Raw genomic sequence first — 81,121 nt, forward strand, 5'->3', positions numbered from 1 at the left:
ACCCCCCAAATCCCTGTCGAATTCCGGCCAGCGTGGTTTAACGGGGCGCCTAGGATCAAAAGCAGATCAAGATCACGAGCGGCTCGCTTCGCATCGTGGTTACGGTTGGCGGCTGCAAAGTTGTGTAGATACCTATGCTATCGGGGGCAACCTCCCTAGCCCAGAGTCTCTCTGCTATTGATGGTATAAACATTACCGTTATGAATAAAAATATTGATAAATAATGAAATTATAGAATATTAGCTTATGCCAAAACAGCATTATATTTTTGAAATTCATTCCGTTATGTTTGATCTCAACAGCCTACCCCTGACCTCGGATGGTACCCAGCGTGATTCAGATTCTGCGCGCCTGACCGGGTGACTATCCCCCGCAGCAGAGTCGTTGGACGGGAGCTCAACGTATGTTGCCACTTCAAACCCCTCGCTTGCCCCACACCTAGCCCAAGCCGAAACGCCTTTTGAACACCGGTCACGCCGCGTCAGGCGCGTGCCTGCTCGATTTCGCGATTTGGAAAAAGCCGGGAATGGATATGAAGCACGTTCTACAACCCACCGCCGCCCTGACGTTGTCCTTGCTGGCTGCAGCGACGCAAGCCCAGGACGACAGCACCCTGTCCACCGTCGTGGTCACCGGCAACCGTGGCGCCGAGCAGCGCACGGTCACCAGCAGCCCGGTGCCGATTGATGTGGTCAGCGCCAAGCAACTGCAAAGCACCGGCAAGCCCGGGTTGATGGAGGCGTTGAGCGCAGTGATCCCGTCGCTGACCTTGCCGGAAAAAACCGGCTGGGACGCCAGTGGCATTGCCCGGGCGCCGAACCTGCGGGGCCTGAGCGCCGCCGAAGTACTGGTGCTGGTCAACGGCAAGCGCCGCCACACCAGCGCCACCTTGAATATCAACGGCATCAACACTGGCGCGGCGCCGGCGGATCTGGACCTGATCCCCATCAGTGCCATCGACCATGTGGAAGTCCTGCGCGATGGCGCCGCGGCCCAATACGGTTCCGATGCCATCGCCGGGGTGATCAACGTGATCCTCAAGGCCGACACCAGCGGCACTTCGGTGACCAACACCGGCCTTGGCTACGACGGGAAGAAACAGACGGTGCAGCAAAGCCTCAACAAGGGCTTCGAAATCGGTAACGGCGGCATCGTGCAGTTGGCTCTGGATGCGCGTAGCCAGAACGATGACAACAAGGCCAGCGCCAATGGCTACACCTACGAGCAGGCGTATGGCCTGGCAGGCAAGTCCACCTATGGCGGCTACGGCACGCCCAAGACCAACCTGCTGACCCTGGGCTACAACGCCGAGCTGCCGATCGATGACAGCCTCAGCCTGTACTCTTTCACCACCTACTCGCGACGCAAGGCCGAGCAGGGCCAGAACTTCCGCCTGCCGACCATCACCAACACCATCACCACCGGGCCCAATGGCTATCCGGCCGGGTACACCCCGACCTGGTACATCGACGAGGACGATTTTCAGGCGGCCTTCGGCGGCAAGGGAACCCTGGGTGAGTGGGACTGGGACCTGTCCACCACTTACGGGCGCAATGAAGCGGAGCAGGGCACCACCCACAACCAGAACCCGTCCCTGGGCGAGGCCACGCCGAACAGCTTCACGTCCGGCACCTGGATTTCTACCGAGTTGACCACCAACCTGGACTTCAAGCGCGGCTTTGATATCGGCCTGCAAAAACCCTTGGACCTGTCTTATGGCTTCGAGCATCGGCGCGATACCTACGAGGTACAGGCCGGTGACTACGGGTCTTATGCCAACGGCGGCTACTGCGTGGCGCCGGGTAACTGTGCCTCGTCCGGAGCCCAGGTCACCAACGGTATTTCCCCGCAGGAAGAAAGCAGCGCTTCTCGCAACAGCCTGGCCAGTTATGTGGACGTGGGCTTCAACCCCTTGCCGGATTGGTATGTCGGCACTGCTTTGCGTTATGAGCATTACAACGAAGGCGTGGGTGCCACCCGCAGCGGCAAGCTGACCACCCGCTACGACTTCACGCCGCAGTTCGCGGTGCGTGCCACGGTGAGCAATGGCTTTCGGGCGCCGTCCCTGGCCAACAGTTTGTTCAGTGCGCGCTCCACCACCTATGGCGTGGTGGACGGCGTGTACCAGTCGATCAATTACGGCGTGCTGCCGTTGGGGTCGGCGGCGGCCAAGGCGCTGGGCGCCGAAGAGTTGAAGCCCGAACGCTCCACCAACTTCAGCCTCGGTTTCACCCTTACACCCACCGACCGCCTGAGCTTCACCGCCGATGCCTACGTGATCAATCTACGTGACCGCATCACCCTGACCGGCACCTTGCTTGGCCCTGAAGTCACCCAGGTACTGCAGAACAACGGCATCAACTCCACCTCCGGCGGCCAGTATTTTATCAACGGCGCCGACACCCGCACCAAGGGCCTGGACCTGGTCAGCAGCTACAACCAGGACCTGGGCGCGTTCGGCGCGCTGAAGTGGACCGCTGCGTTCAACTGGAACCAGACCAGAATCCAGAACTACAAGGCGTCCACCAGCATCCTTGGCCGGCCTTATGACCTGATGGATCGCGAGGCCCGCAACCTGATCACCGGCGTGCAGCCCAATACCAAGCTGATCCTTGGTGGCGACTGGAGCATCGAACGCTTCAATCTCAGCCTGGCCCTGACTCGCTACGGTTCCTACAAGGAGGTCAATTCATCGGCCAACCGCGACCTGGACCGGGTCTACAGCGCCAAATGGATCACCGACCTCGACCTTGGCTACAACCTCACCAAAGACCTGAACATCGCCATCGGCGCCAAGAACCTGTTCGACCAATACCCCAAGAAACAAGGGGTGCCGAGCAGCACCATGGTTGCCAGCTACGGCACTTATTCGCCCTACGGTTTTACCGGTGGGTACTACTACACCCGGCTGACTTACGCCTTCTAAGGCCTGCGAGGAATAGCACATGCCCATTGTCGCCAAACCCTACGACCTGCTTGATGAGGTCAGCGTACAACCGCTGCGTCAGCGCCGTATCTCGACGCCGATAAAGGCTCTGCAAGTGGTGCCCGCCCGGCATCCCTGGCGCTGGGCCGGGTCGATCTTCGCCGCGCTGGTGCTGCTGGCCATCGTGCATTCCCTGGCCACCAACCCGCGGTGGGAGTGGGGGGTGTTCGGCCAGTGGTTCTTCTCGCCGTCAGTGCTGCGCGGCTTGGGGCAGACGCTGTTGCTGACGCTGCTGAGCACGGTGTTCAGCGTCATCCTTGGCACGGCGCTGGCGTTGGCGCGGCTGTCGGGCTCACCGTTGCTGGCCGCATTGGCCTGGGGCTATATCTGGTTTTTCCGCTCGATGCCGGCGCTGCTGGTGCTGATCATCCTCTACAACTTTGCCTACCTGTACGACCACATCGTGCTCGGTGTGCCGTTCACCGATCTGGTGTTCGCCGAGTGGTCGACGGTGGATGTGCTCAGTCAATTCACCGTGGCGGTGCTTGGCTTGAGCCTGATGCAGGCCGCCTACGCGGCAGAGATCATCCGCGGTGGCCTGATCGGTGTGGAGGCCGGCCAGCATGAAGCGGCGGCGGCCCTGGGGTTGCCGGCCTCGCGGCGTATCTTCCGCATCATCCTGCCCCAGGCGCTGCGTTCGATTTTACCGTCTGGGTTCAACGAAATCATCGGCCTGGTCAAGGGTACTTCCATTGTCTACGTGCTGGCCTTGCCCGAGCTGTTCTACACCGTGCAAGTCATCTACAACCGCACCCAGGCGGTGATCCCGCTGCTGATCGTGGCCACTGTGTGGTACCTGATCATCACCACCGTGCTCACCAGCGCCCAGTACTACGTCGAGCGTCACTTTGCCCGCGGCACCGCGCGGGTGCTGCCGCCGACGCCGTTGCAGCGCCTGCGCCTGTGGCTCAAGGAGAAGTCCCATGGCTGAAGCACGCGCCGGGCGCATCCAGATCCAGGGCGTGGGCAAGCGCTTTGGCAACCAGCAGGTGCTCGATAACATCGACCTGACTATCGACCCCGGCAAGGTCACGGTGATCCTCGGCCCGTCCGGCTCGGGCAAGTCCACCCTGCTGCGCACCATCAACCACCTGGAGAAAATCGACAGCGGGCATATCACCATCGACGGTGAATATGTCGGCTATCGACGCAAGGGCGACCTGCTATTCGAACTCAAGGAACGCGAGATCCTCAAGCGTCGCATCGACGTCGGTTTTGTATTCCAGAACTTCAACCTGTTCCCGCACCTCACCGCGTGGGAAAACATCGCCGAAGCGCCGTTGGCCCACAAGCGCTGGAGCAAGGCACAAGCGCACTTCAAGGCTGCCGAGTTGCTGGCCAAGGTCGGCCTGGCGGACAAGGCCGACGCCTATCCGCGCCAGCTCTCCGGTGGTCAGCAACAACGCGTCGCCATCGCCCGGGCCCTGGCGCTGGATCCCAAGGTGCTGCTGTTCGACGAGCCCACCTCGGCCCTCGACCCTGAGCTGGTAGGCGAGGTGCTGGACGTGATCAAGGGCCTGACCCGACTGGGCGTGACCCTCGTAATCGTCACCCACGAGATCGGCTTTGCCCGTGAAGTGGCCGACCACGTGGTGTTTCTTTGCGACGGTCAACTGATCGAAGAAGGCCCGCCCGAACAGATCCTGCGCCAACCCCACCATCCCCGCACCCAGGCCTTTCTCGGCAAGGTGCTTTAGTTCAAGGAGTGAGTGCCCATGTTCATCAACACCACCCGCGTGACCTTGCTGGCGCTTGCCGTCAGCACCGCGCAATACGCCTTCGCTGTGCAACAGGTCGATCTCAGCCCCGACCGCCCGCGCATCCATGTGCCGCGCAATGAAGCGGCCATTGCGCAGATCCCGCCGGGCTTCAAGTTCGCCCAGCCGGGCAAGTTCACCGTGGCCGTGTCCGGCGTGGCCGGGCCGCCCCTGGCACTGCTCGCCAGTGACGACAAGACCACCATCGGCAGCGAAGCCGATACCGCACAACTGATCGCCGATAGCCTCGGCCTGCAACTCAATGTGGTACAGACCAGTTGGGAGGATTGGCCCCTGGGCGTCAGCTCGGGCAAATACGACGTGGTGATCAGCAACGTCACCGTCACCGAGGCACGTAAAAAGCGTTTTGACTTCGCCACCTACCGCCAGGATGTGCTCGGCTTTTACGTCAAGAGCACCAGCAAGATCAACGCGATTCAGCAGGCGGCGGACATTGCCGGGCTGAAGATCATCGTCGGCTCCGGCACCAACCAGGAAAAGGTCCTGCTGGCCTGGAACGAGGCCAATGAAAAAGCCGGCCTCAAGCCTGCGCTGTTGCAATACTTCGACGACCAGGCCGCCGCGCAACTGGCGGTGCAGTCAGGGCGCAGCGATGCGCTGTTCGGGCCGAACTCGGTGTACGCCTATTCGGCGGCGATCACCGGCGGCATCAAGCGCGTCGGCACTGTCAACGGTGGGTGGCCGTTGCAGGCCGATATCGCCGTGACCACGCGCAAGGACAACGGCCTGGTCCAGCCGATCCACACTGCCTTGGAAGGCGCGATTGCCGGAGGGCAATACGAGCAGGTGCTGCAACGTTGGGGCCTGGATGTCGAACGCGTCGACAAGTCGCTGATCAATCCACCGGGCCTGCCGGACTAGGAGCATCGACATGGGACTGACACGACGTGAAGCGCTGTCGAGCATTGCCGCAGTGGGCGGTGAGAAGGCGGTCAAGGATGCACTGGCGGTGTTGGGGCTGGGCCCATCGTCACACCGCCGACCGCAACCGCTGAAACTCAAGGATGGCCTGGGGCAGGGCACCCGCGTGCTGGTGCTGGGCGCCGGGATTGCAGGATTGGTCACGGCCCTGGAGCTGAGCCGCGCTGGCTTCAGCGTGCAGGTGCTGGAAGCCCGTGAGCGCGTGGGTGGTCGCACCTGGACCCTGCGCAACGGCGACCGCGTGGACTACAAGGATGGTCGCTCGCAAACCGTGAGGTTTGATCCGGGCCAGTATTTCAACGCCGGCCCGGCGCGTATCCCCAGCCAGCACCGCACCATCCTCGACTATTGCAGTGAGCTGGGCGTGCCGTTGGAAGTGCTGGTCAACAGCAGCCATGGCGCTCAGGTGCGGCCGGACCTGAGGCAGCCGGCGTTCAGTGTCGGCCAGGCGCTCAACGACACCCGTGGGCACCTGTCCGGGCTGTTGGCCAAGGCGGTGCAGCGTGACGCCCTCGATGATCTACTGAGTGGCGAAGAGCGCACGCGCTTGCTGGGTTTCCTGCAGGTGTATGGCGACCTGTCCCAGGAGCTGGCCTTCGAGGGCACCCTGCGTTCCGGGCACCTTGAATCCGCCGCCCACCCTGGCGCCTTGCCCGCCCGCCACAAGCCGCTGGGGTTGGAGCGCTTGCTGCACCCGGAACTCTGGGGCGCTTTGTTGCACACCGAATTCCCGGAATTTTCAGCCACCATGTTCCAGCCGGTGGGCGGCATGGACCGCATCACCGACGCCCTCTACCGACGCGTGCATGAGCAGGTGCAACTGGGCGCCCAGGTGCGACAGATCCGTCAGTTGGAGGACGGCGTGGCGGTGACCTATCACGACCAGCACAGCGGCCGCGAACAGGTGGTGCGTGCCGATTACCTGGTCTCGACCTTGCCGCTGCCCCTGCTGGCCAGGCTCGACAGCGACTTCAGCGACCCGGTCAAGGCCGCCTTGCTCAGCACGCGCAGCGACCAGGCGACCAAGGTGGCGTGGCAATCCCCACGTTTCTGGGAAACCGATTACCGCACCTATGGCGGCCTGTCATGGGTCGAGCACCCGGCGCGCTTGCTGTGGTACCCCAGCAACGACCTCAACACCCGCGAGGGCGTGCTGGTGGCCGGTTACGTGACCGGGGAGGGCGCCGACGTGTTCGGCGCACAGCCACTCGAACAGCAGCACGCCGCCTCCCGACAAGCCGTAGAGCTGTTGCATCCAGGTTATTCCAAAAATTTGCGTCATCCACTGGCGGTGTCCTGGGAACAGATCCCCTACAGCGAAGGCCCGTGGCTGCAACGCGAACACTTCCCCGCCCAGGCTCACGCCTTGCTGGAACGACCCCATGGCCGGGTGTACTTCGCCGGCGACGGCCTGGTGCAAAGTGGCGTGGGCATCTGGCAGGAGTCGGCGGCCAACTCCGCGCGCCATGTGGTGGCGCAACTGGCCGAGCACATCACCCAACAACGACAGATCGCGGCTGTGGCCGCCTCTTGAGGAGCAATACCATGAGCGACAGCATTCAACGCACCAGCGTGGGCGATTTTCCCATCTCGCAAACCGTCACCGTGCCGGCCTCGGCCAGTCTGATATTCGTCAGCGGCACGCTGCCCGACCTCGCCGACCCAAATGTGCTTGGGGCTTATGGCGACACCGAAGTACAGACTGTTTCAGTGTTTAACAAGCTGCGCAAAATCCTCCAGCAGCAGGATCTGGACCTGGGCGATATCGTGCAGTTGCGGGTATTTCTGGTCGGCGCGGAAGAAACCGACCGCAAGCTGGATTTTGCCGGGTTGCAGCGGGGGTATACGCAGTTCTTCGGTACGCCCGAGCAGCCGAACAAACCGGCGCGGACCGCGTTGCAAGTGGTAGCGCTGCCGTTGCCGGGGGCGTTGGTGGAAGTGGAGGCGATTGCTGCCCGAACTGCTTGATGCACGATTTGCTATCAGCAAGGTGGTGCGCACGGCGGGAGCAGCCCTGCGTCATTGTTGGCGGCTCGAACTGTGGGAGGGGGCTTGCTCCCGATAGCGGATTGTCAGTCACTGCATGTGTTGACTGAACCACTGCTATCGGTAGCAAGCCCCCTCCCACATGGCTACTCTTTATTGCTGCAACAACAATGCCCGCTGCTTGAGCTTGCGTTTCTGCTCAAACGGTAAGGTTTCATCATCCCCATACGGCGCGCTGTACCAATTGCCGTAGCTCGGGTTGGGCAGCAGGAACCAGCGCTGCCCCAGCCAGTTCACATAGGGTTCGACGGCCTTGCGCTGCGCAGCCAGGGTGTTGTGTTCGGCCTGCACGAAATCGCCCAACGAGTCGCCCGCCATCAACAGCACGCGTGCTCGGCTGGCGACCCACTGGCGGCGGCACTGCTTGCCGTAGCCCGCGCTTTCGCAGTGGCCGGTGGGGGTGCTGGCCGCCAGGATCTGTGCGTCGCTCTCAATCGGAAAGCCGCGCAAACGCAGGTTTTTGGCGGTGGCCGCGACCTGGCTGTGCTCGCGGTTGGTGAGGTAGTACACCTTGACACCTTTTTGTCTGGCCGCTTGCAGGAACGCCACGGAACCCGGCAGCGCCTGAGCCTTGGCCTGCTCGACCCAGGTATTCCAGCGATCGTAGGAATAGACCTGATTGTTGACGATGTCGCGAGCGTTGAGCGGCACGTTGTCCAGCAAGGTCTCGTCGATATCCACGATCACCGCCGGTGGCAAACCGGTCAGCTTGCGCGCAGGCAAAGGCAGTGCGTCCCAGTTGGGGTCGGCCAGCGCTACATCGAGTTGGCGGGTGGCGTTGGCGAAGAGCTGGCGGTAGATCATCTCGTGCTCGATGGACGTCTGGGTCCAGAGCACTGCATCGAGTTGGTCGTTAGCCGGTGGTGTTTGCTGGCAGCCTGCCAGGGCGGTGGTCAGCAGGCAGGCACTGGCAAGGAACAGGTTACGCATGGGCAAATCTCGCGGAGGATGGGTGCGTGGTCGGCACAGTAGCGCATTCCCCCGCACAATCAAGGCGTACACACCAGTGCCTGGCGCTCGTAGTTCAACGCCTTGTTCTGTGGTGCCAGCGCATAGCTCGCGCTACAACGCTGTTCCCCCCACTTGATGATCAGCGTGCCCTGATCCTCTTCCACCAGTGCCAGGGCATTACCATTGGGGTCGGCAATCGCCAACTGCTTGCCATTGGCGTCTTCCAGTGAGGCACCAAACGACAGCGGTTGATGCTGTGCATCAAACAACTCAAACAACACCCGCCGCCCGGTGGTGCCGCTGTAATGCGCCACCACGATGGCGCCACGGCGCGGCACCAGCTGCTGGGTGGCGTTGGTGATTTCCACGTCGCCACCCAGGTCGCGAGTGTCCAGGCTGATCCAGTTGACCCGGTAGGGTTGCGCAGTGGGAACCACCGCATAGCCGTTGTAGCCGGTCTCCACCCCGCTGTAGCTGCTGATCTTGGCCCCAGAGACGCCTGGCACTTCGGCCAGGGCGAAGGTCTCGCTGACCGTCTGCCCCAGGTTGACGCCGCCCGCGTGAGCCACCACCGAGCCTGCGAGGTTGAAGTTCTGTGAGTTATAGCCCTGGCCCTGGCTGTAGCCGAGGCTGACGTCGGCCACGGCGGTGCGGCTGTTGATGTTCACCGAACCTGAGTCGCCGCTGGTGTCACTGTGGCCGGCCTGCACCGAATAGGAGGTGTCGCTGGTGTCGGCCACGTAGCCATTGATGCCCGCTTGGGTGGTGGTGTTGCCACGTTGGTGGCTGGTGGTGACGAATGCCCGTGGCGCGCGAGCCTGTTTGCCCAGCGGGAACGAGATGGACAGGTTCACCTGTGTGTCGCTGCTGGGCTGTCCCCAGGTGACGATTTGCTTGGTGCGCGTCACGCCGAGGTTGTAGCTCAGGTCGCCCCAGTTGCTGGAGTAGCCGGCTGAAAAACTCTTTGACCCGCCGCGGTTCCAGTAACGCTGGTCGCTGGCGGTCAAATACAGGCTGCCGAACTCGCTGTTGCGCCCGATGCTTTGGTTGATAGTCAGGTCGGTGCGGGTTTTCGAGTGGCCGGTGCGCACGCGCACGTCCTCGCTGCTGTCTTCCACATGGTCGGTGAGGGTGCGATAGCCCTCGGTGGAATAGCGATAGGCGGCCAGGGTGAAGTTGGTATCGGTGCCGGCGAAGGTCTTGGCGTACAAGGCGCGCACGCTGCTGCCCTGGGAGGTTCGCCCCTGGGCCTTGCTGGACGAATGGGTGGTATCCAGCGAGAACGCACCGAACGAGGTGTTCTTGCCGGCGCCGATGGACAACGCATTGTAGTCCTCGCTGGTTTGCAAACCCACGATGCCGCTGAGGTTGCTGGTCAGACCATAGGCCAGTGTACCGCTGAGAAAACGCGGGGTTGCCATGCCATCGGCATTGCTGTTGAACGTGCCCACTGAGAGGCTGTACTTGACCTGGCTCTCACGCACCATAATTGGCAGGCTGGAAAACGCCTGCCTCGTCACCCGTCGCGTGCCGTCGGCTTCGATCACGGTGATTTCCAGGTCGCCGTTGGAGCCGCTCGGGTAAATGTCATTGATCTCGAACGGGCCCGGCGCGACGTTGGCGGTGTAGAGGATGTAGTTGTTCTGGCGGATTTCTACCCTCGCATTCGTCTGTGCCACGCCACGAATCACTGGCGCATAGCCGCGCTCGCTGTCGGCACGCATGCCGTCATCGGAGGCCAGTTTCAGGCCGCGATATCGCACGCTGTCGAACAGGTCGGTGTCGGAGAAAATCTCACCGGCGCTGAACTGGCCCTTGATAGCGGTCACGTCGTGCTGCAGGTAGGTGCGGTTGCTGGTGAAGGTGTTCGCGCGGCCGGTGCCGCCACTGAGGTTCGACTCGTTACGCAAGCGCCAGGCACCCAGGTTGATGCCGTTGCGCAGGCCCAGGTTATTGGCAATACGTGTTTGATAGTCGCCGGCAGTGCGGCTGCTGTTGAGCTGGTAGTTGATGAATGCGGCAGGTACGCCCTCGTCCCACAACTGCGGGTCGACATACCCGCGCAAGCCGCGCTGCATGGCCACTTGCGGAATGCTCGCCATCAGGCGCAGGCGGCTGCTGTCGTAACGCACGCTGGCGTCTTCGATCATCTCGGCGAGGGCGTAGCAGTCCTGTGGCTGCTGCGGGTCGAGTTTGCCCTCGGCCTGCAGGCGCTTCATGTCGACGCCCAGTTGCTTGAGCAGGTCGAGGGTCAGGCAGGCTTCGATCCGGCCGTTTTTCGGGTCGCGCTTGAAGTCGATATCGCGCCGGCCTACCAGCACTTCGTTGCTGTAAAGGTCGACGCGGTAATTGCCCGGCAGCACGCTGTTGGCCGAGAGCAACTGCTGCAAATCGACCGATGACTTCGAGCCTTGCAGGAATGTGGTGTTGAAGGTTTGCGCTGCCTCATCGGCCATCGCCAAAACCGGCAGGCAGGCTGCGATCGCCAGTGATAGCGTCTTTAACTTCAGTGCGCCACACGCGGGACTGTTGCTGGGATTAAAAGACATGCGAGGACCTATGACATCCCTGATCAGCGAGCAGGCGAGTACGTAAACAGGCCGATGGAGTAAGCCTATGGGTTAGAGAAAATAGTTAGTGTTGGAGGAGCGACTCAGTGGCGCGTACGGGGGCCGAAGGGCCGTCGGACAGAGGCGCGGTATAGTGGTTCTGAGCGCCGTAGTCATTGATGCTGGAAAACGACAGCTGAACCGGACCTGCCGCTGGCGGCGCTTTGAGTGGGAACTGTTTTTCCTCGCCGGGCGCGATCATGGTCGAGTCACTGGCCAGTTGCGCCTGTACTTTGATGTCGGCCATGGACACGTGGTAAAGCGTCGGGTTTTTCACCCGCAACAGGTGCTGGACGCCATGTTTGACCAGGGTCCATTCAAGCTGCGCAGGGGCTTGCAGCGCACTGCCGGTTAGGCCGGCAGGGCGGTAAAAAATCTTGATGCGCTGGCGGATGGCCAACTGCAAGGAGTTTTCAGTTTCGCTGTTCTTGGGGATTTCTTGCACGTTGAGCCACACCACCGACTCGCGGTCCGTGGGCATGCCGGTGCCTTCATACAGGATGCGCAGCAGTTGCTGCTCCTTGACAAAGATGCGTGCTATTGGCGGCGTGACAGCAAACGGCGCAGGGCTACTATCAGCGTCGTTCCTGTCCACCCAAGATTGAATCAAAACCTCCTGGTTCCCGTTGCGTACGGTGACATTGGCTTCTTTGTGGTCGCCATCGAACACGAGACGGGTGGTGTTCAGTGAAATGCTGGCGGCGGCCTGGGTAGCCAAAAGCATGCCCAACAGCCCCAGACACGCGGCGATAGAACGAGGCTGCATGTGGGTTATCCGGTGTAATTAAGAGAAAGTGGCGAGGCCGTATGGCCTCGCACGTTCGGTGCACAGAGCGCCGGTGTTACTGGTATTGCAGGATGAACGGCAGAGTGGCATCACCGCGACCGGCGGTGGACGCACCGGCAGCACCGGTGGTGACGTAGGCAGCCGCAAAGCTCAGGGTCGCGTCGCCGCCGGCAGTGCCATTGCCGTGCATGTCGCTTTCAATACGGGCGGTGGCTGGCGAGCTGAGGTCAATCAGGGTGCCGTTGCTGTCGAGCAAAGCGATACCGACGTTTTTCGCCGAGGCCGTACCTGGATTCAGCGCCAGTACCTTTTTGCCGTTCACCAGGCCCGAACCGCCGTTGTTGGGTTCGAAGAGCATGGTGACTTTGGTGCCTTGGTTGCAGTTGACGTTCAGATTGAAATCTTTGGCTGTCACTCGGCCGGCAGTTGGATTTTCTGCGGTGCCCATGTCTTTAATTGCAACGTTGCCCATGTCGACCGAAATGGTACGGTCGGATTTGGCGCCCTCTACCGTGCAGGCGTCGTTGTTGATCACGCCAGTGAAAGTGACTTTACCGCTACCAGCCATGGACGGTTTCGGTGCTGGGTCGGCAGCAAATGTGCTGCCGGAGGCAGCGATAATCGCCGAGGCGATAACAGCCAGGGAAAACTTTTTCATGATGATGCCCGTAAGTGTAAGTTGAAAAGCGATTGTTGAATTGCGAGCAAAGAATAAGCAGCGACGCGGCGCGGGCGAATAAGACGATTCTTATAAGTGACGAAACTGGCGTCTTACTTGCGTTGGCTTTAAAGGTGGGGGCCAGCAAGTAGGGGGGACGCCATTGTCCAGGAAGGGCTTGCAAAGAGCGGGTTAGTTGAAAACGTTACGCGCCATGCAATAAGCGAGAAGGTCTTGGTCGCTGCTTACTTCAAGTTTGCGCATCGCCGAGATCTTTTGCGCGCTGATGGTCTTTGAACTACGGTTCTGGCTGCGTGCAATATCACTCACGCTCATGCCGGAAACAAATAAGCGCAGGATTTCGAACTCTTTGGGCGACAAGCTGGTAAAGCGCTCGTCGATGGCCGTGAGGGTCTCGATCACCGAGGTCTTGGGCGGCTCCAGGCTGCGATACGTGCTCTGTTGTGCAATGGCCTTGAGTGCCAGTTGAATCTCGGTGTGCAACTGGCTTTTCTGGATGATGCCGATCACGCCCAGCTCTTGCAGGCGAGTGAGGATCAGGTGGTTGGAGATCATTGTCAGGATCAGGATCTGCACCTGCGGGAAATGCCGTTTCAGGTACTCCACCAGCTTCAGACCATCGCCGTAGGGCGAGTCACCCGGCATGTTGTAGTCGGTGATCACGATGTCGGCGTCCTGGCGCTGCAACAGTTCGATCAGGCCCGCTGAACACACGGCCTCGCCGACGACCTGAAAGCGTGTATCGCGCTCTACCATTTCGCGTACCCCGAGCAGCACGATCGGGTGATCGTCCGCGATAACTACATTGAATTTTTTCATAAAGGGCCGTCCGTAATGCCAGTTCAAGTGAGGGAAGTTTGCCCGGGCTGGAGGGTTTCCAGGATGGCCAACAGTCGCTGCATCACAACCTTCACCTTAAGCTCAAGCGTGGTGTTGAGGCTGCTGCGGTTAAGCGCGGTTTCCAGTTCGATGCAGGCCTGGGCCAGGTTGAAGGCCTGCGCGGTACCCAGGGCGCCGGCGGCCGAATGCAGCAGTTGACCAAGGGCGCGCGCATCGCGCTGTGCCAGGGCTGCACCGATACGTTGTAAGTCTTGCTGCATGCTGCTGATGAACAGCGGGAGCATCTTCTCTGACAGCTGCACCCTGTCGTCGAACTGCTCGGATGGTGGTTTGACCTTACACAGCTTGGCCAAGTGTTCGCGCAAGGTTTGCAGGCTCAAGGGTTTGACGAGCCAGGCATTCATGCCTACCGCCAGGCAGCGCAGGCCCTCCTCGCGCATCGCATTGGCGGTCACGCCGATGATCGGTAACAGCGGGTCATGCAACCTGAGCGCACTGGTCAGTTCATAGCCGTTCATCAGGGGCATGTTTACGTCGGTCAACACCAGGTCGAAAGCTTGCGGTTGCCATTGCTGCAGCGCCTGCTCGCCGTTGGCGGTCAGGATCACTGAGCAACCGAGGGCTTCCAGTTGCTCCTTGATGATCGCCTGATTGACCGGATTGTCCTCGGCCACCAGTATGTGCAATCCGAGCTTCCCGATACTTTGCGGCTGGGCTGCCGCTGGTTGTTCATGCTTGCCATGTTGAGCCAAGGACACGATGCTGGCGATGGTACGTACGTCGTGCATATCCACAACCCAGCCCTGTGCTGTGTGCAACGGCGGTGTGCGCGCACCTGGCACGCATTGTACGCGTTGGCCGGCCCAGGGCCGGGCGGGCTCGTTGGGCAGCAGGTCCACCAGCACCGCATGGCCGTTGTCCTGCTCCCGCGTGGGCGTCGCCAAGGACGCCACTATGCCCAGGCGATTGAGCCAGTCACACAGCGACTGCGCCAACTCGCCCACTGGCGCCTGCACGTACACAGGTGTTTCACTGGGTTCGATCAGCGGCGGGTTGGTCAGCGTGCCGTGGCACAGCGGCAGGCGTATCTTCAGGCTAAAACTGCTGCCCAGGCCGGGCTCACTGACCACCTTGATCTCGCCGCCCATCATCTGCGCCAGCCAGCGGCAAATCGGCAACCCCAGCCCTGCACCGCCTTTGCTGGCGATGTCCGGTGACTGGTAAAACAGGTCGAACAGCTTGATCTGCTGCGCCTCGCAGATGCCCACGCCGGTGTCGGTGACTTGCCATTCCAGGTTGACATGCTCGGCATCGTGCGCGGTGACTTTGGTGCGGATCACCACACGCCCGATGTCAGTGAACTTGAGGGCGTTACTTACCAGGTTGTTGAGGATCTGGCGGATGCGCATCGGGTCGCCCATTACGCTGTCAGGCAGCGTCGGGTCGATGTTGCTATAGAGTTGCAAGCCCTTGCGTTGGGCGAAGGCGGCGTAGGTGTGCAGCGTGTCTTCGAGTATGTCCAGCGGGCAGAACTCCACGGCTTCAATCGCCATTTGCCCTGACTCGATTTTCGATACGTCCAGTACGTCGCTGATCAGTTGGAAAAGTGTGGCGGATGACCGCTGGATCGTATGCAGGTAAGTTTTCTGGTATGAGTTGAGGTCGGTCAGGCCGAGCAACTCCAGAGTGCCGAGTACGCCATACAGCGGGGTGCGAATTTCATGACTCATGGTCGCCAGGAACAGCGTTTTGGCCTCGTTGGCGGCATCGGCGGCTTTCAATGCCTGGGCGTCGTCGATATGCCGAGTGATGTCGTTGAACGCATACAAGCGCACGTCTTCGGCCTGATATCGGGTGGACACGTAACCGATTTGCAGGTGCCGGCCTTCGATCTCCAGGTATGTCTCGCCGTTCTCGCTGTTGTCATGCACACCGGCCAGGGCGGCTGCCAGGCGCGCGGAGCCCGGCCACAGCTTGGCGCGTTGGTTCTCGATCAACAGCTTGCCGTCGCTGCGCCGTATCAGGCATAAGCCGATGGGGGCGGTGTCGATGATCACGCGACTGAACTCCAGGCTCTCGGCAATCTGTTCATGGGCCAGGCGAGCCGGCGTAATGACTTGGCGCCGGTACCAGCGGCTGCCGGCCCAGCCCAGAGGGAGCAGGCTCGCGAGGAGCAGGGTTAGGGTGCTCAGCGGGCTTAAGGTCGCGTGAAATAAGTGCGAGTAGTTCAGGCCATAGATCGCGATCCAGGGATGGTCGCCCGGCTGGGTCATCTTGAATTCAATCCCGTCTGTGGTGAAATGCACGCCATCGCTGAGCGATGCCCTGGCCTCTGGGCCGACCAACTGGGTGCCGTCGGGTGCAATCAGGGTGAAGCGATCAATCACCGAGTGTTCCTGGGGTTGCAGTACATCGCTGATCGGAGTCGCGTCTACCAGGGTGCCGACCACCACCGGGCCCTGGCCGCCGAGTGGCAGGCCGATGTAGGCCATTAGATGCTCGGGAATGGGCCCCGCCCGCCAGTACACGCGATTGTCTTCCAGCGCGTGCGGCGCCTGCTCAAGAATTTGTTCCACTGCGTTGAGCAGTGCTATCGGGTTGCCGATTTCCTCGATGGTTTTCCGACGTAGGTAGCCCACCGACGGTATGGAGAGGGCGTAGTGCTTCTGTCGATTGATCAGAAAGGTTTGCGGTGCCTCGTACGACGATGGGGACCAGAAGGCGCTGAAGTAGCTCGTCAGGTTCGCGCCTAAGGCAAAAATCTGCGATTTGGCGGTGGCGCTGACCTGTTGTTCATCGATATTGACGTTAAACGGCACCGAAAACGAATACTTCAAACCTTCGTAGAGGGTGCGATTTGTGTCGTTCATGCGACTTTCCAGGCTGACCGAGACGTTTATGGGGTGCAATATTTCGGCCTGTATACCCGTGTGCGTCAGGCCCCTGAGGTATGATTCCTGTCCTGCAAGGTTTTCCATCAGGCGCGCGAATTGAATGCGTGCGGCGCTATAGTGAGAATTGATCTCCCATTGCAGTGACCAATAGTTGGTCATGACTAGCATCAGCGTGATCCCGAGGAGCATCATCAGGCCTTTGTTCAGGCGCCATGGACTGCGAGTGATGACTTCGAGGTCTGTCGTGTTGTGCTTCATTATGGGGTTCCGCAGGTGCAGGATGAAACGGCATTGGGTGCCGTTTATCCTTAACTATTGAACAGATTTCGCGTGTCTGCCAGTCAGTGAGATGTAGCGGGGCCATCATTGCTCAGAAGTTGTTGAAAATGTTCAGAGGATACGGCGCGGGAGATCAGGAATCCCTGCACCTGATTGCAGTCGATTTTGCGCAACAGGGCCAGTTGCTCCGGTGTCTCTACGCCCTCGGCAACTACGGTCAGGCCGAGTTTGCGACCCAGTGCGATGATGCTCGCCAGTGCTTGGGCAATGCCTTCGTTGTCGTGGCTGCCCTGCACCAAGGCCTGGTCGATCTTCAATTCGGTAAACGGTGTGGAGACCAGGTTCAAGTACGAGCTGTAGCCCTTGCCGAAGTCATCCTGGGACAGGCCGAAGCCTTTGATGCGCAGGCGGCAAGCGCCAGCGTAGAAGTTACTGATGTACTGCGGCACCGAGCACTCCATCAACTCGAAGCAGATCATTCCCGGGATACCATCGTGGTGCAGCACGAACTCCAGCAAACGGTCTGCCAGGTCATGGCTGTTGAGCAAGTGGGTCGGCAGGTTGATCGACACCGGAATTTCATAGCCGCGCTGGCGCCAGTGTTCCTGGGCGTGGATCGCTTGCTTGAGCACCAGCCACAACAGCCGCTCCTCCAGTTCGAACGCCTTGATCGCCGGCAGGAACGCGGCGGGCAGCATCACGCCTCGCTCGGGGTGCATCCAGCGAACCAGGGCTTCGGCGGCGACAATACGGCCGTTGGCCAGGGATTTTTTCGGCTGGAACCAGGCCTGGAACTGGCCGCTGCTCATGGCCTGCACCAGCGTATGACGGTCGATGTCCATGTGCTCGGGCAATTCGGGGGAGGGCTTGCGCACTTTGTTTCTGAGCTGGTCGACCAGGGTGCGCAACGCATCGGCGTTCACGGGTTTGGAAATCAGGCCAATCACTTCCACATCGAGGTTTTTCGCCACCAGGCTGGCCGCCATCAGCATGCGCCGTGACGCCGCACTCATGATCGCCAGCGCCGGCTTGCAGCGCAGGCTGGCCAGGCACTGGATAAACTGCACGCCGTCCATGCCGGGCATCAGCAGGTCGGTCAGTACCAGGTCGAAGTCCCGCTGGCGCAGGCGCTCCAGCGCTTCTTTGCCATCCTCGGCGGTTTCGAGCAGGAAATCCCCCAACTCGCTGAGCAGGTTCTGCAGGTAGATATACTGCAGGGGATGGTCTTCGACAATCAAAATACTAAGGGGCTTCATGGGTGATCCGTGCATAAGGCGCCAGGGAGTTGAATAGAGCACGCAACGCAAAGGGTTTGACCAGGCAATGGTTCATGCCGGCGGCCAGGCACAGGTCGGCCTCGCCGCGCATGGCGTTGGCGGTGGCCCCGATAATTGGCAACGGACAGCCCTGGCGCCGCAGCTCACGCGCCAGTTCATAGCCGTTGATGTGGGGCATGTTCACGTCCGTCAACACCACGTCGAAGTTGCTGGCGGTGTACAGCTGCAATGCATCCTGACCATCGGCCGCCAGTTCGACGGTGCAGCCGAGTTCTTCGAGTTGGTCACGCAAAATCAGCTGGTTGATGATGTTGTCCTCGGCCACCAGCAGGTGCAGGTTGAGTTTGTGCAGGTCACGTTGTCGCGTCTGTTCTCCGGCGCGGGCCACCCATAGCCCCTGGGCCTGGCTCACCGCTTGATAAATTGCGCCGAGATGGTTGAGGTTGACGTGCCAGGCATTGTCTTCCGCTTCTGGTACGCTGCTGGCATTGCTGCTGACATGGATCACGGGGCCCGGCCATTCGGGCACCAGTAACGGATCAACGCTCTCCAGATGCACTTGCAGCAACAGATGACTATCCGGCAACGTTGGCAGACCCGCCTGGGCTCTGGCGCCCCAACGGCGTAGCCAACCGCTGATGGAATGCGCCAATTCAGGGATGGGCGATACCACGTAAATGGTTTCGGCCAACAGCGGTCTCTTCGGCGGGGGAGACGCTTCTTCCAGCGGCAGAATCAGGCTGAAACTGCTGCCCAGGCCCAGTTCGCTGACCATCCGAATATTGCCGTTCATCAACTCGGTCAGGCGCTGGCAGATTGGCAAGCCCAGGCCTGTGCCGGCGACCACGTTGGTGTTGCCTTCGCTCTGGTAAAACGGCTCGAAAATCCTTATCTGATCTTCCTGGGCAATGCCTTTGCCGGTGTCCGAGACCTGCCATAACAGGCTCGAGCGCTCGCCGTCACGGCCGAGCACTTTGACTCGCAGCACCACGCGCCCATGATCGGTGAACTTCACCGCGTTGTTGAGCAGGTTATTGAGAATTTGGCGGATGCGCGTCACATCGCCGATCAGCCGTTCAGGCAGCGTTGGGTCTAAGCAGGCATACAGTTGCAGGCCTTTAGCTTGGGCGGCTGCGGCATAGCCTTGGATGATTTCGTGAACCAGGTCCAGCGTCGAAAACTCGCTCAACTCCAGTGCCAACTGCCCAGCCTCAATCTTCGACACATCCAGCACATCGCAAATCAGTTGCAGTAAGGTCGCCGATGAACCCTCGATGGTGCGCAGGTAGTCCTTTTGTTGGGCGTCCAGTTGCGTGCGTGCGAGCAGTTCCAGGGTACCGAGCACGCCGTACAGCGGCGTACGGATTTCATGGCTCATGGTCGCCAGGAACAGGGTCTTGGCCGCGTTGGCGGCATCCGCCAACTGCCGGGCTTCCTCCAGCGCCGCCTCGACTTGCTTGCGCGCGCTGATATCGCTGAAGGCGCAGAACAGCACGTCCTCGCCCCTGTAGCGGGTCGGCGCGCTGCTCAGGTACAGGTGGCGACCGTCGACGGTCTCAAAGTAGTCGCTGCGTTCAGACAACTCGCCGGTGAAGGCCTGCTCGATCCAGCCGGCGCGCAATGCTTCGAGTTCGGGGCCGTTGCCCAGCCATTGCTGGGCTAGGGTGTTTTCCAGCACCACCTGGCCGTCAGTGCGGCGCAGTACGCAGAGGGCGACGGGGGCGGTCTGGATCACATCGCGGCCGAACGCCTCGCTTTCGATCAACGCCTGAATGCGGTGGCTCGCCGGAATGATGAGGCGCTGGTCGACCCGGCGCATCACCAGCCAGATCAGGGTCAGGCTGAGCAGGCAGAACAGCAGCGAGCCGAGCAACTGTTTCCACAGGCCAGTGACCACGTCACGCAGGTCGATGGAGTACATCAGTTGCCAGTCTGAGGACTTCAGGTGCTTTCGGATTACCAGGTGGTCGGGCAGGAAACCGTTACCGACAAAGCCGAAAAAACTGTCCTCCGTGGGCTTGAGGTATTGTTGGCTCAGCTGTGTGTCATTGCTGTTGGTGAATATCAGCATGCCCTGGGAATTGAGCATCATGAACTCGCCGGCGCTCTGGTCGCTGAGGGATGAGGAGACCTTGCGGCTTTCCATCTCCAGGCCCAGCCAGCCGGAGTCGACATCGCGCTCATCCAGGCGAATGAAGAGGTAGAGCTGTGAGTGGTGATCGGTGTTGTCGCTCAGCCACAACGTGTTGAGCCTGCCAGGGGCGTTCTGTAGGGCCTTGAGACGTTCGAGCATAGGCTTGCTGATCGGCAGCACCTGCGCACTCGTATCATACAGTCGCGTCACCTGCGGGGTGGGGGCGGTGTTCACGTAGAGCAGGTTGAGCTGCTTGGCCTCGAGGTAGTCGCGCATACGGGGGGGCAGCCAGATGCTCCACTGGTTGCCCGGGATGTCACCCACTTGCAAGTGTTTTTCTTGCGCAGAGGGCGCGTAACCCCCTGACTGTTTGCGCACCGCCGATAGACTCAGGCTTTCGAGCAGGGCTTTGCGGTTGGTAAAAAACGTATGGGCTTCGGCGATGGCGCTGCTCATGTAGCCGCGCCGCTGGGAAATATCGTTGTTGAACGTCGACAACAGGAAGGTATAAACACCACTCAGAATGCCGACGAGCAACACAGTCGCAAAAATACGAAGCAGCCTTCTGGCTGCTTCGGGTCGCGAAAGGACCGGGTTGATCTGGGGCAGGTAATTTTTTATTCGCATCGGAGGACTTTAAGCGCCGGCCTTTTTTCATTGCATAAGACGATCCTTAAAGACGCCTACTTGTAAGACATATCCACCACCACTGCGGCGTCGAATGCACCGGGGATCGGCGTGGTGCGCCACTTCAGGTCCGCGCGGAACCCATCGCTGGTCTGATCCTTCCCCATCAATGTCTGTAGCGTGAACCAGGCGTTGAAAGGCAGTGCTTGTTGGCTATCGGCACGAGATAACGAGATGCCCACCGAGCTGTTGTTGCTCGGCACCAACAAATTATTGATGACGGTGCCGCCGCCCGGTGTGGTGGCGAAGCGCGCATTGATGGTGTAGGGCGTGTCGCAATCTTTGCGTAGGTTCAAACGGAAGTTTGCGCTGCTGGCGACTTGACCAATCGATGCTTTTTGCGACGGCTTAGGGAAGTTGACCTCGCTGGGGCTGATGGTCAGCTCGGGGGAGCATGGCACGAAGCGGATACGATTCAGGCCGGTGAGCACGTAGTTGAGGTTGCTATTGGCGATGCCGTTGAGCCCCCGCTCGCCGTCCAGTTGGAATACGTGGTACGAGCTTAACGTACTGGCCTGGCCGTTTGGCGGGGTGGTGCCGAACTTCTCGATGAATACGCTAAATCTGAGGGTGAATTTTGAGTCGCCGCATATATCCGGGATATATGTAAATTTCATGCAAGCCACGGAAAACTCACCGGTAGCGGCCGCGCCGATGCTTTGGGTGATCTTTCGATCCTTATAGCGGATGCCTACGCGGATGCCCTGACCGACGTCGGCGCTGTCTGGATTGACGTAAAAATACACGTGTTCGTTCCCATACTTTTGGTCGTCCTTGCAGATGACTTCGATGCTACGTGTGTCGGATTCCCAGATGATAGTGCCGTCGGGTGCATCGGGTGCGACCGCCGTCACAATGCCTAGAGCTTCTTTGGTGATGATCGAGTCGGTACCGGCTTCACGGCAGGCCAGCGCGTGGCTGGTAGCGGGTAATAATACGCCGGCCCACAACAGTAGCGGCAGAAAACGTTTAGTCAGTGACATAGGTGAAACACTCCGTGATCGATCACTTGAGTACCGCGCTACGGGGGGACTGCAAGCCGATGTCGTTGATTTCGGTGAAGTGGAGGCTGGCGCCTTTCGGCAAGGGGCCTGGAGCACTCAAGGTTTTGCTCTCGTAGGGTTTGAGCAGAAGGTAATCGCTGAGCGCCTGGCTGTCGGTTTGCAGGTTTATCAGCGAAAGGTGGAATGCGCTGGGATTGCTGACCGTGAGAGTGCGCCCGTCGTCGCTGCGCCAGACTAACTGTTGTACTGCCTCGGCCGAGCCGCCCTGGAGCGTAGGCGGTCGATAAAACAGCTTGAGCCGTTGGCGTATCGCAAACTGCATGCTGTTAGGGTCTTCCGACTTGAGCGGGACTTCCATGATGTTGAGCCAGAACAGTGATTCGCGATCCGTGGGCAAGCCTTCACCGGCATACAGAATGCGCAGTTGGTGATGCTCTCCGGCAGCCAGTTGCACCAGTGGTTCGGTGACGGCGAAGGGCACATTGGCGCTTGCCGCTTCGTCTTCGCCGGTGATCCAGGTTTGCACCAGCACTTTGCGTTGTGCCTGGTTGACTACACCAATACTGGCCGCCTTGTCATGACCGAAGTAAATCAGGCGTGTGCCTTCGATTTTTAGTGCGGCGTGGGCGGGCGGTGTAAGGGCCAGCAGCATACTGACGATCAGCAGCATTCTGAGGGATGACATCAGCACAACTGAAATTCCATGGGAGTGTTTGGTGGTGCATGCCAGGGTAGAGGGAGTTTGCTGCAAGGGCTTTCAGGCGATTCTTAAAAGTATGTGCCTGCCCACCGATGACCCTTTCAGAATCGCCTTAAAGTCTTGCCCGGGGCTAACAGTTAACGTGTTCACCGTTGAATGATCGACGTTGCTGCTTAACTGTCAGGTTTACCCTATGCCCAATAAAGCGTTACGCCTTCTAATTGCCGATGTAGACCTTCTGCAACGGCTCAAGATCGAGAAAATGCTCAACCAGTTGGGTTATCACCGCATCGCCCCGTTGAGCTCGTTCGACGAACTGCAGGCGTTGACCTGCTCGGGAGGTGTGGCGTTCGACCTGCTGATCATCAACACAGCACTGGTGCACTCGCGGCAGGTCAACCTGTTGAAGTACTGCCATGACAACCCGCTGATTCGCCACACACTGATTTATGACGGGCAATGCGCGCAGAGCTCGGTGGTGTCGGTGAACCAGACCTTGCACCTGTCGCTGTCGCAATCGCCGGACTTCAACTCGCTGCGCTGCTGCATGGAAATCGTCGATCCGGCCCACAGTTCCCCGACCGCTGAGCGGCCGATGCTGCGCGCCGTGGACGGCCGAACGCCGCAGCCTTCTATGACCCAGCGTGCGGTCTACCAGGGCGATCCGACGGTGGTGGCATGCGCTGTTGGGTTGTTTCCCAAGCGTTGATCGAATTGTGCCGCGTCAGTCACGCCAGACGGGCAGATCATCAAGGCCCAGTGCCCAATAAGGTTGCCGTGGCCGCAGGCACACACCGCCGACCCAACGCTCATGGCTGGCGTGGTCCAGCCAGCAGGCATTGCCATCCAGCACCTGCTGCGCCAGTGGCGTCAGCGCCAATACGCGGCGCGGCCACTCCACGTCCGTTTCGGACTCGATCAGCAGCGGCGCCGCCCCATCAATCAATGGGCGCAGCAGCGCATGGAACATCATGTCGCCCAGGAAAGGCAGTGGCTCGCGCTTGGCCATCAACTCGGCAAACACCCGGCCGAAAGGCACAGGCCCGGCCTCGGCGATATACCTCAGGGACAAACGTTCAGTCAGCGACAAACCGTCCTCGATACCCGGCAACTCCTGTAACTGGCGTCGTAACGCCGGTGCCAGAAAAGGCAGGGCAGGGTAATTGCCATGGGCCAGTTCCGCGAGCTTGAGCGGTGAGCTGTCGCAGTAAGCCGACCAGGCCCGTTTGGCCAACTGCACTGCGTCGTCGTCGATCAAGCGCCGCTGCGGCCAGAGCCAGGCCAGCACATCGGGGGCCAATTGGCCTATGCCGATAAATCGCTCGACTCCGGGAATTCGGTCTGCCTCAATCAGCTCCAGCTTGCGCGGCGCCTGCTCCAGGCCGGCCAGGGCGCGCACCAGAAACAGTTGGTCGTAGGCGTCCGCCTCGCACCACAGCACACTGTGATCGGTATTGGCCAAGGTTTGTAGTTGGTCGTATTCATCGTTGACGCGATGCGCAACGTCAGTGGAGTCAAGGGCAAACGCCTGACTGATAAAGGTACTGCGCATCGCGCGGAACGCTTGGCTGGGCAGTTCACGCACTGGTCCCATGCACAACGGGTCCGTGAGCATCCGGAACTGGCCCTTGAACCCGGCCAGTTGCAGGCTGTGGGCAATATCATTACCACACCGCCAATGGGTGGTGCGGGATTCATCGCTGGCTTCGAAACCAGGGTGGCGGGCGGCAAAGTCGAGGGCGTCGACGTGGGCCTTGAGCTTGGGCCAACTGGCGAAGCCCAGCTGTTTGGCAAGCTGCCACTGAGCCTGGGACAAGGTTGCGCTGGGGTCTTGGCTTTTCAGACGCGACAACAGTTCCTTGGCGCGCTTGCGCTGCTGCTCAAGGTTGAGGCGGCCATTGGTAGTGGAGGCTAAAGGGCGTTGCGACATACGATCTCCTTGCACAAACCTTTTCCGCTTCAAGGTTGGGAGTCGTAGAAATGAGGTAGAGCTGTGATGTCCTGGGCGCAGCCCTTTCCGCGGAAGGTGGCGTAGAGAGCGCCAGGCGGCAAATATAGGCAGCATTGCTATTCGGTGCAACCCGAAAATGTGGGCGCGGGCTTAAGGTTCTTTGTAGGCGCGAGCTTGCTTGCGAAAAACGCACAGGCGCCACGTTTAATCAGGAACCACGCGTTATCGATGACGTCTTTCGCGAGCAAGCTCGCTCCCACATTAAGGGCTGTGTTTACTTGTTCTTGCGCGCATCCATGGTCTTTTGGTGCTCGGCCAGGAACGGCTGTTCCGCAGGATCAAAACGATCAATCCCGGCCGTAAAGCGATGCCAATAGGGATACAACGGCTGACGCCGGGTGACCGCCTCGATGCGTGACGATTGTTCCTCGGTCAGCTTCAGTTCAGTCGCGGCAAGGTTATCGCGCAGGTGCTCTTCGGTACGCGCACCGACGATCAGCGAAGTGATTCCCGGCCGATCCTTTAGCCAGGCCAGGCAGGTACGGGCGACCGAGACGCCATGCTCATCACCGACGGCGGCAAGGGTTTCGATAATGTCCAGGGCACGCTCCTGGTCATGCACATAGGGTTCCGGCCAGCCGCTGCCCTGGCGGGTATTGGGTGGCGGCTTGTGCCCGCGTCGGGTCGTGCCGGTCAGCAGGCCTTCTCCCATCGGGCCCCATACCAAAGTACCGACGTGCTGGTCCAAGGCCAACGGCAGCAATTCGTACTCGGCTTCACGGGATTCCGGGGTGTAGTAGATCTGCTGGGTGATGGGCTTGAGCATGCCGTGCAGCTCAGCCTTGCCCAGGGTTTTCATCATCTGCCAGGCGGTGAAGTTGCTGGTGCCGAAGTAACGGATCTTTCCCGAGCCGACTAACAGACGCAGGGCTTCGAGGGTCTCTTCGATGGGCGTCATGCCGTCCCAGTTATGCAGTTGGTACAGGTCGATATGGTCGGTGCCCAAACGCTTCAAGCTGGCTTCGCAGGCGCGGATCAGGTGATAGCGCGATGAGCCGGAATTGTTCGGGTTTTGGTCCACCGGGCTGCGGCCCTTGGTCGCCAGCAGAATATCGTTGCGCTTGTCGCCCAAGGCTTTGCCGACGACCTCTTCGGCCAAGCCGTGGGAGTAAAGATCGGCGGTGTCGACCATATTCACCCCGGCATCGAATGCGATATCGAACATACGCTTGGCCAAGGGCACGTCCACTGCGCCGCATTTTTCGAACTCCGCACGACCGCCAAAGGGCACGGTGCCCAGGATGATTTCCGATACCAGCAGGCCGGAATGACCCAGTTGTCGGTATTGCATGTCGCCTCCTACTTAACGTTGCACGTGAAGGTGTGAACGATGGGAAGGGCGATAGTTTGAATTTTTTAATGAAAACTCGTCTGAGGGGGGGCGCCGCACCATTGCGGCCACGGGATTTGGCAGGGCGCACTGCTATTGAAGATGGCGAGTCCCGTACGAAAAGTCTTTTTTGTACGTAATAAATTGCTAGTTATTACGTGGTTTATCTGCTGTTGTCGGGGCGTTCCTACATACATTTCCCTTAATGGATAGGTGGCCAAATGTTTTCTATTACCTATCCGTTCGGCTAGCTATTATTTGTCGAAATGATTTGCTAGCGTTTGAATTCATTGACGAGTCGCTGAGGCATGGAAATGGAGCTGAAAGATATTGGTAATACGCCGCTACTCGAATTGGCAACACTTTCTGTGAATGGAAATAGGGTTTTCTCTAAGTGTGAGTACTTGAATCCATCGGGAAGTCATAAGGATCGCACCTATTTAAATATTATCAATAAATTGGAGAAGGCAGGCGTCCTTAAACCTGGTATGACGCTAATTGACTGTTCTACTGGGAACGGAGGGGCTGCACTCGCTTGGATCGGCAGGTTGAAGGGATACGGCGTAAAGATATTCATGCCTGAAGGTATGACCGAGGAGCGGAAAACACAAATACGTACCTATGGGGCGGATATAGTAGAGACTCCAAAAGAGTCTTTTTTGACGGGAGCAGTTCTCCAAGCAAAAGCGTATCTATCCGAGAACTCATCGGAAGAGTTTTATTATCTGGATCAGTCTAATAGCCTGTTGAATAAAGACAGTTGGCGGTGCTGTGGGAAAGAAATCGTGAAACAGTTGAGTGCACAAAATATCGTGCCGGATTTCTTCGTGTGCTCAATCGGTACGGGCGGCACTTTTTCTGGAATCGCTGAGGTATTGAAGCAAACGTACAGCGGGATTAAAACAATAGCGCTGGAGGTTAGCAACTCTGCGCCTCTGTTTGCGCAAAGAAATAATTTGGCGTTCAATCATCGCTCGCACAATTTGATGGGTTTGGGCGCAGGAGTTTTATCAGCGAATACAGACTCCGGTCTAGTTGATGAAATACGAGTGATTGATGATGTCGACGCTTGGGCTCGGATGAAGCACTTCATCGCGTCAGAAAAAATACCCATTGGACCAACCTGCGGAGCCAATCTACTGATGTGTGACGAGATCGTTCAAGCGCATAAACGCAAGAACATAGTCACGTTATTTTTTGATAGCTCTTGGAAGTATGCGAGTCGCTGGGATGGGTTTTATCCTGAGTACAGTGAGGTGCGCCATGTTGCTGGAAGAAATTTATAAAAAAGCTAAAGTTGTGAGATCTGGAAAATCTCTGACTACGGTCAATGAGTTTACGGATCAGATACCTGCTTTGCGGCCGGAAGTTTTAATTGAGGTCGCGCATAAAATCATCAAAGTCATGGAGCGTGACGTTTCGAAAATTGTCACCGAGGAAGATAAGGGGGCCGCGTTGGCAACCACGGTCTCATTGTTGACGGGTATACCTTTAGCCATGGCCAGGTGGTATTCCTACAGTCTTGGTGGTTTCAATGAGCAAGTGGTCGATATTGACTCCGAATACTACAAGGGACAGTTGTATCTCAACGGCGTCGAAGTTGGCGATCGAGTCATCATCATTGACGATACGCTAAGTTCCGGCGGTGCGGTAATTGCGCTGGTAGACGCTGTGAAAGGGGCGGGTGGTGAAGTGGCAGATGTTGTCTGCGCTGTAGAGAAGGTTGGGAATTTTGGGGTTGAGAATGTAGTAGGTGCGACTGGGATTACCGTTAAAACTATTTTGAAAGTGTTGGTGAGCGAAGATCGAGTAACGGTTGAATGAAAATGCGCGCGCGGGTGGCTAAATGTTGATGCAACGAACCGGGTTAATTATCGGCTTGGTGTTTTGCTTGATCAGTGCGGCATTCGATGTTTATGTTGCGTTGGTCACGCAGTCGATCAGCACGTTGAACGTTATTTTTTATTGTTTTACAACGTCAGCCTGTGTCTTTGGTGTTTGGGCGGTTTATCGAAATCCCAATTCATTGTGGTCAAAGCTCAGAACCCAATGGCGATTGATCGTTATCATCAATCTTGCGGTTCTGTGCAATTGGGGCGGGTTGTTTTACGCACTCCGGTATCTGGAGCCAGCAGTAGTGGGAGTCGCCTCCGTAGCCTGCGGCCCTGCACTCACGTTGATTGTCTCCCTGCTGACCAATCGTAGCGTGAAGGTGGCCGTAGTCGATGCGGTGGTTTCATGGCTGGTGCTCATCTCGGTAGCGATCATGTTGTTCAATTCCCTTGCGGGGGACAGCGGTGTAGTCACCACCACCGCTGTGCAGCGGGTGCTCGGTATCGTTAGCGTATTGACGTGCGCGTTGGGCACGGTCATGTACACGGTTTTTTCTAAAGAGATGTTCGCTCGTCAATGGTCGGTCTACGAGATTTTGGGTGTCAGAAACATCGCGATGGTGGGTGTCTGTGCCGTTGCGATTCCTGCTACAGGAGGCAGCTTTTTACTCGATAGTGGATGGGTTCTGCCTATGGCTATCTTGGTGATAGCCGGACATTTGCTGCCGATTTACCTGATTCAGAAAACCATCTATTACCTCACGCCTATTCACGTTTCCCTGGTATTGCTGACGCTTCCTGTGTTCGTTTTTTTGTTCCAGTACCTGGATTCGAGAGTTGAGTTTTCTGTAGCCAGCCTCTCAGCCGTAACAGTCATCATCTTTTTGCTGTCGTTCAGGTCGTTGCATGCGCTGAAACGGGAGATCGTATGAAAATTGTGATAGTCGATGGGTTCTCATCGGGTAAATTTTTAGCGGAGCAATTGAACGACGATGGCTGCGTGCTGGTGCATGTGGCTTCATCAGCAACACTGGACGGCTATTATTATCAAGGTTTTGATTGCACGCTTTATGAGCAGATGATCGTCAATAGCGATTTTGGAATGACCTTGGCTGAAGTCCAACGCTTCATGCCACAGTTCATCCTCGCGGGTGCAGAAACGGGTGTGCTTCTGGCTGACGAGCTGAATGAGCAACTGCAGCTGCCTTATCGCAATGATTTCGACAAAACTAACGCACGTCGAAACAAGTACGAAATGATCCATTGCATTACCCAGGCGCAGTTGCCGGCCGCAAGGCAGTTCATTACTGATAGTTGGCGTCCTGCACAAGAGTGGATCGATGAACACGGACGTTTTCCTGTGGTCATCAAACCCCTCGAGAGCGCAGGCGCCGATGGGGTGTCTATTTGCGAGGATATGTGCGCGTGCAAAGCTGCTATGGAGCGCCTGTTAGGAACGACCAACAAGCTGAATATACCTAACACGCGGGTCCTGATTCAGGAATACCTGGCGGGACTGGAGTATGTGGTGAACATGGTATCGCTCGACGGGCAACAACTCGTCACTGAAGTCGTCCGTTATCGAAAGCAGCGAACGCCGACCGGCGGCGTACTCTATGACATTGACGAACTGATTGGGCCCGATTCGATGGTTTATCCGATTCTGGTCCAATACACACGAGCAGTGGTGCAGTGCCTGGGGATCCGAAATGGGCCTAGCCATGCGGAGATTATGTTTACTGAAGACGGTCCGAAACTGGTGGAAATTGCTGCCCGCACTGACGGCATTCTTCGGCCTGGGGTTTCAAAGGTAACTACTGGCCTTGGTCAGATCGATGCTGTGGTTTTATCCCTCATGCAGCCTGAGTTATTTGAACAACAACTGGCGAGGAAGATCAATTATCAGCGTCTGCAACATACCTACAATGTTTGCTTGATAAACCGCTCAGAGGGGCGTTTTGAAAAAGATGGGTTCTTGAGGGAGTTACTCAAGCTTGAGTCGTTTTTCGAAGCAGTGTTTTACGTTGAGGACGGCCAGCAGATCGGCGTGACGCAGGATGTTTTCAGTCAGCCGGGCACGGTGTATCTGGTACATGAAGACCCCGCCGTGCTCGAGGCAGATTACCACCAGATTCGCATACTTGAATGGCGGGGGGCTTATCTGGCGGAGAGGTAGCCGTTCGCCATGGATCACCTCATTGTTTCATTCTGTGAAATGCTGGATTGCACAATCTGGTGATTCCATCGCAGGGTTGCCCATAAGAAGATCGCTTCCCTCGACGCGAATACTCGGTCGACAACGATCTGGAGTCTTTCATGCCTGCTATCAAACTGTATGGTTTTCCCTTGTCTGGCCACTCCCACAGAGTCGAGCTGATGTTGTCCCTGTTGGATCTGCCGACTGAATTCATCCTCGTGGACCTCAAACAAGGCGCCCACAAAGCACCTGCGTTCATCGCCAACTTCAACAGCTTCGGACAGGTGCCGGTGATCGACGACGCCGGCACTGTGCTGGCCGACTCCAATGCGATTCTGGTCTACCTTGCCAGTACCTATGGCAAAGGGCAGTGGTTGCCAAGCGACCCCATCGGGCAAGCGCGGGTCCAACGCTGGCTCTCGGCCGCCGCTGGTCAACTCCATGCTGGGCCCGCCACGGCGCGCTTGGCCACAGTGTTTGGCGCCGAGGTGGACACTGTCAGCGCAATCAACCGAGCCTATGCCCTGCTGAACGTGATGGAGCAGCAGCTGGGCGAGAGCCGTTTTTTGGCCAGCGATCAGCCAAGCATTGCCGATATTGCGTTCTATACCTACGTGGCCCATGCGCCGGAAGGCAACGTGTCGCTGGCCGACTACCCTGAGGTGCGTGCCTGGCTTGCCAGCATCGAAGCCTTGCCAGGGTTTGTCGCTATGCCGCGCACGGCGGTGGGGCTGCAATCACAGTAACGATCAAGGGATGCCGATGGACCGATTTCATGAGATGCAGGTATTCCTGGCGGTGGCCGAGGAGGAGGGTTTTGCGGCTGCTGCACGCCGCCTGAAGACCTCGCCACCCAGCGTGACCCGCGCCATTGCCGCTATGGAACAGCGCATCGGTACGCAACTGCTGGCGCGTACCACCCGCAGCCTGCACCTGACCGAAGCCGGCCAGCGTTACCTGGAAGATTGCCGGCGCATCCTTGCCGAGCTGGAGGAGGCTGAGGAAGCGGCCGCAGGCAGTTACTCCATCCCTGGCGGCCAGTTGACGGTGACCGCACCGGTGCTGTTTGGCGAGTTGTATGTGGCGCCTGTGCTGGGGGAGTACCTGGACCAGTTCCCCCTGGTGAACATCAGTGCCTTGCTGGTCGACCGGGTGGTCAATATGGCCGATGAAGGCGTCGATGTAGCGGTGCGTATCGGCCATCTGCACGAACCCGGGCAGCAGGCGGTCAAGGTCGGTGAAGTGCGCCGGGTGGTGTGCGCATCGCCGGCTTATCTGGACCAACATGGGCGCCCGCAGCGGCCTGAGCAATTGCGAGAAGCCAGGATCGTCACCTCATCGTCCAGCCAACTGGTCAGTGAATGGACGTTCGTCGACTCCGGCCAGCCGCTGAAGATAGCCATTGAGCCGCGTCTGAGCGTTACGGCGAACAATGCCGCAATCACCCTGGCGCGCCTGGGCTGGGGCCTGACCCGGGTGCTGTCCTATCAGGTGGCGGCAGCGGTGGCGGCGGGTGAGCTGGAGCTGGTGCTGGAGGCTTTCGAACCGGCGCCGCTGCCGATCCACGTGGTGTTCCAGCAAAACGGCCGCATACCGGCCAAGGTCAATACCTTTGTGGATTTCTTAAGCCATCACCTCGGGCAGGACCCGGCCCTGAACCCGGCGACGAAGCGGCGCACCTGATGGAGCGCTTTCGCGATATGCAGCTGTTTGCGGCGCTGGCCGGGCAACCCAGCCTGGCCTCAGCGGCACGCCGTGCCCAGGTCTCCGGCCCGACCCTGGTACGTGCGGTTGCGCGCCTGGAGGCACGCCTGCGGGTGGTGTTGCTGCAGCGCAGCACACGCGGGGTCAACCTCACCGATGCAGGCCAGGCTTATCTTGCCGACTGTGTACGCCTGCTGGCAGCGGTGGATGCGGCCGAAGCCTCGGCCAACGGCGCCCATGTGCACGCCCAGGGCAACCTGCGGATATGCCTGCCGTTGTTGTTCAGTCGCTATGTCATGGCGCCATTGCTGGCCGGCTACATGGATCGCTACCCGGCGGTGCGTGTCATTGCTAACTACCACGACTATTACCCCAACCTGCACGAAGAGGGCTTTGACGTGGCAGTGTGGGTGGGTGAGCTGCCCAACTCGTCGCTGATTGCACGGCAGGTCGGCCAGGTGCGCACCCTGCTGTGCGCCAGCCCCACGTATTTGGCGGCCAAAGGCGAGCCCCGGCATCCGGCCGACCTCAAGCAACATCATCTGATTGCCAGCGCTGAAGCGGTGCACTGGGGATTCCCCTACTACACCCTCAAGGCCCGCGCACGCCTCAGTTGCGCCACGGTGCAAGGCGCGATCAACGCGGCGGTGCAGGGCGCGGGGGTGATTCGTTGCCTCAGTTATCCGGTTCATGATCACCTCATAAATGGCCAACTGCGTCGTGTCTTGCCGGCCTTTGAACTGCCGCCTCTGCCGGTGCATGTGATCTACCGCGAAGGCCGCCATGCGCCGATGCGCGTGCGCAGTTTTGTCGACTACTGCGTCACCGCGTTGCGCGAACATCCGGCATTTCAGCTGGCGTAATAGTGGATTGCCTGGGATGGGCATTCTCTGCAGGGTTGGGTAGGCGCAGCATTCGGTTACCCAACCAGAGGTGATCGCCATGAACTCGATCGAACAATCCCCTTGGCATGTCGGCGAACGGCAATTGCAGGAAAGTGCAGGCGTCGCCGAACGCATGGCCATGATCGGGCCGAAGGTCATTCGTGATTATTTGCCCGAGCAGCATCGTGATTTTTATCCGTTGTTGCCTTACCTCATTCTGGGTGTGGTGGACGAACAGGGTATCCCCTGGGCGACCATGCTGGAGGGCGCGCCAGGGTTTGCCCATTCACCGGATCCACAGGCGCTGCAAATCGACAGCCTGCCCGCCAGAAGCGACCCGGCCTGGGCTGGCATCACTCGTGGCGCGTCCGTTGGCCTGCTGGGCATCGACCTCGGCACCCGGCGTCGCAACCGCATGAACGGTCGGATCGGAGCGCTGGATCATGACGGCTTTGCGGTGAACGTGGTGCACACCTTCGGCAACTGCCCCAAGTACATCCAACTGCGGCCTGTCGCTGGGATTGCGCGCAAACCTGGCGATACAGCGGAGCGCAGCACCAGCCTGGACGCCGCCGCCCAAACGCTGATCCGCAACGCCGACACCTTCTTTGTCGCCAGCTACGTGGACCAGCACGGCGAACGCTCGGTGGATGTTTCCCATCGCGGCGGCAACATGGGGTTTGTGCGGGTGGAAGGCAACGTGCTGACCATCCCCGATTTTGCCGGCAACCTGTTTTTCAACACCCTCGGCAACCTGCACGCCAACCCGGTAGCGGGGTTGTTGTTTGTCGATTTTGAAACCGGCGACGTGCTGCAAGTGGCGGGGCGTACATCGTTGATTCTCAGCGGGCCGCCAGTGGCCGAGTTCGAGGGCGCGCAACGCTTGTGGACGGTGACGGTGGAGCACGTGGTCCGCCGTCCGGCAGCATTGGCACTGCGCTGGCAGTTCGCAGAGTTTTCACCGCACAGCCTAGCAATGGGCACCTGGTAGCCTGGCACGCTCTCCCTGGCACAACTACCTCACTGATGCAGTGAGATCAAATGTGGGAGGGGCGGTGCGACGATTCGACTTGCCCCCGATGAGGTAGTGTCAGTAGACACATTTGTGACTGACCCACCGCCATCGGGAGCAAGCCCCCTCCCACAGAGAACATCATTGCCTGTTGGGTTTGCGTTTGTTCATCAGGCCACCGGGCATTCCCGGTTCAGCGCTTCATCGACCAGCAACTGCGCAATCTCAATCATCTGCACCACCGCCAGCACATGCTTGCGGCTCTGGCCGTCAAGCTGTTCGGCACAGTCATAGGCACAGACAGTCGCTGACTCCAGCATTTCGCTGGCATTGCTCAGGGCGGCTTCAGTGCTGAGTCCGGGGCGGACGGTGAAAATGACATCGGGAGGTAGTTGTGGGTTGTCATCCGAGGGGGATGGCGGGGGATTGGGTGTGACTTTTTTCATGGCGAAGCTCCTATGAATGAGCACCTCCATTTCGCTACCACACGAAGTAAGGAGGCGACTGTACACGGGGTGGTAGACCGGTCATAGAAACCCGGCAGGCCGAAGCCTCCCATGCACAGCCGCCACAAAGCAGCCCGCACAAAAAAACGCCCTTGAGCGTTTTGGGGTCTATGAAAGAACTGGGCTACCACACCCGTTCGCTGATTTTGCAGCGACCCGCGAAGGTTAGCGGCGACACTCATCGGACGCAACCCGAAGTTTGTGTAAGAGCGGTCTGATGAACTCACTCTTTGGATCAACGTCAGCGGGTGGTCGTTGCCGCAAGGTTGATCGAGATGGAGGCGCAGGCGCTGGGGGCTGAAAACGACAGCTATCTCACTGACGCAATGCGATCCAAGTGTGGGAGGGGGCTTGCTCCCGATGAGGCCGTGTCAGTCAATACATCTGTGACTGACCCACCGCCATCGGGGCAAGCCCCCTCCCACATGGGGTCGGTGTACACCAAACCAGATGTACACCAAACCAGATGTGCACTGCCCCCCCAATCAATACCGAATCATCACCGACTTAAGTTCGGTGTAATCCTCAATAAATGCACTGCCAAACTCCCGCCCGACCCCCGAAGACCGGCACCCACCAAACGGCACCGCCGGGTCGAGCAAGGTGTGCATGTTCACCCACAAGGTGCCTGCCTTGATGGCCGGGATCATGCGCAGGGCCTTGCCCAAATCGTTGGTCCACAGGCTGGCGCTCAGCCCATAGGGCCCGTGGTTCATAAGCGCCAGCAGTTCGTCTTCGTCATCGTAGGGCAGGAAGGTGGCGATGGGGCCGAAGGTTTCTTCGTTGAGCAGGGTGTCGTGCAGGTGGTTGGCGAGGATCACCGTGGGTTCGACGTAGCAACCAGGCCGGTCGATAAGGTGGCCGCCGTGGATGATCGTGTTGTTTTCGGCGCGGGCCTGGTTGAAGTAGCCGAGCAGTTTGTGCTGGTGCTGCTGGTGCGTGACCGGGCCGAATTCGGTGTGTTCGTCCAGCGGTGAGCCGATGTTCAGGCGGCCGAGGCGCGTCTTGAGTTTTTCCAGCACGGCGTCGATTTGCGAGCGGTGCACGAAAAAGCGTTCGGCCGCCGCGCAGATTTGCCCCGAGTGCAAAAAGCCCGCTTCGATGATGCCGTCCACTGCCTTGTCCACGTCCATATCGGGTAGGAAGCCGGCGGCATTCTTGCCACCCAGTTCCAGGGTTGCACGGGTGTGGCCGGCGCCCATGGCGCTGCGGCCGACGGCGATGCCGGTGGGCACTGAGCCGGTGAATGAAACCTTGTGCGTGCCGGGGTGTTCCACCAGCCCCTTGCCGACATGGCCGCCGCCGGTCAGCACATTGAGCACACCCGCCGGCAGTCCGGCGTCGATGGCCAGTTCAGCGATGCGCAGCAGGGTCAGAGGCGTGAATTCGCTGGGCTTGATGATGATGCTGCAGCCGGTCACCAGCGCCGAGGCGAGTTTCCAAATGGCGATCATGGTCGAGAAATTCCACGGCACGATCCCAACCACCACGCCCACCGGCTCGCGCAGGGTAAAGGCGGTGTAGCGCTCGCCATTGAATGAAGGCAGGGATGGGGTCAGGGTCTGGCCGCTGAGCTTGGTGGCCCAGCCGGCGTAATAACGCAGGAAATGCGCGGCCTGATCGACCTCGAAAGCGCGGGATATCTGGATGATCTTGCCCGACTGGCACGTTTCGATCTGCGCCAGTTCTTCACGGTGCTGTTCCAGCAGATCGGCCAATTTGAGTAGCACGTTGCCGCGTATGGCGGGCGCGGCCTGGGACCATCGCTGGAAACCACGGTTGGCGCAAGCGACCGCGGCGTCGATATCCGCCAGGTCTGCGTCGGCCACTTCGGCGATCACCTGGCCGGTGGCAGGGTTGATGACGTTCAGGGTTTGATCGGCGTGGCTGCGCACGCTGACACCGTCGATAAACAGCCCATGGCGGCGACGCAAAAAGGCTTCGACTTGAGGCAGCAACGGGATATCGCTCATGGCAGGTTCCTGGCAATTCACAAAAGAAAACCCGAGGGTAACCAACGCACCAATAAGCGGCTTGACTGTGCCTGCCAGGTTTTATGCCTGTGCCTGCCGCGCCTGTGAAAAGTACAAGCTTGCCTGCCGAACGTGCATTTCCCGCCAGCACGGCCCGTTCGATACTGGCCCTACATCCAGCGCCGTTCCGCAATCCGGAACGCCTGTCGGACTTCCAATAATAAGCAGGGCCGTCCATGAAAAAGCCAAACCCGCTCCTTGAAGACCTCAAACCCCTTTTGCCGGCCATTGCCGCGAATGCCAGCCGTGCAGAGCAACTGCGCCAGGTACCGGATGAAAATATCGCCCTGCTCAAAAGCATCGGCCTGCACCGTGCCTTTCAGCCCAAGGCCTTCGGCGGCCTGGAGCTGACGCTGCCCGAGTTCGGCGACTGCATCGCCTTGCTCGCCGGTAGTTGCGCCAGTACCGCCTGGGCGATGAGCTTGTTGTGTACTCACAGCCACCAACTGGCGCTGTTCTCGACCCAGTTGCAGCAGGAAATCTGGGGTGCCAACCCGGATGCCACGGCCAGCAGCAGTATTGCGCCGTTCGGTCGGGTGACCGAGGGCGAGGGCGGGGTGTACTTCAGCGGTGAGATGGGCTGGAGCAGCGGCTGTGACCATGGCGAGTGGGCGATTGTCGGCTGCCGTCGCCAGAACGCCGAAGGCACCCAGGATTACTGCTTTGCTGTGTTACCGCGCAGTGACTATCAGATTCGCGACGACTGGTTTGCGGCCGGCATGAAAGGCAGCGGCACCAAGACCCTGATCATCGACAACGCCTGGGTGCCCGAACACCGTATCCAGAAGGCCAAGGACATGATGGAGGGCAAGTCCGCAGGCTTTGGCCTCTACCCCGACAGCCAGATTTTCTACGCGCCGTATCGGCCATATTTTGCCAGTGGCTTCTCCACCGTCAGCCTCGGTGTGGCCGAGCGTATGCTTGAGGTGTTTCGCGAAAAAACCAGGACGCGGGTGCGCGCCTACACCGGTGCCGCCGTCGGCGCAGCCACCCCGGCGTTGATGCGCCTGGCCGAGTCCACCCACCAGGTCGCCGCCGCCCGAGCGTTCCTGGAAAAAACCTGGCAGGAACACGCCGAACACAGCGCCGCCCACCGTTATCCCACGCGGGAAACCCTGGCGTTCTGGCGCACCAATCAGGGTTACGCCACCAAGATGTGCATCGACGCAGTAGACCGCCTGTTCGCCGCTGCGGGCGGGAATGCCTGGTTCGAGCACAACGAGATGCAGCGCCTGTTCCGCGATTCCCATATGACAGGCGCCCATGCCTATACCGACTACGACGTGTGCGCGCAGATCCTCGGCCGTGAGCTGATGGGTCTGGAACCCGACCCGAGCATGGTGTAGCCGCGCCTATCACCCATAACAATAAGGGCGGCCACTCGCGGCCACCCGGGAGTCTTGCATGTCTGACGTTTTCGACCCACGGGCCTTTCGCCGCGCCCTCGGCAACTTCGCCACCGGTGTGACGGTGGTCACTGCCGCCACCGCTTCCGGGCACAAGGTCGGCGTGACCGCCAACAGTTTCAACTCGGTGTCCCTCGACCCGCCGCTGGTGCTGTGGAGCATCGACAAGCGCTCCAACAGCCATGCAGTGTTCGAGGAGGCCAGTCATTTTGCGGTGAATGTGCTGGCGGCGGACCAGGTGCACCTGTCCAACAACTTTGCGCGCCCCCGTGAAGACCGCTTCGCCCTCATCGAGTACGAGCCGGGTGAGGGCGGCTCGCCAGTGTTCGCCGATTGCTCGGCGCGCTTTCACTGCGAGAAGTACCAGCAGATCGATGGCGGCGATCACTGGATCATGATCGGCAAGGTGGTGGCGTTCGATGACTTCGGCCGTGCGCCGTTGCTCTACCACCAGGGCGCCTACGCCGAGGTCCGGGCGCTGCCTCCCTGCGCGCCCGAGGTGGTTCAGAACGGCACGGCCACCACCAGCTGACTGTAGACATTGGTGCCGTTGCCGCCGACCTGGTTACCGCCGGTGTCGGCCGCTTTATCGGGTTTGTACAGGCCCAGCAGCGGCGTGATGATCAGGTGCTCGTTCACGGCCCATTCGGCGTACAGGTCCAGTTCGCGGCCATCCAGGTTCAACTGGCCGCGGGTGCTGACGGTGTTGTAGTCAAAGAACAGTGCGCCGAGGGTGATGTTGCCCAGCGGCTTGACCTTGAGCGCTATGTGCTGCACCGCCGTGTTGCTGTTGAATGGGCCTGAATAGTTGCCCGCCACTTCGCCCTGCACCCAGGTGCCGTAGCCACGGTTGAAGCCTGAGAACATGCCATCCCAGTTTTTCGAATAACGTGCGTAGCGGTAGGTCAGGTCCGGTGACCAGGGCAGGTGGGCAAAGGTGTAGCCGGCTTCGACGTAACCGGCGTTTTGCTGGCTGTCACGCCTGTCCTGGCGGGCCAGTTCGAAAGCCAAGTGCGCGTTGTCGATACCTGCATTGCCGGCGCCGCGCAGGCTATAGAGGTTCATGCCTTTGCGCTGGCGCTGCAGGTCGGTGGCGAAGCGCTCGTCCACATCGATGCCGTGAATGTAAGTCAGCCCCAGGGTGCCCGGCGCGGCGCTGTACTCCAGGGTGCCGGCGGCCATTTCGGTGAGGGCCTGGGCGCGGTTGTCGGATTTGATCCACATCAGGCTGCCATGCACGCCGTCCTTGCCACCCAGGCGAATCACCGCAGTCTTGTCGAAGGCATGGCGCGCGGCAATGTAGTAGGCGCCGCCGCGATTGAACTCGCCGTTGCCTACGCCATTGCCGAGGTTGGGGCCGTCGTCGTTGATGATGAAGCCGTCGCCCAACATGATGATCTGGCGGCCAAACGACAGGTCTACCCCATCCTTGCCCAGCGCCGGGAACAGCTCGCCGGAGCGCCAGCCGGCGAACGCTTCGTCAAACTTGGTGGTGCGCTCGGTGCCGTTGGTCAACCCCGACGCATCGCCGTCGCCCCAGGTGCCGGAACTCACCAGGTTCGCCGTGCCGTATACGCCGCCCAGGTTGCCCAGGCTCTGCTCGACGCTCAGGCCGTACTTGATGAACCCCTCGCGCCAGGTGGAGCCGCCGCTGCGGCCATCGTAGTTCTTCGGGCTGTTGAACAGGCCGTAGACGGCAAGGAAGTTGCCGGTGAGCTGGGTGTCGGTATCGGCATACAACTCGATGGCCTGGGCCTGGCCGACCAGCAGTGCAATGCCGAGGCCGACCGCCTGGCGCAGGCGGCGGTTTTTCAGTGTGTGCTCCATTATTATTGTCCCCATCTTGGTTAAGAGTGAGGGCGCATTAGGGCGAGCGGTCGCAGGCCAAGTCTTTCATATGCGTGCCAGGCAGTTGACCCTGGCCGCCAGGCGATACGCCGTGGCAGGCAGCAACAAAACCTTCGGCAGACAGGGGCAAGACGATCGAGCCAGGTGGGGCGCAGAGTGCCGACACACTAAAAAAACCGCTTTCGAGGACCCCACCATGTCGATCAACGACCGACTCACCGCGCACCTAAACCGGGGCACGGTAGGTTTCCCCACCGCGTTGGCCAGCACCATCGGGCTGATCATGGCAAGCCCGGTGATCCTCACCGCCACCATGGGTTTTGGCATTGGTGGCAGCGCCTTTGCCCTGGCGATGCTGATCGCCGTGGTGATGATGCTGGCCCAGGCGACCACCTTCGCCGAGGCCGCCTCGATACTGCCCACCACGGGCTCGGTGTACGACTACATCAACTGCGGCATGGGCCGGTTCTTTGCGATTACCGGCACTTTGTCGGCGTATCTGATCGTGCATGTGTTCGCCGGTACCGCCGAAACCATCCTCGCCGGGGTCATGGCCCTGGTGAACTTCGAACACCTCAATACCCTGGCAGAATCGGCCGGCGGCTCGTGGCTGCTGGGCGTGGGGTTCGTGCTGGTGTTCGGGGTGCTGAATGCCTTTGGGGTCAGCGCGTTTGGCCGGGCAGAGATTATCCTCACGTTCGGCATGTGGACCACCCTGATGGTGTTCGGCGTGCTGGGCCTGATCGCCGCGCCGGCGGTGCAGTTGGATGGCTGGTTCGGGGAATCACTGGTGGGCACCGACCTGGTCACCGTGCTGTCGCTGGTGGGCATGGCGATGTTCATGTTCGTCGGCTGCGAGTTCGTCACCCCGCTGGCACCTGACCTGCGCCAATCGGCCAAGGTCATGCCACGGGCGATGATGCTCGGGCTGATGGGCGTGGCGACATGCATGTTCATCTATGGCGCCGCGATGAAACGCCAGGTGGAAAACGTGGTGCTCGACGCCGCCTCCGGCGTGCACCTGTTGGATACACCCATGGCCATCCCACGGTTCGCCGAGCAGGTGATGGGGCAGATCGGGCCGCTGTGGCTGGGCATTGGCTTCCTGTTTGCCGGCGCTGCAACCATCAATACCCTGATGGCTGGCGTACCGCGCATCCTCTATGGCATGGCGGTGGATGGCGCGTTACCGAAGGTGTTCACCTACCTGCACCCGCGCTTCAAGACACCGCTGCTGTGCATCCTGGTGGCCATGCTGATCCCGTGCCTGCATGCGCTGTACCTGGGCGGCAACACCGACAACATCATGCACCTGGTGCTGGCGGCGGTGTGCGCGTGGAGTTTTGCTTACCTGTTGGTGACGCTGTCGGTGGTGATCCTGCGCATTCGCCGTCCGGATTTGCCCAGGGCCTATCGCTCGCCGTGGTTCCCGCTGCCGCAGATCGTCTCCAGCATCGGCATCCTGCTGGGCATGTGGTTTATCACCCCGCCAGGCATGAACCCGGCCGACATTTATGTGCCGTTTGGGGTGATGCTCGGCGTGACCGCCACCTATGCGTTGTTCTGGACCCTGGTGGTGCAGAAGGTCAACCCCTTCAAGCCAGCCTGCGTTGAGGAGGTGTTGGCCAAGGAATTCAGCCACGAACCGGGGCCTGCCCATGACGGTTATAACGACTTTGCGGCAAAAACTGTATGAGCTGTTCAGCGCAGACCGTGCACCGAGCGGTTATCGACCTGGGGTGACCCTGGCGCGCTTACGGCGTGATCTAGGCCTGGCGACGCTTGAAGTGGACGGTGTGAGCTTCGAGATTGTCGAGCGCACCGAGTCGCAGTTGTTGATGCACCTGGTGCTGACCGAGTGCGTCCTGCGCGTACCTGCTTCAGCGAGTGGCGCTGGCAGCTTCGAGGTGCACCATGGCGGCGCTATTCGGCGCAACGGTATCCGCGTGCGCCGGCGCTCCGGCAGCCAGGCTCTGGCGTGTGAGCTACAGTCGCGTTTGCTGGCCGACAGCGGGTTGTTCCAGGCGCTGATGCCGCTGGATTTCAAGCGCCTGCGCATTGATCTCAAGGACCGGCAATGGTGTGTGCGCCTGGAGCATATGGGCGGCAGTGAGGTGGTCAACCGGATGCCTGCGTTTCGGCGTTACATTGCGTTGGGCACCGAGCAACGCAGGTATCTATTGGCAGCCATAGGTGGGTTGCAGCGGGTGATGTCTGGCCTGTGAAACCAATGACGCACCTCTGTGGGAGGGGGCTTGCTCCCGATAGCGGCGGGTCATCCAATGAATGTGTTGGCTGGCCCACCGCTATCGGGAGCAAGCCCCCTCCCACATACCGTTTGGCATCATTAGTGCTTCTGCAAAGGGCAAACAGGTTGTTGTTGCGTGCATATAGATAACATGTTAACTATTGCATCAGAACAACAAAAAGAACGCCACTGCGGAGACACCCCCATGAGCATCCCACAGCATGCACCCGACGGGCTCGACAGCTGGAACCGCGAACTGCGCGCCGCGTGCGGCCACTTCGACACCGAACTGGCCTTCAACCGTTCGCTGTTTATTGGCGAGATCCACAACTTGCCCCGTGGCCTGGCCATCCTGCGCACCAATGCCGGGCTGATCAAACGCCCGACGCACCACGCCGATCACGACAATGACCAGGAGTGCTTCCTGGTCAGCCAGCGCAGCGGCTATTCGCAGATCACCCAGAACGAGCAGACCGTGCAGCTGGCCCCCGGCGAGATGCTGTTGATGGACTCGGTGGGCTCGATCGAAATCACCCCCTTTGGTTTGATCGAACATGCCTCGCTGTCGTTGTCGCGCACCGAGGTGTGCAAGCACCTGGGCGGCCAGGCGCGGGCGTTCGGCAAGATCTCCTCGACCAAAGCCTGTGGGCGTATGTTGCATGTGCTGATGGATCAACTGTGCAAGGACGACACTGACGACGACGCCACGCAAGTGGACGCGCTGCAGGCGGCCTTTGTGTCGCTGCTGGGCTCGGCGCTGGAGCAGGGTGATGAGTGCCGCGAGGGCGTTGCTGCGTTGCAGGGCAATAATCTGCGCAGCTATGTGCAAAAGGTCATTGATGAGTCATTGGGCCAGCCTGGCCTGAGCCCGATTGGCCTGGCCAATCGCCTGAATATCTCGGTGCGGCACCTGTACCGTTTGTTCGAGGAGCAGGACGACAGCGTCTGCCGCTACATCCAGCGGGCGCGGCTCAAGCGCAGTGCGGACGACTTGACCAACCCCTTCCTGCGTAGCGAGTCGATCACCTCGATTGCCTACAAGTGGGGCTTTACCGACTCGGCGCACTTCAGCCGGTCGTTCAAGAAGCAGTTCGAGGTGTCGCCCAAGGATTTTCGCTCCAGCCGGTTGCAGGCGGTGGGGGCATAAACAGGTCCTTCAGGCTGCAGGAGATCCAATGTGGGAGGGAGCAAGCCCCCTCCCACATGGGTCCCCGTTATTCGGGCAGGGTGGAGCCACCATCGACCACCAATGTCTGCCCGGTGATATAGCCAGCCAGGTCAGAAGCCAGAAACAGCATGGCGCCGGCAATATCCGCAGCCGCGCCCAAACGCCCCAGTGGCACACGGCTGGCGATGCTCTCATTCAGCGCGGCATCGCCCAGGTTGCTCATCGCCGGCGTGGCGATCATGCCCGGTTCCACGCCATTGACCCGCACATTCAACGGCGCCAGTTCCAGCGCCGCGTTGCGGATAAACCCATTCACCCCAGCCTTTGACGCCGCATAGTGGCTCAGCCCCGGATAACCCACCCGATTGCCGGTGACCGAAGACGTCACCAGCACGCAACCCCGGCCTTGCGCGCGAAACATCGGTAACGCCGCCTGGGTCAGCCAGAACAGCGCCGAAAGGTTTACCGCCAAGGTGCGTTGCAAGATCGCCGGGGTGATGTCGGCAAAGGCTGTCAGAGGGAAATACCCGGCGTTGTGCACCACAATATCCAGCTGCGCCAACCCTTGAACGCAGGCGAATACCGCCTCGGCTTGCGCCAGGTCAACGCCCACGGCCTCGACCTGATAGCCCTGCGCGCACAACCCAGCGGCCACCCTTTCAGCTTGTTCCAGCAGGCGATCAGCAATCACCACCCGCGCACCGCGTTCGGCAAAGGCCTGGACGATACCCAGGCCAATCCCTTGGGCGCCGCCGGTGACCAGCACGACTTGGTCGCTGAAATCCAGGTCATTGGGCATGGGCAGGCTCCAGGCGCGTAAACGCCAGCGTCGGCACGTCGACGATGCTGGACCCACCGTCCGTCACCAACGTAGCCCCGGTAATGATCGATGCGTCGTCGCTGGCCAGGAAGCGGCATACCTTGGCGATCTCTTCGGCCCGGGCGGCGCGGCGCAGCGGCACATCGGCACACACGCGCTCGTACGCTTGCTGCAAGGTGTCGCCGTACGCCTCCATCAACGGCTGCATCTCGGCATCGGCCATCGGCGTGTGCACCCAGCCCGGGCACACCGCGTTCACGCGCACGCCGTGGGGGCCGTAGTCCCGTGCCAGCGAGCGATTGAGCCCGAGTAACGCATGTTTGGCCGTGGTGTAGCCGCACACCTCGGGCCCCGCCGCGAGCGAGGCGATGGAGCCGATCAGCACGACACTGCCGGCGCTTTCCTGCAACAGCGGCAGGCAGGCGCGGGCACTGTAGAACGCGCTGTCCAGGTTACTGCGCAGCGCCGCTTCCCACGTAGACGGGCTGGTCTGGGTCGCGCTGCCCAGGCCATGACCGCCGGCACACGCCAGCAGTACATCGATACGCCCGTAGTGGGCGTGAATCTCGCGGATAAAGCCCTCCCAGGTGTCGGGGCAGGCGGCATCGCCCACCAGGATCAGGCCGCCGCTGGCCTGCGCCGCCTGTTCCAGTGGCTCGCGGCGCCGGCCGATCAGTACCAGCCGTGCGCCTTCCTGCGCGTACAGCCGGGCACAGGCGGCGCCGATGCCGGTGCCGGCCCCGGTGATCACTACCGTGCGCGGCTCAGTCACGGGGGTACTCCGTGCGGTTGAGCACCTGGCAATAGGAACTGATCGGGAAGTTCGACAGCGCGTCGAAGGATGCCCCCGCGTAGCCGAAGATCTTGCCGTCGCTGCGGTGTTGTTGCAGGTCGATCAGCACCAGGCCGAGGGTGGGCACGATCTTCTCCTGCCAGACGAACAGGTACAGCTGCTCGGCGATCTTGTAGTAATGGCAGCGGTCGGTGTCGCACAAGCCTTTCTCCACACCCTCAAGGCATTGCCAGGCATAGAACCGCGGGTTGAGGTAGATGTGCTCGTAGACCTCGCTGGGGCTGTAGCGGTAGTGGTTGCGCAGGCCCACCAGTTCCTCGGTGGGGGCGTGCAGGCAATGGCCCTCCTGCCACGGCCGGTCGATGCTGCCGTGGAGGAACTCGGCGTGCACCGAGGTCAGCGGTTTGCCGGCCAGGGCGCGGTGGTAAAGACCTTCGTGGGTCTCTGCCGGCTCCGGCATACGGCCAATCACCGCGGTAAAGGAGGCAGTTGGCGTGTCCAGCACCAGGCTGATCGACCAGCTTTGCCCGGCCTCGTGCTTGATGAAGTCCACCAGGTACAGGCCCGGGCGAATCGAGCTGGCGCGGTAGGCTGCACTGCCGCTGGAGTGTCCGTCGGCGGCGTGCCAGGCCAGGCGCTCCTGTTCGAAGCGATGCTCGATCTGCCAGCCATTGGCAAAGTGCAGAGTGAAGGTCTGGCCCGCCAGGTCGGCGAGGTTCGGCAGGATGAACGCTTCGGGTGCAAAACCGTCGGCCAGGGCGCCCACGGTGATCCAGTCAGAAGAAGTGCTCATGGCAAGGCTCCTTACACGACGGCGAAGTAGTGTTTGACGAAACTCTCGCTGACCACTTCCCACAGCACCGGCGTGCCCTTGGTCACAAACCAGCTGTCACCGGCCTTGTAGCGGGTGGACTGGCCGGTGGACTCATCGGTGAGTATCACCTCGCCGGTGACCACCGTGGCTTGTTCGGCGAACGGGTAGACCATGCGGAATTTGCCCTGGGTGGTGCCGAAGTAAGCGCTGCTGACCGCATCGGTAGGTGCGCCGAATGTCATCTTGCCGAAGGCGCGCACCTCGCCTTCAAGGATCTGTGAGCCGAGGTCGGCCACGGTGCCCCAGGCATCGAGTTCCGACAGCTGGACGTTATGTTTGACGGTGGTGAGGGTCATGGCAGTGGTTCCTGATGAGTGAAAAAAAGCGAATCAACGACGCCCGTTCCAGTAGCCGGACAATTGGTGCCAGGATTTGCCCGCCGTCAGCAGCAGAGGGCGAATTGCTTCCTTGCCGATGATGGTCGGGCGGCGGATCGAGCTGACCAGGTCATAGCGCGCCGAGCCTTCGCTCATGCCTTCGGCCAGGACCTTGCAGATGATGTGGCTGGGGGTGACGCCAAAGCCTGAATAGCCCTGCACGAAAAACGCATTGCTGCGCCCCGGCAAGGTGCCGATCTGCGGGAACAGATTCGGGCTGCACGCCATCGGGCCGCCCCAGGCCAGGTCGATTTTCACGTCCTTGAGGTAGGGGAAAATCTTCAGCATCAGGTGGCGGTTCCAGGCTTTCAGGTCGCCGGGAATATGCTCGACCAAAGGCGTCGCGGCGCCGAACAGCAGGCGGTTTTCATTGGTTACGCGGTAGTAGTCGATCACCGGGCGGATATCGCTGTAGGCGCCACGGATCGGGCTGATGCGCTGGATCAAATCTTCGGACAACGGCTCGGTCATCATCTGGAACGCGTAGGTGTTGATGGTCGAGCGGTGCAGTTCCGGTTCGAGCTTGTTGAGAAAGCTGTCACAGGCCCACAGCAACTTGCCGGCGCGTACCGAACCGCGCCCGGTGCGCACGGTGATGCGTTCGCCGTAGCTGACCTCCAGGGCCGGGCTGTTCTCAAAAATCCTTACCCCATGGCCGGCCAGCGCGGTGGCCTCGCCCAGCAGCAGGTTCAGCGAGTGCACATGCCCGCCGCCCATGTGCAGCAGCGCACTGGTGTAGGCGTTGGAACCGATGATCTGCTGCACATCCGAGCCGCCGAGAAAGCGGATTTCATGCTGGCTGTTGACCGACTTGAAGTCCTTCTCCCAGGCGCGCAGAGTTTTTTCCTGGCGGGCGTTGAAGCCCATATAGCCGTAGCCGTGGCAGAAATCGGCATCGATGTTGTACTTGGCGATGCGGTTCTTGATGATGTCGGCGCCCAGGTCGCTGATCTCGAACACCTGGCGCAGCCCGTCTTCGCCCACGTCCTTCTTGATCTTCTCCAGGTCATGGCCGATGCCCGCCATGATCTGCCCGCCGTTGCGGCCGGTGCCGCCAAAGCCCAGGTACCGCGCTTCAAGCACCACGATATTGGTGATGCCTTTTTCCGCCAGTTCCAGCGCGGTGTTGATCCCGGAAAAGCCGCCACCGATCACCACGACGTCCGCGTCGATGTCTTGCTCCAGGGTGGGGAAGCTGAGGTTGTATTTCTTGGTGGCGGTGTAATACGTAGGGGTTTCGATGTTGATCATGGCGCAGCCTGAAAAAGTGAAGGAAGGCGCTAAAGCGGATGCCTCCATTAGGGCCCCTGACGGGCTGGAAGTCTTGATCCTGCGTGCCCGGTTTTTTGATTCAGCGCGCCACGGGCGAGGGCACACACAAGTTATAGCGCGCTCGCTGGCGGGGAATGTTAGAGTTTCGTTAAATTATTAACTAAATACTTCGTGACCCTGATCCTATGTCCAAACCTCGACAATCCCTGACCCTGGCCTTGCTGCAAGCGCGTGAGGCCGCGATGAGTTTTTTCCGCCCGTCCCTGAATGAACACGGCCTGACCGAACAGCAATGGCGCATCATCCGCATCCTCGAACAGCACGGTGAGCTGGAGATTTACCAACTGGCGGAACTGGCGTGCATCCTCAAGCCGAGCATGACCGGCGTGCTGGTGCGCATGGAAGCCGCCGGCATGGTGCACCGACGCAAGGCCGAACAGGACCAGCGCCGGGTGCTCATTACCCTGGCGGACAAGGGCAAGGCGAGTTTCGCGTCCATGAGCCAGTGCATGGAGGCCAACTACCAGCGCTTGCAGGATCAGCTTGGCGAAGAGAAATTCCAGACCTTGCTGGGGTTGTTGGATGACTTGAAGAACATCAAGCGCTGAACTAATGACTGAACCACCGCCGGTCAACTGTGGGAGCTGGCTTGCCTGCGATAGCGTCGGGTCAGCTGGCTTATTTGTCGCTGATACACCGCTATCGCAGGCAAGCCAGCTCCCACATTGGATCTCAGTAGACACCACCGGTATTGGCAGCCACCGGTACGTCTTTGAACTTCCCGGCCAGGCTTTGCAACCCGCGCATCAACACGGTGGTATCCACTCCCACCGCCACGAACGTTGCGCCCAGTTCGATATAGCGCCGCGCCAGGCGTTCATCCGCACTGAGAATCCCTGCCGCCTTGCCCGCTCGAACAATGCGCACGATGGCGTCCTCTATCGCCGCCTGCACTTCAGGATGCCCGGGGTTACCGCGATGCCCCATGGCCGCACTCAAGTCCGCCGGGCCGATGAACACACCGTCCACGCCTTCGACGGCGGTGATAGCGTCCAGATTGGCCAGGCCCTCGCGGTTTTCAATCTGCACCAGCAGGCACATCTGCGCGTCGGCCTGGTCGAGGTAGTCGGTGATGCTGTTCCAGCGCGAAGCACGGGCCAGGGCACTGCCGACGCCGCGAATACCCTGGGGCGGGTAGTGCAGGGCGCGCACCAGTTCTTGGGCCTGGGCAGCGCTTTCGACCATGGGCACCAGCAGCGTCTGCGCGCCGATATCGAGCAGTTGCTTGATCAATGCCGTGTCGCCGACCACCGGGCGAATCAGCGCCTGGCTGGGGTAGGGCGCGATGGCCTGCAATTGCGCAAGCATCCCCTGCAGGTGGTTGGGCGCATGTTCGCCGTCGATCAACAGCCAGTCGAAACCGGCATTGGCGGCCAACTCGGCGCTATAGGCATTGGCGAGGCCAAGCCATAGGCCGATCTGCACCTCGCCGTTGTGAAGGCGTTGTTTGAAGCGGTTGACAGGCATGTCCATGACAATCCTCCAGTGTTCAGACGAAGCGACAGGCGATCGAACCGAGCAGGTCGTAGTCGACGTGGAAGGTATCCCCGGGGCGGGCGGCCACCGGACGGGTAAACGAGCCGCCGAGAATCACCTGGCCCGGCAGTAAGGTGACGTCATGCGCCGCCAGCTTGTTGGCCAGCCACGCCACGCCCTTGGCCGGGTGGTTGAGCACTGCCGCCGAGACGCCGGATTCTTCGATCACGCCATTGCGATACAGCACCGCCGGCACTTTGCGCAGGTCGATCTCGGTGGGGCGCACAGCCCGGCCACCGAGTACCACGCCGGCATTGGCGGCGTTGTCGGAGATGGTGTCGAACACCTTGCGGGTGGCGTTGGTCTGTGGGTCGACCTGTTGGATGCGTGCGTCGATGATTTCCAGCGCCGGGATCACCCATTCGGTCGCGTCGAGCACATCGAACACCGTGCAGTTGGGGCCCTTGAGCGGCTTGCCAAGGATGAACGCCAGTTCCACTTCCACACGCGGCACGATGAAGCGTTCGAAGGGAATATCACTGCCTTCGTCGAAAAACATGTCATCGAGCAGGGCGCCGTAGTCGGGCTCGGTGATGTTCGAAGAAACCTGCATGGCTCGTGAAGTGAGGCCGATCTTGTGGCCCTTGAGCGTGCGCCCGTTCTTGATCTTTTGCGCAACCCATTCGCGCTGGATGGCGTAGGCATCCTCGAGGGTGATGCCGGGGTAGTCGAGGGAAAACTGACGCACCTGTTCGCGGCTGCGTTCGGCGCGGTCCAGGTGGGCGGCGGCCGCGAGGATTTGCTGGGAGTCGAGCATGGCAACGGTCTCTAGTGTGGGTTGACGATGGCGGCCTGAGTGCGCAGCACCAGCAGGCCACCGAGGGCGATAAACAGGGCGAGTACGTACAGGGCCAGGCTGGCGCTCTGGGTGGCGTCGCGCATCCAGCCGATCAGGTAGGGCGCGAGGAACGCGGCGATGCTGCCGAACGAGCTGATCATGGCGATGCCCGCCGCCTGGGTGGTGTTGGAAAGAAACGCCGGCGGCAGTTGCCAGAACATCGGCAGCGCCGCGCTGGCGCCCATGCCGGCGACCACCAACCCGCTCATCACCAGCAGCGCATTGCCGGGCGCCAGGCCCGCGACGGCAATGCCGACAGCGGCCATCAGCAGGGGCACGCATAAATGCCAGCGACGCTCGCGCTGGCGATCGGACGAGCGCCCGCAGCCGAGCATGAAGAAGCAGCCGGCCAGGTAGGGCACGGCGCTGAGCAAGCCGACCTGACTGTCGCGGCCGATGCCGGCGCCGTGGATCAGGGTCGGCATCCAGAACGCCAGGGTGTTGACCGCCAGCATCACCGCAAAGTACACGGCCACCAGCAGCCACACTTGCGGGTCCCGCAGGATGCCGCTGAACGAGGTGATGGTCTTGCGCTGTTCTTCGTTGCTCAACTGGGTGCGCAGTTGCTGTTTTTGCTCGGTGCTCAACCAGTGCACCACTTCGAAACTGTCCGGCAAGCATTTGAGTACCACCAGCCCCAGCAGCACCACGGGGGCACCTTCGATCAGGAACATCCATTGCCAGCCGCGCAGGCTGCCCACGTCGTGGAAGTTCTCCAGGATCGCCCCGGAAATCGGCCCGCCCAACACCCCGGCCATGGGCACGGCAATGGCAAACAAGGCAGTGACCTGGGCACGTCGCCGCGCCGGGTACCAGCGGTTGAGAAACACCAGAATCCCCGGGAAAAATCCGGCTTCGGCCACCCCCAGCAAAAAGCGCAGCACGTAGAAGCCCCTAGCACTTTCCACCCACAACATGCCGGTGGAGAGCAGGCCCCACACCACCATCAGGCAGGCGATCCAGCGCCGTGGTCCGACCCGGTCCAGGGCCATGTTGCTGGGCACGCCAAACAGCGCGTAGGCAATGAAAAACAGCCCGGCGCCAAAGCCGTACACCGTGTCGCTGAACTGCAGGTCGTGGCTCATCTGCATCTTGGCGAAGCCGATGTTGATACGGTCCAGGTGGGCGAACAGGTAACACACCAGCAACAAGGGCATCAGGCGCCAGGTCACCAAACGATGGGTGCGGTCGTGCTCGGCAAGCCGCAGGCTTGCAGTGGAGTGGGCTGTGCTCATGATGTTGTACTTTTTGTCTGAGTGGCCGTGGGGGGAGGGCAGGTTTTTATCCCGCCGCGTTATTCAGAAACGCATGCACATTGTTCTGCTTGAAGTTGAGCTGTGGGTGCAACTCGACCATCTCGAACGACAGCGCCAACAACCGCTGCGCCTGCAATTGGGCGAAGTGCGCGGTGATCACCGCGAACACGGCTTCGGCCACCGCCTGGCGCGTGGCCAGGTCGCGGCCGTGGCCGACCTTGAGGGTCATGTGCACGAAGGCGTAGTCATGCTTGCCGTCGGCCATGCGCCAGGTGTCCAGGCGCACACCACGGCTACGGATGCCGCCCAACGGAAACACGCCACTGTCGCCCAGCACGCGGTGGATTTTTTCAAACAGGCCAGGCAAATCGGCCTGAGGTTCAAGGTTGTCGGTGTACTCAGCGATAAAGTGCGGCATAGGTTTCTCCCAAAGCTACAGCGGGAAAATCGCGTTGATCTGGCCAGTGCCCGAACTGCCGAACGGCGGCGTGATGATCTCGGCCGGCTGGGCATAGTCCGGCCCACCCAGCAGGCCCAGGAGCATGGCGGTGTCGTGCATCTTGCCTTCGCCAAAGCAGTGTTCGGCGTAGTCCGGCAGCATCGCGCAGAACTCTTTGAAGCGGCCTTGCTGCCACATCTCGACGACGTGCAGGTCTACCTGCTTGTCAAACTCACGGGTCCAGTTGTGGATATTCGCTTCGGCCTGGCGGTCGTCGGAAAAACGGTGGGACAACGAGCCGGACGCCAGCACCAGCACCTTGCGGTCACTCTTTTCGATGGCTCGGCGCACGGCGGCGCCAAAGGCGAAGCTGTCTTCCAGACGATGCCAGGCACACCAGGCGGCAATGGAAATCACCTTGAATTTTTCATCCTCGGGCACGCCCATGTGCATGTAACGCATGGGCACCAGCGTGCCGTATTCCAGCTCCAGGCTCGGGATGTTATGGGCCATGCTGCGCACGCCGGCCAGGTTGGCTTCGGCGGCGATCAGCTCGCCCAACTCGGGGCAGCCGGGGTAGGCGTAATCCATGTTCTTGATGAAGTGCGGCAGCTCGTTGCTGGTGTAGGTGCCCTGGAACTGCTCGCCACAGTTGACGTGATAACCGCTGTTGACCAGCCAGTGCACGTCGAACACCACGGCGGTGTCGGCCCCCAGTTCGCGGGCGCGCCGGCCGATTTCCTTGTGCCCGGCAATCGCCGCTTCGCGACAGCCGTGATGCTTGCCGGGCAGTTCCGACAGGTACATCGACGGTACGTGGCAGATCTTCGCTGCCAGAACCACTTCGCCCATGATGATTCTCCTGAATAATTATTCTTGTAAGGCTTGTGAGGTCCCTGTGGGAGCTGGCTTGCCTGCGATTGCATCGACTCGGTAAGGCTGAAGGACCGCGGTGTCTGCATCGCGGGCAAGCCCGGCTCCCACAGGAGGCTTGTTTGATCCTGGGCTACACACCCCAGCGCGGAATGTGATGACTGCCCATGGAAATACACACGTTCTTGATCTCGGCAAACACTTCAAAGCTGTACTGGCCACCCTCGCGCCCGGTGCCCGAGCCTTTCACCCCGCCAAAGGGCTGACGCAAATCGCGCACGTTCTGGCTATTGATAAATACCATGCCCGCCTCAATACCGCGCGCCAGCCGATGAGCCTTACCGATGTCCTGGGTCCAGATATAGGACGCCAGCCCGTATTCGGTGTCGTTGGCCAGTTGCAGCGCTTCGGCTTCGTCCTTGAACGGGATCAGGCACACCACCGGACCAAAGATTTCTTCCTGGGCGATGCGCATCCGGTTGTTCACATCGGAAAACACCGTTGGCTGGATAAACTGGCCGCGGCTCAGGTGCGCCGGCAAGTTGGCCGGGCGCTCCAGGCCGCCGGCCAGCAGTGTGGCGCCTTCCTCCAGACCGATCTTGATGTAGCCGGTGACCTTGTCGTAATGGGCCTGGGTGATCATCGAACCGACCTGGGTTTTGGGGTCCTGCGGGTCGCCTACGATCAGGCGCTTGGCCCGCGCCGCGAACTCGGCGACAAATTGCGGGTAGACGCTTTCCTGAATAAAGATCCGGCTACCGGCGGTGCACCGCTCGCCGTTCAGGGAGAAGATCGTGAACAGTGCGGCGTCGAGGGCGCGCTCTAGGTCGGCGTCTTCAAAAATCAGCACCGGCGACTTGCCGCCCAGTTCCATGGAGTACTTTTTAAGGCCGGCGGTCTGCATGATTTTCTTGCCAGTGGCAGTGCCGCCGGTAAAGGAAATCGCCCGTACATCCGGATGGCGTACCAGTGCATCACCAGCGGTCGCGCCGTAGCCCTGGATCACATTGAGCACGCCGTTGGGGATCCCGGCTTCCACCGCCAGGCGTCCCAGTTCATTGGCGGTCAGTGGCGACAGCTCCGACATTTTCAATACGGCGGTATTGCCCAGCGCCAGGCACGGCGCGGTCTTCCAGGTGGCGGTCATGAACGGCACGTTCCATGGCGACACCAACCCGCACACGCCTACCGGCTGGTACAGGGTGTAGTTGAGCATCTGGTCGTCCACCGGATAACTGTGGCCGTCCATGCGGGTGCAGACTTCGGCGAAAAAGTCGAAGTTGTGCGAGGCCCGTGGAATCAACACGTTCTTGGTCTGGTGAATTGGCAAACCGGTGTCGAGGGTTTCCAGTTCGGCCAGGCGTGGCACGTTCTGTTCAATCAATTCGCCGAGCTTGCGCATCAAGCGTGCGCGCTCCCTGGCCGGGGTGTTGGCCCACTTGGGAAACGCCTCCTTGGCCGCCGCCACGGCTTGTGCGACTTCATCGGCACCACCGCTGGCGACTTCGCCGATGGCCTCGCCGGTGGCCGGGTTGTAGTTGATGAATACGTCTTTGCTCTCGACCTCACGGCCGTTGATCCAGTGTTTGATCATGTTGTTCAAGCCTCTTTGCGCACGGAGAAAAACTCCGTCTCACTGACAATACGGTTGACCAGGCGGCCCACGCCTTCGACTTCCACCACCACTTCATCGCCCGGCACCACATCGGCCAGGCCCTCGGGCGTGCCGGTGGCGATCATGTCGCCGGGTTGCAGGGTCATGAAGCTGGACAGGTATTCGATGAGGTAGGGGATATCGAAAATCATGTCTTGGGTGCTGCCTTCCTGGCGCAACTCGCCGTTGATCCAGGTGCGCAACTTCAGGTTGCCTGGGTCGGGCACATCGGCCACGTCGACGATCCAGGGGCCCACCGGGGTGGTGGCGTCGCGGTTTTTAACCCGCAGGTTGGGGCGGTAGTAGTTTTCCAGGTAGTCGCGGATCGCGTAGTCGTTGCACACCGTGTAACCGGCCAGGTAGTCCAGGGCGTCGGCGCGCTTGACGTTGCGCGCGGTCTTGCCGATCACCGCCACCAGTTCGCACTCGTAGTGCATGTAGGCGACGTTGTCCGGGCGCCAGGTGACTTGGCGGTGACCGGTGTAGGTGCCGACCGACTTGATAAAGGCCAGCGGTTCGGTCGGCGGTGTGAAGGCCAGTTCGGCGGCGTGATCGGCGTAGTTCAAGCCCAGGGCGAACATATTGCCGGTGGCGGGCGGCAGCCATTGCACCTGATCTTCGGCAAGCCGCCGGCCATCGCTGAGGCGCACGCTGTGATCGTCGTCTACCTGCACGGCATGGCTCTGACCTTCAAAACGGATACGTGCGCGCTTCATGCCAGTGCCTCCGCCTGAACGATATTGAGCAGGCGGCCGACGCCAGTGATTTCAACTTCAACACGATCACCCGGCTGCACATCCACACGGCCCTCCGGTGTACCGGTGATCAGCACGTCACCGGGATGCAGGGTCATGAACTCGCTGATCTCGGCGATCAATTGTGGGATGTCGCGCACCCAATGGGCGGTGGAGTTTTGCTGGCGCAGCTCGCCATTGACGAAGAGCTTGAGGGACAGCTCGTTGGGGTTGGCCACTTGATCCCGCTCAATCACTTGCGGGCCCAAGGCGCAAAACCCATCGCGGCATTTGGCTTTGACGGCAGGGCGGTAGTAGCTGTCTTCCGGCAGGCTGAATTCGTTGACCACCACATACCCGGCCACATGGGCCATGGCATTGTCCAGGCTGACGCGGCTGGCGCGCTGGCCGATCACCACGCCCAGCGCCGGGCCCGGTTGCAGGCGCTCGCCTGCAGGCTGCAACACCACGCCGCCATGGGCATTACGGGTGTTGGGCGTCTTGATGAACAACACTGGCTTGGTTGGCGGCTTCTGGTAGGGCGCCTGCTCGAAGGCGGCGAGATGTTGGTCCAGCAGGCCCTGGTAGTTCAGCGCAACGCCGAACAGGGTGCCGCTGGCAACATCATGCAGGGTACGGCTCATGCGTTTCTCCTGGCGGTGACGACGGCTGCATAGGCAGTTCGTTAAGTTGTTAACGTTATAATTAATATGTTAACTACCGTCAAGCGTGGCACACTCCGATGGCATCACAACAACAAGAGGAGGGCGACGTGCAGCCGATTCCCAACATCAACCTCGGGCAGGTCTACGACCAGCGTTACAGCGACGCCGAGGTGCATTACGACAAGCTGGGCAACCTGGCAGGTTTTTTCGGGCGCAATATGGCCGTGCATCGCCATGACCGGTTTTTCCAGGTGCATTACGTCAAGAGTGGCGCGGTGCGGGTGTATCTGGACGACCGCCAGTACGTCGAAGCAGGGCCGATGTTTTTTCTCACGCCGCCCACGGTGGCCCACGCCTTCGTCACCGAAGCCGATGCCGACGGGCATGTGCTGACGGTGCGCCAGCAACTGGTGTGGGGCTTGATCGACGCCGACCCCAGCCTTGCCTCCGGGGCTGCGTGTGTCGCGCTGGGCGCCGACGCCGATGGGCTGGACCAGCTTTTCGAAGAACTGTGCGGCGAGATCAACGCCGAACGGGCAGGCCGCGCAGCCGCCCTCGACAGCCTGACGCGCTTGATCATGATCCGCCTGCTGCGCCTGTGCGCCCACGCCCTGCCGGCACGGCCGACGGCCCATGAAGACCTGCGGATTTTTCACCGCTTCAACGAACTGATCGAAGCCCATTACCTGGAGCATTGGCCGCTGGCGCGTTATGCCCAGGCCATCGGCGTGACCCAGGCGCGCCTCAATGAGGTGTGCCGACGCATCGCCGACCTGCCCTCCAAGCGCCTGATTCTTGAACGCCTGATGCAAGAGGCCAAACGCCTTCTGTTGTTTACCGGCAGCTCCGCAAATGAAATCTGCTACCAGCTGGGGTTCAAGGACCCGGCGTATTTCAGCCGGTTTTTCCTGCGGTATGCGCAGATGACGCCGGGGGAGTATCGGTTGCGGCAGTCGGCGTTGCGTTGACGCGCCACGCTCCACCCAACGCCGTATACAAGTTCACCTCCGCCACCAGCTGCGCCAGCCTGTCCACGATCAACGCCTGTTGCGAGCTGAACAACGCACGCTGCGCATCGAGGAACGTCAGGTTGCTGTCCACGCCGCTGCGGTAGCGGTGCTGGGCCAGGTCGTAATAGTTCTGGTTGGCGGCAACGAAATCCCGTTGCGCATCCAGTTGGTCGTTGAAGGTCTGGCGAGCGGCAAGGCCGTCGGCCACTTCCTGGAAGGCGCTCTGGATGGACTTTTCGTACTGGGCCACCGTGATGTCCTTCTGCAACTTGGCGTAATCGAGGCTGGCACGCAGGCTGCCGGCGTTGAAGATCGGCAGGTTGATTTGCGGCTGGAAGGTCCAGGTGCCCGAGCCGCCCTTGAACAGCCCCGACAGCTCCTTGCTGGTGCTGCCGGCATTGGCCGTGAGGGTCACGGACGGAAAGAACGCAGCACGGGCGGCGCCGATATTGGCGTTGGCCGCCTGCAACTGGTATTCGGCCTGGAGGATATCCGGGCGGCGTTGCAGCAGGTCGGAGGGCAACCCGGCGGGGACGCGGGCGACCAGATCATCGGCCAGCGGGCGAGCGGGCAGATGCTCATCCACCGGACCGCCCACCAGCAGCACGAGGTTGTTAAGGTCCTGGGCGACCTGGCGTTCATAGCGAGCGACGCTGGCGCGGGTGCTTTCCACTGCGGTACGGGCTTGCACCACCTCCAGCGCCGAAGCTTTGCCTGCGTTTTTGCTGCGGCTGGTCAGTTGCCAGCTGTGGTCGTTGGCCACCAGGGTTTGCTCGGCCAGGGCCAGTAGTTCCTGATCGGCGCGCCAGGTCAGGTAGGCGTTGGCCACGTTCGCCACCAGGCTCAATTGCGCACTGCGCCGGGCTTCTTCGGTGCCCAGGTAAGTCAGCAACGCCTGTTCGCTGAGGCTGCGCACGCGGCCGAACAGGTCCAGCTCATAAGCGCTCAGGCCCAAGGTGGCGGAATAGTTGGAGGTGATCGCCGATTTGCCGGTGCCTGTCACGTTACCCGGCAATTTCTGACGCTTGCCGGCACCGCTGGCGGAGATCGCCGGGAACAGGTCGGCGCGCTGTATACGATACTGCGCCTGGAACGCCTCTACATTCAGGGCGGCTACCCGCAGGTCGCGGTTGTTGACCAGGGCATCGGCAATCAACCGTTGCAGCGCCGGGTCGTGGAACAGCTGCTGCCAATCCGGATTCTGCGTCAGGTCGCCGGCCTGCGCCAGGCTGTACACGCCGCCTTGAGGAAACTGCGCAGGCGTCGGCGCTGCTGGCCGCTGATACTCGGGGATCAGCGAACAGCCACTGAGCGTCCACGCCACCCCGACGCAGCAAAGCATCCGTTTGTTCATCAGGCACCCACCATCCATTTGGCCAGGCCATGCCGGCCGCTCACGCCCAGCTTGGCGGCGGCGCGCTTGAGGTAGGTTTCGATCGAGCTGTTTTTCACACTGAGTTTTTCCGCGATCTGCGGCACGGTGCCGCCGGTCAGCAGGCCGAGGCACACTTCCTGCTCGCGCGCCGAAAGGGTGATATCGCTCAGAGCCAGGCGCTTGTAGAACTCGCGCTGCAATTGCGATTGTTCCAGCAGGGTGTGGGCCGGCTCCGTCTCGGCGTGCGGCACCTGACGCAGCAGTTGCGCGTGCCGCTCCATCAAAGGCAACAGGGTGTCCGACAAGCACTTGAGAAACGACAACTCAGCCAGGGAAAACCCACGCTGGGTTGGCGGCCGGTAGAACGAAATCACACAGCGTCGATTCCCTTGGCGCGATACCAGGTTGCACTGGTGCGAACTGCCCAACGGGTGCGCGCTGTTGGCCTTGGCTTTCATCTGGATCAACAACGGGTCTTGCATGCGCAGCATTTCGCGCATCAGCGGGTGGTCGTTCAACGGGTGCAGTGTCTGGGGTACAGACAACTCCTTTTTCAGCCCGGCGCTGCCCAGCAGCTTGATGTCGAGCACGCGGTCGCGCAGCTCATCGAGCGTCCATTCGCTGAGGTCCACCAGGTGAATCGGCACCCATTTGTCTACCAGGTGCAACATGTCTGCGGCGAAGCGTTCATGGCCGCTGTTTGAAATCAACTCGCCCATTTCGGCATAAAAATGCGGGCCCTGTGTGTCGCCAATACTGCGGGTCAGATTCATAGCCATCTCATCCTTGATGTCGAAAACCGTCTGCGGAGGCTCCGGGCTGCGGCGGGGCGATCCGTACTGCTTGAACGTGACTCGGCGTTCGAGTTTTTATTTAGCCATATGGATTTGTCCTACGTATGTAGCGGAAACGCGGGACACAAGCTGCCATAAAATCTGCGCCATTATTCCGACGTTTCTGGTCAATAAAACCGGCAACGAACGCTCGCAAGGTATTTTTAGGTTTAATTAACTGGATGATATTTAAGGTAAAAGTTTAAAACTTTGCAGAATTTCAAAGTGCCAGCATCGGCCATGTATAGCCAATCTCCTACAGCGCTTTAATCGTTTCAGCAGTGAACGACCCACCAAGCCCGTTCCATCCATTTGAATGTCCGGGTTTCGGGTGACAGACGCCTGCGGCCCCCCCATGCTCAAATCCGGCAAATTCGGCGTAATGGGCCACCCTGCGCGGCCAGTGCCTGACCCCCATGAGAAGGATCTTATGCAGTATTCCTCCCGCCAGCCGGCCAGCTTCCCCCTCACTGCCGCCCAACAGGACATTTGGCTTGATCAGATGCGCGTGGGCGATTCGCCGCTGTATAACATTGGCGGCTATCTGGATGTTGCCGGCCCAGTGATGCCCGAGCGCATCCAGCAGGCCGTAGCGCAGCTGGTGTCCAGACACGATGCGTTGCGCATTCAATTGCATACCGACGCCGAAGGGCTGGCGCGGCAAACCTTCGCTTCGGCACTGCCGGTGGACGTGGCCTTGCATGACTTCGCGGCGTTACCCGACCCGTGCGCCGCGAGCCGGGCCCTGATGCAGGCGCAAATGGCCCGACCGTTCATGATGAGCGGCGCGCCGCTGGTGCGCGTCCTGCTGGTCAAACTCGACGACGACCACTACCACCTCGGTATCCAGGCCCATCACCTGATTCTCGATGGTTGGGGCTTCGGCCAGTTGCTGCAATCCCTCGCGCAGTTGTACACCGCCCTGGAGCAGGGCCGTCACGTGGAGCCGTTCGCACCGTCCTATATCGACTTTATCGACAACGACCAGCACTACCTGCACTCGGCCCGTTACGCCCGTGACCGCGACTATTGGCTGGACAAGTTCCAGGTACTGCCCGAGCCACTGCTGACGCCCAAGCAAACCACCAAGGCGTCGAGCAACACCTTCCTGGAAGGCTTTGCGGTGGCGCTGCTCGACCGTATGGAGCAGGTCGCCAACCGCTGCCAGGCGTCGGCTTTTCATGTGTTGCTGGCGGCGATGTACGTGTATTTCAGCCGCACCAGTCAACGCCAGGAATGGGTAGTGGGGCTGCCGATTCTCAACCGCTCCAACGCGCGTTTTCGCGCCACCGTCGGCATGTTTGCCCAGGTCAGTGCGGTGCGTTTTCAGTTCAGCGAAGGGTTGCCTTTTGGTGAGCTGGTGCGCGGCATACGCGATCAGCTCAAGCAGGATTTCCGCCATCAGCGCTTCCCGTTAAGCGAGATGAACCGTGAGCTGGGCCTGCGACGAACCGATCGCGGGCAGTTGTTCGACCTGTCGGTGTCGTTCGAGCAGGACGACCATGACCTGCGTTTTGGTCAGGTGCAGGCGCGTGCCATCAAGGTGTCCAACCACCATGAAGCATTGCCGATCGCCATTCACCTGCGCAGCAACCGCTACCAGGACAGCGCGTGGCTGCATTGCGTCTACAACGAGGCGTACTTCCAGCACGACGAAGTCCAGGCGATGGCGCGCGGCTTCACCTGGCTGTTGGAGCAAGGGCTGGAAGACCCCTCGCTGCCAGTCGGTGAGTTTTCCATGCTGGCGCCTGAAGCTCAGGCTCGGCTGCTGCACTGGAACGCCACCGCGCAGCCCAACGCACTGCCGCAAACCTTGCACCGGCGGATTGAAGCGCAAGCCGCACACACGCCCGACGCCATTGCCGCGGTGTATCAGGGCCATCAGCTGACCTACGCCCACCTCAACCGTCAGGCCAATGCCCTGGCGCATCAACTATTGGCACACGGCGTACAGCCGGATGATCGCGTGGCCGTGCTGGCCCGACGCGGGCTGGACACGTTGGCGGGGTTGTTGGCAGTGCTCAAATCCGGCGCCTGCTACGTGCCGCTGGATCCGGCCCATCCGGCTGAACGCCTGGACTACCTGCTGCAAGACAGTGCGCCTGTGGCAATCCTGACCCAGCAGGATTTGCGCCAGCGCCTGCCTGTCTCCACGGTGCCAGTGATCGCGCTGGAGCAGGTCACCTCGCACATCGACAGTAACCCCGAGGTCGCGGTATCGCCGTCGAACCTGGCCTATGTGATTTACACCTCCGGCTCCACCGGCTTGCCCAAGGGCGTGATGGTGGAGCACCACAGCGTATCGAACCTGGTGGACTGGCACTGCCGGGCGTTCGACCTGCAAGCGGGCAGCCATACCGCCAGCGTCGCCGGCTTTGGTTTTGATGCCATGGCCTGGGAAGTCTGGCCTGCGTTATGCGTGGGTGCAACGCTGCACCTGCCACCGGCGCACGACGGTGCGGAAAATATCGATGCGCTGCTCGACTGGTGGCGCGCGCAGCCATTGGACGTGTGTTTCCTGCCCACGCCTGTGGCCGAATACGCCTTTAGCCAGCAGCTTGGGCATCCTACCTTGCGCACCTTGCTGATTGGCGGCGATCGCCTGCGCACGTTCACCCAGGCGCAGACGTTTGCACTGATCAACAACTACGGCCCTACCGAAGCCACTGTGGTTGCCACCTCCGGAGCCATTGAGGTGGGCCAGCCGCTGCACATCGGCGCGCCGGTCGCCAACGCCCAGGTTTATCTGCTGGATGCGCAACAACGCCCGGTGCCGATTGGCGCAGTGGGGGAGTTGTATGTGGGCGGCAAGGGCGTGGCGCGGGGGTATCTGAACCGTCCTGAACTGAATGCCGAACGCTTCCTGGACGATCCTTTCAACGGCGCGCGTATGTACCGCACCGGCGATCTGGCGCGCTGGCTGTCGGACGGTAATCTTGAGTACCTGGGACGCAACGACGACCAGGTAAAAATCCGCGGTGTACGCATCGAACTGGGGGAAATCGAATCGGCCCTGGCCGCCCACCCGGCGATCAAGGACGCGGTAGTGCAGTTTCGCCAAGGGCAATTGCTGGCCTGGTTTATCCCGCGTGAGCCAGTCGAGATTCAAACCCTGCGCGCCCATCTGCAGGCCTCGTTACCTGACTATATGGTGCCGGCGGCCTATGTCCGCCTTGAGGCGTTGCCCCTGACCGCCAATGGCAAGCTCGACCGCAAAGCTTTGCCCGCGCCCAGCCAGGAAGCCTTTGTCACTCGCCGCTTCGAAGCTGCGCAGGCCGGTGTGGAAGCTACCCTTGCGCAGATCTGGGCCGAGTTGCTGCACGTGCAGCAAGTAGGGCGCCACGACCATTTCTTCGAGTTGGGCGGGCATTCGCTGTTGGCGGTGCAACTGGTGCAGCGCATGCGCCAGGCCGGCCTGCGTGCCGATGTGCAGGTGCTGTTCGGCCAGCCAACGTTGGCGGCGCTGGCGGCAGCGTGTGGCGGTAATGAAATGGCGGTGCCAGACAATCGAATCCCGCCAGGCTGTACGCATATCACTACCGATCTGCTCGCCTTGGCCGAGCTGGATCAAGCCAGCCTCGACCACATCGTCGCAAGCATCCCTGGTGGCGCAGCGAATGTGCAGGAAATCTACCCGCTGGCGCCGTTGCAGGAAGGCTTGCTTTATCACCACATCACCGATGCGCACGACCCGTATCAGCAACAGGCTCTGTTCAGCTTTGCGCGCCGCGAGCAACTGGATGCCTTCGCCCACGCCCTGCAACAAGTGATCGACCGCCATGACATCCTGCGCACCAGCCTGGTGTGGGATGCCCTTGAACAACCGATGCAGGTGGTGTGGCGAAAAGCGCGGTTGCGGGTCGAACCGCTGCGCGAGCCGGCTCAACCGCTGGACTTGCGCCAGGCGCCGCTGATGGCCCTGGACTACGCCGAAGAACCTCACCATCAGCGCTGGATCGCCAGGCTGCGCTTTCATCACCTGGTCAACGATGCCACTTCGACCACCCTGTTGGTGGACGAGATCCGCGCCCATCTGCTCGGCCAACAGGCGCAACTGCCCGTGCCGGTGCCGTACCGCAATGTGGTGGCGCAAGCCCGATCAGCCGTGCGCCAGGCTGCGCACGAGGCGTTCTTTCGCCAGCAGTTGGCAGAGGTGGATGAGCCGACTCTGGCGTTCGGCGTGCAGGAGCGCCAGGCCAAGCGTGCCGAGACCGAAGAAGCCGAACGCCTGCTCAGTGACGCGCTCAACCTGCGCCTGCGCAGCCAGGCCCGCGTTCTTGGCGTGAGCGCCGCGAGCCTGTTCCACCTGGCCTGGGCCCAGGTGCTCAGCCGGGTGGCGAGCCGCGACGATGTGGTGTTCGGCACCGTATTGCTTGGCCGCTTGCAAGCCGGCGAGGGTGCCGAGCGGGCGTTGGGCATGTTCATCAACACCTTGCCGCTGCGCCTGCGCCTGGTCGGGCAAAACGTGGTGGATGCACTGCACGACACCCACACACAACTGAGCGCCTTGCTCGCTCACGAACAAGCCTCCCTGGCGTTGGCCCAGCGTTGCAGCGGCGTGTCACCGTTGTTCAACAGCCTGCTCAATTACCGCCACACCTCGGCCGATCCCGAACTCAAACTGGTACCGGGCATGGCCTTGCTCAACAGTGAAGACATCCTCAGTTATCCGCTGATGTTGACGGTGGATGACGTGGCCAGCGGTTTCCGGCTCAAGGCCAAGGCGCCGTGCACAGTCGGTGCCGAGCGGGTGCTGAGCTACTTTGACACGGTGCTCAACGGCCTGGTGGTTGCGCTTGAGCAGGCGCCGAAAATGCCGCTTGGCGACATACAGGTGTTGCCCGCCAGCGAGTTGCACACCCAGTTGTCAGGCTTCAACGCCACCGCCACGGACTACCCGCAAACCCTCACCGTCCAGGCGCTGTTCGAAGCCCATGCGCGGGACATTCCCGATGCCATCGCGGTGCAGGCCGGCGAACAGCAACTGACCTATCGCGAACTCAACGAACGCGCCAACCAGTTGGCCTTTCACTTGCGTGAGCACGGGGTAGAGCCCGACTCGCGGGTGGCACTGTGTGTGGAGCGTGGGTTGGAGCTGGTGGTGGGGTTATTGGCCATTCTCAAGGCGGGCGGTGCCTATGTGCCCCTCGACCCGGGCTACCCACGCGAACGCCTGGCCTACATGCTCGCCGACAGCCAGCCGGTGGCGCTGCTGGTACACGGCGCTACCCGCGAAGTGCCGGGCGAGGTTGCAATCCCCGTGATCGACTTCGACCACTGCATCTGGAGCCAGGCGCCGACCGACAATCCGTCGGTACCGGGTTTGAGCGTCGCCAACCTGGCTTACGTGATGTACACCTCGGGCTCCACCGGCACCCCCAAGGGCGTGATGATCGAACATCGCGGATTGGGTAACCTGCTGCACTGGGGCTCGCAATTGTGCCCCGACGCCGCAGGCGGCGCCTTGTTGCAGCGCGCGCCATTCAGCTTTGACGGTTCGGTGTGGGAACTGTTCTGGCCATTGAGCAACGGTATGCGCCTGGTGCTGGCGCGGCCCGATGGTCATCGTGAACCTGCGTACCTGGCCCAGTTGATTCGCGAGCAGCAGATCAGCGTGATCAAGTTTGTACCGGCGATGTTGCAGCAGTTTCTTGAGCTGGACGAGTCGGCGCTGTGCACCAGCCTCACCGATGTGTTGTGCGGCGGCGGCGAACTGACCGCAGCCCTGGCCCGTGGCGTGCAGGCGCGTTTGCCCAAGGTGCGCTTGCACAACGTCTACGGCCCTACCGAAGCCACGGTCGACAGCAGCGCCTGGACCCTCGAACCCGGTGCGCCGGTACCTGCGGTGCAACTGCCGATTGGCCGCCCGATCAACAATACCCGCCTGTACGTGTTGGATGCCCATGACGCACCGGTCCCCATAGGCATCAGCGGTCAACTGCATATCGGTGGTGTGGGAGTAGCCCGCGGCTACCTGGGGTTGGAGCAGATGACCGCCGAGCGGTTTATCGACAGCCCCTTCGTTGTCGGTGACCGCCTGTATCGCACGGGCGACCTGGTGCGCTACCTGCCGGACGGCAATCTGGAGTTCCTTGGGCGTAATGACTTCCAGGTCAAACTGCGCGGCGTGCGCCTGGAGTTGGGAGAAATCGAAGCACGCCTGAGTGCACACCCGGCGTTGCGTGAAGTGGCGGTACTGATTCGCGATGAGCGCCTGGTCGCCTACTTCACCCTGCGCGGCCAGGCGCCGAGCCTGGAAGACTTGCGCGCCCATGTACTGGAGCAACTGCCGGAAGTCATGGTGCCGGCCGCCTTCGTACAACTCGACGCACTGCCCCTGAACCCCGCCGGCAAACTCGACCGCAAGGCCCTGCCGGAGCCGGGCCTGGACGCGGTGCTCAGCCGTGCCTACGAAGCGCCCCAGGGCGAAGTGGAAACCTTGATGTCCGGCATCTGGGCCGACGTACTGAAACTGGAGCGGGTAGGGCGCCACGACCACTTCTTCGAACTGGGCGGGCACTCGCTGCTGGCAGTCAACCTGGTGGCCCGCCTGCGCAAGGCCGGGCTGGAAGTGGACGCACGCACCTTGTTCAGCCAGCCAACCCTGGCGCAACTCGCCGCCAGGACCGTGGCGAAGGTCCAGCGCGTTGAAGTGCCGCAAACCGCCATTCCCGCCCTCAACCGCCGCCGCAGGATCTGAGGATTGGAATGCATTCAATCTGGGAGGGGGCTTGCCCCCTCCCACATTTTACGGTGCTGCCTTCAAGGGCTTCATGCACTCGATAGAGCGATCCACTGTGGTTCTGGCGATCTCCAGCAAATGCCACACCGCCAGAATCTTCGCCCGCACGGGGCTGTCCAGCAGCTCGCTACAATCGAGCGCTGTCGCTGAGGCACTGTCGAGCAGGCTGGCGGTGTACAGCAACGCATCTTCAAAACTCAGATCGTCGTTGACGCTGTGGAAACCCTGCCTGGGCAGGTAATGGTCAATGGCGCGGTTGAACGCGGCACGGGTTTTTGCGGGGTCGAAGGGTGGGTCGGGTAAGACTTTATTCATGGTGTAGCTCCAACTGGTAGATAAGGAGCCGACCCCTTCGCGACTAAACGGAGGGTGGCGGCTGTACGCAGGTTAGTCGACCGGCCAGTTGGATCCGGCGCACCCAAAGGTGCCCTGCGCACAGCCACCATGAACAGGGTGACAGCTTGCGCACAACTGGAATCCGGGCGACTAAACCCGATCACTGATGAGCAGTGACGGATCGCAGACTAGCCACCGATTCCAACCGGCACAAGGCGGCGGGGATTGTCTCGGAAATGTCCTGCAATTTAAAGAGAGACGGCTTGCTGGCCCTTTACAAACCATGACAAAACTGCCAGCAGTGACAGCTCATATTTTGGCGTAGGAAAAATCTGTCATGACGAGCGTTGATGGCTACCCTGATGAGGTTTCGCTTTTTCGGACAAGGTTGAGCTTAGTTAAATGGAGGCTCCTACTCACCACCGTAAAGGATTGCGATGAACATGGATGTCAGTCATTTTCGTCAAGAGGCAGCCAAAGTCAGACTTTCAAAAGCCGCATTTGATGAGTTGTTGTGCGCAAAGAATATAGTCGAGTCCAGTGGTCAAGATCATCGCTTCGATACAACACCTGCCTGCATCAATCCGCTTAGCTCACCCATCCTGCATGCGGAATTAAACAATATTCGAAACATGATTGACCATGAAACTTATGTGTTGATCTTGGATGGCTTTAAAGTCGATAGCCTCGCAGTCTTCAAATCACTCATTTGGACATTTGGCTCTTTGCTGGGAAAGCCAATGGTGCAGAATCATCTCGGTCATAAGGTTATTGAAGTATACGATCGGGGCGGTAAGAGTATTGAAGAGGGTGCCAGATACCACCAAACCCGGCAGGGTGCTTACGTACACAACGATGGTGTGAGTGACCCGCTACCTATCGACTATTTGATCTTGGCGTGTGGTCAGAAAGCACTGCTGGGTGGTGAGAGCATTCTGATTGATGCGAGCGCGGTCTACGCAGAGCTGATGACGTTTCCAGGTGTACTGACACAGCTGAAATGCGATTTCTTTTTTGAGAATCGAGGCATGGCCGAGGATGAGACGCTGTTTAAAGCGCCCATCTTGAGTTTTTCAGACGCAGGCATTCCTTTGATCAGGTATTTTCGTGTCTACATTGAGTCGGCTCATCTGAAGGCTGGTGTCCCGTTGACCCTCGCACAAACTCAGGCGCTGAATATACTGGATGCTGTGCTCGACCAGTCTTCAGTCCAACATCGCATACTGCTTGAACCAGGGCAGGTATTGATTTCTGCCGACAACAAGTTCCTGCATACCCGCACGCATTTCATAGACAGGAATGTTCCCTGTGCGCAGATCAATGATGATGAGCGGCTGAGCGATCTCAATCGCTACATGCTACGGATGTGGTTACGCAAGCCATGATGCCTGGCTTGTCCTGCATAACTGATTCCTCCCTGTTTTCAGCAAAAGCCGAGCCCCATGGACAACTCCGATATCGCGATCACCCTGGTCTTGATCTCCGCCTTCATGCACGCCACTTGGAATGCCGTAGTACGCGCCGGAAGCAGTCGCTTTATGACTTTGGCAATGGTCGATGGCACCGCATTGCTGATCTGTCTGGCAGCGCTGCCGTTGGTTCATGTGCCGAGCCTGGAGGTGTGGGGCTATGTGCTGGTTTCCGTAGTGCTCAATACGATCTATCGATTGTTTCTGATCAAGGCTTACGAGACTGGCGATTTCGGTCAGGTTTACCCGGTCATGCGTGGTGTGCCGCCGGTACTGGTTGCGCTTTTTTCCTACTTCTTACTGCATGAGCAGCTGTCGTTTCAGGCGATGGCAGGTGTGCTGATGATTTGCGTGGGGATCATCAGCCTGACATTTGTGCGCAGGATGACGGCGCACATGCTCAAGCCGATCCTGATGGCGGTGTGCGCTGGAGCGTTCATTGCGTCCTATACGGTGGTGGACGCCAAAGGCGTGCGAGCCAGTGAGACGGTGCTGCAATACATCATTTACCTGACCGTATTCCAGAGCATCCCGATCCCGTTATTGGCGTTGATCAAGGCGCGTCCGGCATTCACCCAGGCCATCCGCTGCCACTGGCGGGTGGGAATGTTGGGAGGGGTGTTTTACCTGGCGTCCTACGGCCTGGTGTTGTTTGCGTTGTCCCTGGATGCGGTAGCCAAGGTGTCCGCGTTGCGGGAAACCAGTGTTATTATCGGCACCATTATTGCCGCACTGTTTTTTCATGAACGGTTTGGCTGGCGGCGAATGCTGTCGGCATTCGTCATTGTTGGCGGGATCATCCTGATCAAAGTGAGCAACTGATGGCCCAACGTCCGCCCCCGACCCCTATGCTTCAAGCCTTCGTGAGTGCCGCGCAGACCGGCAGTTTTGCGCGTGCCGCATCCGAGTTGAACCTCACAGCCAGCGCTATCAGTCATCAAATCGCAGGTCTGGAAGATTGGTGGGGGGTGCAGTTGTTCGAGCGCCACTCACGGGGCGTCAAACTCACGGCGGCGGCGCAGGCACTGTTGCCGGTGGCCGAAGGTTTTTTCAAAGACCTGGATGCTGTGCTGCATTCGCTCAGTCCCGGTAAACCTCAACCGCTTTACCTCGCCTGTACGTCCTCTCTGTGCTCAACCTGGCTGATTCCCAGGATGCATGGTTCTCATGCTCACGCGTCGTTCAATCTGGATTTGGTGTTGACCAGCGCGGACATGAGCAGCAGCAGCTTGAGCGCGCATCAGTATGACGTCGCCGTGGTGATGGGGTACGGCGACTATCCGGACCACCATGTCGAGCTTTTGATGCGCGATGCGGTATTCCCTGTATGTTCGCCAGCGTTTGCGCGTATACACGGCGATATTGCCCTGGCGGATATCGCCCAGTACCCATTGATTCATCGGGTGGATGATCAAGTGTGTCCAGGGTGGGAGAGCTGGTTTGCCTTCCAGGGGCTCCCAGCACCGCCCTATCACCATGGCCCACGCTTTCCTGATTCCAGTTTGGCTATCAGCCTGGCGGTAAAAGGCGGGGGAATTGCGTTGGGCAGAACTGCACTGGTACATGACGCGTTGAAGGAGGGAGCCTTGGTTGCGCTGGAAGCTCCTGTGATGATGTCGCCGGCTGCCTATTACATCATTTGCCGAGAGGGTCGTCAGTCGGAGCCGGATATCGCTCGGTTGTTTGATTGGCTCAAGGCGCAGGCTGACGAGTTTGTGCGCGAAGTTTAAATGCACCCCGTAGGGTGCTCACGCCAAGCCTTTGCAAACAGCGCCTCTTCGATTCTCAGCGTTGCATCGGAACAAACGCCACGCTCCCTCCCTCACGCTTCTGAAACAAGCGCTCGCCATTATCCGATTGCGTAGTGACCACTCGATGATCCACGCCCAGAAACGCCAGCGGCATCGGGTCTTCCCTGGAATACTGCGTGACGATAATCGTGTGTTGCGGATCGAACCTTCGGCCGCTGGTCTTTTCCAGCCAGGCCATGAACGCGGCGCTGTCGCCCTGGCGGGGGTAGTCCTGGGTTTCGCTGACGTAGTAGAAGGGCTTGCCGTGGTTTTGCAGGTACATGGGCAGCTTGTTGTCGACCTCCACCAGCACCATTTGCCATTGGTCCCACGGTGCGCTTTTCACGGCTTGGGCTTGCACATCCTCGGCGAAGCGGGTCACGCCGCCGTTGCCGGTAGTCCAGGGGTAGATTACACCCAGCACCAGCAAGAGCAGGCCTGCGCTGATGCCGAAGCCTTTTTGCCAGCGCGGCCAGCTCGCCGGTTTTTTCTTTAGGCGTTCGCTCAGCCACCAGGCGGCGAGCAGTTGAGCAAAGGGCACCAGCGGCAGTACGTAGTAGCTGCGGCGGCTGCCGCTGGCGGTGAAGAACGCAAACAACAGGCCCAGGCCCCACACCAGCCAGCGCACGTTGGGTGGGGTGTGGCGCCAGTGCCGCACCGCCAGCCACAGGCCCAGTAGCCAGCAGGGGGCCCAGGGCAGGGTGTAGACCGGCAGGTAGATCAGGTAGGTGTAGATCGGGCCCATGTGATCGAAGGGATCGAAGAAACGCACCACGTTTTCCCTGAATACCAACGCCAGACCGCTCTCGCCATAAGAAGGCGCGCCGTAGCGGTGAGACAGTACGAAGGGAATCGCGTAAAACGCCGCGGCGATCAGCATGGCCAACAGCAGACGCAGATTGAGGTGGCGTTTGTAGCGCTGCTGGCTGAGCAGGTGCGGCAGCAGCACCAGCCCAGGCAGCACAAAACCGATCAAGCCCTTGAACAGAGACGTCGCTGCCAGCAACAGGAAAAACACCGTGTAGCGCCCAAGCCTGGTGTCTTCCGGTCCGCGCCAATACCACCACACGGCTGCCAGCACGCCGCACACGGTCAGCACGTCGGCCGTGGCGACCCTGGCCCAGAACAGGAAGTAGAAGGTGGTGGCGAGCATCCAGCCGGCGATCAAGCCTGTGCCTTTGCGAAACAGCCGTTCGCCGATCAGGTACACCAGCCAGATACTCAGCCACGCTGCAATCACTGATGACAGGCGCAACGACCATGGGCCAAGGCCGCCCATCAAGCTGGCGAAGCCGGTGATCAGCCAGTAGGAGGGCAGGGGTTTGTCGTAATACGGCGTGCCTTTGAGATACGGGTCGAAGTAATCACCGCTTTGCAGCATCTGCAAGGCGATGTTGGCCCAGCGCGTCTCCGGCCCCCACAGGTCGCGGCTGCCCAGGCCCAGCAGCAAAAGCAAGGCCGAGACGCCCAGCAGTAAAACCAGGGCGCCGCGTTCGGTTTTCCATAGGCTCATGGGCTGTTCCTGCAAAGGCGATCAAGGTTGTTGGGGGTAAATCGTCAGTACCAGGTTGCCCTTGCGATAGCGCTTGCCGCCGGGCGGCAATTGCCCTTCTTCGCGGTGCTCGCTGGTGCTGCGGACCCGCATCAGCACGCCCACCGAACCTCGATCGCGGGCTTCGGCCAACCAGGCTTGCACGTTGTCGAGTGTGACCTTGCGGTGCGCCGCTTCTTCGTAATGCAAGCCGTAGCGCAGCTCGCCCTCGGTGCCGTAAAACGCTACCTCTGGCTCACGCAGGCGCCATGACAATGCCGATGCCAGGCCCAGTTCGTTGCTCAGCAAAGCACGGGTTTGTTGCAGTTCGTCCAGGTGCTCAAGCACGAACTGGTCGGGCATTTCGTTATCCGCTATCAACTGCGGCATTCCCGCCGGCAGCAGGGCTACCAGCAAGCCAATGCCCAGCGCCGGCATCGCCCACAACGTCAGCGGGCGCACCGCTTGCAACAGGTTGGCGAGGATCCAGCCCAGCAGCACGATAAAAGCCAGGGACAGGCTGAACATCTCGGCGTGGCTGTTGCCGTACAGCGGGTCGGTGATTTGCAGGTAAATCAGCCCGACCATGGCCGCCATGCCGAGAACGAAATTGACCGTGCCGTTGATCACAATCGTACGTGCCTTGCCTTGCTTGATCAGGTCGATCAAGCCGTGGCCCATCAGCAGCGCCAGGGGCAGCAGGCAGGGCATGATGTAGGTCGGCAACTTGCCTTTGCTCAGGCTGAAAAAGCCCAGGGGCAGCAGCCACCACAGGGCGAGAAAGGCAATCGCCGGCTGGCGTTTTTCTTTCCAGGCCTTGCACAGTGTTGTCGGCAGCAATGCGGCCCACGGCAGACACGCCACGACCATGATCGGCAGGAAGAACCAGAACGGCCGCGCATGTTGCGCATTGTCGGAGGCGAAGCGGCGAATGTGTTCGTGCCAGAAGAAAAAGCGCCAGTAATCCGGTTCCCGCACATGGATCGCCAATGCCCACGGCAGGCAAACCAGTACCGCGACCATAATCGCCACCGGCCCGTAGCGCAGCAACTCACCGACGCGGCACTGCCAGATCAGGTAAGGCACCGCGACCAATACCGGCAGCAGCCATGCCAGAAACCCCTTGGTCATGAACCCCATGCCGCACGCCAGCCCCAACAAGGCCCAGCAACCCAGACGCCCACGTAAGGTGGGGCTGTCGAGAGCAAACCACAGGGCGACCAGGCTCAGGTTGGCCCACAAGGTAAATTGCGGATCAAGGTTGGAATACCCGGCTTGCCCGGCCACCAAGCCAAAGCTCATATAGAGCAGGGCGCAGGCGAAGCTTTTACGTGGGTCGTTCCACAGGCGCCGCGCGATCAGGTAGGCCAGTAGCACACTCAACGCCGTGGCCAGGACCGAGGCAATACGCACGCCGAACAGGTTTTCGCCAAACACCGCCTGGCCCAGGGCAATCAGCCAATAGCCCGCGGCGGGCTTTTCGAAATAACGCACGCCCATAAAGTGCGGCGCTACCCAGTTGCCGCTCATCAGCATTTCCTGGCTGACCTGGGCATAACGGGTTTCATCCGGAATCCACAGGCCGTGAAAGCCCAGGGGCAGCAAGAAAAAAACGGCAAAGCCCAGGATTAACCAGAGCAGAGGGTTCAGGCGGGTCATGAGCACGTCGCTCCATGACGTTCAAACAGGTGCAAGAAGAGTATTGAATTAATCGGGCCGAGCATCGTGATGTTCACTGAATCAATGAGGGGGGGAACCTAACTAAGAGGCGCAACTGAACATGCCAGAACAGGGCTGTCGTTTTGCTGAACGTAATAGCTGCTGGATAGGTAAATAAGTGTAATTAAAGTTGTTTAAGTACTGCGGCCCATTGCTGGATTTTCAGAGTGCCCATTGCCTCAAGTTTGCCGTTGGGCAATACCTTGACGAACAGTGCACTGCCATATTCGGCCGCTGCGGCATGGGGAAAGCCCAGGCTCGTCTGGAAGTCGCTCATGCAGGCGCTGTGGGTGATCAACATCAGGTTGCGACTCGGCTGTTTATGGCTGAGGATTTCCTCCGCCATGGCAGCCCCGCAAATGGCGAGCGGGCCCGGGGACAGCTCGGTCTTGCCGAACATGAACAGCGAGGTTTGGGCAGTGCGCGTGGTCGGGCTGCTCAGCACGTCGGTGGCCTCCATGCCCAATGAATCAAAGGCTTTGCCCAGTTCGGTCGCGCGTTGCGTGCCCTGGATCGTGAGGCCGCTGACAGGGCCGAAACAAGGATTTTTCGAGCGGTCGCAGCGTTCTTCATGACGCACCAGAACCACCAGGTCGCCCTGGCGCCAACTGGCGAGCACCCCGGAGGTGACCAGGCGATTGCCGACACCCAGGTCAAGCGGGGAAGAGGGCCACAATAGAAAACCTGTGAGCAGCAGGCCGATGACGCTGATGCCCAGCACAGGCAGGCGGTATTTTTTCAGGCGCTTCAACCTTGCCCATTTGGGTTTTGGATTGGCCAGGATCATGTCTGCCACGCTATTCACCCTCGGCCCTTTAGTTGTGCTTATAACCAGTGAAGTTAATGGGCGATCGCCCGTTGTGGAGCAGCAGCCTGTCACAGTGCTGCTGTCTTTTTGCTGAACATCCGCGTCGTAAAAAGTGTGAGTATTAGTAACTAACAAGTTGCGAGTTATCACCGCTGGGAGCGCACTTTAAAGTGTCGAGGATGGGCAGGCGGTGAAATCCATGTGAAAAATTTGCGTGGGCATGTCCCTCAGCCGTTATTCTCGTTGGCAGTCCTTCAAATGAGCGTTCCTATGTTGCAGGTACAAGGGGTTATCAAACACTACGCCACTCCCCAAGGTCCGCTGGCCGTGCTGGCCGGTGTCGACCTGTACCTGGGGGCGCGCAGCAGTCTGGCGCTGATGGGCGAGTCGGGCAGTGGCAAAAGCACCTTGCTGCACCTGGTGGCCGGCCTGGATCGGATCGACGGCGGCAGCATCCGCATTGGCGAGCAGCGCTTGGACCAGCTCAACGAAGGGCAACTGGCCCATTGGCGCCGTACCGAAATCGGCCTGGTGTTCCAGCAGTTCAACCTGATCGGCAGCTTGCGTGTGGAGGACAACCTGGCATTCCAGGCGCGCCTGGCGGGGCGCTTCGATCCGCATTGGCAGGCGCAGTTGGTGGAACGTCTGGGGCTGGGCGATTTGCTCAAGCGTTATCCGGAGCAACTGTCCGGCGGTCAGCAGCAGCGGGTGGCGGTAGGGCGGGCGCTGGCCTCGCGTCCGGGTTTGCTGTTGGCCGATGAGCCCACCGGCAACCTCGACGAAACCACCAGCGATGAGGTGCTGCAGTTGCTGTTGGATCTGCTGCAGGACAGCCCTACCAGCCTGTTGATGGTTACCCACAGCCCACGCCTGGCCGCACGCCTGGACCAGCAGGTGCTGCTGCACCATGGCCGTGTCGTACCGATGGACGCGCGCTGAGATGGCGGTGTTCTGCTGGGCGTTGCGTGCGTTGTTGAGCCACTGGCGACGCCATCCGGTGCAGTTTTTCAGCGTACTGACCGGCCTGTGGCTGGCTACCGCATTATTGACGGGCGTGCAGGCGCTCAACAGCCAGGCACGGGACGGCTATGCGCGCGCCAGCCAATTGATCGGCGGCGAACCGCAGGCCAGCTTGAGCGCACCGGACGGGGCCGCCTTCCCCCAAGCGTTGTTTGCGCAATTGCGCCGCGCCGGGTGGCCGGTGTCACCGGTGGTGCAGGGGCGGGTGGTACTCAAGGGGCATGAGGAGCAGCGGCTGCAATTGATGGGCATTGAGCCGGTATCGTTACCTGGCAGCGGCAGCGTGGCCGGGCAGCGCTTGAGCCAGGCACAGATGCTGGCGTTTTTCCAGGCGCCGGGGCGTACCTGGGTTGCCGCGCAAACCTTGGAGGCGCTCGGTTTGCACGCAGGCGAACAACCGCTGACGGCCAGCGGGCAGCGCTTGCCGCCGTTGCAGGTTCAGCCGGACATGGCCCCCGGTATGCTGCTTACCGATATCGGTTTTGCCCAACCCGTGCTGAACATGCAGGGGCGGCTGTCGCGCTTGCTGCTGGACAACGCCTTCGCCGCCCGCCATCCCCAAGCGCCCGCCGGGTTGCAACTCAAGCAGGGCGAGGACAACAACCTCTCACGTCTCACCGAAAGCTTTCATCTGAACCTCGACGCCTTGGGCTTTTTGTCCTTCGTGGTCGGGTTGTTTATCGTGCACGCAGCCATCGGCCTGGCCCTGGAACAACGGCGGGGTCTGTTGCGCACTTTGCGTGCCTGCGGGGTCAGTGCGCGAATGCTGATCCTGAGCCTGGGGGTCGAACTGGGATTTCTGGCATTGCTGGGCGGTGTACTCGGGGTCGCCAGCGGTTACCTGCTGGCCAGCCTGTTGCTGCCGGACGTCGCCGCCAGCTTGCGCGGCCTGTACGGGGCCGAAGTGGCAGGTCAACTGAGCTTGAGCCCGGGGTGGTGGCTTGCAGGGCTGGGCTTGAGCCTGCTCGGCGCCTTGCTCGCAGGGGCCAGCAGCCTGTGGCGTGCGGCGCGTTTGCCGTTGCTGGCGCTGGCCAATGCACAAGCCTGGCATGAGGCCCACGGGCGCTGGTTGCGGCGCCAGGGTTGGGTGGCGGTTGCGGCGCTGCTCATTGCACTGCTGGCCCTGGAGTTGGGCAACAGCCTGGCCGCCGGATTCGTGCTGATGGCGGCCTTGCTGCTGGGCGCTGCACTGGGTTTGCCGGTGTTGCTCAATGCGCTGTTGAACGGCGTGCTGGGGCGCAGTCGTTCGGTACTGGGCCAGTGGTTCCTCGCCGACTGTCGCCAGCAACTGCCAGCCTTGAGCTTGGCACTCATGGCGCTGTTGCTGGCCCTGGCGGCCAATATTGGCGCAAGCTCCATGACCTCGGGTTTTCGCCAGACCTTCAACCACTGGCTGGAACAACGCCTGACCGCCGAGCTTTACCTCAACCCGCAAAATCCGGCTCAGGCGCAGCAACTGCACACATGGTTGGCACAGCAGCCGTTGGTGCAGGCGGTGCTGCCCAGCTGGCAGGTCGCGGTGCAGTTGCAAGGCTGGCCGGCGGAGCTGTTTGGTGTGGTCGACAACCCCACCTATCGTCAGCACTGGCCGTTGCTGGAGGCGACGAGCACACCCTGGGACCGCTTGCTGCAAGACGATAGCGTGATGCTCAGCGAGCAGTTGGCGCGGCGCTTGAACGTGCGCCTGGGCGACAGGGTTCAAGTCCCCACCCCGCAGGGCACATGGGCACCGGAAATCGTCGGAATCTACGCCGACTATGGCAACCCCAAGGGCCATATGCTGGTCAACGCCAAGCACCTGTTGGCTCATTGGCCGACGCTGTCACCGGTGCGATTCAACCTGCGCGTGGCGCCCCAGGATGTGCAGCCGCTGGTGGGTGAAGTGCAGCGCGAGTTTGCCCTGGAAGACAGCCGTATCGTCGATCAACAACAACTCAAGGGGTGGTCCAGCCAGGTCTTCGAACGCACCTTCGCCGCCACTGCTGCGTTGAACAGTCTGACCCTGGGCGTGGCGGGCGTGGCATTGTTCATCAGCCTGCTGACCCAGAGCCAGAGTCGCCTCGGGCAACTTGCGCCGTTGTGGGCGCTGGGGGTGACACGCCGCCAACTGATGCTGCTCAACCTTGGCCAGACCTGGCTGCTGGCGGTACTGACGCTGGTCCTTGCGTTGCCGTTGGGGCTGTTGCTGGCGTGGTGCCTGGATGCGGTGATCAACGTCCAGGCGTTCGGCTGGCGCCTGCCGTTGCAGGTATTCCCCGGGCAGCTTGCGCAGTTGATGGGGCTGGCGTTGCTTGCGACATTGCTGGCCTCGGCCTGGCCGCTATGGCAGCTCTACCGCAGCCGCCCGGCGGATTTGTTGAGGACCTTTGCAAATGAAGATTAAAGCGTTGGCGTGGGGGGTGTTGCTGCTGCTGTTGAGTGCCTGTGACAAGCCGCCTGCACCCGAGGAAAGCTTCGCCGGGCTGGGCAGCGATGCGGCGGAATTTGCCCAAGTGGTCCCCGGCAAAGTCTTCAGCTTCCCCGAAGATCACGGCCCGCACCCAGGCTTTCGCATCGAATGGTGGTACGTCACCGCCAACCTCAAGGATGCCCAGGGCAATGTGTTCGGCGTGCAATGGACCTTGTTTCGCAACGCCGTGAATGCCGGGCCGATGCAGCAAGGCTGGCGCGACTCCACCATCTGGCTCGGCCACGCCGCCGTCACCAGCGCCACCCACCACTACGCCGCCGAACGCTTCGCCCGTGGTGGTGTCGGCCAGGCCGGAGCGCAAGCGTTGCCGTTCAACGCCTGGATCGACGATTGGAACTTCGCCACCCGCCCAGGCGCCACTAGCGCTCTGGCCGATATGCAACTCAAGGCCAGTGGCGGGCAATTCGCCTACGACCTGCAACTGACCTCCAGCCGCCCGTTGGTGCTGCAAGGCGACAACGGCTACAGCCGCAAATCCGACCAGGGCCAGGCGTCGTACTACTACAGCCAGCCGTTTTTCACTGCCACCGGCAGCATCAGTATCGACGGCCAGACGTACGAAGTCAGCGGCCCGGCCTGGCTCGACCGCGAATGGAGCAGCCAACCCCTGGCCGCCAGCCAGACCGGCTGGGACTGGTTCTCCCTGCACCTGGACCGGGGCGCGCAACTGATGCTGTTTCGCGTGCGAGACAAAGACGGCGGTGGGTACCTCATCGGAACCTGGATCGACGCCCAGGGCCGCACCGAGACCCTGCACAACGCAGATATTCAACTGGCGCCGCTGACCAGAACCGAGATTGACGGGCGCAGCATTCCCACGCGCTGGTCGCTGAAGATCCCCGGCAAACACCTGGACATCACCACCGAGGCGGTCAATCCGCAAGCGTGGATGAACCTGGGGATTCCCTACTGGGAAGGGCCGGTGAAGTTCGAGGGTGGGGTGGGGTATTTGGAGATGACGGGGTATTAGGGCGTCTTCCGTAGGCGCTTATCTTTTGCTGTGTAGGCAACTTCCCAAACGTATTGTTTGACCCCCGCCTGCTTGTGTCCGGGCTGTAGGCGCTTGCTTATATTTCGATGCCATCTTCATGGCATTCGAGATGTAAGGCATGGCGCAGGCATACCTCAACGACCGCACCACGGACTACCTCAGTTTGAAGTCCAGGCTAATGGGTGGGGCGTTGAATCGGCAGCGCTCTGATCATTTCGATGTGTTGAATCGGCACCTGCGCCATAAGCTGGTGACGCCAGGACAGTTGGTGATTATTCCTGATAATTACAGCGTAACTTGCAGTGCCGAAGAAGCCTGGTTGATGCGCTATGCCGAAGAAATTCGCCGGGGACTGGCACTGGATGCGTCGGCTGGGCCAGCAGTGATCAATGACTATGACCTGCTGCAGAGCCTGTTGGGGTATGGCTCGATAGGCGTGGGGAGTGCGACATCTGCGTGGGGGCGACATCTGGATGAGGTGGTGCTTACGCTCGAGTCGATTGAACAGTTACATCAGCGGTTGAAAGGGGGTGGCTTGGACCGGGTTGAGTTTGTTCGACAACGGCAGATGCTGTTCGGGAACCTGGATAGGCAACTGCAAGGTGCAGCGCGGTTTGGGACAGGGCTGAGGGGGAATCAGTCATTGAAAAAGGTGCTTGGCGTTTCAACCAAGAGCTACCTGCATAAAGGCGAAATAGCAGGGTATGCACAGCGGATCGGGGCAGTTGCGCAGGCTTCGAAATGGCTGGGGAATGGGACTTATGTAGGGCTGGCGATGGATGTAGGCGTGGCGGGTTTGGAAATCAGGGAGGCGTGTGTGGTGGGAAGGGAGGTGCAATGCAAAAGAGCGAAATATGTGGAGACGGGGAGGTTGGTGGGTGGGGTGGTAGGGGCTGCTGGCGCAGGGGGGCTTGGTGCTGAGTTAACACGCCGTGCATGCAACATTTTTCTAGGTGTCGCGACGAGAGGAACCGGTGCTCTGACCTGCGCAATAATTGGGGGGGCGATGGCAGGGTATCTAGGAGGTAAGAAGGGCGGGGATGGTGGGGCGTTCCTGGGTGGAAAAATTGTAGAGAACAACGGTGATTTGATATTCCAGCCAGGGGGGGCTTGAGCATGGATTTTTTTCTCGCCTATACCGCTGTGATGATTATCGGGACGTTTGTGGTTTTGGGACTGATACTTTTTTTCGAACGAACAAAACTCGATGAGTTGGAAGGTTACTTCAGTGAAAACCCGCAGGTCCGTAAACATCGGCAACGCTGGGGACGAAACCAGCGGTTTATCAGATTTCATCGTATGTGTCTGATGATTGATATCCTTCGCGCGCCAGAAAGCTCCGTGAAAGAAGGCTTTATGACTGAGGCAGAGTCAGCCGCCATTCCGTCAGCGCTCAGGCGTTGGGCTGTATGGCCTTATCGCCTTGCGATGATTTGGGCTATCAGTTGGGGCTATTGGTGCACCTGGCTTTAGAGGTGCTCGCTTCCACGACCTGAATACCATGGTTCACATTTTTTAAAAAATACTGTTCATGCGTACAGTATTGTCCTACAGTCCATCCTAGGTGACCGGATGTCACCGGTCACCTGAGCTTCAATTTTTTAACTATGGATGGATAAAAAATGAAATCGAAAAAAGCCCTTATGCTAGGCGCGGCCATGATGGCCTCCTGCTTTGTTTCGGCCTTTGTCCTGGCCGAGCAAACCCCTCCCAAGCTCAGTGCGCAGACGGTCAAGCAGGCCGTGGACAAAGCGTTGAAACAAGGTGGCACAGTGGAGAAGGCCATTGTCTCGGACGCACTCAAGCAAAAGCTCGATGCAGCCAAGGCCGGCAAGCCCAAGGTGTCAGCCGGCAAGGCAATTGCCAGTAATGCGGTGGTTGATGCCAAGGTAGGCGAGTTGGTAAAGCCCGATCAGGCGAAACTCAAGGAAGCGGCGGTTGCTGCCTTCACTCCGCTGTTTCCAACTCTGGATATCAACACCCTTTACACGCTGACCGGGGTGGAGACCGGCGCGCAGATCGCCTACCACTTCAACCTGCCGAAGAATGCGCGAATTCAGGTGCAGTTGTTGAACCAGAGTGTCGGCACGGACATGTCGCTGACCCTGTTCCACGATGACGGGCAGGGTAATCTGACCCCGTTGGGCACGTCTGATAACGCCGGCAATGCCGATGAGTACCTCAACGGTGTATTGCCGGCCGGTGACTACTACTGGTTCATGGTGGCCAATGCCGCGAGCAACTCGCAGTTCAGCTTCGGCGTGGCGGTAGACAGCAACATTGATGCCTACGAGCCCAACGATACCGAGCAAACCGCATTTGCCCTGCCGGATGCGCTGAATCAGGTGACCGGTAACCTCGACAGCGTCAATGATGTGGATTACTTCTCCTTCACGTCGCTGCGTGGCCAGGGTGTCGGCATGTTCCTGGGTGATGATGGTGCGGGTACGCGCAACCAGTGGATCTTCGAGCGTTTCGACGGTAATAACTGGGTAGTGATTCAGCCGGATTCCACCTCCACCTATCCGAACCTGACGCCGGGCTACACGGTCAAGGTACGTGTGCGGGCGAACCCGGCGGTGGCGTTGAACCCTCAGGCGCAGTACAAGTTGACCCTGGGTTCGGCGCCTCGCTTGAACCAGCACAACGTGAACGGCGATAACGTAGTGCGCATTCCCAGCTCGATCTTCCAGCTGGCCACCCAGGCAGCCCGCAATCTGAGCTGGAGCACCCAATGGTCGGACAGCACCGGTGAGCCATTGCGCGGGGTCACCCCAGTGCTGCGGGTCGACAAGCACTTTGGTGCAACTTACAACTGGGTCAACTATGAGGCCAAGACCGGCATCACGGGTGCAGCTTCGGGCAATGTCGCCTTGGGCACTTGCTCCGGCGACTATAAAGTGCGGTACCCGGACAGCGCGTCGGGCCAGACCTACAACTGGGAAACCTGGTTCAACGAAGGTGGCTGGCGCATCGAGCTCAAGGAGTTTCCGGGTGTGGGCGTAGGCGGCAATATCACCCAATACGTCAGCCTGGGCCACATTTGCAGCCAGACCATCGTGCGCTGATTGATCTAGGAATGTGAAGCAGGGGGCAGTCCATCTGGGCTGCTCCCTTTTTTTGTGGCCGGCTCCCAATGCAGCGTGCCAAACAGGTAATCCATCAACGGCAACACGATATTGAAATTGCGCCCCTGCATCAGCTCGCGACGGTGATGCAGGGCGTGCAGGCGATGCATTTGGCGAATCCACGGCAGGCGCGCCACCGGGTGTTCAGCGGGCAAGTGTTCGCAGGCGTGGAACACCTCGTAGAGCAGGTAGCCGAGGATCATGCACCCGGCAAACAACCCCGCCACGTTGGGGTTCAGTTGCTTGAGCAGCCACCAGCCGGGAAGGGTGATGGCCAGGCTGTGCAGTACGATCAGCCAGGCGGGGAACAGGATGACGCGCCAGTCACGCGGGCTGTCGTAGGTCATGTGGCCGGGCGTGAAGAAACTGTGGTGATCGCCGGTGTGGCGCGCGTAGAACAGCCGGGCGAATGAGTGTTTGTGATGGCCGAGATGACGGTGCACGAGGTAGATGCACAGGTTGAAGAACACCAGCGTCAAGGGCACCGTCAGCCACTGCAGGGCGGTGATCTGTGCGGTGGAGGACCAGGCCAGGGTGATACAGGTGATGCCGTAGCCGAGGACGAACGCGGCGTGTAGCCAGGGGTTGTAATGGCGACTCACGTTGGCGCGGTAGCGGCTGCGGAACGTTTCGGTGAGATGGGGCATGGCGGGCTGCTCGCTGTTTTTGTTCGAGATTGAGCTTAGTGGGTGGGGAGGAATGTGCGAGCTTTTACTGGGGGCATGGGTATTTACACAACTTTGGCGTTACGCCGGACCTGTGGGAGGGGGCTTGCTCCCGATGGCGGCCTCGGGGCCGACCAGGATGCTGGATCAGACCGAGTACATATCCGTTATTTGGGTAACGGCTGATATTGGTTCCGCTTTTACAGCGGGTCACTTTTGAAAAAAGCGCAAAAGTAACCCAAACGCTCTTGCCCCACCACTCGGCACCTCGCCTAGGCTCGGTGTGCCCGTA

66 protein-coding genes and 1 pseudogene are annotated in these 81,121 nt (G+C 60.4%); 32 read left to right on the forward strand and 35 right to left on the reverse strand.

The window, feature by feature from the left end:
• Nucleotides 1-532: 532 nt before the first annotated feature.
• From E4O97_RS15750 to E4O97_RS15775, 6 genes are read left to right on the forward strand one after another with little or no spacing between them, the layout of a single operon-like run.
• On the forward strand, nt 533-2,926 hold the full coding sequence (locus E4O97_RS15750; protein WP_216091806.1) for a TonB-dependent receptor: 2,394 nt from the start codon (nt 533-535) through the stop codon (nt 2,924-2,926).
• Nucleotides 2,927-2,945: 19 nt separating this feature from the next.
• Nucleotides 2,946-3,917 (forward strand): amino acid ABC transporter permease, encoded by a 972-nt coding sequence (locus E4O97_RS15755; RefSeq protein WP_078821826.1) that lies wholly within the window; start codon nt 2,946-2,948, stop codon nt 3,915-3,917.
• The gene (locus E4O97_RS15760; protein WP_216091805.1) at nt 3,910-4,683 is read left to right on the forward strand and encodes an amino acid ABC transporter ATP-binding protein; all 774 of its coding nucleotides are present in this window, start codon (nt 3,910-3,912) and stop codon (nt 4,681-4,683) included. The genes E4O97_RS15755 and E4O97_RS15760 overlap by 8 nt, the downstream gene beginning before the upstream one ends.
• An 18-nt stretch (nt 4,684-4,701) precedes the next feature.
• Nucleotides 4,702-5,625, forward strand: coding sequence for an ABC transporter substrate-binding protein (locus tag E4O97_RS15765; protein ID WP_216091804.1), 924 nt, complete (start codon nt 4,702-4,704; stop codon nt 5,623-5,625).
• 10 nt (nt 5,626-5,635) lie between these two features.
• On the forward strand, nt 5,636-7,219 hold the full coding sequence (locus E4O97_RS15770) for an FAD-dependent oxidoreductase (protein ID WP_248161677.1): 1,584 nt from the start codon (nt 5,636-5,638) through the stop codon (nt 7,217-7,219).
• Nucleotides 7,220-7,230: 11 nt separating this feature from the next.
• Nucleotides 7,231-7,653 (forward strand): RidA family protein, encoded by a 423-nt coding sequence (locus E4O97_RS15775; protein WP_248161678.1) that lies wholly within the window; start codon nt 7,231-7,233, stop codon nt 7,651-7,653.
• Between the two features lie 171 nt (nt 7,654-7,824).
• Here E4O97_RS15775 and E4O97_RS15780 read toward each other — a convergent pair whose 3' ends face one another.
• The 10 genes from E4O97_RS15780 to E4O97_RS15825 all read right to left on the reverse strand — a co-directional run bounded on the left by E4O97_RS15780 (nt 7,825) and on the right by E4O97_RS15825 (nt 22,557).
• Complete coding sequence (locus tag E4O97_RS15780) at nt 7,825-8,661, reverse strand: HAD family acid phosphatase (protein WP_248161679.1); 837 nt, start codon at nt 8,659-8,661, stop codon at nt 7,825-7,827.
• Nucleotides 8,662-8,720: 59 nt separating this feature from the next.
• Nucleotides 8,721-11,231 (reverse strand): fimbria/pilus outer membrane usher protein, encoded by a 2,511-nt coding sequence (locus E4O97_RS15785; RefSeq protein WP_248161680.1) that lies wholly within the window; start codon nt 11,229-11,231, stop codon nt 8,721-8,723.
• Nucleotides 11,232-11,316: 85 nt separating this feature from the next.
• Entirely contained in the window at nt 11,317-12,057 is a 741-nt protein-coding gene (locus E4O97_RS15790) for a molecular chaperone (RefSeq protein ID WP_248133188.1), read from the reverse strand.
• 76 nt (nt 12,058-12,133) lie between these two features.
• The gene (locus E4O97_RS15795; RefSeq protein WP_078821819.1) at nt 12,134-12,736 is read right to left on the reverse strand and encodes a fimbrial protein; all 603 of its coding nucleotides are present in this window, start codon (nt 12,734-12,736) and stop codon (nt 12,134-12,136) included.
• A gap of 192 nt (nt 12,737-12,928) precedes the next feature.
• On the reverse strand, nt 12,929-13,576 hold the full coding sequence (locus tag E4O97_RS15800) for a response regulator (RefSeq protein ID WP_248161681.1): 648 nt from the start codon (nt 13,574-13,576) through the stop codon (nt 12,929-12,931).
• Nucleotides 13,577-13,599: 23 nt separating this feature from the next.
• Nucleotides 13,600-16,749 carry a hybrid sensor histidine kinase/response regulator gene (locus tag E4O97_RS15805; protein ID WP_248161683.1) on the reverse strand — a complete coding sequence of 1,050 codons (3,150 nt, stop codon included), beginning with the start codon at nt 16,747-16,749 and terminating at the stop codon, nt 13,600-13,602.
• Between the two features lie 83 nt (nt 16,750-16,832).
• Nucleotides 16,833-18,026, reverse strand: a complete 1,194-nt coding sequence (locus tag E4O97_RS15810; protein ID WP_248161684.1) for an EAL domain-containing protein — start codon at nt 18,024-18,026, stop codon at nt 16,833-16,835.
• Nucleotides 18,013-20,808, reverse strand: coding sequence for an ATP-binding protein (locus tag E4O97_RS15815; protein WP_248161685.1), 2,796 nt, complete (start codon nt 20,806-20,808; stop codon nt 18,013-18,015). Before E4O97_RS15815 ends, E4O97_RS15810 begins: the two co-directional genes overlap by 14 nt.
• Nucleotides 20,809-20,864: 56 nt before the next feature.
• Nucleotides 20,865-21,851 carry a fimbrial protein gene (locus E4O97_RS15820; RefSeq protein ID WP_248133185.1) on the reverse strand — a complete coding sequence of 329 codons (987 nt, stop codon included), beginning with the start codon at nt 21,849-21,851 and terminating at the stop codon, nt 20,865-20,867.
• A 22-nt stretch (nt 21,852-21,873) separates the two neighbouring features.
• Nucleotides 21,874-22,557, reverse strand: a complete 684-nt coding sequence (locus tag E4O97_RS15825; protein WP_248130201.1) for a molecular chaperone — start codon at nt 22,555-22,557, stop codon at nt 21,874-21,876.
• 208 nt (nt 22,558-22,765) lie between these two features.
• On the opposite strand from E4O97_RS15825, the gene E4O97_RS15830 reads away from it, so the two are divergent.
• Nucleotides 22,766-23,281, forward strand: coding sequence for a chemotaxis protein CheY (locus tag E4O97_RS15830; protein ID WP_248133184.1), 516 nt, complete (start codon nt 22,766-22,768; stop codon nt 23,279-23,281).
• Between the two features lie 15 nt (nt 23,282-23,296).
• Here E4O97_RS15830 and E4O97_RS15835 read toward each other — a convergent pair whose 3' ends face one another.
• Together E4O97_RS15835 and E4O97_RS15840 are read right to left on the reverse strand one after the other, a co-directional pair.
• Nucleotides 23,297-24,502 (reverse strand): DUF1835 domain-containing protein, encoded by a 1,206-nt coding sequence (locus tag E4O97_RS15835; RefSeq protein ID WP_248161686.1) that lies wholly within the window; start codon nt 24,500-24,502, stop codon nt 23,297-23,299.
• A 295-nt stretch (nt 24,503-24,797) separates the two neighbouring features.
• Nucleotides 24,798-25,874, reverse strand: coding sequence for an aldo/keto reductase (locus E4O97_RS15840; protein ID WP_248161687.1), 1,077 nt, complete (start codon nt 25,872-25,874; stop codon nt 24,798-24,800).
• A gap of 347 nt (nt 25,875-26,221) precedes the next feature.
• On the opposite strand from E4O97_RS15840, the gene E4O97_RS15845 reads away from it, so the two are divergent.
• From E4O97_RS15845 to E4O97_RS15880, 8 genes are all read left to right on the forward strand, one after another.
• Nucleotides 26,222-27,199, forward strand: coding sequence for a cysteine synthase family protein (locus E4O97_RS15845; RefSeq protein WP_248161688.1), 978 nt, complete (start codon nt 26,222-26,224; stop codon nt 27,197-27,199).
• Nucleotides 27,177-27,737 (forward strand): phosphoribosyltransferase family protein, encoded by a 561-nt coding sequence (locus E4O97_RS15850; RefSeq protein WP_005789578.1) that lies wholly within the window; start codon nt 27,177-27,179, stop codon nt 27,735-27,737. The genes E4O97_RS15845 and E4O97_RS15850 overlap by 23 nt, the downstream gene beginning before the upstream one ends.
• A 22-nt stretch (nt 27,738-27,759) precedes the next feature.
• Entirely contained in the window at nt 27,760-28,677 is a 918-nt protein-coding gene (locus tag E4O97_RS15855; RefSeq protein WP_248090266.1) for a DMT family transporter, read from the forward strand.
• Nucleotides 28,674-29,921: an ATP-grasp domain-containing protein gene (locus E4O97_RS15860; protein ID WP_248161689.1), complete on the forward strand. Its 1,248-nt coding sequence runs from the start codon at nt 28,674-28,676 to the stop codon at nt 29,919-29,921. Before E4O97_RS15855 ends, E4O97_RS15860 begins: the two co-directional genes overlap by 4 nt.
• A 140-nt stretch (nt 29,922-30,061) precedes the next feature.
• Entirely contained in the window at nt 30,062-30,688 is a 627-nt protein-coding gene (locus tag E4O97_RS15865; RefSeq protein WP_216091793.1) for a glutathione S-transferase, read from the forward strand.
• A 16-nt stretch (nt 30,689-30,704) separates the two neighbouring features.
• Nucleotides 30,705-31,625 carry a LysR family transcriptional regulator gene (locus E4O97_RS15870; protein WP_216091792.1) on the forward strand — a complete coding sequence of 307 codons (921 nt, stop codon included), beginning with the start codon at nt 30,705-30,707 and terminating at the stop codon, nt 31,623-31,625.
• On the forward strand, nt 31,625-32,509 hold the full coding sequence (locus tag E4O97_RS15875) for a LysR family transcriptional regulator (RefSeq protein WP_216091791.1): 885 nt from the start codon (nt 31,625-31,627) through the stop codon (nt 32,507-32,509). The genes E4O97_RS15870 and E4O97_RS15875 overlap by 1 nt, the downstream gene beginning before the upstream one ends.
• 79 nt (nt 32,510-32,588) lie before the next feature.
• Complete coding sequence (locus E4O97_RS15880; protein ID WP_248161690.1) at nt 32,589-33,521, forward strand: pyridoxamine 5'-phosphate oxidase family protein; 933 nt, start codon at nt 32,589-32,591, stop codon at nt 33,519-33,521.
• Between the two features lie 191 nt (nt 33,522-33,712).
• Here E4O97_RS15880 and E4O97_RS15885 read toward each other — a convergent pair whose 3' ends face one another.
• Together E4O97_RS15885 and E4O97_RS15890 are read right to left on the reverse strand one after the other, a co-directional pair.
• Nucleotides 33,713-33,988 carry a DUF6124 family protein gene (locus E4O97_RS15885; RefSeq protein ID WP_078821802.1) on the reverse strand — a complete coding sequence of 92 codons (276 nt, stop codon included), beginning with the start codon at nt 33,986-33,988 and terminating at the stop codon, nt 33,713-33,715.
• A 545-nt stretch (nt 33,989-34,533) separates the two neighbouring features.
• The gene (locus E4O97_RS15890) at nt 34,534-36,021 is read right to left on the reverse strand and encodes an aldehyde dehydrogenase family protein (protein ID WP_248161691.1); all 1,488 of its coding nucleotides are present in this window, start codon (nt 36,019-36,021) and stop codon (nt 34,534-34,536) included.
• Nucleotides 36,022-36,257: 236 nt separating this feature from the next.
• Here E4O97_RS15890 and E4O97_RS15895 point away from each other — a divergent pair, with 236 nt between their 5' ends.
• Nucleotides 36,258-37,427: a p-hydroxyphenylacetate 3-hydroxylase oxygenase component gene (locus E4O97_RS15895; RefSeq protein ID WP_248161694.1), complete on the forward strand. Its 1,170-nt coding sequence runs from the start codon at nt 36,258-36,260 to the stop codon at nt 37,425-37,427.
• Between the two features lie 58 nt (nt 37,428-37,485).
• A pseudogene (locus tag E4O97_RS15900) lies at nt 37,486-37,959 on the forward strand (flavin reductase family protein); the annotation flags it as partial.
• Between the two features lie 32 nt (nt 37,960-37,991).
• Here the strand turns inward: E4O97_RS15900 and E4O97_RS15905 are convergent.
• Nucleotides 37,992-39,314 carry an alginate export family protein gene (locus E4O97_RS15905; protein WP_248161695.1) on the reverse strand — a complete coding sequence of 441 codons (1,323 nt, stop codon included), beginning with the start codon at nt 39,312-39,314 and terminating at the stop codon, nt 37,992-37,994.
• A gap of 217 nt (nt 39,315-39,531) precedes the next feature.
• Here E4O97_RS15905 and E4O97_RS15910 point away from each other — a divergent pair, with 217 nt between their 5' ends.
• From E4O97_RS15910 to feaR, 3 genes are all read left to right on the forward strand, one after another.
• A complete protein-coding gene (locus tag E4O97_RS15910; protein WP_122733803.1) occupies nt 39,532-41,031 on the forward strand; it encodes an APC family permease in 1,500 nt (499 codons plus the stop codon).
• Nucleotides 40,994-41,560, forward strand: a complete 567-nt coding sequence (locus tag E4O97_RS15915) for a DUF3156 family protein (RefSeq protein ID WP_248161696.1) — start codon at nt 40,994-40,996, stop codon at nt 41,558-41,560. Before E4O97_RS15910 ends, E4O97_RS15915 begins: the two co-directional genes overlap by 38 nt.
• 228 nt (nt 41,561-41,788) lie before the next feature.
• Nucleotides 41,789-42,730 (forward strand): transcriptional regulator FeaR, encoded by a 942-nt coding sequence (gene feaR, locus E4O97_RS15920; protein ID WP_216091786.1) that lies wholly within the window; start codon nt 41,789-41,791, stop codon nt 42,728-42,730.
• A gap of 67 nt (nt 42,731-42,797) precedes the next feature.
• Here the strand turns inward: feaR and E4O97_RS15925 are convergent, their stop codons facing one another.
• From E4O97_RS15925 to E4O97_RS15945, 5 genes are read right to left on the reverse strand one after another with little or no spacing between them, the layout of a single operon-like run.
• Nucleotides 42,798-43,550: an SDR family oxidoreductase gene (locus tag E4O97_RS15925; RefSeq protein WP_228308639.1), complete on the reverse strand. Its 753-nt coding sequence runs from the start codon at nt 43,548-43,550 to the stop codon at nt 42,798-42,800.
• On the reverse strand, nt 43,540-44,343 hold the full coding sequence (locus E4O97_RS15930) for an SDR family oxidoreductase (protein ID WP_248161697.1): 804 nt from the start codon (nt 44,341-44,343) through the stop codon (nt 43,540-43,542). Before E4O97_RS15930 ends, E4O97_RS15925 begins: the two co-directional genes overlap by 11 nt.
• Nucleotides 44,336-45,157 carry a molybdenum cofactor biosynthesis F family protein gene (locus E4O97_RS15935; RefSeq protein ID WP_248161698.1) on the reverse strand — a complete coding sequence of 274 codons (822 nt, stop codon included), beginning with the start codon at nt 45,155-45,157 and terminating at the stop codon, nt 44,336-44,338. Before E4O97_RS15935 ends, E4O97_RS15930 begins: the two co-directional genes overlap by 8 nt.
• An 11-nt stretch (nt 45,158-45,168) precedes the next feature.
• Nucleotides 45,169-45,534 carry a cupin domain-containing protein gene (locus E4O97_RS15940; RefSeq protein WP_078821793.1) on the reverse strand — a complete coding sequence of 122 codons (366 nt, stop codon included), beginning with the start codon at nt 45,532-45,534 and terminating at the stop codon, nt 45,169-45,171.
• A 33-nt stretch (nt 45,535-45,567) separates the two neighbouring features.
• On the reverse strand, nt 45,568-46,866 hold the full coding sequence (locus E4O97_RS15945) for an FAD-binding oxidoreductase (protein WP_248161699.1): 1,299 nt from the start codon (nt 46,864-46,866) through the stop codon (nt 45,568-45,570).
• Between the two features lie 206 nt (nt 46,867-47,072).
• Between E4O97_RS15945 and hpaR the strand changes: the two genes are divergently transcribed.
• On the forward strand, nt 47,073-47,495 hold the full coding sequence (hpaR, locus tag E4O97_RS15950) for a homoprotocatechuate degradation operon regulator HpaR (RefSeq protein ID WP_078821791.1): 423 nt from the start codon (nt 47,073-47,075) through the stop codon (nt 47,493-47,495).
• Nucleotides 47,496-47,619: 124 nt separating this feature from the next.
• Here the strand turns inward: hpaR and hpaI are convergent, their stop codons facing one another.
• The 8 genes from hpaI to E4O97_RS15990 form a co-directional block, all read right to left on the reverse strand.
• Complete coding sequence (hpaI, locus tag E4O97_RS15955; protein WP_248161700.1) at nt 47,620-48,420, reverse strand: 4-hydroxy-2-oxoheptanedioate aldolase; 801 nt, start codon at nt 48,418-48,420, stop codon at nt 47,620-47,622.
• A 16-nt stretch (nt 48,421-48,436) separates the two neighbouring features.
• A complete protein-coding gene (gene hpaH, locus E4O97_RS15960; RefSeq protein WP_032880377.1) occupies nt 48,437-49,240 on the reverse strand; it encodes a 2-oxo-hept-4-ene-1,7-dioate hydratase in 804 nt (267 codons plus the stop codon).
• 11 nt (nt 49,241-49,251) lie between these two features.
• Nucleotides 49,252-50,556, reverse strand: coding sequence for an MFS transporter (locus tag E4O97_RS15965; protein WP_248161701.1), 1,305 nt, complete (start codon nt 50,554-50,556; stop codon nt 49,252-49,254).
• A 46-nt stretch (nt 50,557-50,602) separates the two neighbouring features.
• Nucleotides 50,603-50,995, reverse strand: coding sequence for a 5-carboxymethyl-2-hydroxymuconate Delta-isomerase (locus E4O97_RS15970; RefSeq protein ID WP_005789539.1), 393 nt, complete (start codon nt 50,993-50,995; stop codon nt 50,603-50,605).
• 15 nt (nt 50,996-51,010) lie between these two features.
• Nucleotides 51,011-51,868, reverse strand: a complete 858-nt coding sequence (gene hpaD, locus E4O97_RS15975) for a 3,4-dihydroxyphenylacetate 2,3-dioxygenase (protein ID WP_078821787.1) — start codon at nt 51,866-51,868, stop codon at nt 51,011-51,013.
• Nucleotides 51,869-52,022: 154 nt separating this feature from the next.
• Complete coding sequence (gene hpaE / locus E4O97_RS15980) at nt 52,023-53,483, reverse strand: 5-carboxymethyl-2-hydroxymuconate semialdehyde dehydrogenase (RefSeq protein ID WP_248161702.1); 1,461 nt, start codon at nt 53,481-53,483, stop codon at nt 52,023-52,025.
• 5 nt (nt 53,484-53,488) lie between these two features.
• On the reverse strand, nt 53,489-54,259 hold the full coding sequence (locus E4O97_RS15985) for a fumarylacetoacetate hydrolase family protein (protein ID WP_248161703.1): 771 nt from the start codon (nt 54,257-54,259) through the stop codon (nt 53,489-53,491).
• The gene (locus tag E4O97_RS15990; protein ID WP_078821785.1) at nt 54,256-54,921 is read right to left on the reverse strand and encodes a fumarylacetoacetate hydrolase family protein; all 666 of its coding nucleotides are present in this window, start codon (nt 54,919-54,921) and stop codon (nt 54,256-54,258) included. The genes E4O97_RS15985 and E4O97_RS15990 overlap by 4 nt, the downstream gene beginning before the upstream one ends.
• Nucleotides 54,922-55,019: 98 nt before the next feature.
• Between E4O97_RS15990 and hpaA the strand changes: the two genes are divergently transcribed.
• Complete coding sequence (hpaA, locus tag E4O97_RS15995; RefSeq protein WP_179119839.1) at nt 55,020-55,910, forward strand: 4-hydroxyphenylacetate catabolism regulatory protein HpaA; 891 nt, start codon at nt 55,020-55,022, stop codon at nt 55,908-55,910.
• Here the strand turns inward: hpaA and E4O97_RS16000 are convergent.
• Nucleotides 55,837-57,306 carry an efflux transporter outer membrane subunit gene (locus tag E4O97_RS16000; protein ID WP_143508466.1) on the reverse strand — a complete coding sequence of 490 codons (1,470 nt, stop codon included), beginning with the start codon at nt 57,304-57,306 and terminating at the stop codon, nt 55,837-55,839. The two genes, hpaA and E4O97_RS16000, sit on opposite strands and share 74 nt — an antisense overlap.
• Nucleotides 57,306-58,100, reverse strand: coding sequence for a helix-turn-helix transcriptional regulator (locus E4O97_RS16005; protein WP_078821783.1), 795 nt, complete (start codon nt 58,098-58,100; stop codon nt 57,306-57,308). Before E4O97_RS16005 ends, E4O97_RS16000 begins: the two co-directional genes overlap by 1 nt.
• 490 nt (nt 58,101-58,590) lie before the next feature.
• Between E4O97_RS16005 and E4O97_RS16010 the strand changes: the two genes are divergently transcribed.
• Nucleotides 58,591-64,860 carry a non-ribosomal peptide synthetase gene (locus E4O97_RS16010; protein WP_248161704.1) on the forward strand — a complete coding sequence of 2,090 codons (6,270 nt, stop codon included), beginning with the start codon at nt 58,591-58,593 and terminating at the stop codon, nt 64,858-64,860.
• A 48-nt stretch (nt 64,861-64,908) separates the two neighbouring features.
• Here E4O97_RS16010 and E4O97_RS16015 read toward each other — a convergent pair whose 3' ends face one another.
• Nucleotides 64,909-65,217 (reverse strand): hypothetical protein, encoded by a 309-nt coding sequence (locus E4O97_RS16015; RefSeq protein ID WP_005789528.1) that lies wholly within the window; start codon nt 65,215-65,217, stop codon nt 64,909-64,911.
• A gap of 464 nt (nt 65,218-65,681) precedes the next feature.
• Between E4O97_RS16015 and E4O97_RS16020 the strand changes: the two genes are divergently transcribed.
• The 3 genes from E4O97_RS16020 to E4O97_RS16030 are packed head-to-tail and all read left to right on the forward strand — an operon-like array spanning nt 65,682 to nt 68,437.
• The gene (locus E4O97_RS16020) at nt 65,682-66,623 is read left to right on the forward strand and encodes a TauD/TfdA family dioxygenase (RefSeq protein ID WP_248161705.1); all 942 of its coding nucleotides are present in this window, start codon (nt 65,682-65,684) and stop codon (nt 66,621-66,623) included.
• 57 nt (nt 66,624-66,680) lie between these two features.
• Nucleotides 66,681-67,529, forward strand: coding sequence for an EamA family transporter (locus E4O97_RS16025; protein ID WP_148853579.1), 849 nt, complete (start codon nt 66,681-66,683; stop codon nt 67,527-67,529).
• Nucleotides 67,529-68,437: a LysR substrate-binding domain-containing protein gene (locus E4O97_RS16030; protein ID WP_216091780.1), complete on the forward strand. Its 909-nt coding sequence runs from the start codon at nt 67,529-67,531 to the stop codon at nt 68,435-68,437. Before E4O97_RS16025 ends, E4O97_RS16030 begins: the two co-directional genes overlap by 1 nt.
• Before the next feature lie 55 nt (nt 68,438-68,492).
• Here E4O97_RS16030 and E4O97_RS16035 read toward each other — a convergent pair whose 3' ends face one another.
• The 3 genes from E4O97_RS16035 to E4O97_RS16045 all read right to left on the reverse strand — a co-directional run bounded on the left by E4O97_RS16035 (nt 68,493) and on the right by E4O97_RS16045 (nt 72,552).
• Complete coding sequence (locus E4O97_RS16035; RefSeq protein WP_248161707.1) at nt 68,493-70,010, reverse strand: glycosyltransferase family 39 protein; 1,518 nt, start codon at nt 70,008-70,010, stop codon at nt 68,493-68,495.
• Nucleotides 70,011-70,031: 21 nt separating this feature from the next.
• Nucleotides 70,032-71,687 carry a lipid IV(A) 4-amino-4-deoxy-L-arabinosyltransferase gene (gene arnT, locus E4O97_RS16040; RefSeq protein WP_248161709.1) on the reverse strand — a complete coding sequence of 552 codons (1,656 nt, stop codon included), beginning with the start codon at nt 71,685-71,687 and terminating at the stop codon, nt 70,032-70,034.
• 184 nt (nt 71,688-71,871) lie between these two features.
• Complete coding sequence (locus tag E4O97_RS16045) at nt 71,872-72,552, reverse strand: histidine phosphatase family protein (RefSeq protein WP_216091777.1); 681 nt, start codon at nt 72,550-72,552, stop codon at nt 71,872-71,874.
• 273 nt (nt 72,553-72,825) lie between these two features.
• Here E4O97_RS16045 and E4O97_RS16050 point away from each other — a divergent pair, with 273 nt between their 5' ends.
• The 6 genes from E4O97_RS16050 to E4O97_RS16075 all read left to right on the forward strand — a co-directional run bounded on the left by E4O97_RS16050 (nt 72,826) and on the right by E4O97_RS16075 (nt 80,104).
• The gene (locus E4O97_RS16050; protein WP_216091776.1) at nt 72,826-73,494 is read left to right on the forward strand and encodes an ABC transporter ATP-binding protein; all 669 of its coding nucleotides are present in this window, start codon (nt 72,826-72,828) and stop codon (nt 73,492-73,494) included.
• A gap of 1 nt (nt 73,495) precedes the next feature.
• A complete protein-coding gene (locus E4O97_RS16055; RefSeq protein ID WP_248161723.1) occupies nt 73,496-75,958 on the forward strand; it encodes an FtsX-like permease family protein in 2,463 nt (820 codons plus the stop codon).
• Nucleotides 75,948-77,015 carry a lipocalin-like domain-containing protein gene (locus E4O97_RS16060; RefSeq protein ID WP_248161711.1) on the forward strand — a complete coding sequence of 356 codons (1,068 nt, stop codon included), beginning with the start codon at nt 75,948-75,950 and terminating at the stop codon, nt 77,013-77,015. The genes E4O97_RS16055 and E4O97_RS16060 overlap by 11 nt, the downstream gene beginning before the upstream one ends.
• Nucleotides 77,016-77,154: 139 nt before the next feature.
• Nucleotides 77,155-78,150, forward strand: coding sequence for a hypothetical protein (locus E4O97_RS16065; protein WP_216091774.1), 996 nt, complete (start codon nt 77,155-77,157; stop codon nt 78,148-78,150).
• Between the two features lie 2 nt (nt 78,151-78,152).
• Nucleotides 78,153-78,509, forward strand: a complete 357-nt coding sequence (locus E4O97_RS16070; protein WP_078821772.1) for a hypothetical protein — start codon at nt 78,153-78,155, stop codon at nt 78,507-78,509.
• 149 nt (nt 78,510-78,658) lie between these two features.
• Entirely contained in the window at nt 78,659-80,104 is a 1,446-nt protein-coding gene (locus tag E4O97_RS16075) for a hypothetical protein (RefSeq protein ID WP_248161712.1), read from the forward strand.
• A 5-nt stretch (nt 80,105-80,109) separates the two neighbouring features.
• Here the strand turns inward: E4O97_RS16075 and E4O97_RS16080 are convergent, their stop codons facing one another.
• Nucleotides 80,110-80,811 (reverse strand): sterol desaturase family protein, encoded by a 702-nt coding sequence (locus E4O97_RS16080; RefSeq protein ID WP_223018448.1) that lies wholly within the window; start codon nt 80,809-80,811, stop codon nt 80,110-80,112.
• Between the last annotated feature and the right edge of the window lie 310 nt (nt 80,812-81,121).

Origin of the sequence: Pseudomonas sp. W15Feb34 (genome assembly GCF_023127765.1) — a bacterium.
Lineage (GTDB): Bacteria > Pseudomonadota > Gammaproteobacteria > Pseudomonadales > Pseudomonadaceae > Aquipseudomonas > Aquipseudomonas synxantha_A.

What these genes read in the sequence shown, in the direction of transcription:
- E4O97_RS15750 (WP_216091806.1), top strand. Translation starts at nt 533, where the DNA reads ATGAAGCACGTTCTACAACCCACCGCCGCCCTGACGTTGTCCTTGCTG.
- E4O97_RS15755 (WP_078821826.1), top strand. Translation starts at nt 2,946, where the DNA reads ATGCCCATTGTCGCCAAACCCTACGACCTGCTTGATGAGGTCAGCGTA.
- E4O97_RS15760 (WP_216091805.1), top strand. Translation starts at nt 3,910, where the DNA reads ATGGCTGAAGCACGCGCCGGGCGCATCCAGATCCAGGGCGTGGGCAAG.
- E4O97_RS15765 (WP_216091804.1), top strand. Translation starts at nt 4,702, where the DNA reads ATGTTCATCAACACCACCCGCGTGACCTTGCTGGCGCTTGCCGTCAGC.
- E4O97_RS15770 (WP_248161677.1), top strand. Translation starts at nt 5,636, where the DNA reads ATGGGACTGACACGACGTGAAGCGCTGTCGAGCATTGCCGCAGTGGGC.
- E4O97_RS15775 (WP_248161678.1), top strand. Translation starts at nt 7,231, where the DNA reads ATGAGCGACAGCATTCAACGCACCAGCGTGGGCGATTTTCCCATCTCG.
- E4O97_RS15780 (WP_248161679.1), bottom strand. Translation starts at nt 8,661, where the DNA reads ATGCGTAACCTGTTCCTTGCCAGTGCCTGCCTGCTGACCACCGCCCTG.
- E4O97_RS15785 (WP_248161680.1), bottom strand. Translation starts at nt 11,231, where the DNA reads ATGTCTTTTAATCCCAGCAACAGTCCCGCGTGTGGCGCACTGAAGTTA.
- E4O97_RS15790 (WP_248133188.1), bottom strand. Translation starts at nt 12,057, where the DNA reads ATGCAGCCTCGTTCTATCGCCGCGTGTCTGGGGCTGTTGGGCATGCTT.
- E4O97_RS15795 (WP_078821819.1), bottom strand. Translation starts at nt 12,736, where the DNA reads ATGAAAAAGTTTTCCCTGGCTGTTATCGCCTCGGCGATTATCGCTGCC.
- E4O97_RS15800 (WP_248161681.1), bottom strand. Translation starts at nt 13,576, where the DNA reads ATGAAAAAATTCAATGTAGTTATCGCGGACGATCACCCGATCGTGCTG.
- E4O97_RS15805 (WP_248161683.1), bottom strand. Translation starts at nt 16,749, where the DNA reads ATGAAGCACAACACGACAGACCTCGAAGTCATCACTCGCAGTCCATGG.
- E4O97_RS15810 (WP_248161684.1), bottom strand. Translation starts at nt 18,026, where the DNA reads ATGAAGCCCCTTAGTATTTTGATTGTCGAAGACCATCCCCTGCAGTAT.
- E4O97_RS15815 (WP_248161685.1), bottom strand. Translation starts at nt 20,808, where the DNA reads ATGCGAATAAAAAATTACCTGCCCCAGATCAACCCGGTCCTTTCGCGA.
- E4O97_RS15820 (WP_248133185.1), bottom strand. Translation starts at nt 21,851, where the DNA reads ATGTCACTGACTAAACGTTTTCTGCCGCTACTGTTGTGGGCCGGCGTA.
- E4O97_RS15825 (WP_248130201.1), bottom strand. Translation starts at nt 22,557, where the DNA reads ATGTCATCCCTCAGAATGCTGCTGATCGTCAGTATGCTGCTGGCCCTT.
- E4O97_RS15830 (WP_248133184.1), top strand. Translation starts at nt 22,766, where the DNA reads ATGCCCAATAAAGCGTTACGCCTTCTAATTGCCGATGTAGACCTTCTG.
- E4O97_RS15835 (WP_248161686.1), bottom strand. Translation starts at nt 24,502, where the DNA reads ATGTCGCAACGCCCTTTAGCCTCCACTACCAATGGCCGCCTCAACCTT.
- E4O97_RS15840 (WP_248161687.1), bottom strand. Translation starts at nt 25,874, where the DNA reads ATGCAATACCGACAACTGGGTCATTCCGGCCTGCTGGTATCGGAAATC.
- E4O97_RS15845 (WP_248161688.1), top strand. Translation starts at nt 26,222, where the DNA reads ATGGAAATGGAGCTGAAAGATATTGGTAATACGCCGCTACTCGAATTG.
- E4O97_RS15850 (WP_005789578.1), top strand. Translation starts at nt 27,177, where the DNA reads ATGTTGCTGGAAGAAATTTATAAAAAAGCTAAAGTTGTGAGATCTGGA.
- E4O97_RS15855 (WP_248090266.1), top strand. Translation starts at nt 27,760, where the DNA reads ATGTTGATGCAACGAACCGGGTTAATTATCGGCTTGGTGTTTTGCTTG.
- E4O97_RS15860 (WP_248161689.1), top strand. Translation starts at nt 28,674, where the DNA reads ATGAAAATTGTGATAGTCGATGGGTTCTCATCGGGTAAATTTTTAGCG.
- E4O97_RS15865 (WP_216091793.1), top strand. Translation starts at nt 30,062, where the DNA reads ATGCCTGCTATCAAACTGTATGGTTTTCCCTTGTCTGGCCACTCCCAC.
- E4O97_RS15870 (WP_216091792.1), top strand. Translation starts at nt 30,705, where the DNA reads ATGGACCGATTTCATGAGATGCAGGTATTCCTGGCGGTGGCCGAGGAG.
- E4O97_RS15875 (WP_216091791.1), top strand. Translation starts at nt 31,625, where the DNA reads ATGGAGCGCTTTCGCGATATGCAGCTGTTTGCGGCGCTGGCCGGGCAA.
- E4O97_RS15880 (WP_248161690.1), top strand. Translation starts at nt 32,589, where the DNA reads ATGAACTCGATCGAACAATCCCCTTGGCATGTCGGCGAACGGCAATTG.
- E4O97_RS15885 (WP_078821802.1), bottom strand. Translation starts at nt 33,988, where the DNA reads ATGAAAAAAGTCACACCCAATCCCCCGCCATCCCCCTCGGATGACAAC.
- E4O97_RS15890 (WP_248161691.1), bottom strand. Translation starts at nt 36,021, where the DNA reads ATGAGCGATATCCCGTTGCTGCCTCAAGTCGAAGCCTTTTTGCGTCGC.
- E4O97_RS15895 (WP_248161694.1), top strand. Translation starts at nt 36,258, where the DNA reads ATGAAAAAGCCAAACCCGCTCCTTGAAGACCTCAAACCCCTTTTGCCG.
- E4O97_RS15905 (WP_248161695.1), bottom strand. Translation starts at nt 39,314, where the DNA reads ATGGAGCACACACTGAAAAACCGCCGCCTGCGCCAGGCGGTCGGCCTC.
- E4O97_RS15910 (WP_122733803.1), top strand. Translation starts at nt 39,532, where the DNA reads ATGTCGATCAACGACCGACTCACCGCGCACCTAAACCGGGGCACGGTA.
- E4O97_RS15915 (WP_248161696.1), top strand. Translation starts at nt 40,994, where the DNA reads ATGACGGTTATAACGACTTTGCGGCAAAAACTGTATGAGCTGTTCAGC.
- feaR (WP_216091786.1), top strand. Translation starts at nt 41,789, where the DNA reads ATGAGCATCCCACAGCATGCACCCGACGGGCTCGACAGCTGGAACCGC.
- E4O97_RS15925 (WP_228308639.1), bottom strand. Translation starts at nt 43,550, where the DNA reads ATGCCCAATGACCTGGATTTCAGCGACCAAGTCGTGCTGGTCACCGGC.
- E4O97_RS15935 (WP_248161698.1), bottom strand. Translation starts at nt 45,157, where the DNA reads ATGAGCACTTCTTCTGACTGGATCACCGTGGGCGCCCTGGCCGACGGT.
- E4O97_RS15940 (WP_078821793.1), bottom strand. Translation starts at nt 45,534, where the DNA reads ATGACCCTCACCACCGTCAAACATAACGTCCAGCTGTCGGAACTCGAT.
- E4O97_RS15945 (WP_248161699.1), bottom strand. Translation starts at nt 46,866, where the DNA reads ATGATCAACATCGAAACCCCTACGTATTACACCGCCACCAAGAAATAC.
- hpaR (WP_078821791.1), top strand. Translation starts at nt 47,073, where the DNA reads ATGTCCAAACCTCGACAATCCCTGACCCTGGCCTTGCTGCAAGCGCGT.
- hpaI (WP_248161700.1), bottom strand. Translation starts at nt 48,420, where the DNA reads ATGGACATGCCTGTCAACCGCTTCAAACAACGCCTTCACAACGGCGAG.
- hpaH (WP_032880377.1), bottom strand. Translation starts at nt 49,240, where the DNA reads ATGCTCGACTCCCAGCAAATCCTCGCGGCCGCCGCCCACCTGGACCGC.
- E4O97_RS15965 (WP_248161701.1), bottom strand. Translation starts at nt 50,556, where the DNA reads ATGAGCACAGCCCACTCCACTGCAAGCCTGCGGCTTGCCGAGCACGAC.
- E4O97_RS15970 (WP_005789539.1), bottom strand. Translation starts at nt 50,995, where the DNA reads ATGCCGCACTTTATCGCTGAGTACACCGACAACCTTGAACCTCAGGCC.
- hpaD (WP_078821787.1), bottom strand. Translation starts at nt 51,868, where the DNA reads ATGGGCGAAGTGGTTCTGGCAGCGAAGATCTGCCACGTACCGTCGATG.
- hpaE (WP_248161702.1), bottom strand. Translation starts at nt 53,483, where the DNA reads ATGATCAAACACTGGATCAACGGCCGTGAGGTCGAGAGCAAAGACGTA.
- E4O97_RS15985 (WP_248161703.1), bottom strand. Translation starts at nt 54,259, where the DNA reads ATGAAGCGCGCACGTATCCGTTTTGAAGGTCAGAGCCATGCCGTGCAG.
- E4O97_RS15990 (WP_078821785.1), bottom strand. Translation starts at nt 54,921, where the DNA reads ATGAGCCGTACCCTGCATGATGTTGCCAGCGGCACCCTGTTCGGCGTT.
- hpaA (WP_179119839.1), top strand. Translation starts at nt 55,020, where the DNA reads ATGGCATCACAACAACAAGAGGAGGGCGACGTGCAGCCGATTCCCAAC.
- E4O97_RS16000 (WP_143508466.1), bottom strand. Translation starts at nt 57,306, where the DNA reads ATGAACAAACGGATGCTTTGCTGCGTCGGGGTGGCGTGGACGCTCAGT.
- E4O97_RS16005 (WP_078821783.1), bottom strand. Translation starts at nt 58,100, where the DNA reads ATGAATCTGACCCGCAGTATTGGCGACACACAGGGCCCGCATTTTTAT.
- E4O97_RS16010 (WP_248161704.1), top strand. Translation starts at nt 58,591, where the DNA reads ATGCAGTATTCCTCCCGCCAGCCGGCCAGCTTCCCCCTCACTGCCGCC.
- E4O97_RS16015 (WP_005789528.1), bottom strand. Translation starts at nt 65,217, where the DNA reads ATGAATAAAGTCTTACCCGACCCACCCTTCGACCCCGCAAAAACCCGT.
- E4O97_RS16020 (WP_248161705.1), top strand. Translation starts at nt 65,682, where the DNA reads ATGGATGTCAGTCATTTTCGTCAAGAGGCAGCCAAAGTCAGACTTTCA.
- E4O97_RS16025 (WP_148853579.1), top strand. Translation starts at nt 66,681, where the DNA reads ATGGACAACTCCGATATCGCGATCACCCTGGTCTTGATCTCCGCCTTC.
- E4O97_RS16030 (WP_216091780.1), top strand. Translation starts at nt 67,529, where the DNA reads ATGGCCCAACGTCCGCCCCCGACCCCTATGCTTCAAGCCTTCGTGAGT.
- E4O97_RS16035 (WP_248161707.1), bottom strand. Translation starts at nt 70,010, where the DNA reads ATGAGCCTATGGAAAACCGAACGCGGCGCCCTGGTTTTACTGCTGGGC.
- arnT (WP_248161709.1), bottom strand. Translation starts at nt 71,687, where the DNA reads ATGACCCGCCTGAACCCTCTGCTCTGGTTAATCCTGGGCTTTGCCGTT.
- E4O97_RS16050 (WP_216091776.1), top strand. Translation starts at nt 72,826, where the DNA reads ATGTTGCAGGTACAAGGGGTTATCAAACACTACGCCACTCCCCAAGGT.
- E4O97_RS16055 (WP_248161723.1), top strand. Translation starts at nt 73,496, where the DNA reads ATGGCGGTGTTCTGCTGGGCGTTGCGTGCGTTGTTGAGCCACTGGCGA.
- E4O97_RS16060 (WP_248161711.1), top strand. Translation starts at nt 75,948, where the DNA reads ATGAAGATTAAAGCGTTGGCGTGGGGGGTGTTGCTGCTGCTGTTGAGT.
- E4O97_RS16065 (WP_216091774.1), top strand. Translation starts at nt 77,155, where the DNA reads ATGGCGCAGGCATACCTCAACGACCGCACCACGGACTACCTCAGTTTG.
- E4O97_RS16070 (WP_078821772.1), top strand. Translation starts at nt 78,153, where the DNA reads ATGGATTTTTTTCTCGCCTATACCGCTGTGATGATTATCGGGACGTTT.
- E4O97_RS16075 (WP_248161712.1), top strand. Translation starts at nt 78,659, where the DNA reads ATGAAATCGAAAAAAGCCCTTATGCTAGGCGCGGCCATGATGGCCTCC.
- E4O97_RS16080 (WP_223018448.1), bottom strand. Translation starts at nt 80,811, where the DNA reads ATGCCCCATCTCACCGAAACGTTCCGCAGCCGCTACCGCGCCAACGTG.